This window comes from Aquimarina sp. 433 (genome assembly GCF_054054605.1).
On record NZ_JBSWZK010000007.1, the window covers coordinates 57,672 to 173,014 of the forward strand.

General features: G+C 33.1%; 89 protein-coding genes and 1 tRNA gene (2 of these 90 cut by a window edge). 44 read left to right on the forward strand and 46 right to left on the reverse strand.

Annotated elements, in window-relative coordinates:
• The 10 genes from ACWNT5_RS15025 to ACWNT5_RS15070 all read left to right on the forward strand — a co-directional run.
• Nucleotides 1–796, forward strand: partial view of an LptF/LptG family permease gene (locus tag ACWNT5_RS15025; RefSeq protein ID WP_456517802.1) — the 3' portion only. 281 nt of this gene lie to the left of the window's left edge; only the last 796 of its 1,077 coding nucleotides appear in the window; the start codon falls outside the window, past its left edge; the stop codon is at nucleotides 794–796.
• Nucleotides 783–1,697: a DMT family transporter gene (locus ACWNT5_RS15030; RefSeq protein ID WP_299606926.1), complete on the forward strand. Its 915-nt coding sequence runs from the start codon at nucleotides 783–785 to the stop codon at nucleotides 1,695–1,697. Before ACWNT5_RS15025 ends, ACWNT5_RS15030 begins: the two co-directional genes overlap by 14 nt.
• A gap of 72 nt (nucleotides 1,698–1,769) precedes the next feature.
• Nucleotides 1,770–2,723, forward strand: coding sequence for an acetyl-CoA carboxylase carboxyltransferase subunit alpha (locus ACWNT5_RS15035; RefSeq protein ID WP_299606927.1), 954 nt, complete (start codon nucleotides 1,770–1,772; stop codon nucleotides 2,721–2,723).
• A gap of 168 nt (nucleotides 2,724–2,891) precedes the next feature.
• Nucleotides 2,892–4,439 carry a replicative DNA helicase gene (dnaB, locus tag ACWNT5_RS15040; RefSeq protein WP_299606928.1) on the forward strand — a complete coding sequence of 516 codons (1,548 nt, stop codon included), beginning with the start codon at nucleotides 2,892–2,894 and terminating at the stop codon, nucleotides 4,437–4,439.
• Nucleotides 4,440–4,518: 79 nt separating this feature from the next.
• The gene (locus ACWNT5_RS15045; protein WP_366141463.1) at nucleotides 4,519–5,703 is read left to right on the forward strand and encodes an asparagine synthetase B; all 1,185 of its coding nucleotides are present in this window, start codon (nucleotides 4,519–4,521) and stop codon (nucleotides 5,701–5,703) included.
• A gap of 161 nt (nucleotides 5,704–5,864) precedes the next feature.
• Nucleotides 5,865–7,652, forward strand: a complete 1,788-nt coding sequence (locus tag ACWNT5_RS15050; protein WP_456517803.1) for a T9SS type A sorting domain-containing protein — start codon at nucleotides 5,865–5,867, stop codon at nucleotides 7,650–7,652.
• 96 nt (nucleotides 7,653–7,748) lie between these two features.
• A complete protein-coding gene (locus ACWNT5_RS15055) occupies nucleotides 7,749–8,735 on the forward strand; it encodes a DKNYY domain-containing protein (RefSeq protein ID WP_456517804.1) in 987 nt (328 codons plus the stop codon).
• A gap of 79 nt (nucleotides 8,736–8,814) precedes the next feature.
• Nucleotides 8,815–9,603 carry a DUF6503 family protein gene (locus tag ACWNT5_RS15060; RefSeq protein ID WP_456517805.1) on the forward strand — a complete coding sequence of 263 codons (789 nt, stop codon included), beginning with the start codon at nucleotides 8,815–8,817 and terminating at the stop codon, nucleotides 9,601–9,603.
• A 296-nt stretch (nucleotides 9,604–9,899) separates the two neighbouring features.
• Nucleotides 9,900–11,021, forward strand: a complete 1,122-nt coding sequence (locus ACWNT5_RS15065) for a pyridoxal-phosphate-dependent aminotransferase family protein (RefSeq protein ID WP_456517806.1) — start codon at nucleotides 9,900–9,902, stop codon at nucleotides 11,019–11,021.
• Nucleotides 11,022–11,144: 123 nt separating this feature from the next.
• Nucleotides 11,145–11,462 carry a hypothetical protein gene (locus ACWNT5_RS15070; protein WP_299606938.1) on the forward strand — a complete coding sequence of 106 codons (318 nt, stop codon included), beginning with the start codon at nucleotides 11,145–11,147 and terminating at the stop codon, nucleotides 11,460–11,462.
• Nucleotides 11,463–11,510: 48 nt separating this feature from the next.
• On the opposite strand, the gene ACWNT5_RS15075 is transcribed toward ACWNT5_RS15070, so the two are convergent.
• The 3 genes from ACWNT5_RS15075 to ACWNT5_RS15085 all read right to left on the reverse strand — a co-directional run bounded on the left by ACWNT5_RS15075 (nucleotide 11,511) and on the right by ACWNT5_RS15085 (nucleotide 16,988).
• Entirely contained in the window at nucleotides 11,511–12,803 is a 1,293-nt protein-coding gene (locus ACWNT5_RS15075; protein ID WP_456517807.1) for an amidohydrolase family protein, read from the reverse strand.
• 14 nt (nucleotides 12,804–12,817) lie between these two features.
• On the reverse strand, nucleotides 12,818–15,805 hold the full coding sequence (locus tag ACWNT5_RS15080) for an amidohydrolase family protein (RefSeq protein ID WP_456517808.1): 2,988 nt from the start codon (nucleotides 15,803–15,805) through the stop codon (nucleotides 12,818–12,820).
• Nucleotides 15,806–15,923: 118 nt separating this feature from the next.
• The gene (locus ACWNT5_RS15085; protein WP_299606944.1) at nucleotides 15,924–16,988 is read right to left on the reverse strand and encodes a DUF3810 domain-containing protein; all 1,065 of its coding nucleotides are present in this window, start codon (nucleotides 16,986–16,988) and stop codon (nucleotides 15,924–15,926) included.
• A 96-nt stretch (nucleotides 16,989–17,084) separates the two neighbouring features.
• On the opposite strand from ACWNT5_RS15085, the gene ACWNT5_RS15090 reads away from it, so the two are divergent.
• On the forward strand, nucleotides 17,085–18,545 hold the full coding sequence (locus ACWNT5_RS15090; RefSeq protein ID WP_299606946.1) for an aminoacyl-histidine dipeptidase: 1,461 nt from the start codon (nucleotides 17,085–17,087) through the stop codon (nucleotides 18,543–18,545).
• Between the two features lie 73 nt (nucleotides 18,546–18,618).
• Here ACWNT5_RS15090 and ACWNT5_RS15095 read toward each other — a convergent pair whose 3' ends face one another.
• Genes ACWNT5_RS15095 through ACWNT5_RS15105 form a run of 3 tightly spaced genes read right to left on the reverse strand, consistent with a single transcriptional unit; the run spans nucleotide 18,619 to nucleotide 21,377 of the window.
• Complete coding sequence (locus tag ACWNT5_RS15095) at nucleotides 18,619–19,797, reverse strand: peptidylprolyl isomerase (RefSeq protein ID WP_456517809.1); 1,179 nt, start codon at nucleotides 19,795–19,797, stop codon at nucleotides 18,619–18,621.
• A 15-nt stretch (nucleotides 19,798–19,812) separates the two neighbouring features.
• Entirely contained in the window at nucleotides 19,813–20,364 is a 552-nt protein-coding gene (gene gldI / locus ACWNT5_RS15100; RefSeq protein ID WP_456517810.1) for a gliding motility-associated peptidyl-prolyl isomerase GldI, read from the reverse strand.
• The gene (locus ACWNT5_RS15105; RefSeq protein WP_456517811.1) at nucleotides 20,361–21,377 is read right to left on the reverse strand and encodes a DHH family phosphoesterase; all 1,017 of its coding nucleotides are present in this window, start codon (nucleotides 21,375–21,377) and stop codon (nucleotides 20,361–20,363) included. Before ACWNT5_RS15105 ends, gldI begins: the two co-directional genes overlap by 4 nt.
• A 79-nt stretch (nucleotides 21,378–21,456) precedes the next feature.
• Between ACWNT5_RS15105 and ACWNT5_RS15110 the strand changes: the two genes are divergently transcribed.
• Together ACWNT5_RS15110 and ACWNT5_RS15115 are read left to right on the forward strand one after the other, a co-directional pair.
• The gene (locus ACWNT5_RS15110; protein ID WP_456517812.1) at nucleotides 21,457–22,488 is read left to right on the forward strand and encodes an alkaline phosphatase D family protein; all 1,032 of its coding nucleotides are present in this window, start codon (nucleotides 21,457–21,459) and stop codon (nucleotides 22,486–22,488) included.
• Between the two features lie 171 nt (nucleotides 22,489–22,659).
• Nucleotides 22,660–23,079 (forward strand): nucleoside-diphosphate kinase, encoded by a 420-nt coding sequence (locus ACWNT5_RS15115; protein ID WP_219006915.1) that lies wholly within the window; start codon nucleotides 22,660–22,662, stop codon nucleotides 23,077–23,079.
• Nucleotides 23,080–23,204: 125 nt separating this feature from the next.
• On the opposite strand, the gene ACWNT5_RS15120 is transcribed toward ACWNT5_RS15115, so the two are convergent.
• Complete coding sequence (locus ACWNT5_RS15120; protein ID WP_456517813.1) at nucleotides 23,205–25,172, reverse strand: tetratricopeptide repeat-containing sensor histidine kinase; 1,968 nt, start codon at nucleotides 25,170–25,172, stop codon at nucleotides 23,205–23,207.
• A 380-nt stretch (nucleotides 25,173–25,552) separates the two neighbouring features.
• Here ACWNT5_RS15120 and ACWNT5_RS15125 point away from each other — a divergent pair, with 380 nt between their 5' ends.
• Complete coding sequence (locus tag ACWNT5_RS15125; RefSeq protein WP_299606958.1) at nucleotides 25,553–26,392, forward strand: hypothetical protein; 840 nt, start codon at nucleotides 25,553–25,555, stop codon at nucleotides 26,390–26,392.
• Nucleotides 26,393–26,395: 3 nt separating this feature from the next.
• Here the strand turns inward: ACWNT5_RS15125 and ACWNT5_RS15130 are convergent, their stop codons facing one another.
• The 3 genes from ACWNT5_RS15130 to ACWNT5_RS15140 form a co-directional block, all read right to left on the reverse strand.
• Nucleotides 26,396–28,948: a TonB-dependent receptor gene (locus tag ACWNT5_RS15130; RefSeq protein ID WP_299606959.1), complete on the reverse strand. Its 2,553-nt coding sequence runs from the start codon at nucleotides 28,946–28,948 to the stop codon at nucleotides 26,396–26,398.
• Between the two features lie 4 nt (nucleotides 28,949–28,952).
• Entirely contained in the window at nucleotides 28,953–29,867 is a 915-nt protein-coding gene (locus ACWNT5_RS15135; RefSeq protein ID WP_299606960.1) for a FecR family protein, read from the reverse strand.
• Between the two features lie 97 nt (nucleotides 29,868–29,964).
• Complete coding sequence (locus ACWNT5_RS15140; protein WP_299606961.1) at nucleotides 29,965–30,486, reverse strand: RNA polymerase sigma factor; 522 nt, start codon at nucleotides 30,484–30,486, stop codon at nucleotides 29,965–29,967.
• 169 nt (nucleotides 30,487–30,655) lie between these two features.
• Here ACWNT5_RS15140 and ACWNT5_RS15145 point away from each other — a divergent pair, with 169 nt between their 5' ends.
• The 4 genes from ACWNT5_RS15145 to ACWNT5_RS15160 all read left to right on the forward strand — a co-directional run bounded on the left by ACWNT5_RS15145 (nucleotide 30,656) and on the right by ACWNT5_RS15160 (nucleotide 36,022).
• On the forward strand, nucleotides 30,656–32,107 hold the full coding sequence (locus ACWNT5_RS15145) for a hypothetical protein (protein WP_456517814.1): 1,452 nt from the start codon (nucleotides 30,656–30,658) through the stop codon (nucleotides 32,105–32,107).
• A 280-nt stretch (nucleotides 32,108–32,387) separates the two neighbouring features.
• On the forward strand, nucleotides 32,388–33,812 hold the full coding sequence (locus ACWNT5_RS15150) for a hypothetical protein (protein ID WP_299606964.1): 1,425 nt from the start codon (nucleotides 32,388–32,390) through the stop codon (nucleotides 33,810–33,812).
• 184 nt (nucleotides 33,813–33,996) lie between these two features.
• Nucleotides 33,997–35,460: a hypothetical protein gene (locus tag ACWNT5_RS15155; protein WP_456517815.1), complete on the forward strand. Its 1,464-nt coding sequence runs from the start codon at nucleotides 33,997–33,999 to the stop codon at nucleotides 35,458–35,460.
• 169 nt (nucleotides 35,461–35,629) lie between these two features.
• On the forward strand, nucleotides 35,630–36,022 hold the full coding sequence (locus ACWNT5_RS15160) for an acyl-CoA thioesterase (RefSeq protein WP_299606967.1): 393 nt from the start codon (nucleotides 35,630–35,632) through the stop codon (nucleotides 36,020–36,022).
• A gap of 152 nt (nucleotides 36,023–36,174) precedes the next feature.
• Here ACWNT5_RS15160 and ACWNT5_RS15165 read toward each other — a convergent pair whose 3' ends face one another.
• From ACWNT5_RS15165 to recF, 4 genes are all read right to left on the reverse strand, one after another.
• The gene (locus ACWNT5_RS15165; RefSeq protein WP_299606969.1) at nucleotides 36,175–36,333 is read right to left on the reverse strand and encodes a hypothetical protein; all 159 of its coding nucleotides are present in this window, start codon (nucleotides 36,331–36,333) and stop codon (nucleotides 36,175–36,177) included.
• Nucleotides 36,334–36,448: 115 nt separating this feature from the next.
• Nucleotides 36,449–36,745: a DUF721 domain-containing protein gene (locus ACWNT5_RS15170; RefSeq protein WP_299606970.1), complete on the reverse strand. Its 297-nt coding sequence runs from the start codon at nucleotides 36,743–36,745 to the stop codon at nucleotides 36,449–36,451.
• Nucleotides 36,745–37,158 carry a hypothetical protein gene (locus ACWNT5_RS15175; protein WP_299606972.1) on the reverse strand — a complete coding sequence of 138 codons (414 nt, stop codon included), beginning with the start codon at nucleotides 37,156–37,158 and terminating at the stop codon, nucleotides 36,745–36,747. Before ACWNT5_RS15175 ends, ACWNT5_RS15170 begins: the two co-directional genes overlap by 1 nt.
• 18 nt (nucleotides 37,159–37,176) lie before the next feature.
• Nucleotides 37,177–38,262 (reverse strand): DNA replication/repair protein RecF, encoded by a 1,086-nt coding sequence (recF, locus tag ACWNT5_RS15180; protein ID WP_456517915.1) that lies wholly within the window; start codon nucleotides 38,260–38,262, stop codon nucleotides 37,177–37,179.
• A gap of 136 nt (nucleotides 38,263–38,398) precedes the next feature.
• Here recF and ACWNT5_RS15185 point away from each other — a divergent pair, with 136 nt between their 5' ends.
• The 10 genes from ACWNT5_RS15185 to ACWNT5_RS15230 all read left to right on the forward strand — a co-directional run bounded on the left by ACWNT5_RS15185 (nucleotide 38,399) and on the right by ACWNT5_RS15230 (nucleotide 48,584).
• Nucleotides 38,399–39,172, forward strand: coding sequence for a tetratricopeptide repeat protein (locus ACWNT5_RS15185; RefSeq protein WP_299606974.1), 774 nt, complete (start codon nucleotides 38,399–38,401; stop codon nucleotides 39,170–39,172).
• A gap of 69 nt (nucleotides 39,173–39,241) precedes the next feature.
• A complete protein-coding gene (ribH, locus tag ACWNT5_RS15190) occupies nucleotides 39,242–39,739 on the forward strand; it encodes a 6,7-dimethyl-8-ribityllumazine synthase (protein WP_456517816.1) in 498 nt (165 codons plus the stop codon).
• A 159-nt stretch (nucleotides 39,740–39,898) separates the two neighbouring features.
• Nucleotides 39,899–40,192 (forward strand): hypothetical protein, encoded by a 294-nt coding sequence (locus ACWNT5_RS15195; RefSeq protein ID WP_299606976.1) that lies wholly within the window; start codon nucleotides 39,899–39,901, stop codon nucleotides 40,190–40,192.
• Complete coding sequence (mutL, locus tag ACWNT5_RS15200) at nucleotides 40,193–42,067, forward strand: DNA mismatch repair endonuclease MutL (RefSeq protein WP_456517817.1); 1,875 nt, start codon at nucleotides 40,193–40,195, stop codon at nucleotides 42,065–42,067. It abuts the gene before it with no gap.
• Between the two features lie 6 nt (nucleotides 42,068–42,073).
• On the forward strand, nucleotides 42,074–42,826 hold the full coding sequence (locus tag ACWNT5_RS15205) for a rhomboid family intramembrane serine protease (protein WP_456517818.1): 753 nt from the start codon (nucleotides 42,074–42,076) through the stop codon (nucleotides 42,824–42,826).
• Nucleotides 42,826–43,725 carry a rhomboid family intramembrane serine protease gene (locus tag ACWNT5_RS15210; RefSeq protein ID WP_299899099.1) on the forward strand — a complete coding sequence of 300 codons (900 nt, stop codon included), beginning with the start codon at nucleotides 42,826–42,828 and terminating at the stop codon, nucleotides 43,723–43,725. The genes ACWNT5_RS15205 and ACWNT5_RS15210 overlap by 1 nt, the downstream gene beginning before the upstream one ends.
• Nucleotides 43,726–43,727: 2 nt before the next feature.
• Entirely contained in the window at nucleotides 43,728–44,747 is a 1,020-nt protein-coding gene (locus ACWNT5_RS15215) for an endonuclease/exonuclease/phosphatase family protein (protein WP_299606984.1), read from the forward strand.
• 42 nt (nucleotides 44,748–44,789) lie between these two features.
• Nucleotides 44,790–46,103, forward strand: a complete 1,314-nt coding sequence (locus ACWNT5_RS15220; RefSeq protein WP_456517819.1) for an AAA family ATPase — start codon at nucleotides 44,790–44,792, stop codon at nucleotides 46,101–46,103.
• Complete coding sequence (locus tag ACWNT5_RS15225) at nucleotides 46,104–47,333, forward strand: tetratricopeptide repeat protein (protein WP_456517820.1); 1,230 nt, start codon at nucleotides 46,104–46,106, stop codon at nucleotides 47,331–47,333.
• Nucleotides 47,334–47,336: 3 nt separating this feature from the next.
• Nucleotides 47,337–48,584, forward strand: a complete 1,248-nt coding sequence (locus ACWNT5_RS15230; protein WP_456517821.1) for a tetratricopeptide repeat protein — start codon at nucleotides 47,337–47,339, stop codon at nucleotides 48,582–48,584.
• A 79-nt stretch (nucleotides 48,585–48,663) separates the two neighbouring features.
• Here ACWNT5_RS15230 and ACWNT5_RS15235 read toward each other — a convergent pair whose 3' ends face one another.
• From ACWNT5_RS15235 to ACWNT5_RS15345, 23 genes are all read right to left on the reverse strand, one after another.
• Nucleotides 48,664–49,437 carry a M949_RS01915 family surface polysaccharide biosynthesis protein gene (locus tag ACWNT5_RS15235; protein WP_456517822.1) on the reverse strand — a complete coding sequence of 258 codons (774 nt, stop codon included), beginning with the start codon at nucleotides 49,435–49,437 and terminating at the stop codon, nucleotides 48,664–48,666.
• Between the two features lie 75 nt (nucleotides 49,438–49,512).
• On the reverse strand, nucleotides 49,513–49,821 hold the full coding sequence (locus ACWNT5_RS15240; protein WP_299899106.1) for a DUF6122 family protein: 309 nt from the start codon (nucleotides 49,819–49,821) through the stop codon (nucleotides 49,513–49,515).
• Nucleotides 49,821–50,453 carry a WbqC family protein gene (locus ACWNT5_RS15245; protein WP_456517823.1) on the reverse strand — a complete coding sequence of 211 codons (633 nt, stop codon included), beginning with the start codon at nucleotides 50,451–50,453 and terminating at the stop codon, nucleotides 49,821–49,823. The genes ACWNT5_RS15240 and ACWNT5_RS15245 overlap by 1 nt, the downstream gene beginning before the upstream one ends.
• Nucleotides 50,454–50,505: 52 nt before the next feature.
• Entirely contained in the window at nucleotides 50,506–52,077 is a 1,572-nt protein-coding gene (gene lepB, locus ACWNT5_RS15250; protein WP_299899109.1) for a signal peptidase I, read from the reverse strand.
• 64 nt (nucleotides 52,078–52,141) lie between these two features.
• The gene (dapB, locus tag ACWNT5_RS15255) at nucleotides 52,142–52,840 is read right to left on the reverse strand and encodes a 4-hydroxy-tetrahydrodipicolinate reductase (protein ID WP_299606994.1); all 699 of its coding nucleotides are present in this window, start codon (nucleotides 52,838–52,840) and stop codon (nucleotides 52,142–52,144) included.
• 29 nt (nucleotides 52,841–52,869) lie between these two features.
• The gene (locus ACWNT5_RS15260) at nucleotides 52,870–53,481 is read right to left on the reverse strand and encodes a DUF5683 domain-containing protein (RefSeq protein WP_299606996.1); all 612 of its coding nucleotides are present in this window, start codon (nucleotides 53,479–53,481) and stop codon (nucleotides 52,870–52,872) included.
• On the reverse strand, nucleotides 53,471–54,376 hold the full coding sequence (locus ACWNT5_RS15265) for a ParB/RepB/Spo0J family partition protein (RefSeq protein WP_299606998.1): 906 nt from the start codon (nucleotides 54,374–54,376) through the stop codon (nucleotides 53,471–53,473). The genes ACWNT5_RS15260 and ACWNT5_RS15265 overlap by 11 nt, the downstream gene beginning before the upstream one ends.
• A gap of 6 nt (nucleotides 54,377–54,382) precedes the next feature.
• Nucleotides 54,383–55,147 (reverse strand): ParA family protein, encoded by a 765-nt coding sequence (locus ACWNT5_RS15270; protein WP_299606999.1) that lies wholly within the window; start codon nucleotides 55,145–55,147, stop codon nucleotides 54,383–54,385.
• Nucleotides 55,148–55,279: 132 nt separating this feature from the next.
• A complete protein-coding gene (locus tag ACWNT5_RS15275; protein WP_456517824.1) occupies nucleotides 55,280–56,491 on the reverse strand; it encodes a hypothetical protein in 1,212 nt (403 codons plus the stop codon).
• Between the two features lie 141 nt (nucleotides 56,492–56,632).
• Nucleotides 56,633–59,500 carry a M16 family metallopeptidase gene (locus tag ACWNT5_RS15280; RefSeq protein ID WP_299607002.1) on the reverse strand — a complete coding sequence of 956 codons (2,868 nt, stop codon included), beginning with the start codon at nucleotides 59,498–59,500 and terminating at the stop codon, nucleotides 56,633–56,635.
• Between the two features lie 284 nt (nucleotides 59,501–59,784).
• Nucleotides 59,785–60,666 (reverse strand): SDR family oxidoreductase, encoded by an 882-nt coding sequence (locus ACWNT5_RS15285; RefSeq protein ID WP_299607004.1) that lies wholly within the window; start codon nucleotides 60,664–60,666, stop codon nucleotides 59,785–59,787.
• A gap of 273 nt (nucleotides 60,667–60,939) precedes the next feature.
• Entirely contained in the window at nucleotides 60,940–62,220 is a 1,281-nt protein-coding gene (locus ACWNT5_RS15290) for a phenylacetate--CoA ligase family protein (RefSeq protein ID WP_299607005.1), read from the reverse strand.
• Between the two features lie 50 nt (nucleotides 62,221–62,270).
• Nucleotides 62,271–63,320: a sugar-transfer associated ATP-grasp domain-containing protein gene (locus ACWNT5_RS15295; RefSeq protein ID WP_299607007.1), complete on the reverse strand. Its 1,050-nt coding sequence runs from the start codon at nucleotides 63,318–63,320 to the stop codon at nucleotides 62,271–62,273.
• A 237-nt stretch (nucleotides 63,321–63,557) separates the two neighbouring features.
• On the reverse strand, nucleotides 63,558–65,693 hold the full coding sequence (gene scpA, locus ACWNT5_RS15300; RefSeq protein ID WP_299607008.1) for a methylmalonyl-CoA mutase: 2,136 nt from the start codon (nucleotides 65,691–65,693) through the stop codon (nucleotides 63,558–63,560).
• A 266-nt stretch (nucleotides 65,694–65,959) separates the two neighbouring features.
• Nucleotides 65,960–66,580, reverse strand: a complete 621-nt coding sequence (locus ACWNT5_RS15305; RefSeq protein ID WP_299607009.1) for a hypothetical protein — start codon at nucleotides 66,578–66,580, stop codon at nucleotides 65,960–65,962.
• A 93-nt stretch (nucleotides 66,581–66,673) separates the two neighbouring features.
• Nucleotides 66,674–68,041, reverse strand: a complete 1,368-nt coding sequence (locus tag ACWNT5_RS15310; protein ID WP_456517825.1) for a methylmalonyl-CoA mutase subunit beta — start codon at nucleotides 68,039–68,041, stop codon at nucleotides 66,674–66,676.
• Nucleotides 68,034–68,393 (reverse strand): FtsB family cell division protein, encoded by a 360-nt coding sequence (locus ACWNT5_RS15315; protein ID WP_425545881.1) that lies wholly within the window; start codon nucleotides 68,391–68,393, stop codon nucleotides 68,034–68,036. Before ACWNT5_RS15315 ends, ACWNT5_RS15310 begins: the two co-directional genes overlap by 8 nt.
• A 39-nt stretch (nucleotides 68,394–68,432) precedes the next feature.
• Nucleotides 68,433–69,041 carry a uridine kinase gene (gene udk / locus ACWNT5_RS15320; RefSeq protein ID WP_299607013.1) on the reverse strand — a complete coding sequence of 203 codons (609 nt, stop codon included), beginning with the start codon at nucleotides 69,039–69,041 and terminating at the stop codon, nucleotides 68,433–68,435.
• Between the two features lie 97 nt (nucleotides 69,042–69,138).
• Complete coding sequence (locus tag ACWNT5_RS15325) at nucleotides 69,139–70,224, reverse strand: anhydro-N-acetylmuramic acid kinase (RefSeq protein WP_456517826.1); 1,086 nt, start codon at nucleotides 70,222–70,224, stop codon at nucleotides 69,139–69,141.
• A 105-nt stretch (nucleotides 70,225–70,329) separates the two neighbouring features.
• Nucleotides 70,330–71,082 carry a hypothetical protein gene (locus ACWNT5_RS15330; RefSeq protein WP_456517827.1) on the reverse strand — a complete coding sequence of 251 codons (753 nt, stop codon included), beginning with the start codon at nucleotides 71,080–71,082 and terminating at the stop codon, nucleotides 70,330–70,332.
• A 140-nt stretch (nucleotides 71,083–71,222) separates the two neighbouring features.
• Nucleotides 71,223–71,681: a c-type cytochrome gene (locus ACWNT5_RS15335; RefSeq protein ID WP_456517828.1), complete on the reverse strand. Its 459-nt coding sequence runs from the start codon at nucleotides 71,679–71,681 to the stop codon at nucleotides 71,223–71,225.
• Nucleotides 71,682–71,699: 18 nt separating this feature from the next.
• Nucleotides 71,700–72,818, reverse strand: coding sequence for a PQQ-dependent sugar dehydrogenase (locus ACWNT5_RS15340; protein WP_456517829.1), 1,119 nt, complete (start codon nucleotides 72,816–72,818; stop codon nucleotides 71,700–71,702).
• Nucleotides 72,819–72,863: 45 nt separating this feature from the next.
• Nucleotides 72,864–75,143 carry a TonB-dependent receptor domain-containing protein gene (locus ACWNT5_RS15345; protein ID WP_456517830.1) on the reverse strand — a complete coding sequence of 760 codons (2,280 nt, stop codon included), beginning with the start codon at nucleotides 75,141–75,143 and terminating at the stop codon, nucleotides 72,864–72,866.
• Nucleotides 75,144–75,338: 195 nt separating this feature from the next.
• Here ACWNT5_RS15345 and ACWNT5_RS15350 point away from each other — a divergent pair, with 195 nt between their 5' ends.
• The 6 genes from ACWNT5_RS15350 (at nucleotide 75,339) to pabB (ending at nucleotide 83,680) form a co-directional block, all read left to right on the forward strand.
• Entirely contained in the window at nucleotides 75,339–75,866 is a 528-nt protein-coding gene (locus ACWNT5_RS15350) for a hypothetical protein (protein WP_456517831.1), read from the forward strand.
• A gap of 71 nt (nucleotides 75,867–75,937) precedes the next feature.
• A tRNA-Pro gene (locus ACWNT5_RS15355) sits at nucleotides 75,938–76,012 on the forward strand.
• Between the two features lie 706 nt (nucleotides 76,013–76,718).
• Complete coding sequence (locus tag ACWNT5_RS15360; RefSeq protein ID WP_456517832.1) at nucleotides 76,719–77,528, forward strand: glycosyltransferase; 810 nt, start codon at nucleotides 76,719–76,721, stop codon at nucleotides 77,526–77,528.
• A 150-nt stretch (nucleotides 77,529–77,678) separates the two neighbouring features.
• Nucleotides 77,679–81,647, forward strand: a complete 3,969-nt coding sequence (locus tag ACWNT5_RS15365) for a DUF6923 family protein (protein ID WP_456517833.1) — start codon at nucleotides 77,679–77,681, stop codon at nucleotides 81,645–81,647.
• 183 nt (nucleotides 81,648–81,830) lie between these two features.
• Nucleotides 81,831–82,373, forward strand: a complete 543-nt coding sequence (locus ACWNT5_RS15370; protein ID WP_456517834.1) for an NADPH-dependent FMN reductase — start codon at nucleotides 81,831–81,833, stop codon at nucleotides 82,371–82,373.
• On the forward strand, nucleotides 82,373–83,680 hold the full coding sequence (gene pabB, locus ACWNT5_RS15375) for an aminodeoxychorismate synthase component I (RefSeq protein ID WP_456517835.1): 1,308 nt from the start codon (nucleotides 82,373–82,375) through the stop codon (nucleotides 83,678–83,680). The genes ACWNT5_RS15370 and pabB overlap by 1 nt, the downstream gene beginning before the upstream one ends.
• 20 nt (nucleotides 83,681–83,700) lie before the next feature.
• Here the strand turns inward: pabB and ACWNT5_RS15380 are convergent, their stop codons facing one another.
• The gene (locus tag ACWNT5_RS15380; protein WP_299607030.1) at nucleotides 83,701–84,405 is read right to left on the reverse strand and encodes a hypothetical protein; all 705 of its coding nucleotides are present in this window, start codon (nucleotides 84,403–84,405) and stop codon (nucleotides 83,701–83,703) included.
• A 218-nt stretch (nucleotides 84,406–84,623) separates the two neighbouring features.
• Between ACWNT5_RS15380 and tilS the strand changes: the two genes are divergently transcribed.
• From tilS to ACWNT5_RS15420, 8 genes are all read left to right on the forward strand, one after another.
• Nucleotides 84,624–85,937, forward strand: coding sequence for a tRNA lysidine(34) synthetase TilS (gene tilS, locus ACWNT5_RS15385; RefSeq protein ID WP_299899140.1), 1,314 nt, complete (start codon nucleotides 84,624–84,626; stop codon nucleotides 85,935–85,937).
• Complete coding sequence (locus ACWNT5_RS15390) at nucleotides 85,938–87,914, forward strand: cytochrome c biogenesis protein CcdA (RefSeq protein ID WP_456517836.1); 1,977 nt, start codon at nucleotides 85,938–85,940, stop codon at nucleotides 87,912–87,914.
• A 95-nt stretch (nucleotides 87,915–88,009) separates the two neighbouring features.
• Nucleotides 88,010–88,654: a Crp/Fnr family transcriptional regulator gene (locus ACWNT5_RS15395; RefSeq protein ID WP_299607034.1), complete on the forward strand. Its 645-nt coding sequence runs from the start codon at nucleotides 88,010–88,012 to the stop codon at nucleotides 88,652–88,654.
• A 198-nt stretch (nucleotides 88,655–88,852) separates the two neighbouring features.
• Nucleotides 88,853–91,225 carry a spondin domain-containing protein gene (locus tag ACWNT5_RS15400; protein WP_456517837.1) on the forward strand — a complete coding sequence of 791 codons (2,373 nt, stop codon included), beginning with the start codon at nucleotides 88,853–88,855 and terminating at the stop codon, nucleotides 91,223–91,225.
• Between the two features lie 173 nt (nucleotides 91,226–91,398).
• The gene (locus tag ACWNT5_RS15405; protein WP_456517838.1) at nucleotides 91,399–93,297 is read left to right on the forward strand and encodes a CocE/NonD family hydrolase; all 1,899 of its coding nucleotides are present in this window, start codon (nucleotides 91,399–91,401) and stop codon (nucleotides 93,295–93,297) included.
• A gap of 31 nt (nucleotides 93,298–93,328) precedes the next feature.
• Nucleotides 93,329–95,197 (forward strand): DUF885 domain-containing protein, encoded by a 1,869-nt coding sequence (locus ACWNT5_RS15410; protein WP_456517839.1) that lies wholly within the window; start codon nucleotides 93,329–93,331, stop codon nucleotides 95,195–95,197.
• A 202-nt stretch (nucleotides 95,198–95,399) separates the two neighbouring features.
• Complete coding sequence (locus ACWNT5_RS15415) at nucleotides 95,400–97,376, forward strand: tetratricopeptide repeat-containing sensor histidine kinase (RefSeq protein ID WP_456517840.1); 1,977 nt, start codon at nucleotides 95,400–95,402, stop codon at nucleotides 97,374–97,376.
• A gap of 138 nt (nucleotides 97,377–97,514) precedes the next feature.
• On the forward strand, nucleotides 97,515–99,476 hold the full coding sequence (locus ACWNT5_RS15420; protein ID WP_456517841.1) for an ATP-binding protein: 1,962 nt from the start codon (nucleotides 97,515–97,517) through the stop codon (nucleotides 99,474–99,476).
• 2 nt (nucleotides 99,477–99,478) lie between these two features.
• On the opposite strand, the gene ACWNT5_RS15425 is transcribed toward ACWNT5_RS15420, so the two are convergent.
• From ACWNT5_RS15425 to ACWNT5_RS15460, 8 genes are all read right to left on the reverse strand, one after another.
• Nucleotides 99,479–100,777, reverse strand: coding sequence for an HlyD family secretion protein (locus ACWNT5_RS15425; protein WP_299607040.1), 1,299 nt, complete (start codon nucleotides 100,775–100,777; stop codon nucleotides 99,479–99,481).
• 28 nt (nucleotides 100,778–100,805) lie between these two features.
• Nucleotides 100,806–101,168, reverse strand: coding sequence for a four helix bundle protein (locus ACWNT5_RS15430; protein ID WP_299607041.1), 363 nt, complete (start codon nucleotides 101,166–101,168; stop codon nucleotides 100,806–100,808).
• A 32-nt stretch (nucleotides 101,169–101,200) separates the two neighbouring features.
• Nucleotides 101,201–103,405, reverse strand: a complete 2,205-nt coding sequence (locus ACWNT5_RS15435) for a peptidase domain-containing ABC transporter (protein ID WP_299607042.1) — start codon at nucleotides 103,403–103,405, stop codon at nucleotides 101,201–101,203.
• Between the two features lie 394 nt (nucleotides 103,406–103,799).
• Entirely contained in the window at nucleotides 103,800–104,153 is a 354-nt protein-coding gene (locus ACWNT5_RS15440; RefSeq protein ID WP_299607043.1) for a hypothetical protein, read from the reverse strand.
• A gap of 422 nt (nucleotides 104,154–104,575) precedes the next feature.
• Complete coding sequence (locus tag ACWNT5_RS15445; protein WP_456517842.1) at nucleotides 104,576–107,353, reverse strand: alpha-amylase family glycosyl hydrolase; 2,778 nt, start codon at nucleotides 107,351–107,353, stop codon at nucleotides 104,576–104,578.
• 69 nt (nucleotides 107,354–107,422) lie between these two features.
• Nucleotides 107,423–108,640 (reverse strand): SusF/SusE family outer membrane protein, encoded by a 1,218-nt coding sequence (locus tag ACWNT5_RS15450; protein ID WP_299607045.1) that lies wholly within the window; start codon nucleotides 108,638–108,640, stop codon nucleotides 107,423–107,425.
• Nucleotides 108,641–108,673: 33 nt separating this feature from the next.
• Complete coding sequence (locus ACWNT5_RS15455) at nucleotides 108,674–110,293, reverse strand: RagB/SusD family nutrient uptake outer membrane protein (RefSeq protein ID WP_456517843.1); 1,620 nt, start codon at nucleotides 110,291–110,293, stop codon at nucleotides 108,674–108,676.
• 9 nt (nucleotides 110,294–110,302) lie between these two features.
• On the reverse strand, nucleotides 110,303–113,257 hold the full coding sequence (locus ACWNT5_RS15460) for a SusC/RagA family TonB-linked outer membrane protein (RefSeq protein ID WP_299607047.1): 2,955 nt from the start codon (nucleotides 113,255–113,257) through the stop codon (nucleotides 110,303–110,305).
• Between the two features lie 225 nt (nucleotides 113,258–113,482).
• On the opposite strand from ACWNT5_RS15460, the gene ACWNT5_RS15465 reads away from it, so the two are divergent.
• Together ACWNT5_RS15465 and ACWNT5_RS15470 are read left to right on the forward strand one after the other, a co-directional pair.
• Nucleotides 113,483–114,505 carry a LacI family DNA-binding transcriptional regulator gene (locus ACWNT5_RS15465; protein ID WP_299607048.1) on the forward strand — a complete coding sequence of 341 codons (1,023 nt, stop codon included), beginning with the start codon at nucleotides 113,483–113,485 and terminating at the stop codon, nucleotides 114,503–114,505.
• Between the two features lie 132 nt (nucleotides 114,506–114,637).
• Nucleotides 114,638–115,343, forward strand: partial view of an MFS transporter gene (locus tag ACWNT5_RS15470; protein ID WP_299607049.1) — the 5' portion only. Its footprint extends 644 nt past the window's final position; the window shows 706 of its 1,350 coding nt (coding positions 1–706); it begins with the start codon at nucleotides 114,638–114,640; its stop codon lies off the right edge, out of view.

Sequence of the window (115,343 nt, forward strand, 5' to 3'; positions counted from 1 at the left end):
ATCATTTTGGAGATTTCTTAGACCATATATGATTGGAGCAATTCTCATTTGTTTAGGAGCATTAGCAATGGGACTTTTTTTAGCACCAAAAGCTAGTCAGGGATTTAACGAATTCAAATATTCTTATTTAAAGAAAGGTAAAAAAGTTCAGGAAACCCGAAATGTATATCGACAATTAAATGATAGTATATTTTTATATGCTAATGACTTTAAACCTCTTAAGAAAAAAGCGACCAATTTTACTTTAGAATATTTTGATGGTAATAAATTAGTCACAAAAATTTCTGCCAGAACCATTACTTACATCGAGAAAGATAGTATATATGAATTAAGGGATTTTGTGAAACGAACTATTCTTGAGAACGAAGACATTATCGAAAAGGCGAGAAAAAAAGATACTGTGTTACCTTTTAATATAGATGAGTTTACACCAGTAACTTATGTGGCAGAAACGCTTAACTATATGGAGTTAAGTAAGTTTATTGAAAAAGAGACTAAAAGAGGTTCTTCGGATATCAATAGATATAAAGTAGTGGCCTACAAAAGATGGAGTATTCCTGTTTCGGCATTTATATTAACTGTCATTGGGGTAGCAGTTTCTTCTATGAAAAGAAGAGGAGGAATGGGAATAAATCTAGCGGTAGGAATTTCATTAGCTTTTGTGTTTATCTTTTTTGATAAAGTTCTTGGAACCTTGGCAAATCAATCGGATTTTCCACCTATAGTAGCAGTGTGGTTTCCAAACGTTTCTTTCGGAATATTAGCAATCTATTTATTGTATAATGCCAAACGCTAAACTTCAAAATTATTTGCATTTTCATTTTATTGTTTTCGTCTGGGGATTTACCGCAATACTGGGCGAACTAATTACCATTGAGGCTTTACCGCTGGTTTGGTATAGAATGTTAATGGCTTCAGGTTTTATTTATCTATTTATTCTTTTCAGGAAAGTTTCACTTAAGATATCAAAAAAACTCTTTATGGTTTTAGGTATTGCAGGTGTTATTATTGCATTACATTGGATCACATTTTTTGCAGCCATAAAAGCATCTAATGTTTCCATTACATTGGCAGTATTATCTACTGGTGCCTTTTTTACTTCAATTTTAGAACCAATATTTTATAAGAGAAAGTTGATCTGGTATGAAGTGGTTTTTGGATTGATGGTGATTTGCGGATTGTACATCATATTTAATGTAGAAGGAGATTATGTCCTTGGAATTATGTATGCAATCTGTTCTGCATTCTTATCGTCAGTATTTTCATTAATTAATGGAAAAATAGCGCAGCAATATTCACCATCCATGATCTCGTTTTATGAATTGTTAAGTGGTGTTGGATTTATAACAATCTATCTTTTTGCTATTTCTTTTTTGGGAACGGAAGGAGAAGGATTTTCTAGATCATTCTTTCAACTATCTACTTCAGATTGGATATATCTTATCATATTAGCTTCTGTATGTACTGCATATGCCTTTATTGGTTCGGTGCAAGTAATGAAGTATTTAAGTCCATATACTGTTATGTTAACCATTAATTTGGAGCCTGTCTATGGTATTGTACTAGCGTATCTAATTTTTGGTGATGCAGAAAAAATGAATCCAGGATTTTACTACGGAGCACTAATAATTTTGGGGACTGTGGTGCTAAATGGAATTTTTAAGAATCTAAAAAAAATAAAAATACAAAAGTCTTAATACTAGTTTAGGAAGTATTGTTTTATATTTGTCTGCTAACCCTAGTTAAAAAAAACAAAATATATTCTTGATATGGAATATTTAGAATTTGAACTCCCCATAAAAGAACTCGAAGAACAATTTCAAAAAGCCTGCGCTATTGGAGAAGAAAGTGATGTAGATGTTACTGATACGTGCAAGCAAATTGAAAAGAAGTTAAATGAGACTAAAAAGGAAATTTACAAGAATCTTACTGCTTGGCAAAGAGTACAGTTGTCCAGACACCCTTCTAGGCCTTATACCCTAGATTATATCAATGCGATATGTGGAGATTCCTTCTTGGAACTACATGGTGATCGAACTGTAAAGGACGACAAAGCGATGATTGGTGGTTTAGGTAAAATTGGCGATCAAAGTTTTATGTTTATTGGTCAACAAAAAGGATTTAATACCAAAACGAGACAATATAGAAACTTTGGTATGGCAAATCCAGAAGGGTACAGAAAGGCTTTGCGTTTGATGAAAAGTGCAGAGAAATTTGGTATTCCTGTTGTAAGCTTCATTGATACTCCAGGTGCATATCCTGGTTTAGAAGCAGAAGAAAGAGGGCAAGGAGAAGCAATTGCAAGAAATATCTTGGAAATGACACGACTCAAAGTTCCTATTATTGTTATAATTATTGGCGAAGGTGCTAGTGGAGGAGCTTTAGGAATTGGAGTAGGAGACAAAGTATTGATGCTAGAAAATTCTTGGTATTCTGTTATTTCTCCAGAGAACTGTTCTTCTATATTGTGGAGAAGCTGGGAACAAAAAGAAATTGCAGCAGAAGCCTTAAAATTAACCGCTAAAGATAGTGTAAAACTGAAAGTGGTTGATGAAATAGTTAGAGAGCCTCTTGGAGGAGCTCATAGCAATAGAGAAGAAACTTTTAAGGCAGTACGCGATAAAATAATATCATCTTTAGAGGAGATGAAAAACTTATCACCAGAAGAATTGGTAGAAAAGCGTATGGATAAATATGCTAATATGGGAGTCTTTAAAGGCTAACCCCTATTAAATCACTTGACAAAAAAATCTGAAGTTTTTGACTTCGGATTTTTTTGTGTTTATTAACAATATAATTAAGTTATTAACAGTTCAATTGTTGATGACTGGTGGACATTCATTACCTTTGTAAAAGGTCCATCTCTTTACAATTTTTTTACATTCGTGGTTATGGAAAAAGTACAGCAAACTCAGCAATCTAATTACGGTCGGGGGAACGTTATATCGCTGGAAAAAGGAAAAATACCTCCTCAAGCAGTTGATTTAGAAGAAGTTGTGCTTGGAGCGATGATGATTGATAAGAAAGGAGTTGATGAAATTATCGATATCCTAAATCCAGAAGTATTCTATAAAGAATCGCATAAATATATTTTTGAAGCAGTCTTTAAACTATTCGAAAATTCTGAACCAATCGACTTATTAACGGTTTCGAGTCAATTAAAGAAGGATGGAAAATTAGAATTAGCAGGAGGGGAATTTTATCTTATTCAACTCACTCAAAAGGTAGCCTCTTCGGCACATATCGAGTTTCATGCTCGTATAATTTTGCAAAAATATATTCAAAGAAGTTTGATTAAAATATCAAATGAAATAATCGAAGAGTCTTATGATGAGACTACAGATGTTTTTGATCTTTTGGATATGGCAGAATCCAGATTATATGAAGTTACCCAAGGGAATATCAAAAGATCTACAGAAAGTGCTCAGAGTTTGGTAATTCAGGCTAAGAAAAAAATTCAAGAGATTTCTAATAAAGAGGGAATGAGTGGTGTTCCTTCTGGTTTCGATAAGCTAGATAAGCTTACTTCTGGATGGCAACCAAGTGATTTAATAATCGTTGCTGCACGTCCTGGTATGGGTAAAACAGCGTTAACCTTATCGATGGCACGTAATATGGCCGTTGGAGCTAATACTCCGGTAGCATTCTTTTCTTTGGAGATGTCATCTGTACAGCTTATAACACGTTTGATCTCTTCGGAAACTGGACTTTCTTCAGAAAAACTTAGAACTGGTAAGTTAGAAAAGCATGAATGGGAACAGTTAAATGTAAAAGTAAAAGACTTAGAAAAAGCACCACTTTTTATTGATGATACACCATCACTTTCGATTTTTGATTTAAGGGCAAAGGCAAGACGATTGTCTTCTCAGCATGGTATTAAAATGATCATCATCGATTACTTGCAGTTAATGACAGCTGGTGGGAGTGGAAAAAACGGTAACCGTGAACAGGAAATCTCTACCATTTCTCGAAACCTGAAAGCTTTGGCAAAAGAATTGAATATCCCTGTGATTGCACTTTCGCAGTTATCTCGTGCTGTGGAAACCCGTGGCGGTAGTAAACGACCGCTTTTAAGTGACTTGAGGGAATCTGGAGCGATTGAGCAGGATGCTGATATTGTTGCCTTTATATTTAGACCAGAATATTATAAAATCGATGAGTGGGATGATGAAGAAAGATCACCTACACAAGGACAAGGAGAGTTCATTGTAGCAAAACACCGTAATGGTGGTTTAGAAAATATTAGGTTAAAATTCATTGGTCACTTAGGTAAATTTGATAACTTAGATGATTTTAGTACTCCTTTTGAGTTCCATTCTAAAATGAATGACGGTAAAGAAGAAGATGATCCTTTTAGTACAAGTCATCTTCCAAGCGCCGACGAAGCTTTTGGGAGTAGCATAAATGACTCTAATGATGATGACGATGTACCTTTCTAAAATGAATTGTAAGCTATTAGTTTACAGTTTTTTATTCTTTTTTACTTTTCAATCATATGCTTCTTATGTATTGATTCCTATGGATGCTGAAAGTCAGCAAAACCACCTAAAGGCCTATGGTATTACTTATTGGACTCTTAGTAAAGATTTAAAAGTAAAATGGTTACTTAATTACAGAGGCGGTTCTTTTTTATTACCCGATACAGAAGATATCAAAAAAGAATGTACCATAAGAGGAGTTTCTTATGAAGTATTAAGTAATACAAAAACAGAAGAGATTTTAGAAGAAATCAGCAGCCCTTCCAAGAATATGGAAGCTGTAGTCTTAGAAAAAGCACCTAAGATTGCTGTATATTCTCCAAAAGGAAATCAACCTTGGGATGATGCGGTAACTATGGTATTGACTTTTGCTGAAATTCCTTATGAAACGGTCTATGATAAAGAAGTTTTAGAAGATAACTTGATCTTATATGATTGGTTACATTTACATCATGAAGACTTTACAGGTCAGTATGGTAAATTTTATGCTACCTATAGAGCACATCCTTGGTATATCAAAGAAAAAGCTGCTGCAGAGAAGTTAGCAGCAGATTTAGGGTATGATAAGGTTTCAGAAGAAAAGTTAGCGGTAGCATTAAAGATAAGAGATTACGTTGTTGGTGGTGGTTTTATGTTTGCAATGTGTAGTGCCACCGATAGTTTTGAAATAGCTATAGCAGCAGAAGGGGTTGATATTTGCGAACCTATGTTTGATGGAGACCCTAGCGAGCCGGGGTATCAAGCAAAAATTGACTTTTCTAAAACTTTTGCTTTTAGAGATTTTACTCTAGAAAGAAGTCCTAATGTATATGAGTTTTCCTCCATAGATATGACTAGGAAAAGACGTATTCCTAAGCGAACAGATTATTTTACATTAATGGATTTTTCAGCAAAATGGGATCCGATACCTACAATGCTTTGTCAAAATCATACAGCGCTAGTTAAAGGATTTATGGGGCAAACTACTGCCTACGATCCTACAGAAATAAAATCCAATGTACTTATTCTCGGAGAAAACAAAACGAATAATGAGGCCAGATATATCCATGGAATCAAGGGGAAAGGATTTTTTACGTTCTACGGTGGACATGATCCAGAGGATTACCAACATAGAGTGGGTGATCCGAAAACGGAATTAGAATTACATCCTAACTCTCCTGGATATCGTTTGATTCTTAATAATGTACTCTTTCCAGCAGCTAAGAAAAAGAAACAGAAAACCTGATTTTTATTTTTTCTAAACATTGTACTGATTTTTTTCGTTATTACATTTTCACTGAATACAGTGTATGACGACCTATGTAGTGTTATTAGTTTTATCCCTGTAATGTACAGTATTGTATTGTCTGTACATGTTTTTTAGAGGAGAATAAAAGAATTAACACAATGAAAAAAAGATTATTTTCAAATTATATTCTAGGAATTACATTAGTAATCAACAGTTTTATAACTCAGGTAGTAGCACAAACCCAAGTAGGGCAAGATGTGGATGGAGAAGCAGCTAGCGATACTTCTGGTAGATCAGTTTCATTGAGTTCTAATGGGAATATATTAGCGGTTGGAGCAACAGATAATGACGGTAATGGTTCTAATTCGGGTCAGGTGCGTGTTTTCGAAAATGTAAATGATGTATGGACACAAATAGGAGATGATATTGATGGAGAGGAAGCAGGTTTCAAATCAGGAAGATCCATAAGTTTAAGTGGCGATGGAACTAGAGTTGCTATTGGAGGATCAAATTCTGGTCAAGTTAGAGTATTTGAGCGAAGTAGTAATACTTGGATACAGTTAGGGCAAGATATCGATGAGGAAGCAGGTGATGAAACTATTAGAAATGTCAAGTTTAGTCAAGATGGTACCACATTGGTTGTTGGAGCATGGACAGATGTAGTAAATACAGTAAATGCAGGTAGAGCAAGAGTCTATAGATTGGATAATACCAATAATTGGGTGCAATTAGGTGCAGATATTTATGGAGAATCCGAAGGCGATGCTGCTGGTTCTATTAGTATTAATGGAGATGGAACCATCATTGCTATTGGAGCGCAAGGGAATGACGGCAATGGTAATCGTGCTGGACATGCTAGAGTGTTTCAATGGACAAACAATACTAATTGGGTACAACTTGGGCAAGATCTTGATGGAGAAGAGCCTGGAGATGCTTTTGGAAATAAACTAGCTTTGAATGCTTCAGGAACAATTATAGCTATGGGAGCCGAATTTCATGACGCGTCTGGAAATCCTGGAGATTACTACGGTCAGGTAAGAGTTTTTGAATGGGATGGAAATGGTAGTTGGGTACAGAAAGGTTCAGAAATTATAGGTGATCGATATAGCCAATCTGGACATTCTCTGACTATTAATGCCGAAGGAAATATTTTAGCTATTGGAGCACCTTCTGATAATAATGGAGCAGGCAGTGGTGCTGGATATGTAAGATTATACAAATGGGATGATGAAGATACCCAATGGAGAAGAATTGGTTCAGAAATCAGAGGTGAAAGAGCATTGGATGGAGCAGGTTCTTCAGTAGCATTAAATTCTGATGGAAGTCTTGTTGCAGTAGGAGCGACAGGGAATGACGATAATGGCAATAGATCAGGAAATACCAGGGTGTTTTCAGTGGATGTTATTTCGCCTTTAGGATATAGTGTTAGTATTGATCAGAGTTTAATTGAGCCATCAAATGAAACTAACGTAAGCTTTACTTTTATGAATGCCGAAATAGGAACTTCTTATATGTATAGTTTTAGTAGTTCAGGTGATGGAAATATTGATACTATCAATGGTTCCGGAACTATTTCTCAAAGTAATGAAACAGTTTCAGGTATTGATTTGAGCAGTTTATTGGAGGGAACTATCACTCTACGTGTACGTTTGATTGATCCTACAGGGAATCGAGGAACTTACGTTACTAGTAGGGTATTAAAGGATGATCTGCTTAGTGCCCAGGAATTTGATACATTGAGAATTGCAGTCTATCCTAATCCCACCAATGGGGAAATAGTTGTAAATACTAAAGTGAACCATATTGATGTATATAATCTTCTTGGTCAAAAAGTTTTTGAAACAGAACAGAATCGTTTTGATATTTCTTTTCTAGAATCTGGAGTATATCTTATCAAAATAGCAACAGATCTGGGAAGTCTGGAGAAAAAAATTAGTAGACGTTAGTTTTTAAGAGTAATTTATTTTAGTAATTTAATAGAAGAAAAATGAACTTAAAATAGTGCTTTTTAGAATTTTAACTTTATGGTAAAAAAAATAATCATGATAATTGCGGTTGTATTTGTTACAATAGGAGCGCTCTGTATTTATGGAGTATATCGTTTTTTTAATCCTTTTGGTAAAGAGGTAAACAAAGAATTGTCTGATTCTTATTACTACACTAGAGATAACGAAGGAATTATTTATAGCCCTATGGGTAATTGGTTCGAGCTTGGAAAAGATGAAATGCAGGTAGATATGGCTTCATTTCAAGTGCTGGGGAGAGATTATGCTAAAGATAAAAATCACGCATATTTTAAATCAAGAGCAATTAATAATGATATAGATCTTGCATCTTTTCGAGTGCAATTAGGGTATACCCCTATGGATAAAGATCATGTATATATTTTAAACGATAATTACTATCATATCGGACAAGAAGATAAAAAAGCGCTGAAGATCTTGGAAGGCGCAGATGCAAATACGTTTACTCAGATAAGTTTTGATTTTGCAAAGGATAAAAATTTTGTATATCAGAATTATATAAAAAGAGATTCTCTGGATGTTGCATCTTTTCAGGAGATCAATAGTCATTTTTGCAAAGATTATAATGGAGTGTATTATTATTCTTATGGCGATCCATTACGAAAGATTGAAGAAGCGAATATTAATGAAATCGTTTCTTTAACGAATTATTATATCCGAGATAATAGAAACGTATATTTATATGTGGGGTATAAGGATACAGGAAGGTTTGATCAAGTGGTATCAATTCCTTTTAAAGATCCCGAAAGTATTGTTTTTTTTGAAGATGTAGAACTAATTAAAATAGATACAAATGTTTACTACCGAGGAGATGTAATTGAAAATGCAGATGTAGCTACTTTCGAGGAGGTAAAGCATGGCTATACAAAAGATAAGAATTATGTTTTTTTTCTGGGAAAGATTATGGAAGGAGCCGATGCGAAAACATTTAAATATAATTCGAGAACGTATACTTTTTCTGATAAGAATCATACATATGAAATGGGTAAGATTTTAAAAAAGTAGAAATAACACGGATGATTATTGTAAGGTTGATTTTAGAAACCGACTACAACTTCTTAAATAATAACCTTACACTCAAAAAATGAAAAAAACAATAGTATTTTTACTAGCACTTGGAGTTTTATTTTCTTGTAAAGAAACTCCAAAAGAAGAAAAAGAAGTTATCGTCGAGGAGAAAGTAGAAGAGGTCGTTCCTGATCGATCTGGAGATTTTCCAAAAGATATTGCAGCAGTATTCAAAGCTCATGGGGGAATTCAAGCTTTTGATAAACAAAACACGTTAATTTTTGAACTTTCTAAGCCAGAGGGCAATGAGAAACACACTACGGATCTTAAGACCAGACACGCACGCATAGAAACAAATAAATTTGCTTTAGGTTTTGATGGAAATGAAGCTTGGATAGAACAGGACTCTACTTATTTTAAAGGAAACCCTCGATTTTATCATAATTTGATGTTTTACTTCTATGCTATGCCATTTGTATTAGGCGATGATGGTATTTCTTATGAAAAAGTAGAAGATCTCAAAGTAGAAGATAAGACATATCCAGGGTATAAGATTTCTTATGGCGATGGAGTAGGAGACTCTCCGAAGGACAATTACTTTATCTATTATGATGCAGCATCTCACCAAATGAAATATTTAGGGTACACAGTGACTTTCTTTAGTAAAGAAAGTAGTGAAAAAGTAAGTCTCATAGAATATTCGGATTGGACAGACGTTAATGGGCTATTATTACCAAAGACACTAAAATGGAGAGCTTATGATGATGGTGTAGTAGGAGATGTAAAAAGTGAAAGAGCTTTTGTAAATGCGATAGCAAGTGAAGAAAAATTAGATACTTCTCTGTTTAGTAAACCAAAAGAATAATTTCTGAGAATTTAATTCTTAAGAAACATTATAATAAACTCTGTTAGGAATATTCTGACAGAGTTTTTTTTGATAGAAAGAACTTTTTTTGATAAAAATGAAAAGGAGATTTTTATAATTTGATAATTTTTGGAATTAATTACTACTGTTAATTATAAAATACACAATAATTGAAAGATTTTTAACAAGATGTCTACATGTAGGTTTTAATACAATTATTAGAATTAACTAATTTTATATCCTTTATCTATTTTGATTTACGAAAACGATATAGTAACACACGCAAAACTAATTTTATGTATAAAGAACTTACCACAAGTAATAGGATTTTGATGGGGCCTGGACCTTCAGACGCACATCCAAGAGTACTTAAAGCGATGTCAACACCGCTAATTGGTCATTTGGATCCTGAGTTTGTGACAATCATGGATGAAGTCAAAACGATGGTACAAGATACTTTTATGACTAAAAACCATATGACATTTGTAGTATCTGCTCCGGGAAGTGCGGGTATGGAAACGTGTTTGGTAAATTTATTAGAACCAGGAGATGAAGCTATTATCTGTATCAATGGAGTTTTTGGAGGAAGAATGGCAGACATTGCTGAAAGGTGTGGAGCTACGGTACATAAAGTAGAAGTTCCATGGGGAACGGCAGTTTCACCTGAAGATATTAAAAAAGCCTTGGATATATGTAAGCAACCAAAACTAGTAGCGCTAGTACATGCCGAGACTTCTACTGGAGTGTTACAGCCTTTGAAAGAAATTAGTGACTTGGTTCATAATGCAGGTGGATTATTGATGGTGGATGCCGTAACTTCATACTGTGGTATGGAATTGAAAGTAGATGATTGGAATATTGATGCAATTTATACCGGGACACAGAAAAATTTGAGTGCGCCTCCAGGATTATCTCCTGTTAGTTTTTCGGATAAAGCTGTCAAAGCTTTAGAAAATCGAAAAACCAAAGTACAAAGTTGGTTTTTAGATTTAAGTATGGTTAAAAATTATTGGGGTGGTGCCAAAAGAGCCTATCATCATACAGCTCCTGTTTCTTCTGTATATGCATTAAGAGAAGCACTTAGGATTGTTTTAGAAGAAGGTTTGGAGAATCGATGGAAAAGACATCAAGAAGTACATCAAGTGTTGAAAACAAAATTGGAAAACTTAGGGTTTAACTATTTGGTCGAAGAATCTTACAGACTTCCGAATCTAAATGCAGTTTATCTACCCGAAGGTAATGATGAAGCAATGATTCGTAGGAAACTATTAGATGATTATAATATCGAAGTTGGAGGAGGATTAGGAGCTTTTGCGGGTAAAATATGGAGAATAGGGATTATGGGAGAAAGTTGTACACTTAATCACGTAAACATGCTTATCAGTGCTTTAGAAGATATGAAAGAGTTTAGCTCTTAATTTACATACATTCAGGGAGTTGGTTTTCACTGAATACTGGGTATGATTTAGGGTAGAGATTTGCAAAATTTGTAGTAATAATATAATAAACAAATTATTTTAATCTCTTAATACCTTAATTATATGAGTTCTATAAGCGATGACCAAATGGTCATGGAAATCTTAAACTTTTTTTATCCTAGAAATACGATTTCAGAGTATGATGTAACCGATAGTTTGGGGGATTTGGCAGCAGAAATGTATGCAGAAGCTTTAGAAGCATCAGCCGCAATGCATTTAGTTCCGAGACCAACCTATACACCATCGCTATCTTGGTTAGTTAAAGAAGGAGTAAAAACATTTTGGAGATCCAGAGGAGAAGATGAAATTTATGAATCCGTAAGAGTCACTGTCGCACTCAAATATAAGAGTGAATTCAGCATGACGAAGATGGGGATTTAAAAAAAGAGGCACAATTAAGTGCCTCTTTTTTAATGTACTATTGCATATTTATCTGCTATACTTACCACTATAGCGTTTCCATAGTTTGGTTTGGTGGCTTTCTAAGCTGATATCCCTTCCTTGGATAAAAGCTTTTTCTAATTGGTTGGTACGCATATCCAAAGCATCACCAATGCTGATAAATAAGGTAGCATCTTTACCTACTTCTAGCGTTCCTACCATATCATCAATTCCTAAAATTTTGGCACTATTACCCGTAATTAACTGCACAGCTTTTTCTTTTTCTAATCCATGAGCAACAACAGTTCCAGCCTGGAAAGGAAGGTTACGTGCATTGGCACGTTCCATCTGACCACTATTCTGCAATGCTACTAATACACCTGCATCAACTAATAGCTTAGCATTTTTATACGGTAAATCATAGTCATCATCTTCATAATTAGGTGTAGAATGCGTTCTGGTCAATAGTACAGGAATGTTTTGTTGTTTTAGTTGGCTAGCTACTTTGTAGGCTTCATCTCCGCCAACAATTACTACTTTTTGCAGTTGCTGTTCTTTTGCAAAACGTAGTACATCTAAAATAGCTTTTTCGGTACCAACGTGTACAAATAAGGTTTGTGTTCCTTCAAATATTCTTTGCATTGCCAGATGAGGTAAGTTTTCGTTTCCTACCTTGGATTTTATAGTTGCTTTTGCCTGAGTAACAAAATCGGTAAGTGTAGTTACTTGCTCCTGGTATTTTTTATTGGGTTTAAAACCGGGATCTTCTCCTAGCCACCATCTACCTCTGGTAAAAGGATTTGGCCAATTCATATGGATCCCATCATCTGTTTTAATAGCGGCATCTTCCCAGTTCCAGGCATCTAATTGTACAATAGAAGAAGTACCAGAAATCCATCCACCACGTGGTGTTGTTTGCGCAATCAATACACCATTAGGACGCATACTTTCTACAATCTTACTTTCTGCATTATAGGCAATAATACTTCTGATATGAGGATTAAAACCTCCAATCTCGCTATCATCATCGGTAGCACGCACGGCTCCAATTTCTACCAATCCTAGAGTAGAATTTGGTGCTATAAATCCTGGATATACATGCTTACCAGTAGCATCAATTACTTTTCCTTTGGTAGCAATACTCCCATTGGTACCAACATTTGTAATTTTACCATTTTCGAAAATAATAATACTATTGGCAATCACTTCTCCATTACCAATATGAGCGGTAGCTCCAGTAATCGTAATTGCTTCGGTTTGACTTTTTGCCGGAGTTTGTTGTGCAGTTACATTTCCAAATGCAACGATTAACAACAAGAATATATATGATAAGTTTTTCATTTTGTAATCGGTGTTTAGTGAATGTGTTCTACAGTATCGCAGTGAAAATGTTGTTTTTCCTTTTTCTTAGGCGGTTGTGTCTTTAATCCACTATTTTTTGCTTGCAATAACATGGTAGATAACTCATTTCTTTCATTAGCAATAGATCTGCGCATGGATTTATCTTTTTCCAAATCGAAATAAGTAGCTCCTTCGATCAATGTTTTTTCAGCCTTGGCATAGATAGAAAGTGGGTGATCGGTCCATAAAACCACATCAGCATCTTTTCCTACTTTAATACTTCCTACTCTATCATCTATATGTAACATCTTCGCTGGATTTAATGTTACAAACTTCCAAGCTTCTTCTTCGCTAACACCTCCGTATTTTACGGATTTAGCAGCTTCTTGGTTTAAACGTCTCGACATTTCGCCATCATCACTATTAATGGCTACCAGAACTCCTTGATTATGCATAATCGTAGCATTGTACGGAATTGCGTCATTTACTTCATACTTATACGCCCACCAATCAGAGAAAGTAGATCCTGCAACACCATGTGTCGCCATCTTATCTGCCACTTTATAGCCTTCGAGAATGTGGGTAAAGGTGTTGATTCTGAAATTGAATTTTTCAGCTACTTTCATCAACATATTGATTTCACTTTGTACATAGGAGTGGCAACTGATAAAACGTTTTCCATTAAGAATCTCTAATAGGGTTTCCATTTCGATATCCTTACGATATGGTTTTCCGCTATTTTTTTGTTGCTCATATCGTTTAGCACGAGTAAAATAATCGATGTATAATTGCTCTACACCCATACGTGTTTGAGGGAAACGAACTCGTTCTGCATCTCCCCAGTTACTTTGTTTTACATTTTCACCAAGTGCAAACTTTATAAATTTAGGAGTGTTATTATAAATCAGGTTTTCTGCACTTTCTCCCCATTTTAGTTTAATGATAGCGGATCTACCACCAATTGGGTTTGCGGATCCGTGTAATATTTGTATAGAGGTTACCCCACCAGCAAGGTTTCTGTAGATATTGATATCATCTGGTGATACCACATCTTCTATGGTTACTTCTGCCGTAGAGTTATGTCCAGCTTCGTTAATAGCTGCTGCAGCAATGTGAGAATGCTCATCTACAATACCACTGGTAAGATGCTTTCCTGTAGCATCGATAACTTTAGCATTTCCTGCACTTAGGTTTTTACCAATGGCAGCAATCTTTCCATTTTTAATGAGAACATCTGTTTCTTTTAGAATCCCTTCGCTTTCATTGGTCCAAACAGTAGCGTTTTTGAAAAGTATATTTTCAGACTTTGGCAATGCTGCATTACCGTATGCAATGTTAGGATAGGTAACAGATACTACTTTTGGAGCTTCTTTAGTAGCTTCAGGTTTCTTTTTAGAAGCTTCTTTAGCTTCTTCTGGTTTTTGCTTTGCAGTAAAAGATGTTTCGCTACCATTAGGAAGTACTGCTTTTCCAGTCCAAAATTTTGGATTCTTATTAATAGCTCCTACAATACGGGTATATTGGGTTTTACTAGTGTCAGCATCTGTAAAAGTCAGCGTTACCCAATCATTGGTATAGGTAATTTTACTTCCCAGTTTTGTTTCTCCGAGTTTAACTTCTGCCTTTGGTTTTGTAGGTTTTCCAGTTATGGAAACATCATAAGTCTTTCCAGCTACCGATAATTCATATGAACCTGTAATATCTGTAGTATTCATATCATTCACAATATTTTTATGACCTTGTACCCAGTTTTCATAAATAATATTGTCCTTAGAAAATAGTTCCTTACTAGTAATTAAAAAATTGGCATGAGCTCCTTTTTTAAGCATTCCTAGTACATTTTCTTTTCCTAAAATTTGAGCAGGGATTGTAGTTAAAGCTGCTAACGCGGTTTTTTTATCTAATCCATGTTTTAGTGCTTTTTCTAATCTTGTAGAGAGATCACCGATCTTTTTTAGTTTATGGGTAGTTAACGAAAACTGAACTCCATTTTTTTGCAGAACAGATGGATTGGAAGGCGCTTGGTTCCAATGACGCATATCGCCCAGACTTACTAGATTTGCCATATACGGATCCGATACATCATAGGCATCCGGAAAATCAAGAGGAATAATATATTTGGCATTCGTAGCTTTTACTTTGTCTATTCGAGCATATTCATCACCACCACCAACAATTATATATTGTATGTTAAATTCATCTCCGATTTTATCTGCTCTAAAACCATTGATTCTACTACCAGCTTCAAAAATCTGTGGGAGGCTTTTATTGTTATTTAATGCCTCTATGGATAAATCTTTATAGTCAACATTATTATTAGCATACCATTTTGCATCTAAATATACTTGTCTAAGCAAAGCCATAGATCCCATTAACGAGGTAGGGTATATCTGTTTACTTTTATTACTTTTTGAAAAAGAAAGTAATTGAGAAGAAGCATCACTTAACAATCGATCTCCTTCAGTTCCTTCATTATTAAGAGCTACTAATAATCCAGTTCCTCGGATAATTCCATCAGGCATATGAGTATTTACAGTTCCAAAACCTGCTTTTATAAACTCATCAGCTTTCTTTTTATCATATTTAAATTCGTGCAACGGATTTGTCTCAGGGCGGATATGATCATTCCAATAATATCCCTCTCTAGTAGCATCGTATTGAGGACTACCGCCAAAAGGATTCCCTTGTCTTTTTGGTTTTTGGATTCCAAAGTTGGTAAAAGGATCAATAAAAGACGCATAGATATGCTTTCCTTTTAGATCGATCACAATACTATTTTTCGGAATAGATAATCCTGAACCTACTTGAGCAATCTTTCCTTTCTGGATGATAAGCATACCATTTTGTATCTCGGATTCTGGAGAAGTGTGAATAGTCGCATTAGTAAACACCGTATAATTAGAATTAGATGTTTTTACACCGTCATTTTTTGGGAAGTATTCTTGAGCATGAAGAATCGACCCCATCAATATCACCAAGAGTGATAAAAATAGTTGTTTCATAGAGTTTGCGTAATAATGAATTGGTCTAAAAGTAACCGTTACTGCGGAAAGACCTTACTAATTAGTATTATTTTAACAGTTAAAGGATATATGTAATCTCATTAAGTAATATTGAAAACTATAATTTGTCCTTGTAATAGTTTACTAACAAGGCAACTACATAGCTATAGGTGTCAATCCCTTTAGGTTGATTGTTTGCCTTTAGATAGCTGTCATAAGTACTTTTAAAAATAGGTTCTAGAGGGTTTTGGTATTGCAGCCAAAATTCATTCACCTCTTGATAATTTTTTCGGATTCCAGGTCTTAATTTTTCGATAAGACAAAATGCTTTCTGTTCGTCTCGTAAGTACAGATCATTCAGACAAAATTTTAAAGCAAAAGTAGTTCCACTATAGTTAAAATAAGGATCATCATAGTTCATAGTAGTTAAAGCCGCAAGAAAATTTGCTTCATTTTCTTTAGCAAACCCCAGTTGGTGAGCTTCTTCATGACAGCTAGTAGTTGGAGATTTATAATCTAGGATCAAACCATTCACTTGTGCTTCATTGGTTATTGGATTAAGGTAACCGCTAAATCCCATATATGTTAGGGGAACACTTAGTAATGATTTTTTAATACTCTTTGGCGAATATTTCAAGTTTGGAACAACTTCGTTGATTTGCTCATATGCTGGAATGGTTTTTTCAAATATTTCAGCTTTGCTGTATGGCATTACAATGGATAATGAATCATTAGGCTCTAAGCGTTTATGAATAGTATTGGCTCGTTTAATTAGTTTTTCTGATACAGATAAAAGTTCAGCTTCCGTATATTGATCTTCGATGCCTAAAATCGCATGCATGGGTAATCTGTAATAGTTGATTCCCCATAATAAGTGAAAAGCAGCGTATACTACGGATAGGGTAGCACCCACATCTAAAAGAACAGTTTTCCATTGTACTTTTTTTCTAAAAACTCTTTTAAACAAAAAGCGGATTAGGAGTATAATCAAAATGCTATATCCGATGTCTCCAAAAGAAAAGGGAATCCAACCAAAGGTAAATCGTAAAGCCTTTGATATATAAACATACAATCCATTGCTGTAAAATCGATCAATAAACTCAGGAAAAAAGGAAAGGATTTTAAGAAGGATAAACTGTACGGGTAACAGTAGAGTAAGATATAATTTTGTTTTTGATTGCATGAATTATAAATATCAGGTTGTAAATCTACAACATTTCATAAAGCATTTGAATTAAGATTATCATAATGTACATTTGTCAAAAAACACAGAATACACATGAATTTAGAAATAAGAAACCTGGAGCCAAAAGAGCTTTGGAATAAATTTGCGGATCTAAATGCCGTTCCAAGACCTTCTAAAAAAGAAGAACGCGTGATCGAGTTTATGAAAACGTTCGGAGAGTCTCTAGGGCTTGTTGTAGAAATAGATAAGGTTGGGAATGTTTTGATAAAAAAACCTGCTACACCAGGAATGGAGAATCGGAAAACTGTGGTGATGCAATCACACCTAGATATGGTACACCAAAAAAATGCTGATACTGTTTTTGATTTTGATACACAAGGAATCGAAATGTATGTAGATGGCGATTGGGTGCGTGCAAAAGGAACAACCTTAGGAGCAGATAATGGATTAGGTGTAGCTACTATTATGGCTATTTTAGAATCAAAGAATATTGTACATCCACCTATAGAAGCATTATTTACCATCGATGAAGAAACTGGAATGACGGGTGCCATGGGATTACAGCCGAATTGGTTACAAGGTGATATTCTTTTAAACCTAGATACAGAAGAAGATGATGAAATAGGAGTAGGTTGCGCAGGTGGAATTGATGTTACTGCAGAAAGAACATACAAGGAAGAGGTTACGCCAGATGGAACTACCGCTTTTAGAATTTCGGTTACCGGTTTAAATGGAGGACACTCAGGAATGGATATTCATAAAGGCTTAGGAAATGCCAATAAAATTATGAATAGATTACTATTTGATGGTTTTGAAAATTTTGGACTCAGAATTCATGAAATAAAAGGAGGAAGTCTTCGTAATGCAATTCCTAGAGAAAGTTTTGCTACTGTGGTTGTAGATACGATACATTCGGAAGCTTTTCAATTTGAAACATCTGCTTTAATTGCTACGATACAAAAGGAACTATCATTAGTGGATCCCAATTTATCTATAGAATTAGAACAAGTAGAGGCTCCAAATAGCGTAATGGAATTAGGTGTTCAGGAAGGTGTTTTAAAATCTTTATATGCTGCACATAATGGAGTGTATGCGATGAGTTTATCAATACCAGATTTGGTAGAAACATCCAATAATATTGCAAAAGTAACTATTGGTAGTGAGGCTATTAAAATCGAATGTTTAACCAGAAGTAGTGTAGAGTCTTCGAAATTAGATATGGTTAATAAACTAAGAGCTACTTTTGAATTGATAGGGTGTGAAGTAACTACCGATGGAGATTATCCAGGATGGGCACCAAATATGGATTCTGCCATTTTAAAGGTTATGGATGAACTGTATCAAAAAATAAATGGAGAAAAAGCACATATTGCAGCTTGTCATGCCGGTTTGGAATGTGGTATTCTGGGACAAAATTATCCAGATATGGATATGATTTCTTTTGGGCCTACTATTTTAGGAGCGCATTCTCCAGATGAAAGAGCGAGTATTTCTTCTGCACAGAAATATTGGAATTTTGTAAAGCAGATTTTAGAAAGTATTCCTGAAAAATAATAGCATGTCTACTATTAAAATTAAAAAATCCCATATCATTTGATATGGGATTTTTTTTACATTTTATTAAATTCTAGTGACCGTGACCGTCATCTTTAGAATGAGCTTGAGGAGCTTCAGTTTTATCTACAATGCTTTCTATTTCAAGTTCAAAAATTAAATCTGTATTAGGAGGGATTGGAGCTCTTCCTCTTTCTCCGTATCCTAAATGAGAAGGAATAAATATTACTGCTCTATCTCCAACTTTCATTTGTTGAACACCTTCTTTGAAACCGGCGATCATTTGAGCTTCTGGAGAATAAGGCATTTCTATAGGAGCATATCCCATAGGATGTTGTGCTCTACGACTCTTTGGGTCGTATGTTCCCATTTCTTTGTCTATATCAATCATATTAGTATCAAATACCCTTCCGTCTGTAAAGAAACCAGCGTAATATAATTTTACAACGTCTGTTGGTTTTGGTTGAGCACCATCACCTTCTTTTAAAAACAATATTTCTAAACCACTTTCTAATTTAGTTGCTTTCTCCTTTAATCCCTTGTATTTAGCAGCAGCTTTTTTACTATTTTCTTTGATCAAACGTTCTTTTGCTAATTTTTCTTCTTCTAGCACTTTCAGTTTGTCTTCGAGTTCTGCCTTTGTATCAAATGCTTTTGCATCTTTACCTTTTCTGATGATATTAACTTGTTCCATTCTTACTTCAGAAACAGGTTTGTCTCCAGGTCTTTTTGTTTCTACAACCCCAATGCTATCTACGATATCTTGTCCTGAAACGATTTCTCCAAAAACAGTGTGTTTTCCATTTAACCAAGGAGTTTCTTTTAATGTAATAAAAAATTGACTTCCGTTAGTAGCAGGGCCAGAGTTGGCCATCGATAAGATTCCTTTAGACTTATGTGTTAAAGAATCTACAATCTCATCTGGGAACTTATATCCTGGATCACCAGTACCTGTTCCTAGTGGATCTCCTGTTTGGATCATGAAATCTTTAATCACTCTGTGGAAAATGATTCCGTTATAATATTTTTTTCCTTTATAAAGGCTATCTACCATAGTATTGGTTCCTTCTGCAAGGGATACAAAATTAGCTACTGTCATTGGCGTGGCATCGTAGTATAATTTTGCAACGGCTGTACCTTTATTTGTTATGATTTCTGCATAGATACCATCCCCAAGTTCTGGATATTTTTCTTTGCAACTAGTTAGAGTTAAAGCGACAATCGCTAAAAATAAAAGACTTAATTTTTTCATTTTTTTAGTTAAGGTTTAATTTTCTTTTGTTGACTGTTTTGTGATTTTGTTGAGAGTTACTCTGGATACTAACGGAATATTTGTTCCAATCTTATGATCATCCCCATAATATCCATATGCTTGATAAGAAGGAAACAAGAAAACAACAGTTTCTCCTTCTTTCATGAGTTTTAATCCTTCTCTTAATCCAAAAAAAAGATCTTCTTGATCGATAGCATAATTTACAGTATCCAACTCTTTTTGACTATAAATAATTTCTCCATCCAAATCTTTTATGTCGTAGGTGAAGTTTACAATATCACCAAATTTAGCAGTAAGTGATGATATGGTATCCTTTTTCTCATAGTAATACCAAAAACCACCATCTGATGTGATATAATTACGAGAAGTATCTTGTTGGATTATTTTTTGAATTTTTGCTTCTTCTCCTGCTATAAGTTCCTTGTTCCTGTTAATCGATTCATTGATAAAAGATCCTGAAGAAACACTAATAGGCTTTCTGGCTTCTGGAGCTTTACAAGAGAAAAATAAGGCGAATAAGCTTACTAAAAGAAAAAAATGTCTCATGAATTTAGGGCATTTTTATAAGACGGTAAGATACTAATAAATTTCTCAACCGTGTCTTGAAGTGAGAGATTACTTTTTCCACCAGCAGCATTATGATGACCACCACCTTCAAAGTGATTTCTTGAAAATTCATTGACAGAAAAATCACCTTTAGAACGAAGAGAGATCTTTATGATGTTTTCACCTTTATTTTCTATAAAAATTAAAGCAAGTTTGATGCCTTCTATGGATAGTCCCATGTTTACAAATCCTTCCGTATCTCCTTTTTTGAAATTGTGATCATCTAATTCCTTTTGAGATAATGTAATATAGGCCGCTTTATATTCTGGTAACACTTTTAAATTTTTTAAAGCTACCCCTCTTAATTGTAATCTAGAATAGGTGTTACTATCATAAATTAGTTCATGGATTTCAGTATTGTTAGCTCCACGATCTATTAAATCAGCAATTATTTTATGAGTTGTACTGGTAGTTGATCGAAAACGAAAAGAACCTGTATCAGTCATGATACCGATGTAAATACAAGTCGCAATGTCGGCAGTAATTTTGTTTACATCTCCTAAATTATCGATAAAGTGATAGATCATTTGACAAGTAGAACTCATCATAACATCACTGTAGGTATAGACGGCATAATCATCTGGTTGCTGGTGATGATCTATCATGATATATGTAGTGTCGGTTGTTTTTAGCAAGCTTTCCATATTACCAGTTCTGGAAAAATGGTTAAAATCTAAAGTGAAAATGATATCAGCTTCTTTTATCTTTTCGGTTGCGACTTCGGTATCACTATCGTATTTAATAATGGTAGACTCACCTGGAATCCATTTTAGAAAATTTGGATAATCATTAGGTGTAATTACAGTAGCATTATGTCCCAAACCAGATAAATAGTGGTAGAGAGCTAGTGTTGATCCAATAGCGTCTCCATCTGGGTTTTTATGCGGAATGATTACGATGTTTTTGGAAGTACTTAAAAGTATTTTTACTTCCTTAAATTCACTTGTGTTCATAGGTCTGCGAAGATACTATTTATTAATAATATGGTAATAATGGAATACTTACTTTTACCATACGTTAACTCTTTACACAATGAAATACTTACTATATTCTATCTTTTTTTCTCTGTATACCATAAGTAGTGGTTATAGCCAAATTAATGAAGAAAAAACAAAAGAAGATTTTGTGATTGCTTTTGGTAGTTGTAATAAACAAAGTTTACCACAACCTTTTTGGAGTGAAATTTTAAAGAATAAACCAGATTTGTTTATTTGGGGTGGAGATAATATCTATGGAGATTCTGAAGATATGTCTAAAATTAAAAATGATTACAGACTTCAAAACAGTAATCTTGATTATCAACTATTAAAAAATAATGTACCTATCATGGCTACTTGGGATGATCATGATTATGGGAAAAATGATGTAGGAGCAGAGTGGAAAATGAAACGCGAAAGTCAACAGTTGTTTTTAGATTTTTTAGAAGTTGAAAAAGAAGATGAGAGGAGAAATCAAGAGGGAATATATACTTCCAAAACTTTTAAAACGTCTCATGGGAGTGTGAAGGTTATTGTTTTGGATACGAGATATTTCCGATCTCCGCTATTAAAAGACCCAACAGGTAAAAAACGTTATATCCCGCATGATGGCAATAAAGGAACAGTATTAGGAGAAAAGCAATGGAAGTGGTTAGAAGAAGAATTGAAGACTACAAAAGTTGATTTCCATGTCATTGTAAGTAGTATCCAGTTTTTGTCTGGTGAACACGGTTGGGAGTGTTGGGCTAATTTTCCAAATGAAGTAACTAGGTTAGAACAATTAATAGTAGCGCTAAAAGTTAAAAATTGTGTACTGTTATCTGGTGATCGTCACATATCAGAATTTTCTAAAAAGGAATTATCAGATTTAGGATATCCTATTGTCGATTTTACATCTAGTGGACTCACCCATTCATATTTGGGTTTTAATGGAGAACCTAATCAATTTAGAGTAGGAGATGTTATTCATACACCTAGTTTTGGTATCTTAAAATTTAATTTCGAAACAAAGGTAATTACCATGCAGATGAGAGGAAAGAATAATAAAGTGCTACAAGAAATACAACAACAGTACCTATTGGATTAATTGTTTTTATGATGGAGTAGGATAAAGTTCTTACTTTCTGAGAATATTTCTTGTTTTTGAAGGTATTATATATACTTTTGCACAAAATTTTATAATTGGCTATATAGCCGAAATTTAAAAAAGCAACATTTTCTTTTTTTTTGAAAATGATATAAAAACAAAATTTTAAAAATGGCAACAAATAGAACTTTTACAATGCTTAAACCGGATGCGGTAAGAAAAGGATACATCGGTGCGATCCTTGAACAAATAACTGCTTCTGGCTTCAGAATTGTAGCAATGAAATTAACGCAATTAACTACTGACGATGCAAAAGCTTTTTATGCTGTGCATAGTGAGCGTCCTTTTTATGGAGAGTTAGTGGAGTATATGACAAGCGGTCCAATTGTAGCAGCAATTCTTGAAAAAGAAAACGCAGTAGAAGATTTTAGAACCTTAATCGGAGCTACAAATCCAGAAGAAGCTGCAGAGGGTACTATTCGTAAAAAATATGCTACTTCTATCAGTGAAAATGCTGTACATGGTAGTGATAGTGATGAGAATGCTGCTATCGAAGGAGCTTTTCATTTCTCAGGAAGAGAGCAGTTCTAAGAAGCATAGAATTAATCGATATACTAGAAACCATTCTGATACTTTCAGGATGGTTTTTTTATACATCAACTTATGAAGTTAAAGTAGTAGAATTCTACAGATTTAGACATCATGTTAGAACTATACTATAGGTGGTTTTGGTTCATTATTTTTTGTTGATTCATAAAAGGAATTTCAATAGTAACAATAGTTCCTCTTTTTATCAAAGAATCGATATGTAAAGTGCCTGATAGTTCTTGTATGCGACTTTTGATATTTGTTAAGCCTATTCCAAATGGTTTTTTAGAAAGATCAAATCCTTTGCCATTATCCTCAAAAATAATACTTACCTGATCACCAATAGGATTAATTTGAATTCCAATCTTATCAGCATTAGCATGTTTAAGAGTATTGGTGATGAGTTCCTGAAAAATGGAGAATAATTCATTATGAAATCTCACATCCATTTGATTAATATAATCTTCTTTATACGTAGAAATATCTATGATTAAATTACTGGATGTGCTAATTTTATCTGTGTATTCGCCTAATAGTTCTGTGAAATTACTATCTGCAATTTTTTTTGGAATAAGATCATGCGAAAGCACTCTAACTTCTTGATATGTGTCCTCAATTTGTTTATATACTTGCTTCAGACCAGAAGAATTATTTTTAATTGAGCTAACCTGTAGTTTGATAGCAGCCAAATTTCCTCCTATTCTGTCATGAAGTGTCTGTGCAATTCTCTTTCTTTCTTTGAACTGAACATTGATAGAATTTTGAATAAGTCTTAACCCATGGTTTTTAATCAAAGCTTCTACCTTTTGTTCTGCCAATTCTTTTTGGTTTTTATTCAATAAGTTTTGACTTTTCAGTTTTTGATAGTAAAGCACAAATAATCCTATTAAGAGAATTACGACGATTACAAATGCAATGAGTATGGTGTGTTTTTGTGATTGTTGTCTATTTATTTCTAATTCTCTTAGCTCTTTGTCTTTTTTTAAGATAGATATTTCGTTCTCTTTCTTAAGAGTTTCGTATTGCACTTCTAGTCTAGAAAGTTCTTCATCTTTTTGTAGCTGATTTACCGAGTCATTAAGTCTGTATTCCTTTTCTGTATATTCCAAGGCACGTTCATAGTTCTTCTGGAGTGTGGCAATCTCTTTCAGCTTTTGATATGCTAATATCTGTTGTTGGAAATATTCTCTGTCCTCAGCCAGTTCCAGCACATCTTGGTAATTTTTTGATGCCTTATTATATTGCTTTTTCGCTATAAAAATTTCTCCAATGTTGATCTTATTATTGAGCATTATCAAAGGATACGTATATTCTTCTGCTATTTTAAGGGATTTTTCGAAATAACTTAATGCTGTTTGATCCTTATACATATCTAGATAGATACTTCCGATATTAAGTAAGGTTATAGCAATACTTCTGTGGTGAGTTTCTTCGCTATAAATATGTAAGGCTTTATTTTGATATAAAAGTGCTTTTTCAAAATTACCCATATCCAAATGACAAATGGCTATAGAAACATATAAGTCGGGATTTGGGTTTTCATTATCAAGGATCATAGCATTATAAATTTCTAAAGCCTTATCAAAATCACCTTTCATTCTGTAGGTAATTCCTAGATTTAGAAGCAGTTTTTGTTCAATTTCTGGATCATCAATCAACTTTACAGTTTCTAAACCTTTTAGGGCCCATTTTTTACTATCATCAAGTAAACCTTTATCTCTGGAAGCATTAGAAAGAATTAAGTGAAACCAGTTAGTTAATGATACTCCAATAGAGTCTTGTCTTTTCTCAGTTAGTGCAACTCCTTTTTTTGCGTAAAATATGGCAGAGTCAGAGGTGTAAGAGTAATAATGATAATGACTTAAATTTTTATAAGCTAAAACCTTATGATATTCATTTTGCGTTCTTGTTAAAACTTCATGGCTAATTAGAAAAGCTTTTCTTTTGTCTTCTCCTTCTGTATTGGAATAATCTCTAGCTTTTTCTAATAGTTGATAATCATAATCTATGTCTTTAGATTTTTTATTTGTTTCAATCTGAGCATGAGTTACGAAACAGATACTACATAAAATTAGTAGAAAACTAAACTTAGACAACGGGAACATTTAAAAAAATTAACTAAAAAAAATAATAGGGTTTTCTCATTCCGGGATGAAGCTATGAAACACTTGTGTAAAGCGATTATTCTTTATTTCTTCCCCAAAACGAACTCTAAAAATAGCGTATTTATTGTTCTAATAAATATCTTTCCTACTAAAATAACTTAAAAGTGATTAATGTTATTTATTGAAAATCTCCAAGCTATGAAGCTTTAAAAGATATTTTTGGTGTCTATCGAATCAAAATATGTAAAGGTCATTCATTCTTTTGATAATTATATAAGACAACTCTGGGGATTCTATTTTCACTGAATCCCGTGATTTCTAAATCTTATATATTATTTACTATTGAAGTCTAATTATAAAATCTCTTTTGAATGAGTATTATTTCTAAAATTGTATTAAATGTTCGTGCAAGTAATACGAATACAGAATCATTGGAATTAAGTAAAATAATTGATTCCTCAGAAATTCCAACGGATAACCTATCGGAAAATGATGTGGAACAAATTTTAGATCTAGTTTTATCTCTACTAGAAGAATCTAGAAATAAAATTTTGGAAGAATATACCTATGTATATGAGTTTGAATATCAATTTTATGACGAAAAAGATGAATTGATTCTTGCCAAAAGTGCTTATTCCTATTTTGATGAACTGATAGAAAAGGCAGTCTCATTTGAAGCTCTCCACAATAAATTATGGCAGTTTATAGATAGATCCTACTATAAAGAAAATGATGCACGATTCTGGAGAGATAGTGAAACTCCTGTGGGTAGTACAGCAGCCTCTTTATTGGCTTTATATGATAAAAAATATATCGAAAATTATATAAATTTTCTTCGTACGAATGATATGGATCATGAAGTAGATCAATATGGAGATATTAATACTATTATCGAAAAATATGGAGTTTGCGAAGAAACCCTATCATTAGCAATAGCTAGAGCTTGTAGTGTTTGTGGTCAACATGGATCTGAACAATTTGAAGAGTTCTTAGAAGAAAACTTTTTAGAGTATATAAAATCAAACTTTGATCTGTTTCTACAAAAATTAGAAGAAGAATATCAGTTTAAAGAGATTTGGTTTATGGATCTAGATTATGATGAGTTTTGGAATCCAGGAAATATGGAAACTGATTGGATAGATATGATTTTAAAGATTCTTAATGAAGACCAAACGGAAAAACTTAGATTGTTTTTTAAGGAGCACTTATAAATACTACCAAAGAATTCTAAAACTTAGGTTAGGTGTGATTCCTAAAGAGGTAATGTCATCATTAATAAAACGGTTGTCAAGAGAATTAGTGGTTCTAAACTCTCTGTTTAACAGGTTTTCTCTATCATAAAGGTTTAAGATAGAAAGTCCAAGTCTGTAATTGATGGGTGAAGTTGATTTTAGTTTGAAATCGTAGATCGCGGAAAAATCAAGTCGATGATAGATCGGTAAATTATTTCCATTGATTTCTCCGAAATCTAATACTACGAGCTCTCCGCTTTCGTCAACTCCGTCTACATTGGTGAAAGCCTTTCCAGTATGCCATAACCAGCCTAACGAAAACTGAAAGTTATTGATTTTATAAAAGTGAGACCATTTTATAGTATGCTCGATATTCCAATTGCCAGGAAAAGACTCATTATTATTGATATCATCAAACTTATTTGTAGTATTTATATAGGAATAACTTACCCAGGTTTTGTAATTATTAAAATGCTTCTTTAAGAACACATCGATTCCATAAACGGTACTTTCACCATTATGATAGGTATTATCAATAGGGTTTATAAAACCAGCGGTTAGAGAAGTTATATCATCAATTTGTTTATAATATCCATCAACATCAAAATACCATTTATTCTTTTTAAAACTGCTTCCTAAGGTAAATTGATAACTGGTAATAATAGGAAACTGTTCTTTATTGGCTAAAGTCCACACCTGATTTTCTAAGGACAAATCACTAACAACAGACTCTCTGATTTGACTTGCCGCTTGACTTCTATATTCGGCAGTTGCATTTATTTCCCAGAATTTTGAGAGATTTTTTTGCAAGAAAATTCTGGGTTCCACAAAGGATTTTTCTAATTCCGAGTAATTGTTGAATCGAAGACCAGCAGAAAGATAAAAGCTATTTGGAATCTCGTATTTGTACTCGCCATAAATACTGTGTGTATTTAGTGAACGATTATCCTGATCTAAAATTAACTCATAAGTGGGCGTAGTAGTAACAAAAGCATACCTAATTTTATTATTAGCATACTGATAACCTCCTAAAAGTTTTTGATAATCCGATATGTTATATGAAAAGTCAAGTGCTGCGCCCAAATCTTTAACACTATTCTTTTTACTTTCAGTTTCTGTTATGCTTCCAGAATCTCTAGTTATGAATTCATAATTCAGCAAGTAACTGGTAAAATAACTACTTGCTTTCATACCTAAATTAGGGCTCCATTGGTGTTTCCAACTAATATTGTATCCCTCGTTTTCGGTGACTAAATTATCATTAAACGACATCGAAGTATCACTCCTCTTAAAATCCAGATCATTTTTACTATAAATAGCGTTTGCCTCAATTTTATCAACCTCAGAAAGCTTCGCGATCAGATTTGCATTGTAATCCGCATAGAAAAAATCATTTTTAGCATCGTTTAGCTCTACAGTCTCAGCAATTGTGGTATTCTGAAAGACTCTGTCTGCAAACTGTTTATACGTAAATGTTTCGAAAACATCTGTGTAAGACCTTCTTCCAGATACTTGTAACGAAACTTTATCTTTTATAATAGGAGTATGAATGACGGCATCAGCATTAATCATATTAAAACCTGCACCACCCGAAAAGCGTTCAGCTACCTTATCCTCAGTTTTAATATCTATAATCCCAGAAATTCTATCTCCATATTTTGCACTAACTCCACTTTTAGAAAAATCAACCTCTTTTACTACATATGGATTGAATGCGGATAACATCCCGAAAAAATGTCCCTGATGATAGGTTTTTATACCGTTCCAAAGTACTAAATTTTGATTAGGAGCGCTTCCACGAACATATATTCCAGAAGCTGTTTCAAAAGGGCTATTAACACCTGGCGTTTGTTGGATGCTCTGTAAAATATCGGGTTCTGTTAAACCAGGTAAAATCTCAATATCTTTAAGATCTATATTAATTACTCTTTTATCCTGGGTAATTCCCTTAGTAAGATATTCCTGAATAATAACTTCATCCAATGTTTCAATGGCATGGATCAGATAAATGGTATTACAATCTTGGCGAATAAACTCTGATGAATTAATTACTTTTTGCCGAAATCCTGGAGCACTTATAAGTACTGGTGTATTAAAAGGGACTTCAGTACTTTCGAAGTACCCTTTTTCATCGGTAGTAATATTTGTTCTGGAGGCCTTTACAAATACCCGTATCTTTTCTAAAGGTTCGTTGTTTTCATCAAATATATATCCGCATATAGAGTGTGCGTCTTTTTTGGAATAAGTCCGCACAGTGATAAAATTATTCCCTGTAATTTCAAACTTTAATTGCGTTTGCTTTTCTAATCGACCGATCACTTCTTCTATAGTAGTGTCTTTTGTAGTTCTAAAGGAGACTTTCTTTTGTGTTAGAATAGCATCTAAGTAAGAGAATTTTACTTGATATTGTTCTTCTAATAAAAGTAGTGCAGCCGAAAGGTCTACGTTATCCGCATCAATAATGTAAGAAGCTTTTTCTTGCGAAAAAGCTGATATACCTAATAAAAGTATGTAAACATAAAAAAGTCTGGTCATGCTCTTAATTGTCTAATACCACGGTTTTATTGTCTTGCAATAGTTGGTATTGCAAACCTAAGGTACTAAAAACCGTTTTAAGAGCAACATCGATATCATTGTTAGGAAAAGTTCCTGTGTAAATGATAGATGTATCTAACTGTTTTGTTTCGATGTTGATATTATATTGTTCTTCTAATTCTTTAAAAACATATTTTACCGGTACGCTTCTAAATGAACTAATATTGTTAATCCAAGAAGGTTCTAATGCTTCAAAAACCCAATTTTCGGATGCAGATTTCGCAATTTTTCTGTATCCTTTTCCTGCTGTAAGAATTATTTGTTCTTCACCACTTTGGACGCGCACTTTTCCTTCAAAACATACAGCTTTAAAAAGGGAGGCTTGTGAATCTACACTAAACTCGGTTCCCAAAACTGTTACGTTGCCGTTTTCTGTATTTACTGTAAAAGTGCTTCCTTTTTTAACTTTAAAATAGGCTTCACCGTCTAAAGAAACAGTCCTATTGTTTTCCCAGTCATTTTTATCAAAACTAACTTCTGATTTTGCGTTTAAAATTATTTCAGAACCATCTGGTAAGGTTACTGCTAACTGTTCTCCATAGGAACTACTTATAGAATCATTGGTATTGAAAAAGAAAAGACCAAAAATAATTGCAATTGATGCTGCAACAGCGGCATAAGGCCAAAATTTGATAACAGGCTTTTGATTACTTTCAATAGAAGTTTGTTTTCCAGATTTGATAGTATTCAGTGCTGTATCGATATCATATTCAGATAAATCTAAGGCGTCAGCACCCGCTTTTATCTTTGCGTAGTGCTTATATTCTGGATGGGATTGGAACTCACGAAGTTCCTCTGGAGAAAGCTCTCCGTTAATCCATCTGGATAAGAATATATCATCATTTTTATTATCTAACATAATCTGCCTTTATATATAAAAAACGTTCTATTTATTAATTACCCTACCCCTTGCTATTAATTTTTTTTAATTTTTAACAATTTACCTCATTTATAATTTAGATGTCACCAATCTTTTTTCTTAAACTTAATAAAGCTTTGTGCATTAATTTTTCAATAGCCTTAACGGAAACATTAGATAACTCAGCAATTTCTCTATAAGTTTTTTTATCAATTCTACTTAAAAGGAAAACTTCTCTTTGTCTTTCTGGTAAATCAGCGATAGCATTCTTCAGTTTCTCCATATATTCCTTTTCTAACATCACAAATTCCGGAGACTCATTAGTAACATCAGTTTTACGCTGAGTTATATAATTCTGATGTTTAAACTTTACTTGTTGATGCCTAGCAATACTAATTCCTAGGTTGGTGGCTACAGTATAAACATAACTTTTTGCTTTGTCTAAAGGTACTTTAGCACAATTGTTCCATAATTTAATAAAAGCATCTTGAACAATATCTTCTGCCTGATCTAAATCACCAAACTTATAATACAGATAACTTCTCAAAAGTTTTGCGTGACTTTTGAAAAAATGATCAAAGGCTTGTTCGTCACAAGTAGAGTTTTTACTATCAGACATTTGGGGATTCATTTGTTGTCAAAACTAGATTTTTTTCTGGTATCAAAAAAAAGAAATTTTAAAAAAAACAAAAAAAGAGGGGTGGGGTAGTTTTGGTATTGGGCGTTTTACTAGTGTTATAACAAACATCTCAATTGAGCATAACTTATTATTTACTTAAAAAATTAACATGAAAAATCTTAGAATTTTTAGCTTACTTATGTTTGGGCTTATGATTGCATTTTCTTCTTGTGAACAAGAAGATGATAATCAAAACACTGAATGTCCTCAGTTATCTTTTGGACAGGATGGGAAAAAACTAGTTGCTGATTTTGAAGGAATTGAAGATCTTGATACATACGAATGGTTTGTTGATGGAGAATTGGTAGAGACCGAAAGTCAGCAAAATGAAAGAGATAATACTTTAGACCTCTCTTCTTATAATCCAGGTACCTATAATGTTTGTATTAAAGCGGAAACACCAGATTGTCCTGAAGGAACGGAATTTTGTAGAGAAATTACCATTGAAGAAGAGATGGATGGATGTCCAGATCTAAAATTTACTAGAGATGGAGAGTATTTATTTGCAGATTTTGAAGGAATAGACACTTTAGAGTTTTATGCATGGAAGGTGACAGGTGAAAATCTAGAAAACGGTGAGATCATCGAAAACGAAGGAACAAGTAATCAAGGAGATAATAAGTTCTCTTTAGAAAATTTAGAAGAAGGAACTTATACTGTATGTTTAATTTCTGAAAGCCCTACTTGTACAAGCACAGAATATTGTGAGGAGATCACAATAGAAGGTGATGGAGATGGACAAGGATCATGCCCTGATCTAACTTTAAGCTCAGAAGGAAGTATCGTAGTTGCTTCTATCTCAGGAACAGATGATATCGAATCATTTAATTGGTTTGTTAATAATGAGCCTTTAGCAGCAGAAGATCTTCAAATCCAAGGAACTACAATTACTTTAGATCTTAGTGATTACAATCCAGGTTCTTATGAAGTATGTGTAAAGTTTGAATCTAATGATTGTGCTCAAGGAATCGAAGCATGCGTGTCAGCTCAAGTAACAGATGATAATAATGGCGGTGGAGATGATGGCTGTCCTGACCTTTCTTTTATAGAAGAAGGACCATTTATGTTTGCAAGCTTTGCAGGAATAGATCAATTAGCGGTATATGAATGGTTTGTAGATGGAGTATTGGTAGAAACAGAGGATCTACAAAGTCAAGATAGAGATGATAAACTTGATTTGTCTTCATACAATCCAGGTACTTACAGAGTTTGTATCAAAGCAGAAACAAATGACTGTCCTAACGGAACAGAGTTCTGTAGAGATGTTGTAATTCCAGAGCCTCAGCCTGTAGATTGTACTATTTTTAAATTAGAATATGTGACTACAAATTCTGCAGAATTTGTGAATGCAAAAGGAGTAATTTTATTTGGTTTAGATGATAACTCTGTAGTTTGGGAGATTGATGGTAATCAAGTTACACCAACTACTGCCACAGGACATTTCTTAATACTTCAAGATCACCTTCAGCAGCCAGGAAGATATGAGATTTGTTATAAAGCAGAATCTTCTGAATGTGGAAGCTTACAAGAATGTGTTGAGATTGATTTTCAGGGGCTTTAATTCATATGCGAAGTGATGGTTTATTAAGTTCAGTCAGTTGAATAAATAATCACTTATTTGTAGGAAGAGACCGTTTTTACGGTCTCTTTTTTTTTATTCGTAGATACTTTAATATCCAATATTAATAGGGCTTTAGGGTGGTTTTTAAGATTTTTATGACAAATTTTTAACTTTTTTTAAAGTAAGGGGTAGGGTATTGGTTTTGTGCTGCGTTTCATTATTGTAAAGCAAGTAAAAGCTTCTAAATAATTAATATAAAATAACCCCTAAAATTACAACAATGAAAAAACTTAGTATTTGGTGTGTAATGATTTTTACACTACTTGTGGGATTTACCTCTTGTGAAGAAATTGAAGAACTAGAAAATTGTCCAGATGTAACAATTAATGTAGATAATGTTGCTGGCAGTGCTGTTTATCGTTTTGCCGCACAATTAGATGGCATCCAGGATGTAGAGCTTACTTGGTCTATCGATGGAGAAGATGTAGCAAGTGGAAACTTAGATGATATAGCAAGTCAGATTTTTGAATATCAGTTTGAAGAAGGAACATATACTGTTTGTGTAAGAGTAGCTAGTGATGCTTGTCCTATCGAGGTTTGTAAAGAGATTGAGGTAGACATCGATGAAACAAACCCTTGTCCGGATTTATTCTTCGAAACAAGACAATTGGATAGACCTAATAGCTATAAGTTTATTGCAGATTTCCCTGGTATTGAAGAAACTCGTTTCGAATGGTTTATCAATGGAGAAGTAGTAGTAACAGATGGTCAAAATGCAGATAACTATCTATTCTGGGATTTTGAGGAAGTTGGAACTTATGAAGTATGTATCAAAACAGAAACGCCAGATTGTCCAGAAGGAACTTCTTATTGTAAAGTAATTGAGGTTCAGGAAGTAGACGAAAGATGTCCAGAACTATTCTTCATTGCAGAGCAAGATGGAGATAATCCAGCATATTATTTTCAGGTAGAGTTTGAAGGAGCTGATCAGATTGAATGGTTAGGTTGGTATATCAATGGAGAATTTGTAGAAGATTCTAATAATGGAGATAATAATAGATTCTATTACCAATTTGCACCAGGAAGATATGAAGTATGTTTAAAAACAGAAACTCCAGAATGTCCACAAGGAACATCATATTGTAAAGTTATTGAAATTGAAGGTGATGCTGTTTGTCCAGAGTTGTTTTTCGAAGCCGAACAAGATGGAGATAATCCTGCATACTATTTCTATCCAGGAGCATTTGACGGAATAGAAGAGTATCCAATGAGTTGGTCGGTTAATAATGAGTTTGTTGGTACAACTCAGAGTCATGATGAACCATTTTACTATCAATTTGCTCCAGGAAGTTATGAGGTTTGTGCGGCAGTAGAAACGCCAAATTGTCCACAAGGAGTAACCTTCTGTAAAGTAATCGAAATAGAAGAAACTGGAACCAGCTGCCCAAATTTATTTTTCACAGTAGATCAAGAAGGAGATACACCTGGATATAATTTTAGAGCAGAGTTCGAAGGAATGAGTGATATTTCATACGAATGGACTATCAACGGAGATGTTGTAGATAGAGAGATTGTAGATAGTAATGAAAGAGATAATTATTTATACTACCAATTTGGATCAGGAACATACGAGATATGTATTATAGCAGAAACTCCAGATTGTCCAAACGGAACTATATTTTGTAAAACAATCGTCATAGAATAGTTAAGTCAGTTAGGTTGGATTAATTAGGTTGATTCCCTGGAAGTAAGATCATTCTTCCAGGGAATTTTGTATATACCAACCAGATGTGTTAGATTGTGAATCCAATGAACTAAATAATTTTTATTTAAATTGAGGTAGGGTATACTGATTTTCAGGCGTTTTACTTTATATAAAGAGAAATATTTTGAGAAAAATTCATACATATAGTTTAAGGTTATTGCTAATAAGCTTCGCTGTATTGTTATCAGGATGTGTAAATGATGATTCTTTTTTTCCTGAAGAAAACAATAATAACGTAGTATCCAGTACTTCCTTGGTTACGGTGCTTACTAATTTTGGTTCCGACAATTCGTTTCTATCAGAAAATGAACAGTGTTTCCGATTTGTCTATCCTATTACGCTGGGTTATAATACGGATTCAACTATCACCATAGATAGCTATGACGGATTAGTGGATGTAATTGCTAGCCAAGGACCAAATTTTAATATAACTGGTTTACAATTTCCTGTTTCTATTGTGTTCAAAAATACAGATGTAACCGTTAGTTTAAGTAATGAAGCTTCACTGTTTAATGTTTTGTCAGAATGTGAGTTTGATACTGTAAGAGATGATTTTGACCAGTTTTTTAATAGTTGTTTCAAGTTTGATTATCCAATCACAATGTTTGATAACGGAGGTGTTGAAATAGAAATATCGTCTGATGAAGCATTTCAAGCTTTTTATCAAAGTCAAGGAGCTCTATATCAACCTAATTTCAAATTTCCTATTACTCTTTTAGTAGGAGCTAATTTAGAAAGTACCACTATTGATACGTATTTTGGCTATTATAGAATTATTAGCACTTGTGAAACTCGTTGTCCTCAATTAGATTTCACATTCGAACTTACAGATACATTTAATCTAGGCTATAGATTTGAAGCAAGTTTTCCTGATATAGAAACGATAGGTACCTATGAATGGTTTATAGATGGACAATTTATAGAGATAGATGGGCCAAATGTGCAGGGCGATAATCTCTTATTACGAGATTTTGATGGTCCAGGTACTTATGTCGTTTGTATTAAAGCAGAAACACCAGAATGTCCAGAAGGAATTGAGATTTGTAAAAATATAGAAGTCGCTGAGTTTTGCCCGGATTTAAATTTTAGTTTTGAACAAGAGCAAGGTACATTACAGTATAATTTCACCGCTAGTTTTACAGGTATCGAAGAGTTAACTTACGAATGGTTTGTAGACAATGAAGTAGCGGAACAAGATGGCGGTGGTAATGGAGATAATGTTTTTGTTACAGAATTAACTCCTGGAGTACATCAGGTATGTATAAAAACCACTACACCATCATGCCCAAATGGCGCTGAGGAATGTAGGGAAATTCTTGTGGATCCAATTTGTCCTAATTTATTTTTTAGTTTCGAACAAGAAGGGAATACCACTGGTTATAATTTTACTGCGGATTTTCAGGATATTGGGACCGTTAATTATCAATGGGAAATCGATGGTGAAATAATAGAACAAGACGGTGGTCCAACAGGTGACAATATATTCTTCTTTCAATTTGATCCTGGAACATATGTCGTATGTATTAGAGCTGAAACGGAAACTTGCCCTCAAGGAACACAATTCTGTGAAGAAATAGTAGTTCAGTAAAGATTTTTTTGCAAAAAGGGATATCAAAATAGCAAAAATATAAGACCAAAATTTAAGATGTTGTAAGAATTACATTCGCAAATTCTTAAATAGATAATTCTTTGTGGATAAGGGGTTTATGAGCATTTATTGGAAGCGCTTTCCGTAACTTTGTCCAAAAGTAAAGGAAATGAGATATCATACAAGAAAGATCGTAAAACCGGGCGATCTAAATCCAAATAACACTCTATTTGGAGGAAGATTATTAGAGTGGATCGATGAGGAAGCTGCTTTATATGCAGTGATTCAATTAGAAAGTAATCGAGTAGTTACCAAGTACATGTCGGAAATTAATTTTGTGAGTTCTGCTTTGCAAGGAGATATTGTAGAAATAGGAATGGATGTTGTAAAATTTGGAAGATCTTCATTAGTGCTAAAATGTGAGGTACGTAATAAATTGACTCGCAAAACAATTATTCAAGTGGATAATATCACTATGGTATATCTAGATGAAAACGGAAAACCTGCACCACACGGAAAGACGAAAATAGAATACGTCAGAGATAGATTAGCATTAAATTAGTATTACTTTGTTAAATTCTGTAAAAATAGTGTTAGCAAGAATAGAGATGAATAATCTTAGTATTCGAAAGAATGGAATTATGATCTAAAGCGTAAACAGAAGTAACTCGAAAAGAGAACCTCTGTTTACCTGTTAGTTATTGAATTGACCAGTTATCCGCCATAATATGCTTCACATTCAGCAGACATGTCATAGAACCATGTTTCTGGTTTATCACAATTTTCATAATTAATACCTCCGCTAATTACCTTTTTGTGCTCCTTTTTAAGTACAGTGATTCCTTTTAAATTCAAAATGCTTTGTAACATCATAAAATGATTTATTTAATTAATACTAAATATTAATGCAATAAATGGGGAATTTGTTTCTTGTCTAAAAGGTAAAAAATGATAGTTTAACAATACTTTATGCTAAACGTAGTTTTAGTTATCTGAGAACTAGTTTTTTAATTAATGAACGTCCCAAAGCTTCATTAAGGTTGGTAATGATCTTTTCTTTTCCATAGCTTAATTCTTCTCTAAGAACGGAAGAAGTAAGTTCAACATATAGGGTTTCTCGATCTAGCCTAATTTCGAGTGTATATTTTGTAATAGCAGGTCCCATAATTTGCTCCCAAACATCTTTTACTTCTACCTTATCTAATCCTTTCTGAAGTCTATTTTCACTAACAAACTCCTTAAGTACATCACTAATCCTAAGATGGTCATTCTGTCTTCTGCTCATTACAATTCAATCTTTGTATAGGGTTTGTAAAAATAACGATTTCCGGCTTCATTCTGGATAATCATTTGATCGTTTTTTGCTGAAAGCAAGGCTTCTTTCCACTCAGATAATGGAGTTTTGTAATGCATCCAAATACTATCGTTTTCTACAGTTATAATAAAGGACTCGCTATCTTTTGTGGTAATAAAATTACCATTTAATTGCGGTTGCACTTTTTTTCTTATGCCCTTTTTATCTTTTACTTCAAAAAAGTCAACCATCTGACTAAAATTGTATTGTTTTTCTATACCTTCTGCAGTAATGACCTTTTCAATTTCCCAATACCCAGAAATGTTGGATATTGTTTCTTCTGGATCCTGTTTTGCACAGGAAACAAATATTAGGATTAATAGGTATATGCTGTTCTTCGTCATTGATTCTGTTAGTTTAAATTAAGATTCTAACTTTATTATTTTATAAGATTGCGATATTTTTTTTACCACATTTTCGGTACGATCCGCATGCGTATCGCTGATAAATAGTTGTCCGAAATTTTGGTCATCTACTAATTGAATGATATGTTCAACTCTTTTTTCGTCTAGTTTATCAAAAATATCATCCAATAGGAGTAGAGGGTTTACTTTGCTTTGCTTTTTAATGAAATCAAATTGGGCTAATTTAAGAGCGATCAAAAATGATTTCTGTTGTCCTTGACTACCAAATTTCTTAATAGGATGTCCCTCTATCTCAAAAATCAAATCATCCTTATGAACTCCTACACTTGTGTATTGTAACATTCTATCTTTAGAAAGATGTTGTTCTAAGAGAGTAAGTAAATTGTTTTCTGCTAATTTACTTTGATATCTTAAAGATACAGCTTCTTTTCCCGAGCTAATAGCTTCATATCTGTTGATAAAAATGGGGATGAACGTTTCCAAAAACTCAGTCCGTTTGTTGTAAATCACACTTCCTAATTCATCGAGTTGCTGATTATAAATTTCTAGTGTAGTAGGATCAAAGGTATTGTTAGCGGCGAAATATTTTAACAGAGAGTTTCGTTGAGAAACCACCTTAGAGTATTTAAGTAATACTGATAAATATGTGGTGTCACTTTGTGATATAACACCATCGATAAATTTACGACGCGTATCGCTACCTTCGGTAATAAGATCTCGATCTGCAGGAGAGATAATTACTAATGGTAAGAAACCGATGTGCTCGCTAAATGTATCATAAGCCTTTCCATTTCTCTTGATTACTTTTTTTTGACCTTTTTTTGCACTAACGATTACTTTTTCTTCCCGATCCAATTTTTCATATAAACCTTCGACCACAAAAAAATCCGTTCCATGTTTAATGTTTTGACTCGTTATTGGATTAAAATAGCTTTTACCAAACGATAAATGATAGATGGCATCTAAGATATTCGTTTTTCCAACTCCATTATGTCCAACTAAGCAATTAATCTTAGTGTCAAAATCGAAATTAACGGATTCAAAATTTTTATAATTGATTAAAGAAAGGGATTTTAGAATCATAAACCACTGATCGTCAGCAAGTAGTGACTTTTTTGAAATTCTCAAATAAGAAGTGCAAAATATTAAAAAATAACAAATATTTTCGCTTTTAATTATGAATAAAAATTTTATTTTTGCCCTTCATTAAATAATATTTATGGCAACTTATAAGAAACGAGGATACAAACCAAAAAATAAAGCAGAAGAAGTAGAGCAAATAGAAGATCACTCTACAACTGCTGAGGTATTCAATACGCTTGATGAAGGTGCTTCCCGAACTGAAGAATGGGTTGCTGCCAATCAAAAATATATATTTATCATTGTTGGGGCTATCGCTGTTGTCGTATTAGGATATTTAGGATATCAAAAGTACGTACAAGAACCAAAAGAATTAGAAGCATCTAACGAGATGTTTAAAGCACAACAGTATTTTGATGACGCCGTAAACGGTAACACTACTGTAAGTGACTCTTTATATACATTAGCCTTAAACGGAGGAGAAGGTAAATATGGATTTTTAGAAATCATTGAAAATTATGGTGGTACTAAAGCCGCTAATTTAGCGAATTACTACGCTGGATTTTCATACCTTAATATGAATAAGTATCAAGAAGCAATTGATCATTTAGATAAGTTTAAGAGTGATGATGAAATGCTAGGACCTCTTGCTTTAGGAGGAATTGGTGATGCTTTTGCTCAATTAGATCAAATGGGTGAAGCTTTATCTTATTACGAAAAAGCTGCGAATGCTAAAACAAATGACTTTACAACTCCAAAGTTTTTATTGAAATCAGCGGTTACCGCTATTTCTTTAGGAAAGCCTGATGTGGCAATTACTTATTTAGAAAGAATCAAAGAAGAATTTTCTAAGAGTGTAGAAGCGAATCAAGCTGATGTTCATTTAGGAAGAGCTCAAGGAATGCTTAAGTAGTTTGTAATTGACGGTTTTTAGTTCTAGGATTAAATTTTAAAACTATCAACTGATAACAATAAACTTAATATGGCTACAGAAAATAAAAATTTATCGCAATACGATAAAGCTACAATCCCAAACGCGAAAAATTTTCGGTTTGGGATTGTTGTTTCAGAATGGAATGAAACAATTACAGAAGGTCTTTTCCAAGGAGCTTTTGATGCACTAATTGATTGTGGTGCCATCAAAGAAAATATTGTTCGATGGAATGTGCCTGGTAGTTTTGAACTGATTTACGGCTGTAAAAAAATGCAGCAATCCTATGATATGTTGGATGCTGTGATTGCGATCGGAAGCGTTATCCAAGGAGAAACAAAACATTTTGATTTTGTATGTGATGGCGTTACCCAAGGAATCAAAGACCTAAATATACAGAGTGATATTCCAGTTATCTTTTGTGTTTTAACCGATAATACGATGCAGCAGTCCATAGATAGATCTGGAGGCAGGCACGGTAATAAAGGAACCGAAGCTGCTATTGCTGCTATAAAAATGGCTCAATTGCGTAAAGACGCAAAATTCTAACACATCATTTTATAGCTGATTTTTAATATTCTTATCAAAATTTTAAAAGCGGCACTATAGTTGCTATTTGATATATTCGATGTTATTGTAATGCTAAAAGCTTTAGATTGCTATGCATTTTAAGTATATTTGGATAATATAAAAAGAAAGGAGCAACACGTGAAATTAAGTATCCCTAAAAGAAAAACAAATCGAAGATATAACTATACTCCTAGATATTATAAGGGTAAGAGTGAAGGAAATATCTATGATTTCGAAAATAGAATTACTAAATATCGCGATACACGAAATGCTATTGATTTTGGTTCTCAATGGAGCGAAGATAGAAAAGCAAGTCGTAATAGAGGAAATAGAGAATTTAATAAACGAGTAATTCTTATTGCCTTAGTGTTGACTTTTATTTTTTTATATATAATTGATTTTGATTTATCCATATTTACTGCCGGACAATAAATGTCAGATATTATCCAACTATTACCGGATCACGTAGCAAACCAAATAGCTGCGGGAGAAGTAGTGCAACGACCAGCCTCTGTAGTCAAAGAATTATTAGAAAATGCTATTGATGCAAAGGCTTCACATATCAAACTAATTATTAAAGAAGCTGGTAAAACGCTCATTCAAGTGATTGATGATGGTATGGGAATGAGTGTAACCGATGCCAGATTAAGTTTTGAGCGTCATGCTACTTCCAAAATAAAAAATGCTGAAGATCTTTTTCAGTTAAATACCAAAGGGTTTAGAGGAGAAGCATTAGCTTCTATAGCGGCTATCGCCCATGTGGAGTTAAAAACCAAGCAAGAAAAAGATGAGGTAGGAACGGAAATAAAAATAGAAGGAAGCGAAGTAGTGTCACAAGAAGTTTGTGTAACTCCGAAAGGAACTTCTATAAGTGTTAAGAATCTGTTCTACAATATTCCAGCAAGACGTAATTTTCTAAAGTCAAATGCTGTAGAGTTACGTCATATTATCGATGAATTTCACAGGGTATCTATGGTGCATGCAGATATTAAGTTTGATATGTACCACAATGGTAGTGAGGTTTTTAGTCTACCTGTCACAAATTATCGACAGCGAATTGTACATATTTTTGGAGCGAAAACGAATGAAAAATTAGTTCCTGTCGAAGAAGAAACGGATTTGGTGAAAATTACTGGTTTTGTTTGTAAACCTGAATTTGCTAAGCGTACAAGAGGAGAACAGTTTTTCTTTGTAAATAATCGTTTTATTAAAAGCGCTTACCTTAACCATGGTGTGAATTCCGCATTCGAAGGTTTGCTAAAAGAAAAAACACACCCAAGTTATTTTATATATCTTACTGTAGATCCTAAATCTATAGATATTAATATTCATCCTACAAAGACGGAAATTAAGTTCGATGATGAGCATGCATTGTATGCTATGTTACGTTCTACGATAAAACATAGTTTGGGACAATTTAATGTGGCACCAATATTAGATTTTAATAGAGATGCTTCTATGGACACTCCGTATGAGTATAAAAGTAAGATGATAAAGACACCAACTATAGAGGTTGATAGAAGTTTTAATCCGTTTAAGGATGATCCTAAAGAAAGTACTTCATCTTCTTCTAAAAGTTATACAAGTTTTAAGAAAGAACCTGCTGGAAGTTGGGAAAATTTATATGCTGGTTTAGAAACTCCAGAGACTTCTTCGAAACCTTTAGAGAATGATTTCACCTCTATAGAATTTGAAAGTTCTGAAGTCACAGGCTCTTTATTTAATGCAGATCAGGAGGCAGAGTTAGAGCATCATATTACCTATCAGCTTAGAAGAAAGTATATTGTTACGACCATCAAAAGTGGTATGGTCATCATACATCAGAATCGAGCACATTATAGAGTGCTGTATGAAGAGGTGTTGCGAAACATCACCATGGCAAGTGCAGTTAGTCAACAATTACTATTTCCTTTAAAATTGTCTTTTTCTAAGCAAGAGATGCAAATTTTAAAAGAAGTACAAGAACATTTAGAAAATACAGGTTTTGTATTTGGCGAAATTACAGATACGGATGTGTCTATTTCTGGTATACCTACTGCAACCACTGAGAGTGAAGTTTCGGTATTATTAGAAAAGCTAATTAATGATATAGAACAGGAAGTACCAGATAGTGGTTTTTCATTAACCGATCTTTTGGTTAGATCAATTTCTGGAAGTATTGCTGTTAAAACAGGAATAGAGCTTCCTAAAGAACAGCAGCAATATATTGTAAATAGCCTTTTTGCTTGTACAGAACCAACAATTACACCTGATAACAAGCCAACTTTCATCACGTTAACAGTAGATGATATAGATAAAAAATTTTAAGAGTAGATGGGAAGAATTACAGATACAGTTAAAGCCTTATTGATTATTAATGTGATCTTTTTTATAGGATCTCTTACATTAGGTGATGCTGCATACAAACTATTCGCCTTATGGTTTCCAAAAAACGGCAATTTTCAGATATGGCAGATTGCTACTCATATGTTTATGCACAGTCAAGAAACATTTGCGCATATTCTTTTTAATATGTTTATGTTATACATGTTTGGAAGTCATATGGAGAATGCAATTGGGCAAAGAAAGTTCTTATTTCTGTACTTTTCTGCGGGATTAGGAGCGATGTTACTTCAGTTGGCATTTTATTACTTTAATTTTCAGCCAGCATATCAAAGTTTTATAGAAGCTGGTTTTTCAAATGAAGAAATTATTGGTTTCTTGGATTCTGGAAGATATAATACTGCGGTGTTAAAATATACAACAGAAGAAAGTGTTTCAGATATGTTTGGAGCGTATCATAGTTTAATGGTGGGAGCTTCCGGAGCTATCGCTGGAGTCATTGCTGCATTTGCAGTTTTGTTTCCAAACTTACCACTGTATCTAATGTTTATTCCGGTTCCGATAAAGGCAAAGTACTTGGTTGCAGGGTATTTTGTTTTGGATCTTTTCGGAGGAATTACTGGTCAAAGTGTATATGGTGCAACAAACATTGCACATTGGGCTCACATTGGAGGAGCAGTAATTGGATTCATCACAATGTGGTATTGGAAAAAGAATTCGTTTAATCAAAATCGTTGGAATTAATGTCACAGATAGACGATTTAAAATTGAAATTTAGGAACTTTTCAATAGTTGAAAAGTTGATAGTTATTAATGTAATCGTATTTGTTGGTTTTTACCTTATTAATACATTTGCGTATCTCTTTGAAGCGTCCAGTGGTTTTCTAATGGACTGGTTTGTTTTTCCTAAAGAATTAGGAGAGTTTGTGCTAAAACCTTGGTCTATTGTTACCTACGCTTTCCTGCATAGTGGATTTTGGCACCTAGCATCTAATATGATTATTTTATATTTTTCTGGAAGATATTTTGTCTCGTACCTTACAGAAAAGAGGGTTTTAACTGTCTATTTTCTTGGAGCAATTTTCGGAGCATTACTATATATGTTATCTTATAATGTATTTCCTGTATTCTCCGAAGTCGGTAGTTCTGTGTTATTAGGAGCATCTGCCTCGGTAATGGCAATATTAATAGCTGTAGCGAGTTATATACCTCATATGTCCGTTCGTTTAATGTTTATTGGTAGTGTGAAATTTTGGTGGATTGCAGCATTTTTTGTGGTTCTAGATATTATTCAAATACCAGCTGGTAATGCAGGAGGACATATAGCACATCTTGGAGGAGCTTTATTTGGATATCTATATGCTATTCAGCTAAAAAAAGGAAATGATATTGGTAGTGGTTTTGAAAAATTTATGGATGCTGTAGTTTCCATGTTTAAACCTAAAAAGAAAAGTCCCTTAAAGACAGTACATAAAGCTAAAAAGCCAAAAAAATCTAAAACACAGGTAACAAATTCATCATCAAAAAATAAAAACCCTAATCAGGCAGAAATCGATGCTATACTAGATAAAATAAGCAAAAGCGGTTATGATAGCCTTACTAAACAAGAAAAAGATTTCTTGTTTAAAGCAGGGAAAGATTAATTATGAGAAAGGTAGTTAATAAGATTATATTCTTTATTAATTCTTTGGTGGCTTTCGCTCTGCTAATGTCTTATTTACTTCCTTATGTATCCCCACAGACCTTTCCCTTATTATCTGTTCTAAGCTTAGCAGTACCTATTTTAATAGTGGTTAACGTATTGTTCTTTTTATATTGGGCAATATTGTTTAAACGTAAGATGTTGTTATCATTAATAGTTTTATTGTTAGGGATTTCGCATGTTACTTCCTTATATAGATTAAGAGGTAAAAGCTTAGCCGAAGATACCAAGGATACACTTTCGTTATTAACCTTTAATGTTCATGTGTTTAATAGATTTAAATGGATAGATTCTGAAGAGATTCCTAAAGATATTTCCGAGTTTATTAAAAAAGAGAATCCAGATATTTTTTGTGTACAAGAGTTTTATAACAATCCCAACATAGATTTTAAGCAATATCCTTATAAATACGATTACTTTCATCATCGAAGTCAGGAATTAGCATTGGTTATATTTTCTAAATATCCTTTCGCAAAAAAAGGATCTTTAAATTTCGAGAATACTGCTAATAATGTAATTTTTGCGGATGTAATCACTCCAACGGATACGGTAAGAGTTTACAATGTTCATTTGCAATCTCATGGTATTAGTTCTAAGACCGATGATCTTACAAAAGCAGACTCTCAAAAATTATTAAAACGAATTCAAACGTCCTTTAAAAAGCAGCAAAGTCAAACAGAGCAGTTAATTGCACATTTAAAATCATCTCCTTACAGAAATATTGTGATGGGTGATTTTAATAATACTGCTTATTCCTATATTTATGACAAGATCAAATCCGAAGATTTACAAGATACTTTTAAGGAAGCTGGTCGAGGGTTTGGAAAAACATTTAACTTCGAGTTATTTCCTGCTAGAATTGATTTTATTCTAGTGCCAGATGACGCAGAAGTGATCAGTTTTAAAAGTTATGATGTAGAACTTTCAGACCATTATCCAATCTATTCAAAGATTAAACTTTAATTTTGATATTAAAACAAAAAAATAGGAGAAATAATACGTACTATGAGTAATGATTTTATAGATGATCTTTTGGAAGCACTTTCTTTTTCCCCAGATAATATTCCTCTTAGGTTAAGAATAGCAAAATCCTATTTCGATAGAAGTGAATACCAAAAATCCGAAGAACAGTACTTGGAGGTTCTTAAATTGGACGGAAATTCTATCGATGCAAAATTTGGGCTATCCAAATGTTATTTTAGGCTTAAAAAAACAGCTCCTGCAGAGATTATTTTGGAGGAACTTATTGAGTTAAATTCTTCAAATATAGAATATTTAGAGTTGTTGTGTTACTGCCAGTTGGAAGATGGTAATATTAACGAAGCCAAAGAGACCTATCAGCAGATTCTTATTTTTGACACATCATATAAAAATGCGGACTTTGATGGCGTATTAAGAATGCAAACTGTAAATGATAAGGAAGATACATTGGTAGATGAAGACGCAATCAAGTTTTTAAAAAAGCCAACAGTCAATTTTTTGGATGTTGGAGGTATGAATGATGTTAAAGAACAGATTTCTCTGAAAATAATTAAACCTTTAGAACATAAAGAATTATACAAAGCCTATGGAAAAAAGATAGGAGGAGGTATTCTTCTGTATGGTCCTCCAGGTTGTGGTAAAACACATCTAGCCCGAGCCACTGCTGGCGAGATAAATGCTAATTTTATCAGTATAGGGATAAATGATATTTTGGATATGTGGGTGGGTAGCAGTGAACAAAACCTTCATGAAATATTTGAAACTGCAAGAAGTAATAAACCTTGTGTGATTTTTATTGATGAAATAGATGCTCTTGGTGCCAACAGGAGTGATATGAATAAATCTGCGGGTAGAAATGTAATCAATCAATTTTTGGCAGAACTAGATGGTATTGATAGTGATAATGACGGAATTTTGGTATTAGGAGCTACCAATACTCCATGGCATTTAGATCCAGCATTCAGACGTCCAGGAAGATTTGATCGAATAATCTTTGTAGCTCCACCTGATCATGCTGCAAAAATTGCAATTTATGAGATCATGCTTAAGGATAAGCCTGTAGAAAGTATCGATTATAAAGCTTTGGCCAAAGCAGCTAAGGATTTTTCAGGAGCCGATATCCAAGCTTCTATAGATGTGGCGATAGAAGAAAAATTGATGCAATCCTTTAGTGATGGTATTCCTAAACCAATTAGTACGAAGGATTTGTTAAAAGCAATAAAAAGCGTAAAGCCTAGTACCAAAGAATGGTTTACTACCTCTAAGAATTATGCGCTATACGCGAACGATTCTGGCTTGTATGACGAAATATTATCGTACCTAAAAATAAGAAAGTAAATGGAGAATGTTTTTTTTGAAAGAGGTTCTCAACTTTTTCAAATAGGGAAGTTCGATAAAGCATTACAATCATTACAAGAAGGCTTGCAATCGGATCCGGATAATTATTGGGCGAAAAGTTTACTCGTAAGATGCTATTTAGAATTAGATGATTTTGATAAAGGGGAGAAGTTAAATGAGCTTTTAATATCACAGTATCCAAATGAGGATGAATTGTTTTATAATAAAGCTGTTATAAAATGGCATCAGGAAAACAAAGAACAGGCGTTACAAGCAATTAACGAAGCTATCTCCTTGGATCCTTATAATCCCGATTATTTTGGCTATAAAGGACTAATGCTTTTGGAATCAAAAGACTATTCAAAAAGTCTAGATTGTGCAAACGAAGGTTTAGCTTTACATCCTAATAATGTTTTGTGTCTTAATGTTAGAGCGCAGACTTTAGTGAAACTAAATAGAAAAGAAGAGGCTCAGGAAACAGTAGAGAATACGTTACATCAGGATCCAGAAGGAAGTTTTTCTCATGCAAGTGTTGGTTGGGTACACTTAGAGCAAGGTGATCATAAAAAAGCGATGCATCATTTTAAAGAATCACTAAAGAATGATCCTAACTCCAGATATGCAAAAGATGGTATGTTAGAATCTATAAAAGCTAAAAACTTTGTGTATAGGCTTTTTCTGAAGTATGCTTTCTGGGTGTCGAACATGAAAGAAGGCAATCAATGGGCTTTTATTATCGGGCTTTATATTGCGTATCGGGTAGTTGTATTTTTATTAAGTAAAACGGAATATCCGTATGTAGCATATTTTGTTATTGTGCCTTATTTGTTATTTGCACTTGGTGGATGGATCATAGGCCCCTTATCAAATGCAATATTACTGTTGAATCCTAACGGCAAATATTTGTTAGAAACTAAAGATAGAGTATCAGGAATACTGTTTGCAATCTTATCCGGTTTGAGTGTTATTAGTTTTTTGATATTCTTTATATCCAAGGATGAATATTGGTTTTTATTTGGTATTTCATCGGTTTGCTCGGTAATTCCGATATCTATGTCGGCTTTGATCGAGAAAAAATCTTCTAGATATATTAGTTATTTAATAGGATTTGCTATTTTATTTTCTGGTACAGTGGGCTCTCTTTTTACAGACTCTATTACAGTTCCAATGATGATTTCTATTTTTGGTTTGGTAGGCTATAGTTGGATAGGAAATTTTCTTAAGAAATAACTTTTGAATCCATTAAAGAAAGGAAAAATATTATTTGATTTAGGTAGATATGAGGAAGCTATAGATTTTTTTAAAGCTACCCTTCAGATATTGCCTGATGCTTATATTGCTAAGTACCTCATAGGACTTTCTTATTATAATCTCGAAAAAAATGAACAGGCATATTCTATAGCAGAAGAACTAATAAGTAGTGAACCTGATCAATATTATGGATATTATCTAAAATCAAGTATTTTAATACGAAAAAAAAATTATACTCTAGCGCTTCATTTCATAGATGAAGGTTTAAGATTAACTCCTACTGAAGTATTACTGCTTAATGAAAAGGCATATATTTTAATGAGACTTAATAGACTGGACGCATCTTTTGAAGTAGTGAAGCAATCACTTAAAATAGAGCCAAGAAATTCAGATACACTTAATTTAAAAGCAAAACTTTTATCTAGAAAAAAATACAAAAGAGGTGAAACCATAAGAGCTATAAGAAGTTCACTGGAGATTTCTCCTGATGATGAAGGTACTCATCGAGCGGCCGCAGTTGTAAACTTAAGACTTGGTAATCTCAAGGCCTCCAAAGAGCACATCATAGAAGCGCTTAGAAAGGATCCTGCGGATAGAGATGTTTTGAAGTTTTTATTTCATATTGAAGTTCTTGAGCATAGATTTTATAATTTTTTTCAGAAAATAGATGATTATTGTAAAGGTCCTAATAAGTGGTCAATAGCATCATTATTTCTTCTTTTTTTAGGTGGTATTACTCTGTTTTTATTAATAAATAACGATTATAGTATTTTACATTTTGCACCAGCTTTGTCTATACTAATTGTTGGGAGCATTTATGGGTATTTTTTAGACCCTATACACGGGTTATTATTTTATCTTAAAAAAGATAGAAGAAGGTTTCTTAGTCTTTCAGAAAAAATGAATGCAGTTACCTTTTTACTTTTATCATTTTTGTTATTTGTGTTTCCAATGATTCATAGTTTTTACCCAAAATATGACTGGTCTTTTAGTTGGGCGGTTATAATTGCAGTGCTATTTAATATCTTATCAAGATTTTTTTTAGACTTGGATTATGTTGCTAGAACATTATTTAAGTCAGTAGCATTAATAACGGTTATTACAGTTTTTTTAACTCACAATATGTTAGAGGATGATCTTAAGTTTGGTATCTTCTTTGTTATTTGTGGTATTTATTATCCACTATATTTTTTTATTATGGCCTGGCAAGGATATCTTACGGACGCATAAATAGTATAGCATTGTAAAGTCAATTAAAAATCAGCATAATATTTTAATACAGGAATAACAACATTGCCAAATTTAAGTGCTAGTTTCCTAATCGGACAGCCTGATTCTCCATACTTTTCTCCCAGCCATCTGCAAATACAGCATGGCCGTTTTTAACCATATTTCTCATAGTTTCTTTTACAGCTTCTTGTATAGGGGCTGGAAATGTATAAAGTTTCTTATTAATCTTTGTAATTCGACCATCCGCAATTTCACTATTTTGATGTTTGATCGTTATTCTACTTTTGTTGTGATATGCTAAAATTCGTACTCTACCATCCACATAGTTGTTATCAGTTGTCGTACCGTACACAATGATTGGGTCCACTGATCCGTCTCCATCATAATCAAACAATTGCGAGTATTGATTCCAGAAACCGATAGAAGTTTCCCATTGATCATCAATTTCTCCTTTTATTGTAGATCTCTTTTTAAATTTGTTATTATCCACTCGAACGCTCATAGCGTAAATATTATCATACAGAGTATCGTTTTTCTCATTTACATTTTTAACATGATCGGTTAGAAGAAAATAGTATACTCCAGATTTATCATTATAAGAATATGCTTGATATAGTTCATTAGAAATACCTAATTGAATTTGTCTGTTTGTATTAAACTTAGCATTCATCTCTTTCTTAGGTAATTTTCTTACTAAAAAAGTATCAATGGCTATCGAACCATATTTTTCAATAGGAAGTGCATTTGTTGCTGCTGTAGCATCAGATTTTGAAGAGTTTTCATCAGCTTCTTTTTTTTTGTTTCCACAAGAAATAAAAAATAAGATGGTAACAACGAGTAAAAATTTATTCATAGATATAAGGGGGATTATAAAATTGGTTACAATGTATTCTGTATTAAAATTAAAAAATATTTTCTAATTATAACTTTATATCATCTGGCAATCAACGAAATCTGTAATAATATGCCATAATAAAGCAATACCAAAGATTCTAGTTCTCTTGAAAAATAGTAAAATACCGTAGAAAATTATAGCGTATATATTATGCAAAAAATGAAAACCAACACTACATCGATTAGGATCAAAAATGGGATTTGCTGCTAAATGATCAAGGTCTATGAGCATTGCAGAAAGAAAAATAAGATACACTGACTTCCATTTTTGAGGATAAAAAACAAAAGCAATCCCAAAAGGGATGATGAAATGAAAACCATAATGTATCATAAAACGATACATCAATAAATCATTTGATTTTCTAAATATGTAATAGCATTGGTACCTTCATTGAATAATAAATCCAAAATAGAAAGATTAGAGATAAATCCATGTTTTTCTGAAAATACCTGGATATATGATGATAATGCATGGTGCTTGTCTTTTTTGGCATTGACAAGAGTCCTCTGGTCGTTTAAGTCGTCACCATATTCTTTTAGAAAAGCTGTGGTTTTAGAATAGTCTGCTTTTAATTGTAAACAATCGTTAACTGCTTCCATGCACTCATAATTGAAATCTAAAAGGTAATCTTTCTTTTTTTCAAAAAGAGGGACCAGTTCATCTTCATAATACTCAAAAAAAGGAGAGGTTCTATATGCTGTTTGTATAGATTTCCAATGCAGTGACTGCCATTGAAATTCATTTTCTATTCTTACATCTCTATACAATTGTTTACCATTACTGTGTTTGCCAGTGTGTTTGATCGGTATGGTTAATAGTAGTTTACCATTTGCTCCATAAATATACGTTCTATTGCGATACGTTTGTTTTTGGTAGTTATCATAGTCTTCAAAAATAACAGTATCATTTTGAGCCATGGCAGCATACTGTGCAATAGATCCAAAATACATGGGATGTAGTAGAACAGTTTTCAAGATTGTGAACTTAAGTTTTTTAATAAATTGTCAGTAGTTTTAGAAATAGCAATTACGATGCTTTTTTTCTTTTTCTATACTGACTAAATCCAATCCAACCCACTAATGCAATTAAGAAATAATAGAAATAAGATACTGGTTCGCCATTACCACCTACAGTAGTAAATAAGCGTTTCCATCTTATTTTATTTAAAAATCCTTTCGCATTACTATCCCAGCTCATCCATACGAATACTGGTTTCCCTACCACATGATTTGCTGGGACATATCCCCAAACTCTACTATCTTCACTATTATGACGATTATCTCCCATCATCCAATAGTAATCTTGTTTAAAGGTGTAACTATCAATAGGATTTCCGTTAAGTAGTATTTGAGATCCTTTTACGGTTAGTTTGTTCTCAATTCCCATTTCAGAACCTTCATAAACTTCTATAATTCTTCGATATAATGAAAAACTCTTTAGGTCTATCTTTACCGTTTTCCCCTCTTCAGGAATATAAATAGGACCGAAGTTATCGTTATTCCAGTTTACTTTTCCATTATTAGGGAAGATACCAGGATCTTTTTCTCCTTTAGGTTGTATTCTTCTTTTTAATTCAGAAACTCCTGGCTTATTTTTGAACTTTTCAGCATTTTCCTCTGTCAAGAATACAAAAGGGCGCTGCAAATCTCCGTCAAAACCAATTTCACCAGGTTTTATTTTATAACGATCATATAACACATCTTGGGTAAAATCACCTCCTTTTTTCTTAAAAGAATATGTAAACTGAATATCCGCTCGATCAGGTAATTCGGTTTGTTCTCCATTTATATGCACATATCCATCTACTACAGATAACGAATCACCAGGCACGCCTACACACCGTTTTACATAATTAGACTTTTTGTCTATAGGTTTATAAACATGAATTCCAGAAGGGTCTCTAAAGAATCGCACTGTGTCTACTGGCCAGCTGAATACTACAATATCATTACGTTTAATTTTCTGAAAACCTGGTAGTCTAAAATATGGATATTGAATATCACTATTGTAGGATTTAGTTTTGACTAAGGGTATCGTATCATGCACCATAGGAAATGAAACCGATGTCATAGGTGTTCTGGCACCGTAATGAAATTTACTTACGAATAAGAAGTCTCCTACTAATAAAGTTCTTTCTAAAGAGCCAGTTGGTATGGTATAGGGTTGCATGAAATAGGTGTGTACTAGTGTTGCTGCTACAACCGCAAAAAGAATAGAGCTAATCCATTCTCCCGTTCCTGTTTTGGGTTTCAAGTCTCTATCTGGAATGTGAGTTACATCGAGCATATAATTCACATAATAGATGTAGAATCCTAAAGTAACTATTACCAATATCGTATCTGCGGTAGTATTTTTTCCAAAACTCCTAATAGTTTCTACCCAGATAACAGGTAGCATAATTACATTAATTACAGGAATAAACAATAAAATTACCCACCACCAAGGACGATTAATTATTTTCATTAGTACCACAGCGTTGTAAACAGGTACACCTGCTTCCCAAGCTTTCCTTCCTGCTTTAACATATAATTTCCAAGTTCCCAAGAAGTGTATTACTTGGATAGCAAGGAAAAAAATAAACCATTCCGATAGTGTCATTCTATGTGTTTTTTTAGTATAAGTATAAGTAACACAAAAAGTGTTACACTTTTTGTTAGTTTAGTTATATTCCTAAAACGTCTTTCATTCCATAAACGCCCATTTTACCGACAAGCCATTCTGCTGCAATTACAGCACCTAAAGCAAATCCCTGACGATTATGAGCGGTGTGTTTAATTTCAATATCATCAACGGCTGATGTGTAGGTTACAGTATGAGTTCCTGGAACATTTTCTATTCTTTTTGCAACGATAGGAATCGTTTGGTCATCACCTTGGTCTAATTGCCAATTAGTTTTAGCACTATTTTCTATGATTCCTTCTGCTAATGTTATTGCAGTACCACTTGGTGCATCAAGCTTTTGGGTATGATGAATTTCTTCCATATGAATATTGTATCCTTCTATAGGATGCATCATCTTGGCAAGTTTTTTATTCAATTCAAAAAATAGATTTACTCCAAGACTATAATTAGAGGCGTAAATAAAGCCTCCATTTTTTTCTTTACATAAGCTGATAATTTCATCATAATGATCTAACCATCCGGTAGTTCCAGAAACGATCGGAACACCAGCTGTGAAACATTTGGTGATATTATCAACAGCAGCTGAAGGTATGCTAAAATCAATAGCGATATCAGCAACAGATATATCATACTCGGTATCATCTTTGTCTACGGTAAGTACAATGTTATGACCTCTTTCGGTCGCAATTTTTTCAATGGTTTTCCCCATCTTACCATATCCTAAAAGAGCAATATTCATATTTTTGGTGGTTGTATTCTAATTAAAATCTAAAAACTATAATTTAATGACATTCCGTAACTAGGTGTGTAATCAAATTCGTTAATATTTATTTTGGGTTGAAAAGTTAGGTCTTTTGAAACATTGAATTGTTGCAAATGCGCAGTTACATTAGCATCTATAATGTTTAATACATACAGACCTGCGGTAATTAATATTGATAATTCTTGATCCCTTCTAAACCTACGTTGTCGATCAATTAACTGCTCATCGGTTAGGACACTTAATCTATTGTTTGGATCGTCAGGGATTCCTGCTAGCCTTCCTTTATAAAAATCTCGGGCTTCTAGATACTGTTCATTATTAAAGGTGTAAAAGTAGATGCCAGCTCCTAAGGCTCCATAAACAATAGGAATTTTCCAATACTTTCCTGTATATGCTTGACCTAGCCCTGGTAATACAGCAGAATAAAAAGCAGCTCTTGCTGGAGCAAGAGGTTCATAAGGTTTGATTTTTTTATTTCGCTTTCTCTTTTTTTTAACGGCAACTTCTTCAGTAACGACTTTCAACTCTTCATTTTCATTTTCATCTTTCTCTTGAGCGAAAACGCTATGAATACAAAAGCATAGGAATAAAACGATATAAATGGATTTAATTTTCACTATCAATAAGTTTCTTTAGGCGTTTAAAATCTTCTTCAGAAGAAAACGGGATGATTAATTTCCCTCGTCCGTTACTGGAAACTTTAACATCTATTTTAGCTCCAAAATATTCGGAAAAATCTTTAATTCCTTTTAGGATATATTGAGGCGCCTTTTGTTCAGTTTTTTCAGTAGCAGGTTTTTCTTCCTTGTTGTTTAAAGACCTAACTAATTTTTCAGTGTTACGGACTGATAAAGAATCTCCAATAATTTTTTCGTAGATATCTAATTGTTGTTGTTTGCTTTCTACATTTATTAAAGCCCTTCCGTGACCCATTGAGATAAACCCATCTCTAATTCCTGTTTGTACAATAGGATCTAATTTTAATAGTCTTAGGTAATTAGCAATAGTTGATCTCTTTTTACCTACACGATCACTTAATTGTTCTTGAGTTAGCTTAATTTCATCTATTAATCTTTGATATGATAATGCAATCTCTATGGGATCTAAATCCTGACGCTGAATGTTTTCAACCAGTGCCATGGTAAGAGATTCCTGATCGTCGGCAATACGAATGTAAGCTGGTATTGTTTTTAATCCTACTAATTTAGAAGCACGAAAACGTCTTTCACCACTGACTAATTGGTATTTGTCGAAATCTAACTTACGAACTGTTATTGGTTGAATTACACCAATTTCTTTAATAGAGGTAGCTAGCTCCTGAAGTGTTTCGTCATTAAAACTTGTACGTGGTTGGAAAGGATTTACATCAATACTTCCCAAATCTAATTCTATAATATTTCCAACAACTTTATCAGCATTTTTATCATCTGCTGATTTTATATCATTTTCAGGATCTTTCAATAAAGCTGATAATCCTCTTCCTAAAGCCTGTTTTTTCGTTGCCTTCGCCATAAATCCTTAACTATTTTTCTTTATAATCTCGTGCGCCAAACTTAAATAATTACTAGCTCCTTTACTAGCAGCATCATAATTAATTATACTCTCACCATAACTAGGGGCTTCACTTAAACGTATATTTCTCTGAATGATTGTTTTAAACACCATTTCATTGAAATGCTTCTGTACTTCTTCAACTACTTGATTAGATAAACGTAATCTAGAATCATACATGGTTAATAACAATCCTTCGATATCAAGTTGTTCATTATGAATTTTTTGAACACTTTTAATCGTGTTTAATAATTTACCTAATCCCTCAAGCGCAAAATATTCACATTGGATAGGAATAATTACCGAATCTGAAGCTGTAAGTGCATTTAGCGTTAAAAGACCTAATGAAGGAGCGCAATCAATTAAAATATAATCATATTCCGACTTTAAGTCATTTACAGCTTTTTTAAGCATATATTCTCTTTCATCCTTATCCACCAATTCAATTTCAATAGCAACCAGATCGATATGAGCTGGTATAATATCTACATTTGGAGAAGTGGTTTCTAATACAGCTTCAGAAGGATTGATAGTATGTTCGAGGATTTGATAGGTTCCTTTTTCGATACTTTCAACATCTAACCCTAATCCAGATGTAGCATTCGCTTGTGGATCGGCGTCTATTAGTAACACTTTTTTCTCTAGTACTCCTAGAGAAGCTGCTAAATTTACAGAGGTGGTTGTTTTACCAACACCACCCTTTTGATTGGCAATCGCTATTATTTTACCCATAGGGGGAGATTTGGATTTTAAGCGATAAAAATACAATTAATTATACATTATAAAAATGAAAAATGTTAACAGTGTTTAATAAAAAAAGACCGTCTTTTGGAACGGCCTTCTATATAAGCGATTAATCAAAGTTTATAGATCGAAACTATATCCAGTTTTTACATAAAAAGTATTAGTAGCATATGACGCTCCAAAATAGTCTAAGAAATCTCCAATTCTTTCATAACCTAACTTGATAAGGATATTATTTTTTGATGTTAGAGCATATGAAGTACTAAATTCTATTGCAAATCCTGAGGAAGCACTAGAAATAGGTATTTCGAAATCTTTATATAAATATTCTTCAACACCTTCATTATCAATTCTTAGATAAGCACTGTCTTTATTTAGTAATCTACTATTTATATAGAATATCCCCAGACTAGGATTTAATTTTCTCTTGGACTTGTTTAGATTGTAGTGTATTCCAAGCTTAATATTTATTGTTTTAGGATTTATTTTTGTAGTTCTGTAATTACCAATAAGAACGTCATTATTTCTGAAATAAGCAGTTTCGGAATTTACAGAATTGTATGAAATTCCAGCGGATAAGGATGTTCTAGAATTAAATATAGTGGGAGTATAGACATAGGTAAGACCAATAGTAGGGGAAAAAGAGTTTTCGAAGTCTTTTCCGCGGACACGATCTCCTTTTTCTCTAATCGATGTGAAATTTATCCCTGCTTCAATAAAAATGGTGTGATAGTCAGTTCTGTTTAGTCTTTCAGATATGAAAGACACTTCACTTACACAGTTATTGTATGTTGTAAATGCTTTGGATAAACTACTTAATGTTAATCTTATTTGATTTGTTTTACCATTCATTTCTGTGCAATGATTAAACTCAAAGTTTAATATTCCTACGTATCGTTTGAGTTGGAACTGTCCTTTTTGTAGATCTCCTTCATTTCTGGTTATGATATCTAATTCCTTTAAACCAGACTTTTCAGATTTTAGAAAATACCTATTATCTCTATTTTCGTCTTTATAAAGCAAAAGGTTTGCTTTTCCTTCGATTATTACCTCCATAAAGATTGCTTTTAAACCTAGCTTTTCGGAGATTACTTTTTTATTTACATTATCAAGTTTGTAAGAATTAATTTGGTTAGGTGTGAATTGTGTTAGCTCACTATCTACTGATTCTTTATAAAAAACTTTATTTGTATTGGTTTCATTTAGAAATTGAATTAATCCTTTTTTTTCTTGACCATTTTTAAGTTGGATTATTCCTGGTTCAAACTCATTTTGACCAAAAATCATTGAACTCATTAAGAGAATAGTTACTATTACAATAGTATTTTTCATGTTGTTTTGTTTATCATTTCCTTTTAGTGTCACTATTGTTGATTTTGTTACTTCAAAAATTGATGTTTTTATAAAGAAATAGAAAAAGAAAAAGGCCATCAGTTTTGTCTGATGACCTTTAATATATGCTGTATTAGGTATTTACTTCTTTTCGGGCATCAATACTCCCAAGATATATCCAGCATCTACATATTTTTTAGCAACATCCTGAATATCTTTTACTGTTAATTTCTCAACGGCCTCTGTATAACTTTCTTTACTTTCAAATGGGATTTTATTGTAATCCGCATTTTGTAAGTTAGACAGCCAAAAAGAATTTTGTTTGCTACTTTCTTTATAATCCAATAATCTAGATTCTTTGATTTTCGCTAGGTCCTTTTCAGTTGGTCCATCATTAATGATCTTTTTAACTTCTGCTATGGCAGCATCTGTAAGTTTTTTTACGTTTTCAGGCCCACAAGGGAAAGATATAGAAAAACGATATCCACTATATCCACCAGAAGGTCCTATTTTGTACATATTACCTCTGGCACCAACACCATAAACTCCACCTTCTTCTTCACGAAGTTTTTCAATTAATTTTATGCTAAGAATTTCTCCTAAGGCAGCAATAGAAAGACTTTCCGATTTGTTATAAGGTGTTTCTCCTCTCCAAATAATGTTTACCATACTTTTCGGATCAGTTCCTTTATAGATTGTTTTTTCGTGTGCACCAGAAAGAGGTCTAAAATCACTTGTTTTATAGGTTTCTTCTTTTCCAGTGTCTGGTAAACTTCCTATGTATTTCTCTGCATATGACTTTAACTTTTCTTCATCAATGTTTCCGACGAAATAGAAATTGAAACCTCCAGCTCCAGCAAATCGTTCTTTATATTTTTGATAGGCTAAATCGTAATTTGTAGCATCTAGTTTTTCTGCAGTTGGAAATCCTATATACCTTGGATTTTTTCCAAATTGGAACTTTCCAAATTCTTCTCTGAAATAGTTTTGAGGATTAGACAAGTAATTTGCTAAGAAACCTTTTGTTTTTGCTTGATCCGATCTAAAAGCTTTTTCATCTTTATTTACATCCGTAAAGTATAAATGTACTTGTTGGAATAAGGTTTCTAAATCTTTTGGTGTTGTTGATCCGTTAAAACCTTCGGATAATGAGCTAATATAAGGGCGTACTCTCGCTATTTTACCAGCCATCACCTTATTCATATCATTTAGGGATAACCCTCCTAATCCTGTTTGAGCAATACTTCCTAATCCATGAGCGATTTGAAGATAATCTTCTGTAGAGAATAAAGAGCTTCCTCCGTAACTAAATGCAGAAAACAGAATTTCATCATTTTTAAAATCTGTTTTTTTATAGATGATTTTAGCACCATTATTTAGCGTTAATGTAGTCACATCTAATTCCTTATTGTAATCTGAAGAGACTACTTTGCCTGGTGCAGGTATTTTTTCTAATAAATTTTCTCTAACCTTTTTGTCTTTATAATCTTCTATAGGAGTATTTTTCACCTCTTCAAGAAGGCTTAATATTTCTTCCTTAGTAACTTTCTTTAGTCCTTCTTTTTCAGGACCTGTCATGACAACAGCACGATTGTCATCATGTATGAAATTTTTAATAAGACTATTTGCCTCCTTTAATGTAATTGTAGGTAGCTGCTCCATCGTATACTTATATTCCCATTCGATTCCAGGAATAGGTTCCTGTACCAAAAAGTTGTTTATATACTCTCCCACAATTCTGCCTGATTCTCTTTTATCTCTGTCTTTAAACTGTTTTTCCCAACGAGCAACGATATCTTTTTTAGCACGTTCTAACTCTCCTTGCTTAAATCCATATTCTTGAACGCGTTTATTTTCCTGCAAAATAACCTTTAGCGCATTTAATTGTCCCGTTTCTGGAGTCATGGCGAAGGATTGGTAGGCTTTGCGGTTACGAGCAAAAGTTCCACTATGACTACTAAAAGCAAATACAAAAGGGGGATTAGGAGTGTTACGTAATTCATCTAAACGATTATTCATCATTTGACTAAAGATGGATTTAATCAATTGATTTCTATAATCAATTTCACTAGACATTGGAGTGCTTAACTCCTTATCTTTATACATGATTCTAACAATAGAATTAGAGGCTTCTTTGTCAGAAGCAACAGCTATTAGCGTTTCTTCGTGGTTAGGAGTATCAAATACTTCTCTTTTTGGAGGATTTTCAGGCATTTTAATTCCACCAAAATGATCTTTAATTTTTTTCTCTAATGTCGCAACATCTAGATCTCCTACAGCAACAACTGCCATTAAATCTGGCCTATACCAATCTCTATAAAAACTTCTTACATCTTCATATTTAAAATTTTCTAGCACCTTTTTAGTACCGATTGGTAAACGTTCGGAATATTTAGAATTATAAGCGATAATTGGCAAGTATTGCTGAAGCATACGTTCTTCCGCTCCTTTTCCTAATCGATATTCTTCTAAAACTACACCTCTTTCTCCATCGATGCCTTCTTCTGTAAGCTCAGCATTGTGAGCCCAATCCTCGATAATTTGAAATCCTTTTTCTAGTTTTTCTGGATCATCACTTGGAATTGGCAAGATATAAACTGTTTGATCAAAACTGGTATATGCATTTAGGTCTGCGCCAAATTTCACTCCAATGGTTTGTAGATAATCTACTAGATCATTTTTTTTGAAGTTTTTAGTGCCGTTAAAATTCATGTGCTCCATAAAATGGGCCAATCCTAACTGCTTTTCATTTTCTAAAATGGAACCTGCATTTACAACAAGTCTCAATTCTACTTTATCTTCTGGTTTTCCGTTGTTTCGTATATAGTAGGTTAGACCATTTTCTAATTTCCCAACTTTCACATCAGGATCAACTGGAATTTTGGCGTTGTTCTTAAGTTGAGCAGAGGTTTTTAATTCTTTATCTGCCGTTGTTTGAGCTATTCCTAAGAGCGGTAAACACCATAGAAAGACTCCTAAGAATACATTAAAGATTTTTTTTCTAGTCATAGATGATTTGTAAAATATGAATTAATTAGTTTTAGTAACCGCCTAAAAATAGGAAAACTTTTACAATTCAACTATTTTTTTAGTTGAATGTTTTAGCGATACCTATTTCCAGTTAGAGTGGATGAATTATATTTTTCTCCGATTTAAAGCAGGATGAAAGTTATATAATTCCATAAGTAAGTGTCATTACAAGTCCATTTGTTACCCTCTTTTGTAAATAAAAAAACTGGATATCATTTTCATGGTATCCAGTTTATATCAGATTTTAAAATCGTTGCTGCAGTTTATTTGTTCTTTTTAGCACGAATTGCTGCTTCTAGCATATCCCACATTTGTTCAGGAACTTGATCTAATAAGTTAAATTGACCCGCACCTTTCAACCATTCACCACCATCTAACGTGATTACTTCACCATTTACATAAGCCGAGAAATCAGAAACTAAATAGGCAGCTAAGTTTGCTAATTCTTGATGTTCTCCTAGACGCTGTAAAGGTACCTTTTTTGATAAATCAAATTTATCTTTCATGTCACCTGGTAATAATCGGTCCCAAGCACCTTTGGTTGGGAAGGGGCCTGGTGCAATAGCATTAAATCTCATTCCGTATTTTGCCCATTCTACTGCCAGAGATCTTGTCATAGCAAGAACTCCAGCTTTGGCGGTTGCACTTGGTACAACATATGCAGATCCTGTCCAAGCATACGTAGTAACAATGTTCAGTACATTAGTATTCTCATATTTTGTGTCAATCCAGTGTTTACCAAAGGCAAGCGTACAGTTTTTAGTTCCTTTTAAAACAATATCTATGATAGTGTCAAAAGCATTAGCTGAAAGACGCTCTGTAGGAGAGATGAAGTTTCCGGCAGCATTGTTTAAAAGAATGTCTACGGTTCCAAAAGCTTCAATAACCTGATTTTTCATGTTTTCTACTTGATCATAATGTCTTACATCACATTGTAGTGGTAGACAAGTTCCACCCGTCTCTGCTTCGAGCTCTTTTGCTGTTCCTTGTAATTTTTCTAAATTACGTGATGTGATAGCAACTTTAGCTCCTAGTTCCATAAAATATTTGGTCATAGATTTTCCAAGTCCACTACCACCACCGGTAACAACAATATTTTTTCCTTCTAGCGCTCCATCTCGAAGCATTTTATCAGTATAGCTCATATATCTTTGAATTATTATATCAGAATTTTGCTGAAAGTTACAATTTATATTTAAAGTATTATGCACGCATAATACTTTAAATATACAAACATCCTAATTTAAATACAGTTTAAACAAATATATCATAAATAAAGGAGCAAACCTTTGATAGATCTTAAATACTTTTATTGTAAAATTTGGTTGCTATCATTGAAGCTGTACTATTTAAAAATAGGGGAGTATTTATATCAAAATACTAACTACTCTTTTTTTTACACTTTGGTATTAGTGTTATTACATCATTTGGTTTACCATTACTCTTCTTTTTCCAGAGGCTAGCAGAGGAATCTCAGAGACATATTCCACTTTTATAACAGCATCGTTACCTAAATAGTTTTTGAAATCAGCTATAAGTTCATTTTCTCTTTCAAAGTTTTGTAGTGCATTTAGCTTTAGTATATAATGTTTTTGGTTTGTTTGAATTAATTGGCATTGAGCTAGCTGTAAATATTTGTTTACGATGAGCACGATATTAAATGTGATGATTTCACCATTTGTATTGGTAATTGCGTCAATTTTTCTTCCAGTTATTTGAGTAAGCACTTTTTTGTTATCAATCTCTTCTATCATTCCTAAGTCTCCAGTGTCATAACGAATCATTGGATTGTATTTATTAAAAAGATCTGTAATTACAATTCTTCCAAGTGCTCCATTTTGTTGTTGTTCGTCATTTTCTAGGTTTAGTATTTCTATGTAATAACTAGCTTCGTTAATAACAAAATAATCTTTATCCTTCGGCTGTTGTGCAATAATGCCGTTTTCTATATTAGAATATCTGGAAATAGGAGTTATACCGAAATATTTGCGTGTAGATTCCTTTGTGTATTCGTTAAGTTTTTCTGATATAGCAATAATAGATTTTACAGCATTAGAACGAAAGTTTGGATTTGTGCTATCCAAATGTTTGCATATTTTTTCAAAAGCAGATACATATCCCAACAAGCATATATTACCTTTTCCTTTTTGTATATTTTTTAAAAGATTTTCTATAAAAGGAGGTGTAAGATCAAAAACATCTATAGGTACAACGTTTTGAGCAAAGTTGATAAAGGATTTTTTCTTTTCGAAAGCATTCCATAATCTAAAAAAGAATAATTTGTCTCCAATATTATATCCAGCTTTCTCCCAAAAGTATAGATTATCAGAAGTGTTACGGATGATTTTTGATATGTCCTGGTGAACAGTAAATGGAGTTCCGGTAGAACCACTTGTAGAAACAGTTCTCTTTTTCTCATTTTGAAAAGATTCGGATTGGAATGCTTTGAAATTCTCTCTAAAGATATTTTTGTTTATTACAGGAAATGCAGTGATCAGTGGTTTTGTGTTTTTGTAATAGGGTACAGTACCGATAGCATGTTGCAGAATAGCGTCTAAATATTCTTTTTTTCTTTTAGTGGATGTTGTAGAATTAACGTTTTCTAGTAAAGATTGTATATCCTGAAAATTTGACTTTTTTTTACTTCCAGTTAGTGTGTCAATGGTCCAGAATAAAATGTTACGTAGGTTGTTTAACATAATAATATTGGCAGTTAGAATGGGGTAGGAGATTTTTTAAGAAAATAATATTAAGCTTCTTCTAAAATTTCTTTAAATATTGGATTTTTTAGATATCCTCCATAGATAATGTCTGGTGTAATCAAAGAATTATTGTCATTTCCTTCTACTAATATTGGTCCTTTTTTTCCTATGGCAATATCCCAACCAATGATACGATCAGGGATGAGTGTAATTGCTGTTAATACTAACTCCTTCGATTCTTCAAAATAGGGGATTTGAAAATCATTAAATATGATATTGGAGTCAGGATGTTTTATTAACTGCTTTCCTCCATGTTTCATCAGTTGATGGCTTTTTCCTTTTAGTTTACCTTCTTTTAGATCTACCGAAACACATATTCCGCCTGCACTGCTGTTATCTATGAAACTACCTCCGCTTCCAAATCTCATAAAAGCAGATAGGATGTGCTTTTCTCCATTTTTGTCAATATAAGTTGTGAAACGAATAGTATTTATACTATGCTGATATATCATATTGATTTTTGGATGTTGTACGATTATTTTTTGGTGAACGAAATCATCATTAACTATTTCCTTATAGTATTTTGTTACCTGATTGTGGAGGTTGTTTCTATTTATAAGAAAGCATCCTTTTCCTCCCATTCCTGTGGTAGATTTAAGAAATAATCCGTTGATTTCATTTAGGTTGAATTGAGACTCGAAAAATTGAAGTAGTTTTTCTTCAGAATCAATTTTAGTTGGTTTTGAATTAAGGTAAAATTGATTCTTATGATTATAGCTCACTAACTGAGGAACAGGGAAATTGTTCTCTTCCATAAATAGGGCAAATGAAAGCTTGTTTCTTAAGAGTTTAGAAAATTGAATCCGATGAAGCTTTTTGGATAATGTTATTTTATCAACTTCCTTGCTACTTAAATAGTCTTTATAGTTTGAAACATCTTTTCGATATAAGAATTTTCCAAAATAGAAATAAGGTATTTCTTTCTTAACAATCCAGAAATGTAGTGACTCTTTTAGGATGCGGGAAATACTTTTCCTGTTTTCGTCATTAATAATAACAGATACTCTTCTTATGAAAAGGTTAAGTTTCTTTTTCATCTTATCAATAAAATGGGGAATAATTCGATAAACTTTGTTTATAGAACGAACTTTGAACTATTTTATTTAATAAATAAATAATTATTTTTAAAATAGTTTTTAACCCTATTTTACTTCGTAAAACTTCATATTAATATGGCATAGTATACCATATTTTTAATTTTCAAAACCACATCGTGGTTCTTTTAAAATTAAGTTATTAATTGTAGTAGTTTGTATTTGATTTTTCAAATAAAATTACTCGAAAGTAGAAATTAGTATATCGAGAATGGTAATTGCTGCATCACTAATTTTGGTTCCTGGTCCAAAGATAGCAACAGCTCCTTCTTGAAATAAGAAATCATAGTCATCTGGCGGAATTACTCCTCCAACTATTACCATTATATCTTCTCGTCCATGGTTTTTCAATTCATCAATAATTTGTGGAACTAATGTTTTATGTCCACCTGCTAAAGAAGAAACCCCAACAATATGCACATCATTTTCCACAGCTTGTTTAGCAGCTTCAGCTGGAGTTTGGAATAAGGGTCCTATGTCTACATCAAAACCAACATCTGCATAACTGGTTGCTACCACTTTAGCACCACGATCATGGCCATCTTGCCCCATTTTTGCAATCATAATTCTGGGTCTTCTTCCTTCTAATTCAGAGAATTGATTAGCAAGTTGTCTTGCTTTATTAAAAGACTCATCATTTTTTATTTCCTTAGCATACACTCCTGTAAACGATTTTATTTCGGCTTTATATCTTCCAAATTTTTTTTCTAATGCGTCACTAATTTCTCCCAAAGTGGCTCTCAGTCTAGCTGCATTTACAGCTAAAGCTAATAAATTTTCGTTGTCATCTTTGGCAGCAAGCGCTAGTTGATGTAGTGCTTCTTGTACAGCGTTTTCGTTTCTTGATTCTTTTACCTTGTTTAGACCTTCTATTTGCTGGTTTCTTACAGCATTATTGTCAACTTTCAGTGTAGCAATATGTTCTTCTTCTTCCAGTTGGTATTTGTTTACTCCAACAATTACATCTTGCTGACTATCTATTTTAGCTTGTTTGCGCGCCGCAGCTTCTTCGATACGCATTTTAGGAATTCCTGCTTCTATGGCTTTAGTCATTCCTCCAAGTTCTTCTACTTCTTCAATAAGTTTCCAAGCTTTTTCTGCAATCTCATTGGTCAAAGATTCTACGTAATAACTTCCCGCCCATGGATCTACAGTTCTGTTTATTTGCGTTTCTTTTTGTAGATATATTTGTGTATTTCTTGCAATTCTAGCCGAGAAATCTGTAGGTAATGCTATAGCTTCATCTAATGCATTTGTATGAAGGCTTTGTGTTCCACCAAAAGCAGCGGCACTAGCTTCTATACAGGTTCTGGCAACGTTATTAAAAGGATCTTGTGCTGTAAGGCTCCAACCACTTGTTTGACAGTGAGTTCTTAACATTAAAGATTTTGGATTTTGTGGGTTAAATTGTTTAATTAACTTAGCCCAAAGCATGCGAGCTGCACGCATTTTTGCAATTTCCATGAAATGGTTCATTCCGATTGCCCAAAAGAAGGACAGTCTAGGAGCAAAAGAGTCTACATCTAATCCAGCTTCAATTCCTTTCCGAACGTATTCCAATCCATCTGCTAGGGTATAGGCAAGTTCAATATCACATGTAGCTCCTGCTTCTTGCATATGGTAACCAGAAATACTTATTGGATTAAATTTAGGCATGTTTTTAGAGCAATATTTAAAAATATCACTTATGATTCTCATCGATGGTGTAGGTGGATATATATAGGTGTTTCGAACCATAAACTCCTTCAAAATATCATTTTGAATAGTTCCTGATAATAACTTTTGATCGACCCCTTGTTCTTCTGCGGCAACAATATAGAAAGCCATAATAGGAAGTACGGCACCATTCATAGTCATGGACACAGACATTTTATCCAATGGGATTTGATCAAAAAGCACTTTCATGTCTTCTACTGTATCAATGGCTACTCCTGCCATTCCAACATCACCAAACACTCTTTCATGATCACTGTCATAACCACGATGTGTAGCTAAATCAAAAGCAACAGATAATCCTTTTTGTCCTGCTGCTAGGTTTCTTCTATAAAACGCATTACTTTCTTCAGCGGTAGAAAATCCAGCATACTGGCGTATCGTCCATGGTCTTCTAACATACATAGTAGAATATGGACCGCGTAAATATGGAGGAATTCCTGCTGCAAAGTCGAGATGGGATAGTTCTTCAATATCTTCTTTGTGATACGTAGGTTTTATTGAAATCCCCTCGGCAGTAGTGAAAGAGGGATTGCTAATATGAGAATTCTGTTGAGAAGGTTCTTTATTTATAGTAATGTTTTGAATATTCTTCCTTGCCATTTTAAAATTTCATTTTTTCAACATATTCATCAAAATGTATTTCCAAAAGAGTGATTGATTTAACCATTCGTATGGCTCGCCAGTAAAGTAACACATCCAATTGTATTACATAAAATAGAAATTGACAAAATACATTTGAGAAAATATACTTTTCTATTTATTAAAGAATAACCATTAATAAAAATGTAAAATTACGGTTTTATTAATGATCTATTTTGAAAAATGCGAAATTAATTGATGGTTTATAAAGAAATTTATCAAAAAAATTAACCGAATGCTTTTTCTATTACCATGAGTATGGAATAGTAAATATCAAAAGCAATGAATTTCTTTATTTCATCGGCTTTGAACCGGTCATCTGGGATATAATAAATTCGTTGTGCAATAAGTGAAGTACTTACATTTCCATCTTGCTCTAGGGTGCTTATGATGTTTTGAAAGTCATCGCTATTACTATTATTTTTTAGACATTGGATCAATCCTCCTCTATAATTAAAGATTAAAATTTCTTCTTCTCCTTGATTTGTAGTTGTGCTTGGAGATGTTTTTTTTGTAGCTTCCTGATTTTCGTATTCGCTTAGTTTTACCCAGATAGAATTAGGGTCACTCGATTTCTTTTTAAATGTACGCGCTAATTGTATTGAGTTGTTAGACGGTAGTTTTCTAAGATCTAATGAAAGACTAGCTACTTCTGCTAAAAATGTTCGATACGTTTTGATGGAATCATTACCGAAGTTGTAATGTTCGAACAAATCCTTTTCAAAAGAATTAAAGGCTTTGCTGTACAAACCACTGGAATCAACAGTTAAACAATTGATACTGCTTTGAGCGTGACTTATAACCGTAAAAAATAAAAATGCTATTATAGCGATTCTAGATCTAATCATTTGGGGCATCGATTAAGATTTAGTTTTGTTAATTGTTTACTGCTTAACTGTTAATATACACGAAAGTTAACAATAAATTCTCAATTATTAGCGTTATATTAGGTTTTTCTCAATTTTTTCACACAATCTCCTGCTAATAATGGGGTTTATTAATGTTTTTCTTACGTTTTTTTCTTTAAACACTTCTTTTTGTAAAGGGGGCATGATTTCATCTGGATTTTTAAATGTATTTGCTCCAGTCAAAACAATTTCCTCTTTATCAAAAAGCTCCTGTTCTTTATCTGCACTTTCTTTTATTTTCTTCTGAATAGTTCCAGCTTTTAATTGAATCAAATAGCCTCCGCCTTCTTCGATATTCTTAAACAAAGCAAGTGCTTTTTCGGCTAATTGATTTGTTAAACTTTCGATATAATAAGAACCTGATGAAGGATTATTTACAATATCAAAATAACTTTCGCTTTTCAAAATCAATAATTGATTTAGTGCAATTCTTGTACCAAAATCATTTTCTAAATTATAGATTTCATCATATCTTACATTGTGTATAACATCCGCTCCACCTAAAACAGCGCTCATGCATTCTGTTGTAGTACGAAGCATATTAACATTATAATCTAAAATCGTTTTATTTCTGTGTGAAGGATGTGCGAATATATAACATTTTTTTAACATATTATATTCTCCTGCTAAAGAATCCCATAAAACTCGTAATGCCCGTATTTTCGCTATTTCGAAAAAGTAATTTCCACCTACAGCTACTTTAAAAATAACAGGTGTATTGTTAAAAGGGTTAAGGCTTTTATCTTGAAAATAATTTAAGTACTCATTTACATGTGCTAATCCATAAGCTAACTGTTGAATCATTGTAGCTCCAGCATTTTGAAAAGTACTTAAATCAACGCTGATACAACTTTTTAATGAAGCTCCTTTTTCTAAAACCTTTTCTAATACATCATGATCTTCTTTTAGGTTTGTATACCAGTTCCCCGTTTTACTTAGGTTTCCAATAATATCCGTAAGAACAAAAATATCAAGTGCCGATTCGCTGACAATTGCATTTAACCTTTCAATATATGTGCTGGATAAAAAGGCAGTTTCAATATAAATCCCTATATCAGATTTAATATTGGCTAATAATATATTAGGATCTATTTTTTCTGAAAGAATAACAAAATAGATTGTTTCCGCACCTTTCTTTATAGCTTCAAGAGCACTGGTATTTCCATCGGTAGCATCTTGAACCTCAATTTTTAGAGAATTTTTCCAAGTGGATGGATTTAAATTATCGATTGAAATGTGACTGATATCTTCTTCATTGTAGAAAGGTTTAACATCAATTCCTTCATATGATTTATAAATCAGTGCCTCATTATAGTCTGCTCCTTTAAGATCGAACTGAATTTTCTGTTTCCATTCTTTTGCAGAAACTTGATCAAATTGTTCAAACAAAGTTTTAGTCATCTTTCTTTTTTTTAGGGATACTGTCTTCATATTCAATAATATAAATTTCTTCATTGTCTTTCTTCATGAAGTACTCTTCTCTTGCGAATTTTTCAAGTTCGGTACTATCTTTCAGAATTTTTATATCCTTTTGATCTTTGACAATTTCCTTTTTGTAATATTCTTTATTTTCTTTTAATTCTTTGATTTCTTGGTCTAATTCGCGATGGATTAACCATGAATTGGTATCCAAAAACAATATCCAAATCACAAATACCAAAACAATCAACACATATTTATTAAAAAATATGGCAAATACAGGTATTAATGCAGGAGTGTTCCTAAGCTTTTCGAAATATTGCTTTAGCTTCAATTTGGATTAAATCATTAATTGGTTATAAAGGTACAAAAGTTAATTCAAGCGTTCTTTTACTATTGTTCTCACAATATCTATAGCAACGTTGTTGTAATTATTATTTGGGATAATTAGATCCGCAAATTCTTTAGTTGGGTCAATAAACTGTTGATGCATAGGTTTTAAGGTGTTTTGATATCTGTCTAGAACTTCTTCCATATCACGACCTCTTTCTGCAATATCTCTTTTTAAACGTCTTATCAATCGTTCATCACTATCAGTTTGAACATATATTTTGATATCGAACATCTCGCGAATTTTAGGATTGGTAAGAATTAAAATCCCTTCTACGATGATTACTTTGCTTGGTTTTGTAAGAACCGTGTCTTTAGTTCTATTATGTTCTACAAAGGAATATACGGGTTGTTCTATCGTTTCTCCTTTTCTTAAAGCTGTAAGATGTTCTCCTAATAAATCGAAGTCTATAGATTGCGGATGATCAAAGTTTATTTTAGTTCTTTCTTCGTATCTAAGGTGACTAGTATCCTTATAATAAGAATCTTGAGAGATTACACAAACTTCATTTTCAGGTAGTTCGTTGACAATTTGTTTTACCACGGTTGTTTTTCCACAACCAGTTCCTCCTGCAATACCAATAATTAACATTCCCAATATTTTTTTGCAAATTTAGAAATAGTTATTGAGTTATTATACGTTTAACTTGTAGAGTTTTTTTGGATTTATCCGAAACCTGAATTTCGTTTTATGACGGATTGTAAATTACTCCAGAAGATGAATTTGTTTTTGCGCCTGTTACCGAACTTAAGCAATTCGCCTCATTTCGTTCTCGTAATACTCCCATAAATGCAAAAATTAAGGCTTCTTTAAAATCAATAATAGCTTCGGTAGGAGTAATTACTTTACAAAAGCTATGAGTTTTGTTTTCTAAAGTTTCTATTAAAAAATCATTTTTAGCACCTCCACCCGTGATCAGAAGTGTTGAACCTTGTTTATTGGTTTGTTTGACAGCATTGGCAATTTGTTCGGCTATATGGTGTATCGATGTATGTAGTAAATTTTCGGTGGTGTCCTGAGTGTTTTTAATAATGGGAAGCATTTTTTCTTGAAACCATTCAAAACCAAGGGATTTAGGATACGACTTTTTGTAATAATCTAATTCGTTTAGTGATTTTAGTAATTCTTCGTTTAAAGATCCGTTTCTGGATAGATTTCCTTTATCATCATAATCCAGCTGAATGGTTCCGCAAATATGATTTAATAACATATTCGCTGGAGAAATATCATATGCGATTCTTTTCTGGTGTAATTCAAAAGAAATATTGGCAATTCCTCCAAGATTTAAACAGAAATCATATTCATGAAATAATAATAAATCTCCGATTGGTACTAAAGGAGCTCCTTGGCCACCGAGTGCTACGTCATTTGTCCTGAAATCACAAATTACTTTTTGCTCACTAGCATTGGCAATATGTTGCCCAGAACCAATTTGATAAGTAATACCAATTTCTGGCTGATGAAAAACCGTGTGTCCATGACTAGCAATAAAATCTGGATCTAGGTTATAACGCTCTGTAAATGTCTTTACCTGTTTACCTAACCATGCACCGTATTCATTATGAAAAGCCAAAAGTTCAACAGGATTTAAGTAGATAGAATTCTTGAGTTTTTGTTTGAGTTCCGGAGAATAGGAAACATCAGATGTTTTTTCTATAGAAAAAGACCATCCTTTTGTGTTTTTTGTAAAGTGACAATAAGCAATATCTAATCCATCTAAGGATGTGCCAGACATGAGTCCAATTACTTTATATGTAAGAAAATTTGTAGACATTTGCGACTGCAAAATAGAACATTTTGATTAATATTTTAACCGATATATGGGATTTACATAAGCCAAAATTTCCGAAAGTGTTTAATTTGTTTATGATGGACTCTTTTAGTTGTATTTGTTGATATATTGAAGATCCAATTTTTCTGGATTGATTTCTACGATAGCTTTTTTGTAATAGAAATCGATAATTTCATTTTCCAGATATCGTTTAATTTGATCTACAGTCTTCTTTTTGTAAACAGAGAATACATATCCGGCTTGCGCTTTTTTAAACTCGGTAATTAATTCATCTGGATTTTCAACAACATTAATTCCTTTATAAGTATCGAACTTTTTTTTCATCCATCTATGACTCGCTAATCTAATCAAACTTTTCTGTCGTTCACTGCTTAAAAATTCTATTTCTTTTATATTGGTGGAGTCTGTTTTTTTTATGCGATCTACTGCGGTTTTTGCTTTTATGAATTGTCTTTCGAGTTTGAAATCAATTTTTTTCATATCTCTTTTTAGTTTCTCCACTACATCATAAAGTGCCCCGTTATACATAATAACAAACGCTTCATAATCGTACAGGGCATCTAGAAATACAATCGCCTTTCTTTTATAAACTCTAGGAAAAGCCTGGCTTTTAGCGTCCTTAAAAAGCTTGTTAATTCCAGTTTGTATTTCTTCGGGTATGCCAGAAAACTTAGGTCCGTTTTTAATAGTTCGAAGTTGTTCGGTTATCTGTAGCCGTGTTCCCTTAAAAACTTGAGACTTGTACTTAAATCTATATCGATTAGGAGAAAGATCTTCTATATCTTGATTGTAAGCACTAATGCTTATAAAAAGTAGTACAAAAAATAAAGAAGATTTCATCTATTCGTATTTTATCATTCTTTACCCATAAAAACTTAGAAGTAAGTTTTTATAATATACAAAGATAGTAACGTAAACTTTAGGAGTATTGTTATCCTTGGTTTTTGAAAAATGGAAATTCAGAAATAAACAGTGTTCATTTATCGTTTAACAGATTTTACTTCTTCTACAGTAACCATTTTGCTTTGTTTGTTTCCCCAGCTATTCATAATATAGTTCATAACATCCGCAATTTCTTCATCTTCCAAACCTAATGAAGTCATAGCGCTATTGTATGTTTCCCCATTCACAGTTATAGGCCCGTTTAGACCATATTTTATAGAATGAATACTTTGTTCTCTTTTGTTTGTTAACCAATCCGAACCAGCTAATGGTGGAAAAACTTTTGGAGTACCTTTTCCATCTGGTAAGTGACATTGCATACAAAAATCAGTATATATTTCTTCTCCTCGTTCGATACTCTTCGAAAGATCCGTTTCCTGAGTATCCGGAATTACAGTATATTTTACAGTATTATTATGCTGTTTTGCTAGTAACGAAATACAACAAATGAGCGAAACTATTTCTAAAATTATGATTTGTTTGATTCGTTTTTTCATGTAAAAAAATATAAGATATTACTTAGGAACTATTTTTATAATTCCTTTATTCTCAACTGCTACATAAATGTATCCGTCGGGACCTTGACGTACATTACGAACACGACCTATACCATCAAGTAATTTTTTTCTGCCAATTACTTTGTTTTTGTCTAGCTCTACCAGTTCTAAATATTGAAATTTAAGAGATCCTACTAATAGATCATTTTTCCAATCGGGATATATGTCACTAGTTACAAAGTCCATTCCACTTGGTGCGATAGAAGGAACCCAATAGTATACAGGTTGTTCCATACCTTCTTTACTCGTAATATCTGTTATAGAAGTTCCGCTATAATTAATTCCATAGGTAATTACTGGCCATCCATAATTTAAACCTTTTTCTATGATGTTAATTTCATCACCTCCTCTTGGGCCATGTTCATGAACCCAAATTTTTCCAGTAGTAGGATGAATTGCCATTCCTTGTGGATTTCTGTGTCCAAAGGAAAATATAGCCTTTTTTGATGTTTGGTCGTTTACAAAAGGGTTATCATTTGGGATGCCTCCATTATCTTGTAATCGATATATTTTTCCACCATCTCTAGTAATATCTTGGGGATTCTCGTCTCTATTACCACGATCTCCAATACTAAAATATACATATCCATCATCGTCAAATTCTATTCTGGATCCAAAATGGTGACCACGAGTGGTATTAGGAGCACCTTTATATAAAGTTTCTATAGACGTTAGTTGATCATTTTGCAGTTTTGCTCTTATTAACGCTGTGTTTCCACCTTTTTCAGAACCTTCTTTAGAAGAATATGTAATATATAACCAACCATTTTTGCTATACTGTGGGTGGGTTTCTATGTCTAATAATCCACCTTGATTTCTATTATATACTTCGGGAACATTGCCAATAGTTTTTTTAATGCCTTCTTTATAATGAATCAGTTCTCCTTTTTTTTCGGTTATAAGCATACTATTATCAGGAAGCCAGACCATGCCCCAAGGAATTTCTAAATCAGGAACTATAATCTCAGTCGCATAATTATTGGGGTCAGGATCAATTGTAATATCATTTTTCTTTTCTTGAGCACAAGAGAGAAGAGTGGATAGAATAACGGTTTTAAGTATTAAAAAGTTTCTCATTATAATGTCTTGTGTTTTCGATAGAAAAGTACAAATATTTTTTATTTATAATCTATATTTTATGTTAATGCCACCATACATATTAAAAGGTAAACCCGGATAAAAATATCTAGGAGCATTACCACCAAATCCGCGGGCATTAACTTGTAATTGTGCTGTGTAAATATTATCCAAGATATTATTAGCTCCTAAAAAAATATCATAAAAAATGTGTGATCCAATCTGATTTTTATATCCTATTTTACCATTAAGTAATTCATAGCTATCACTATAAACGGTATTAGCATCATTAGCAGGTATCTGTCCAACTTGTTGGAAATTAAGATTACCATAGATGCCTTTTTTTGTGATATAATCTAATCCAATATTCAATATATGCGAAGGTACTCCTGTTAGATCATTCCCAGAGAAATCATTATCAAGATCTATGAATTCATCAAACTGGAAATCATTGATAGTACCATTAAAGTAAAGAAGCAACTGCTTTTGTTTGGTTTGGTATAGTTGATAATTTATTGATCCTTCTATACCATTATGCGTTGTTTTACCTGCATTAATAGCAAAGAAATTATCTTCTTCTGTTCTGCGAGAAACTAATAAGTCTCTTACTCGTAATGAATAGATTGAAAAAGTACCATATAATTTATTGTCAAATAATTGGTATCGAGTTCCTATTTCATAATTCCAGCCTATCTCAGGTTTTACATTTGAATTAAATTCTCCATCGGGCAGTAAGGTTTCTGCGCTTGTAGGTGTAGAAAAACCGTGTGCAATATTACCAAAAATGATAACGCTATTATTTAGCTCATAATTAGCACCTATTTTCGGAGATAAAATAGGATCGAAATCAAAATCTCCAGAGCTATCCTCATTGTTTGTAAACAAGTCTTCAACTTCAAAAAACGTTTGATTCAAATGAACCCCTAAATTAAAGGTCAGTTTGGGAGTGAACTCCAAATTAGATTCTAGGAAAAGATTATAATAATTTCTTTTTTCATCTAGATCAGAGAGTTGCTCGCCTAATACACTTCCGGTTCCAATCGGGAAGTCTTCAAATAGGTTTTCAAAGGTTTTACTATTGTAATTGTCAAAGAATAGTTCACCTCCAATAGTCCAGTTCAAATTTTTCCTAATGATTTTTGAATCACCAACAATACGAGTTCGTATCCCAAATGTATTCGATTTTTCTTTTAAAATATTAAAAGGTCTTGGTTCGAAATTATTTCTAAAAGAAGAAAATACACTGGTATGATGTGAAAGAGAAGTATGATAGTCATGCGTCCAGTTAATACCTAAGATTCCATAAGCAACATCTTCGAAAGCCTGCGATCTTCCCCAAGTAAAAGCTGCTTGTCTAGGATTAGTTCGGAATGTTTCCTCATCTAAAGAACTTGGAATTCCAGCTTTTAAATCTATATAACTTGCAATGAGAGAAAGATGATTCTTTTTTCCAGCTTCTAATGAAGAGGTAACAGTAAGTGTATTTCTATGATACGTATTGTTTTCACGATAACCATCGGATCTATTGTTGCTATAAATAACATTCAAGTTGGATACCTTTCCACCAACTTTTACAGTGGCAACGTTTCTTTGTAAACCATAACTGCCAATAGTACTAGAAATGGAGGATTCTAGTAGAGTACTTAATGAAAAATCTGGATGCAGTAAGATGGTACCTCCTAAGCCAACACCATAACTACTGGATGAAGGACCTTTACGTATATCAATTCTTGAAATTGCTCCCAATTCCAAATCTTCAATTGCTGATTCTCCATTACCATCCGTTAATGGGATGTCGCCAAAATACGTTCTAATATTAGCAGTACCGAAAAGATTTCTAGCGCCAATACCTCTTATTGTTATTCTATTAGTATTTAACGTTCCGTATTGCATAAATACACCAGGAACTTTATTAAGAATAGGATGTAGTTCAAGATTATTACCTCTATTAATTTGTTGTTGATTTATTATACTAATGGCTTCTGTTGCATTTTTTTGTTGTAATGGAATTGATAAACTATTTATAAATACCTCCTGTAATTTGTTGACTTTTGGAGATAAGGAAATAACAATAGTCCCATTTTCAGAAAGAGTTACCTGTTTGGAGTCATATCCAGGATGAGAAAATTCTAAGGTTCCATTACTAAGTATATCAAATTTTCCTTTTTCATTAGAAAAGTGTTGTTTTCCAGTTTTAAGATCTAGTATCGTTACATTATTAATAGGTGTCAACGATGTTTCATCTCTAATGATACCAGAGATATTAAATTGAGAATGTAAAAAGTTAATGCAGCAAAAGAAGAGAAGAACAAGTGTTTTTTTCAAAGGATCAATTTTTGATCAAATATCGGAAACAAATTATGGAGGAGTTCTTAAAAATAACTTATAATTGTAGCGGGATGAAAAATGGAAAAATTATTAAAATATTTATTGGATGCTTAAAAAAACAATTTTCCTGTTACTAATAGGTATGAGCAGTCTTTCGTTTCTCAACGAATTAAGATTGATAAAAAGAAGTTAGTGTTTCTAAAAAATGAAACTAAGGTAGCGGTAAAACTTACGTTTCCGGAGGATCTTATTATTTATAGTCGTCATCCTGAGAAGGAATTCATAGAAAACATGAAGAAAAAGTATGGAAAAAAAGATCCTACTAACGGTGAGAAATGGTTTCAAACATATCAAACGGCCAAAAAAGAAACTTGGAGAGATGCTTTTATAGTAGGATTGAATGAGAGATTAAAAACCTATAGTGATTTGGAATTTGTAACGACTGATCAAGAAACGAATTATACGTTGATCATAGAAGCGGATTGGATATATACGGGTTATGGAGGATCTGCTAGTGTGGGAAGAGAAGAAGGTAAATTAGAAACTACATTAAGGTTTGTGAAGACTTCAGAATCGGATTCTGAAGTGTATGCTACTCAGGCGCCAAAGGTTATAGGTAATTATGCTTATGGAGAATTTGGTGATATAGAAAGAATAAGAGAGTGTTATAATAAACTAGGATATCTTTTATCTTTGCAATTAAAAAGAATTCTGAAATAAAATCTCAAAAAATAGTAGGTTTTAATAAAAGAGTTTATTTATATTTGCACCCGCAAAAAGGATAACCTTATCGGGGTGTAGCGTAGCCCGGTTATCGCGCCGCGTTTGGGACGCGGAGGTCGCAGGTTCGAATCCTGCCACCCCGACAAAATCCAATCACTAGTACAGTGATTGGATTTTTTTATGCTACCGTATAATATAATTATTTCTAATTCAAAATTAAGAAGCTAATTAGCTTGAAAACTTTCTATTTTACTTCTAATAAATAAGTTAGCTGTTTTTTGTTACTATAATGCGTTTTCAAATGCGAATGTGTTAAAGGACATCTTTTATAAAATTTAAAGTTTTTCGAATAATATAAATGATCATTTTTGGAATATTTAATTCCATGAAAAACGCTTTTTTGGGTTAAAATGACCAAAAAGTGGATTTTTCCCTCAATTGTTCGATAATAAAAAAGGGTTTTTTCCCCTAAATTTTGTTAAAACAGTAAAATTATTACTAGTAAATTTCATTTAACTTGTAGTATAATACTTCTTTTTTTGTGTTAAAGAGAGTTAAAAAATGTATTAAAAGCATAAAAACCGGATAAAATGCACATTTTTTTAACAGAACGTAATTTAATTGCGGTTTTTCCGTATTCAACTAATTCGTGTTTGAAGTACTTTTACAATGTGCTGGTAATCAGATATCAATACTGGCAGAAAAGTAATTTAATCTTCAGGAAGCCCCAGAAGAAAGTATGAACTAAATAGAGAACATTTATATCAATTTTAAACAACAACGGTTCTCTTTTACTTTATAAGTTTTTATTAGTAAAATCACTTATGGAGTTTTAAAATCTAAAATACGATGATTAAAACTGGAATTATTATCCCTGCTTATAATGAGTATTATAGGCTAGAAAAAGAGAAATTTTGCAACTTTTTAAAAAACAATGAAAATTATTACTTATGTTTTGTAAATGATGGAAGCACCGACAACACTTCATATATGCTTCATCAACTTAAAGAAACGAACAAAGAGAAAATCTATGTAATTGATTTAGAACAAAATCAAGGAAAAGCTACCGCAGTACAAACAGGAGCTAATTTTCTTAATTCTCTTCCTTTCATTGATAATATAGCATTCTTAGATGCTGATTTATCTACTTCTCTGGAAGAACTCGATAATCTAACGAAAAAACTAAACAGTCAACAAAACTTAACCATGGTTTTTGGATCCAGAAAAGGAGGTGATTCTGATGGAATTAAAAGAAGTATGGTTAGAAGTTTATTATCTACTTTCGTGGGTTTTTTCATACAGTTTATTCTGCAATTACCTATTAAAGATACGCAGTGTGGTGCCAAAGTTTTCAAGAAAGAGATTATAGGAAATATCTACAACAAGAAATTTATTAGTAAGTGGTTGTTTGATATAGAAATCTTTTTAAGATTAAAGAAACAAGTTGGTGTAAAAGATTTGATGAACACTATTAGTGAGGAACCGCTAGATAATTGGGTAGAAGTTGAAGGATCCAAAATAACTTTTAGAGATTCGATCCTTATCCCGCTTAATTTATTATTTATATGGGCTAATTACTTCAGCTTCAAGAAAAGAAAGAAAACTACTATTGCAGAATCAGTATATATAACACAAAATCAGATGTCTATGGCTAAATAACTACTTTATTTCCTTATAAAATATAGGGTTCGTTTATAGCCCTTATAGAAACTACTTAAAACAAAATAACCAAACAAATTCAAGCATCTACACTCCTTATCTTATGATTAATAAGCATGAGGAGTTTAGAGCATATCAATCCCCGATTCGATGAAAAAAATAGTACTATTCATACTCTCATGTGTTTTGATGAATTTTGCCTATGGTCAACAACCTTTTGATTGTAATGAGGCGAAATTTTATCAAGTAATTTCAGGATCTCTTAGATCCTATGATCCAGTAACAGGAACCTATTCTGATCCTTTACATACTACACCCAGTTATAATGCTGGAGGATATAATGTTGTAGATGATTTTTTATATGCCATACGAAGTAGCGACCGACATTTATTAAGAATTGGAATGGATCAGGTTGTAGATCTAGGTGCAGTAGCTCCTAATGGAGGAGTAGAATTTGGTGGAGGCTACGCGGCAGATGTGGATGATCAAGGTAATCTTTGGGTATTTCAGAATAATCTGGGTCGACAGAGTTTCCATAAAATTATTAATCTTCACACCTATGACGGTTCTAGCGCACCTACTTTTGAGATCGTAGTAGCTAATCAAGCATCTCCTAATACATGTGCAGATATTGTATTCATTAATGGGAATCTATATGGTGGAAGTAAAGGAGATGTCTATAAATGGGATTTATCTTCTTCGACTCCAGTATTTAGTTCTAAAGATGTTACTGATTTACCAAATGATACATTTGGAGCTTGCTATACGGATACAAGCAACAGACTATATGTGTCTAGTAATAAAGGTGGGTTACATTTAGTAAATGATTACGAAGGAGCTTCTCCATATGCAACATTGCTTAATAATACAGAAGTAACCAATCAAAATGATGGATTTAAATGTGCAGCTGGTGTTTCTCCGATCGATGCCGATGGAGATGAGGTATTGGATCCTTTTGACAAAGATACTGACGGAGACGGTATTCCTGATGTAGTAGAAGGAGGAGGAATTGATCCTTACGGAGATGACGATGGAGATAATATTTTTAATTATTTGGATTCAGACTTCGGAAACACTTGTAATGGAGGTGTTTCGGTAGCATTTGATATTGATAGGGATGGGATCCCAAATGTATTGGATTTGGATAGTGATAACGACGGTATTTTTGATATCGTAGAAGCTGGTTTGGGAAGTTATGATACCAATGGTGATGGTTTGTTTAATAATCAAGATGCAGGATTTCAAGACTCTGATTTGGACGGGATTGCAGATATCGTAGATGTAGATCAAACAGGTGTAGTTTTTTATCCAGATGATGCTGATGGAGATCTAATCTATGATCCATACGATATTGATTCTGATCAAGATGGAATTATTGATCTTGTTGAAGGTCAGAACAGTCAAAACTTTATAGGTTTATCAGGATTAGATCAGGATAGAGATGGAATGGATGATGCTTTTGATCCTGATCAAGGAGGTACTCCACAAGGGTATCAAAATACGGATAATACCGATACACCAGACTTTTTAGATACTGATTCTAATAATGACGGGATTTCAGATACTGTAGATGCCTATGATACTAATAGTGATGGTATCGCAGATACAGTTTTAGCTAATAATGATACTGATCAAGATGGATTAGATGATAATTTTGATATCACCGATACTGTTTTTGATTCTTCTAATGGATCACAAAACCCAACGAGCTATCCTATTGCAAGCATCGGAGAAAGATATCAATATAAGGGCACATATGATGTATTTGGAGTGCCAGATTATTTAGTAGCTGATATCAATGTTGATGCAGATATTTTGACCAAAATTGATAATGCATTACCAGAGGCAAATTCAGTTCCTAGTAGAAATCCAAATTATATCTATGGAGGATATGATACAGATATTATTGTACAACAATCAACCAATGTAGCAATAACCTTTATAAGTGAAAATACTGATAATACCAATGTTTTAGGTTATTATACATATGATATTAATGCTCCATTGACCAAAGCACCTTCTCCAGAAGATATTACGGTGATCATTCCTAATGCATCAGCTTCTGGAAGTGGTGGTGGATTAGAGATGGGAAATACTGTTGATTTAGGAACTTTCTCCGCCAATACAGGTATTGGATGGGTGTTGTTAACAGATGCATGGAATACCAATGCGCTAAATGAAGGATTATGGCAATTGTATTCTCAATCAGAATTTAATCCAGAGTGTGATGAATCATTACAACCACATAATGTACTACTAAAAGATACATCTAAAGAAGTAATTATTTTAGGTTTTGAAGATATAAGAAGAGATTATTCTGAAACAGATAATGATTTTAACGACTTACTGTTTTGTATTACAACGGGTCAATATTCATCTATTAAAACGAATAACATTCCAGAGTTAGAAGAAGAAGGAGAAGTGTCTTCTGGTAATGATGGTGGTCTGGAAAGTAATGGAGATTTAGCTAGTTTAATAGCTAAAAGAAACTTTACCAGATCAAAAACAAATGAAGTTTACAATAAAAAGGAATTACAGAAAAAATTTAAGAAAGGACGTTCTTATAAAACAGCTAAAAATGGTACGGATTTAAGTAAATATTTCCCAGAAACAGGAGTAACTGGAGTGGAAAGTTCTTATGTATCTACACCAGATGATTTAATAGGAATTACAAATGCTTCTTCTGTCTTTTCTATCGATTATTATTTAGAAGATAGCAGAGTAGGTGTAGGATTAGCAACATCTACAGAAGGATCTGTATATGATCACTCTAAAACTATTTGTGATCGATTAAATGGTTCTACTTTAGAAGATATTAGAACAATCAATGTTCGAAATTTCGAATTGGTAAATACTAAAATACGTAGAGCTTCTGGAGAATTAGAACAGGCACTACATTTTTCAGTTCGCTTGGATGAATATCAGAATGAGCTTTATAGTCTATGGAATATTGATCAATATCCAGAAGGAGACTTTTTAAATTTCCAGATTTGGGGAGGCTCAATTCCTCAGGTTGTTAATATTGCTAATTCTATACTGGATAAACTTCAAGTAGAAAAAGGACTGGGAAAAACCTTTATCCCAGCTAGTATTCCTGAAGTATTTGTTCAAAAAGGATTTTATAAAGATGGAAAATTAGTATTGGATATCATCAATAAGAATCAGGCATCTACATTCGATTTAAGAGGAAATAAAAGAGTAACAGAATTATCGAATGAGGAGTTAATGACAACTTCTGTTTCCTTGTCAGGAGCATATGAGGAGCGTATTACTATCGAAACGGGACATTTGTTTGATATAGGATTCTCAATAATGGTTAATGACAAAACAGATGCTCTGTATCTTGCTGATGGTCCATGGGGATTAGATTATAATATCGATGGTGCTAACATCAATGAATTTAATATTAAAACAGCTAACAATAATTCAGACAATACTGAAGATTATAATGTAGAAAGAGCTATATCCGTTAGTGGAGAGGTAAAAGAGACCATGAATATTTTTAGAAATATTTTGGGTGGAGACCGTACACTAGATGTTACATCGTATGATGCATTGCAATTCGATATGAGTACTAACAATGATATTGAATTAGTTTTAGTAACCAAAGACCTTGTTGATTGGAATGATAGGATGCGATATACAATTAAGTCTGATTCTGGAAGCGGAGTGCAAACGATTACTTTCTCTCAGTTTGTAAATGGCCAAGGTGTTGGTGCTGAGATAACAGATGTAAGAAGCATTGTGTTTTCTGTACAGGGAAATTATAAGGATTTCGAATCATTTAATATCAATATTAGTGATGTAGTATTTACCAATGCAGAAGTACTGGGTGTAGAAGATCATGAGATAGAAGAAGAAGTAGCAAATGGTGTTATGAACTACCCGAATCCATTCCGTATTTCGACATCGATTAGAGTACCTGAAACCTTAACAGGTAATGTTAAAATATCCGTGATAGATGTATTGGGGAAGATAGTGCAAGAAGAACGGGAAATTCCGGTGAACGCAGCCAAAACAATCACCTTTAGACCTAAAAATTTAAGTCCTGGAGTATATAGATATATTATTCTAGGAGACCAATCAACCAGATATGTTGGTAGTTTTATAATATACTGATAAAATAAGCATCGTGTTTTTATTCACAAGATTACCTGTTCTAAGAATTGATAAGCTTAGGATAGGTAATCTTTTTTTTATTAAGTTTTATCGGTTATTATTTTTGTATTGGTTTGTTTTAAGGGTTTTGTAAGGCTATTGATTTTGGTTATTTTTGAATCCAAACATAATACAAATCAATAGATGAAAAATATTCTTGCTTTTGCTGGTTCCAACAGCAGTACCTCAATTAATCAACAACTTATCGAATATGTTTCTTCTGAAATTATCGAGCATAAAATCAAAATAATGAAATTGGTTAACTATCCAATACCAATGTATAGTGAAGACGAGGAAAGAGAAAATGGTTTTCCAGGAATGGCTCTAGGGATAAAGCAGGAGATCTCAGAAGCAGACGCACTTATTATTTCTATAAATGAACACAATGGTAGCTTAAGTGCATTTTTTAAGAATATTATCGATTGGTTATCTAGAATAGATCGTAATTTTTTAGCAGGTAAAAAAATATTGCTTATGAGCACTTCTCCCGGACAACGAGGTGGTTTAACAGCATTAGAATATGCAAAGAATGTATTTCCTAGGTTTGGAGGAGAGATTATAGAAAGTTTTAGTTTTCCTTCTTTTCACGCTAATTTTTCTACAGAAGAAAAGACAATTAAGGATGAAACACTTTTGTTGGGATTAAAAGAAGTTCTAAGTACTTTTGCGCATCAGATAAATAATTAGTGCGAACTACCAAGACATATACTTTAGATAATCCATCACAGTTTAAGAATAAACTATTACAATGGGCACAACAATTTGATGAAATTATATGGTTAGATTCTAATAACTATATCCAACAGTATTCTAGTTATGATGCAATACTAGCGATAGATGCTTTTACCTCTATTAAAACAGACTATTATTCCTGCTTCGATACGTTAAAAGAATATCAGGAGCAAACAGCAGATTGGATTTTTGGTTATTTATCCTATGACTTAAAAAATGATACAGAGAATTTAGTCTCAAAGAATCCTGATAACTTAGAATTTCCTGATTTATATTTTTTTCAACCTAAAAAGATATTCTTACTAAAAGGAAATGAATTAGAAGTTCAGTATCTAAGAATGGTAGATGATGAAATAGAAGAGGATAGAAAACTAATCGATACATTTCCAACTACCATTAAAGTATCTGTTGAGGATAACCCTTGTGGGAAGATTAAAATTAGTTTAAGAATCACTAAAGATGTATACCGACAAAAAATCGAACAAATGCTTCAGCATATTCATCGTGGAGATATCTATGAAGCAAATTTTTGTCAGGAGTTTTTTGCCGAAAATAGTTGTATTGCTCCATTAGAGACATATTATCATCTCAATCAAATTTCTAAACCACCATTTGCTACTTTTTTTAAGAGAAATCATCAATACTTACTTTCGGCTTCTCCCGAGCGTTATTTAAGAAAAAGTGGCAATAAAATTATATCACAACCCATTAAAGGTACTGCAAAACGTTCACAAGATAAGGAACAGGATCAAGAATTCATACAAATGCTTCAGAATGATCCCAAAGAACGTTCTGAGAATGTAATGATTGTAGATTTGGTAAGAAATGATCTATCCAGAACTGCTGTTAAAGGTTCGGTAAAAGTAGAAGAACTCTGCAAAATCTATACTTTCCCGCAGGTACACCAAATGATTTCTACTGTAGTTTCAGAAATTGATAATACCACTTCTGCCGTTGATGTGATAAGAACCACTTTTCCCATGGGAAGTATGACAGGTGCTCCAAAAATATCAGCAATGAAAATTATCGAGGCATTAGAAGAGTCTAAAAGAGGTTTGTATAGTGGTGCAGTTGGTTATTTTACACCAGATAACGATTTTGATTTTAATGTGGTAATAAGGAGCATCCTGTATAATGAAGAAAATCAATATATTTCCTATACTGTTGGTGGTGCTATTACTGCAAAATCAGATCCTGATAAAGAATATGAAGAGTGCTTGGTAAAAGCAAAAGCAATGCGAGAAGTGCTAGAAGGTATATAACGAGTTGGTAAAACAGCTATCTAAATAAGGTTTTTTCTAAAACTTTTCCTTACATCAATAATGACTTCTTTAACCTCATTGGCAGTCATATCTTTTATTCTTGCAATTTCCTCGAAATTGAGTTTTCCAAAAACGAATAGGTCAATAATTTTGGAGGTTTCTAGAGGTAACCAGCTATAGAATTTACCGAGTAATTTTTGTTTCTTATTCTCCGAAGAATCTTCTGATGCAATTAGCTTTAAAATTGCAGAATCTGTATCATCGTAAATGAATAGCTGCTTGTTTTCCTGGTTTTGATGATACGAAATGTCATTAAGCTCATCAGTCATTATTAATTCATTATCACCTGCGGAGGTATAGTATTCCTCTAACTTATTCAATTCCTCTTTTAAAAAGTAATTAGTACTAATAGACCTTTGATGCCAGCCTTCTTTCTGATATAACTCATCTATGAGATGATCTGCAATCCTAAACAACTGCAACTCCAGAGATAGTTTGTCCATTGCAATATCTAAATGATCATCATGATATAGTTTTACAATAGCATCGTCTATAAGACCACTAGAGCAGTACATGTTTCTTGGTAAAATTCCAGTGCTTTCCGCAATATATATGCGATGTTTAACGTATGGATGAAGATGAGGTACTACAGCTAATAATTTTTTACCGAACTCTTCCGTACGAGTATCTTCATAATATTTGGGCATTTCGTCAATTCTATTCATGATTTGTGTATTTAAGAGTTCCTTAAAAATAATAAAAAGCTACGTCAAAATGTGTTAAAACTCTGAATTTCAGTAGTTAAAGAAGTGTTTAATAAGAGTTGTTGAACCTTTTCAAAATCGTATATTTGATATTAATATGCAGGTTGTTATTTTAAAATATGTAAAACGCTCATCTCGAAAGTATTCGGTCTAAAAATCAAAAACAACTATATAAATACTTGAAACAAAAATTCAAAGATCATATCAAAAATCGATTACCTTTTCTACAAAAAAGTAAGTTACTTATTGCCTGTAGTGGAGGATTAGATAGTATAGTATTAGCTTATCTATGTCATGTAAATAATTTTGAAATTGGAATTGCTCACTGCAATTTTGGTTTAAGAGGAGTAGAGAGTGACGGAGATGAAAGTTTTGTATCTACGATAGCTGAGAAATTCGAGGTACCTTTTTTTGTAACCAATTTTGAAACAGAAAAATATGCACAAGACCATAAGTTATCTATACAAATGGCTGCCAGAGAGCTAAGATATCAGTGGTTTGAAACCTTGTTGAGCTCGCATAAATATGATTATGTACTAACTGCACATCATAAAGATGATAATCTAGAGACTTTTTTAATAAACCTATCTCGAGGTACTGGAATCGATGGACTTACGGGTATTCCCGAAATTAATAGAAATTACGTAAGACCACTTTTACCATTTTCTAGAAATCAAATCATGGAATTTGCTACCAAAAATGAAATAGAATGGAGAGAAGACAGTAGTAATAGTGATACCAAATATCTGAGGAATAAATTAAGACATAATGTAATCCCAGAACTTATTTCTATTAATCCAAGTTTTTTAAACAATTTTGAAAACACATTAGATTATCTAAAGCATGCGCAGGATTTTATAAGGAGTCAAATGTATCGTATTCGAAAAGAAGTTTTTGAATATGGAGAATTGGATACAATTAAGATTGCCATACATAAACTTCAGAAATATGATAACCCTAAAAAGTACTTGTACTTTTTGTTAAAGGAATATGGTTTTACTGCTTGGGATGATATAATCCGAATGTTAAATGCGCAATCGGGGAAACAAATTTTTTCTTCAACCCATCGTTTGGTGAAAAATAGAGAATATTTGTTGCTTTGTCCAATTATTGAAGATGTTCCGGATCGAGTATATCATATTCCTGAAGAAGAAAATAGGATTATGATTCCATCTGGAATGATTCATTTAAAAGAAGTTTCAGAGCTTTGCGATACGGATTTGAAGACTATTTTTGTAGATAAAGAAAAGTTAAAGTATCCCTTAATTGTAAGAAAATGGAAAGAAGGCGACTATTTTTACCCTTTAGGCATGAAAGGTAAAAAGAAGTTGAGTAAGTATTTTAAGGATGAAAAATTATCTTTACTAGCCAAAGAAAGAGTCTGGTTATTATGTTCTGGAGAAGAAATTGTATGGGTGATTAATTATAGAGCGGATAACAGATTTAAAATAAACCCCGAAACGAAACAATTACTAAAAGTAACAATTACCTAAATGAGGAATATTTTACTACTATTTACAGCATTATTATTTTCAACAACTTTATTTTCCCAAATATTTGAACCTATAAAATGGAATAGTAATGTTATTAAAGAATCCGAGGATATTTATGTATTACAGTTCGAAGCCAAACTAGATAAAGGTTGGCATATATATTCGCAGAAGGAAGTAGAAACGGATGATATCGCTCCAACGGCTACAGAGTTTACCTTTTATAATGAAGACAAAAAGTATGAACTAATAGGAGAAACTACTGAGCCAGAAGGTATTCAGAAATATGATAAGGTATTTGAAATGGATATCAAATACTTTGAAGATAAGGTGTTGTTTACGCAAAAAATAAAACGCTTAGACCCTTCTCTAGAATCAGTAAAAGCTGAGGTGTTCTTTGGGATTTGTGATGACGAAAGATGTTTGGCACCGGACGTAGTGGAGTTTGATTTAAATATCTCGGGAAAAATTTCAGGTGCGAAAACAGCATTTGGAGGTGATACTAAATCAATTGATAAAAATGAAAATGATAAACCTATTGAAGAGGAAAAGGAACAAAAAGGATTGTGGGCAACTTTTATTTTAGCTTTTTTATCAGGTTTTGCAGCACTTCTTACTCCTTGTGTATTTCCAATGATTCCCATGACTGTAAGCTTTTTTACCAAACAAAGTAAAACCAGAGCTTCAGGAATTAGAAACGCTATTTTCTATGGAGTATTTATAATCGTAATATATGTTGGATTAGGATCTGTAGTAACTGCAATTTTTGGAGCAGATGCTTTAAATGCGTTATCTACCAATATTTGGTTTAATCTAATTTTCTTTGTGTTATTGATTGTTTTTGGTTTATCATTTTTGGGAGCTTTCGAAATCATGTTACCAAATTCATGGGCAAATAAAGTTGATAGGCAAGCCGATAAAGGAGGTTTTTTAGGTATATTTTTTATGGCCTTAGCCTTAGCAATAGTCTCATTTAGCTGTACAGGTCCAATTGTTGGAACTTTATTAGTACAAGCAGCTTCACAAGGAGGAATGGCTCCTGTAATCGGAATGCTAGGATTCTCTTTAGCAATTGCATTGCCTTTTGCACTTTTTGCACTGTTTCCAGGTTGGTTAAATTCACTTCCTAAGAGTGGAGGTTGGTTAAATACAGTAAAAGTTTTTCTCGGGTTCTTGGAAATAGCATTTGCTTTCAAATTTTTATCCAATGCGGATTTGGTGCTACAATTAGGATGGTTACAAAGAGAGGTGTTCTTAGCAATTTGGATCGCAGTTTTTGGAGCCTTGTCATTATATCTTTTGGGTAAAATTAAACTTCCTCATGATTCTCCATCAGAACATATATCAGTAGGTCGATTATCAATTGCGCTTTTAACCTTAGCATTTACCATTTATTTAATTCCAGGGCTATGGGGAGCACCATTAAAAATTGTAAGTGGTTTTCCACCACCCCAGACTTATAGTGAATCACCAAGAGGTTTTGGAGGTACTTCTAGTGCAGGCGCTTCAACTTCCGAATTACCTGAAGGAGCAAAATATGGAGAACACGATATTATTTCATTTACGGATTATGAAACGGGCTTAGCATATGCTAAGAAAGTGAATAAACCTGTATTAATTGATTTCACAGGATATGCTTGTGTGAATTGTAGGAAAATGGAAGAATACGTTTGGTCCGAACCATCTGTTTTGAAAACCCTAAAAAATGATATTGTACTGATTTCTTTGTACGTAGATTATAAGAAAGAACTTCCAAAATCAGAACAGTATGTTTCTGAAACTACTGGCAAAAAAATCAAAACTATTGGTAATAAATGGAGCGACTTTCAGATTACAAAGTATAAAGCAAATGCACAGCCTTATTATATTTTGATTGATCATAAAGAAGCTAATCTTAATAAGCCTGTTGGCTACACCCCAGATGAAAATGAATACCTAAAATGGTTACAGGAGGGAATTGCAAATTTTTCAAAAAAATAGATTCCTTATAGTATTATAAGTAATTATTATAAGAATATTGTAAGGATACTGTTAGTTATCGACTTTATTGTAAAACAAAGAGTAACTAACAGTCTATGGAAAATATTAACTTATCTCAGTGTTTCCCTTTTATAGAAAAAGAGCTCGAAGAGCAAATAATGTCTTTTGGACATTTTAAAAGTATTCCAAAAGGAGAGTATGTCGTGAGACAAGGAAGTTATCTCAATTTTTTACCGATTATTTTAGATGGTTTGATAAAGATGTATGCAGAAGAAGATGAAGTGGAATTTCTGTTGTACTACATACATCCTAATCACTGTTGTATCTTAAGTTTTAATCACTTGTTTAGTCAGGAGGCGGTTCGTTTTTCTGCTAAAACAGAAGAAGATACTACGGTTCTTTGTATTCCAATAAATAAGGTGAAAGAATGGTTTGTGCAATACCCATCTTTTACACAAATTATTTTAAAGGATTTCCAGCGTAATTATGAGGATTTGCTGCATACCACAAAACAAGTTGTATGTTATAAAATCGAAGAACGTTTGATAAACTATTTAAACGAAAAGGCAAAGTTTCAGAATTGCAATATGATCCTAATGTCTCATAAAGAAATTGCTGCCGATTTAGGAACATCAAGAGAAGTGGTTTCTAGAATAACTAAGAAACTACAAGCTCAAAATATATTGGTACAACATAAACGACATATAGAATTGACAAAAGGTATTTATTGTCAAAACTAAAAATCGTTCTTTAAAACACCAACACCAGAACATCGCAAATAGCGATGTTTTGGTGTTGGTGTTTTTTCTTTTTAAATATTTGATTTACAGATAATTAAATAACATTTATTTAACGTTTAATAGTGACTTTTATCACCGTTATCCACTTTGATGTGATTATATATTTGCTTCAGATTGATGAACAAAAAAATATATATCATGAAAAGAAATTTTATCTATTTAATTATTGGATTATTTACTTTCATCTCTTGTAGTGAAGATGATGATATTGTAATTCCACCAGACGGAGAAACTGATGACGAGAACATTCAGGTTGTTTTTAATGAGATTCGTTATCAAGGAACAGACTTGATAGAAATCTTTAATCAAGGAAATCAAGAAGCGGATTTAAGTGACTATTGGTTATGTCTTGGTCCTGGAACCTATGAACAAATTGGTGCTCTTACACCAGAAAGTGGTACCATAAATATTCCTGCAGGAGGGTATTTAGTATTATCTTACGAGCTTCCAGATAATTCAGGTGGTTTAGGATTATACTCGTCTAATGCGTTTACAGATGCTGATGCACTAATAGATTTTGTGCAGTATGGAGCTGGTGGAACGGCTAGAGAAAATGTTGCTGTTGCTGCTGGTATTTGGACAGCGGGTGATTTTATACCCACTGTTTCCAATCCAGATAACAGTATTGTATTTGATGGAGAAGGAAACGGATCTTCTAACTGGGCAGAAACATCTACAATAACCTTTGGCGCAGAAAATATCCTTACAATTCCTGATAATAGTGTACGTTCTATAGTAATAAATGAAGTAAATTATGCAGAAGATAAATTGATTGAATTATGGAATAATGGAACCGTCGCTGTTGATATTTCTTCCTACTGGTTATGTCTTGGACCTGGACAGTATCTTCAAATGCAAAATGCCTCCATTACTAGTGGAGATACAAATTTAGATCCAGGAGAATTCGTGGTGGTAAATTGGGATGAGTTAACCAATAGCGAAGGATTAGGTTTATATGCTAATAGTTCTTTTACCAGTGCAGATGCTATTATGGATTTCGTTCAATGGGGAGCTGCGGGAAGTGCTAGAGAAAATGTAGCCGTTTCTGCAGGTATTTGGACCGCAGGAGATTTTGTACCAGAAGTACGATTACCAAGTTATAGTATTGCATATGATGGAGAAGGAGATGCTGCAAGTGACTGGGAAGAAAGAGTAAATCCAACATTTGGATTAGGAAATGCAACTGTGATTGAAACAACAACATTTTCTGTAACCATTACAAATACTATTAATTATTTGAATGTACATACATTTACAACTCCAGTAGGAGCATCCACTCCAGGACCTCTAACCACTAATGGAGCACAATATCAAGTTTCATTCCAAGCAGTTTCAGGAACTAAGTTTACACCAGTGACTATGATGGGTAATAGTAATGATTGGTTTTTAGCACCAACAGATCTTAATGGGATAGACTTGTTTCCTAATGGTCAGGCATTAAATGGTGTAGATATAGCAAGTCAACTATCATTATATGATTTAGGTACTGAAGCAGATAATGATCCAGCCACTTTTCCTCCAGCGGGAGCTAATGTAGGGCCAGCGGATGCAAATCCTCTAGTTAGATTAGTTGATGGTAGAGATACAGGAGATATTTATATGACTGCTATTTTGGATTATACCAATGGAGATGGTAATTCTGCAGGTACATTTACATTAACGATTACAGCTATCAATACTCCCAATTCTTCTATTGATCCAAGTTCGGATAATGGTTTTGTAATCACACCAGGAATAGTAGTATTACATGCACAACCAGAACCGTTATTTACAATTGGTGAAGAAGATAGAGGTGTTGGACTGGAAGGTATTGCAGAAGATGGTATGCCAGGTGTGTTATATAATTGGTTTACAGAAACTGGATCTCAAGGGACACCTTTACGACTTTCCTCATCATTAACTCCTTTCTCTCCAGCTTTCATCTATGCATTTAATACAAATAGAGATCCCTGGTTTGTCCAAGGAGAAGCTACAAGTGTAGATAATGGTTTAGAAGAAATAGCTGAAGATGGAGATAGATCAATAGCATACAATTATATGAAGGACTTTGGAATTCCAGTAGCATTAAGTAATGAATCTGGACCGATCATGCCTGGAGGATCTCAAACTTTTACAATAGAAGTACCAAGAGGTCAGGATTATAAATTCGGTTTTGGGACCATGTTTGTAAAATCAAACGATTGGGTAGTAAGTTATAACAATGCTGGTTTACCTTTATTCTTAGAAGATGGCGTAACACCATATTCTGGAACAGATTTAAGTACCAAAACGTATCTATACGATGCTGGAACAGAAGTAGATCAACCAGTAGGTTTTGGAATGGATCAAGTAATGAATCAATCAGGACCTAATACAGGAAACGATGATGCTAATAATATTGTAAGAAGAGTATCAGATTTAGAAGATGTACAATTCGGAAAAGGAGTTATTAGTAGTCCACCAGGAGTAACTTGGACAGGTGATCCAAGAGGAGGATATAATATCATAGAGATTAATATCCAACCACAGTAGAATAACTAAGAACACTGTATTTGGGGATAAAGTAAGTTCTTAGTAGATGAGCCTTCAGTAATAACTGGAGGCTCATTAGTTTATATATTAACATTGATTGTTAAAATCTCCTTAAATAGAGGTTTGTCAGCATTCCAATTTTTTATCTTCCAGCTTCAACTAAACTCAAGCATATGCGATCAACTAGAATACCATTATTATTTATTTTAAGTTTTTTATTTTTTATTACTTCTTGTACCGAACAAAATGATTCTAAGAAGGCTGAAAAAACCACGGAACAGACCGTAACTAACGAAGAAGAGGAATATCAGGTTAAAGATCATTATACCAAGAAGGAAGTAGATATCGTAGCGAGAGATGGGACTAAACTTCATACGACTATTTATTCTCCTAAGGATACTAGTAAGAAGTATCCAATTCTTATGCAAAGAACTCCTTATAGCTCTAGACCTTATGGAGAAAATGAATTTAGATCTAAGATTGGTCCTAATGAGTTTTTGATGAAAGAGGGCAATATTATCGTTTATCAAGATGTAAGAGGTAGATGGATGAGTGAAGGTGTTTATGATAACATGAGAGCTTATATTCCAAATAAGAAGGATAAGGAATTTGATGAAGCTAGTGATACCTATGATACTATTGATTGGCTAGTGAAAAATGTTGAAAATAATAATGGAAAAGTAGGTGTATGGGGAATTTCATATCCTGGTTTTTATGCAACATATTCATTATTAGATTCGCATCCAGCTCTAAAAGCAGTATCTCCACAAGCTTGTATAGGAGATTTCTTCTTTGATGATTTTCATCATAACGGTGCTTATTTGTTAAGTTATTGGAGAGCAACTGCAGTGTTTGGTTACGAAAAAACAGAGCCAGTAAAAGAAAGTTGGTATACATTCCCAGAACTGAATACCAAAGATCAATATCAGTTCTTCTTAGATGCAGGACCACTAAGTACATTAGATCAATACTATAAGGAAGATAATGTTTTTTGGACGCAATTAAAAGAACATCCAAATTACGATGAGTTTTGGCAAAAAAGAGGCATTATTCAACATCTTAAGGATATAAAACCGGCAGTTATGGTAGTAGGTGGATTATTTGATGCAGAAGACTTATACGGTCCGTTTGAAACGTATGAGAAAATCGAGAAAAATAGTAGCAATTATAACATTATGGTTTTTGGTCCGTGGAGTCATGGAGATTGGGCGCGAAATAAAAAGAGACAAGCAATAGGAAATGTATATTTCGGCGATGATATATCGTTAAACTTTCAACAAAATATAGAGACAAAATTCTTTAATCATTTTCTTAAAGGAGCTGGTGATGAAAATAGTGGTTTAACTGAGATTCAGATTTTTGATACCGGTAAAAAAGAATGGAATACCTATGATAGTTGGCCACCAAAAAATATAGAAAAGAAAGTTTTATATCTAAATAATAATGGATTAACCGAAAATAAAGGTAATGGAGCACAAGAATTTATCAGTGATCCTAAAAAGCCTGTACCGTATACAGAAGATATCAAAATGGTTTTTACACCTAGAAAATATATGACAGATGATCAGAGATTTGCGGCAAGAAGACCTGATGTATTGGTTTATGAAACACCAGTACTTACCGAAGATATGACGTTGTCAGGAGAGATTTTAGCCAAATTAAAAGTAGCAACTACAGGAACTGCCGCGGATTGGGTAGTGAAAATTATAGATGTATATCCTCCAGATGCAGAAGACACAGAAGAGACTCAAAAGTATCTTAAAATGTCTAATTATCATATGATGGTAAGAAGTGAAGTGCTAAGAGGAAGATTTAGAAATAGCTTTAGTAAACCAGAAGCTTTTACTCCTAACAAAAAAACAGATGTTTCTATAAAACTTCAGGATATACATCACACGTTTTTGAAAGGTCATAAAATTCAGATTCAGGTACAGAGTACTTGGTTTCCGTTCATTGACTTAAATCCTCAAACGTATGTTCCTAATATATTTAAAGCGAAATCATCAGATTTTAAAAAACAAACTCATACTGTATATGATGATTCTTCCATAGAATTTTCTATTTTGAAGTAAATTAGTAACCATCCAAATATCCCCCAGGAAAATGAACAGAACAAAATTCACTTTGTTATCTTGTTCCTTCTTATTAATAACTTTTAGTTGTAAAGACGAAGGTAATAAGGTTGTATCCGAAATCTCTAATGAGCAAAAGATAGAAATACATTCTCAAAAACTAAATGATTGGTTTGAGGCCCAATTTCAGGAAGAAGTAGCAGAATCTCCAATGATGCAAACGTATTTAGGATTGAAAACGGACGATTATGGAAAGTGGGATGATGTTTCTTCTAAGAAATTGGTACACGATCTTGAAAAAGCAAAAAGAAGACTTAGATACCTTAATGATTCGGTAGATGTTAAAGCTCTAAATAAATCTACGAGTTTGAGTTATCGTTTGATGAAACAAGATCTAAAAAATTCTATAGATGATTTTCAATATAGGTTTTATGATTATCCAGTGAATCAAATGCATGGCATGCAGGCAGAAATTCCTGCATTTCTGATCAATATGCATCAAATAGAGAGTAAGAGTGATGCAGAAGCTTATATTTCCCGACTTAAGGGAATGGATGAGTTATTTGCACAACAAATAGAGAATATCAAGATCAGAGAGAAGAATGGTATTGTTCCACCAAAGTTTGTTTTTGCAAAAGTGTTAAACGATTGTCGTAATTTAATTACCGGAATGCCTTTCGATGAATCTAATAAAGAGAGCACCTTACTCTCAGATTTTAAAGGTAAAGTAGGTAAAATAGAAATAGCAGAAGAAGATAAGACGGTTTTAATAGCTGAAGCAGAAAAAGCATTAAAAGAAGATGTAAAATCTGCTTATGATAAATTAATTGCGCTTTTAGAAGATCAACAGCAAAGGGCTACGGTAGATGATGGAGCTTGGAAATTTCCAAAGGGGAATGCGTTTTACAATAATGCATTAAGGCGAACTACCACTACTACTATGACTGCCGATGAAATTCATCAATTAGGATTAGATGAGGTTGCTAGAATACATAAGGAAATGAAGGATATCATGACGCAGGTTAAGTATGAAGGTTCCTTACAAGATTTTTTTAAGTATATGAAGGAAGATGAGAAATTCTACTATCCTAACGATAAAGAAGGTAAGGCTAAATACTTGGAAAGAGCAGTTGGATTAATCGATAATATGAAATCTAGATTAGATGAACTCTTTATCACAAAACCTAAAGCTGATATCGTTGTAAAAGCTGTGGAACCTTTTAGAGAAAAAAGTGCCGGAAAAGCCTTTTATCAGAGAGGTACTCCAGATGGTTCTAGACCTGGAACATATTATGCAAATCTTTATGATATGGAAGCTATGCCGATATATCAAATGGAAGCACTAGCATATCACGAAGGTATTCCAGGACATCATATGCAAATTTCAATAGCTCAGGAGTTACAGGATATTCCGAAGTTTAGAAAATTTGGAGGATATACTGCTTACATAGAAGGTTGGGGACTTTATAATGAGTTCTTACCAAAAGAGATAGGACTGTATAATGATCCATATTCAGATTTCGGTAGATTAGCTATGGAACTGTGGAGAGCTTGTAGATTAGTTGTAGATACAGGAATACATGCTAAGAAATGGACAAGAGAAGAAGGTATAAAATATTATACCGATAATACTCCCAATGCAGAGAGTGACGCCGTTAAAATGGTAGAACGACATATTGTAATGCCTGGTCAGGCTACAGCATACAAGATAGGAATGAATAAGATTCTGGAATTAAGAGAGAATGCAAGAACAGCATTAGGGAATGATAATTTCGATATTAGAGAGTTTCATGATGTCTTACTCACAAATGGTGCTGTACCACTTACCATTTTGGAAGAGCTGGTTAATGAGTGGATAACCTCTAAAAAGAATATGAATACACTTCAAGAAAACTCGTAATAAATCTAAAATAGCATAGATTTTTGAAAACAGCCTTTCTGATCAAGAAAGGCTGTTTTTTTATATAATCGTTTCCTTTTTACGGTAAAACTATAAAAAAATGTAAGAATAAGACTACATTCTTTTGTTGTTTGACTTTTTTTTGTGTATTTTGTTGAAAATAAGTAGCATTTCATCTGATTTAAGCCCCAAAGTAAATAGTATGAATAAAGCAACCTTTACCGTATTAGTTTTCTGTTTCACAAGTTTTTTTTGCTTTTCGCAAGAAGAACTTACTGGAATTGATCTTTCCGAAATTAAGACATTAAAAGATTCTTTGTCTTTCAATGATAAAGTAAATAAGCTTCAGCAATTTGTTAATGAAGATCGTCTTGATTTAGCAGAACCTTTAGCCAATCAATTGATTGATATTGCAAATGATATCGAATATACCAGAGGATTAGGTTTAGTATATAGATTAAAAGGAGTACTAAATAATGAATTAAATAGATATCTGGAATCTAATGAAAGCTTTGAAAAAGCAACATTCAATTTTCAAAAAATTGAAGATAAGAATGGGTTAGCCATGGTAAGTAATGATAGGTATATCATAGAACGTAATAAAGGTAATATTGAAGAGGCTGCTAATCATCTGTTAGATGCTAAATTACAGAGAGAACAACTAAAGGATAGTATTGGACTTACTGCAGTATATAATAACCTAGCAATTATTTATAAAGAGTTAAATGATATCCCGAATGCTGAGAAGTTTTATCTTAAATCCATGAAGATGGCTAGAAGACTTAAACTTAAAGGTGTTGGTTTAACGATTAATAACTTAGCTCTACTTCATACCGAAGGCGGGAAATTAGAAGAAGCTAAGGTACTATTAAAAGAGGCACTACAGATTAATAAAGCAGAAAATGATCTAAGACATACTGCACAGTCTTATAGTATTATGGCAAAGGTAGCCATGTATGGTGAAGAATATGAAAAAGCCAAAAAATTCTATGATACGACGCAATGCGTTGGAACACAAGCTAATTTTAAGCTTATTGTTCATAATGCAAAACAACAGTTAGGAATCATAGCTTTAGAACAAAACGAGTTCAAAAAAGCGGAAGAATATTTAAAAGTAGCAAGAGAAGACCTTATAAAATCTAATGTTACTTCTCTAATTCTTAAGAATTACAAATATTCTTTTAAACTAGATTCTACAAGAGGAAATCTGCTAGGAGCCATTGCTTGGCAAAAGAAATATCAGGAACTTTCTGATAAGCGTATGAATGATCTAACGACCAAAAAAGTAGAGAATACAAAGTCTAGATATGAAGCGCAGTTAGAACAGCTTAGATTACAGGACGAAAAGGAAAAAAGAGAGCAACAAACCAAAGAACAATTATTCAAGTATAGATTAATGACATTTATTAGTCTAGCGGTGATAGCAGTAATTCTAGTGTTTATGATCTTGATAATTAAAACCAGAAAAGAAAGGAAAAGGTATATCAAAGAACTTAATGAGTCTAATCAGGTTAAAAACAAACTGTTTTCGATTATATCACACGATTTGAAAAATGAAATACACGGCTTGGAAAGTAGTTTAAATTTAATGAAGGAAGATGTAATTTCTACGGAAGAATTTAAAGAAATTGTACCATTATTAGCTAATAGAACACACCAAACATCTATTTTGTTGAATAATCTGTTGAATTGGTCGAAATCGCAAATGAAAGAACTGAATCCTAAACCAACAACTTTTGATATTACAGAAGTTATCAGTAATAAGTTTACGTTTTTTAGACCTAAAGCAGAGAAAAAAGATATTCAGTTGATTAATCAGTTGGGATCAGCCAAAATTTTTGCGGATAAAGACATGTTTGGTATTGTAGCGCAAAACTTAATTGCTAATGCCATTAAATTTTGTAATTCTGGAGATTCTATTGCATTGACAGCGAGAGAAAAAGAGGACTTTTATGAGATTTGTTTTGAAGATACGGGAGTAGGTATTGATCCAGAAAATTTAAATAAGCTATTTGCAGAAGATACTTTTACAACTAACGGAACGGAGAATGAAACAGGAACTGGTCTTGGGCTCCGAATCTGTAAAGAACTAATAGAGCTTAATAGAGGCAGGATAGAGGTAGAAAGTATACCGGGAAAAGGAAGTACTTTTTGTGTGCAATTACCTAAAGCTGCCTAATACTTATATTCTTGATATAAGGTAAAGATCTATCTTGTTATCTCAATTACCAAAGGGGCTAATATCTGTCTGTTTTAGACATATACAAATAGTGTATTGAATATCTATTATAAACATATTACCCATTTAATAGCTTTTTTGAGCTTTGTATTTGTGCTTCGTGGACAAGATGATATCAATAATCATTTGTGGTATCAAGGTCATATCGAGGGAACAGAAGAACTTCATAAAGCTCAACAATTTCTTGATCATTTAGTAGCTGTTAAGCAAATAGATAGTGCACTTTTTCTTTCAAAACAAGTTATATCTGCAGCACATAAGTACAAAGATTCAGTGGTTTTAAGTGATGCTTTTATCGATCAAGGAGAAGCATATAGCCAACAAAATGAATATTATTATGCGGGACAAAGTTATAAAGAGGCGATAAAAATTCTAAAGAAATTAAAAGATAAAGGACGTTTAGCGAAAGCCTATAAAAATCTTTATTTTTTAGAGTATTATAGTGATAATTTAACTGTTGCAGCGGAACACTTACTAGAATCTCAGACATATTACACAGAAGTAAACGATAAGAATGGTATCGCTACCGTGAATAATTATTTAGGCGATTTATATGCCAAACTAGAAGACTTTGAATTGGCAGAGCAATATTACAATAAGGCTATTGCTCAAATGGAAAAGATAAAAGATAAAAAGGGAATTGGTCTCTTTATGAATAATTTATCGTTTCTATATATCAATAATAAAATGCCAGAAAAGGCAAAAAATATAGTCGATGTAGCCTTAGATATTAACAAGAATGATAGTTTACCAGTGTACACAATCTATTCCTACTATATTCTTGCGAAAATAGCACTTCATGAAAAAGAATATACTACTTCAGAGAAGTACTACGATACCGTTTTAAGCATAGGCTCTAGAACTAAGCATTTCGCATTAACGATACCTTTAATAATTTCGAAACAACAAATGGCAAAAATAGCGCTAGAAACAAAACGTTATCAAGAAGCAGAAGTGCTATTAAATAATGCCAGAGAAGAGTTTTTGTCCATAAAAGATATAGATCCAACGGAGCATTTATTGGCCAATTATAAAATAGCTGCCAAATTAGACTCCGTTCAAGGTAATATCTATAAAGTCCTTGCTTGGCAAAAAAAGTCTCAAGAACTTTCTGAAAAAAAGAGAATTAAAATTTCTGCAGAGAAAATACAAAGAGCAGAGAAAAGGCATAAAGCAGAAATCGAACATTTAAAAATGATCGATGAAAATGAAAGAAAAGAAAGAGATAATGAAGCAAAGTTATTTAAGTACAAGACGTTTGCATTAGGATTGATTTCAGTTTTAATTGCTGTTTTGGCTTTCCTGATAATAATTTTTAAAACAAGAAGAGATCGTAAGAAATTAATCTCTCAATTAAACCATTCTAACGAAACAAAAAATAAGTTGTTTTCTATCATCTCTCATGATTTAAAAAATGAAATTCTAGGTTTAGATGGAAGTCTAAATCTTTTAAAAGATAATGCGATTTCCAACCAGGAGTTTAACGAGATCATTCCAATTTTGGCTAATAGAACGCATCAAACGTCTATTCTTTTAAATAATCTTTTGAATTGGTCGAAATCGCAAATGAAAGAACTTAATGCAAAACCAGTTAGTTTTGATATTAATGAGGTGATAGAAGATAAGTTTACTTTTTTTACTCCCAAAGCAGAGAAAAAGGATATCAAATTGATCAATAAATTAAATCCTACAAGAATTTATGCAGATAAAGATATGTTTGGTATTGTTGCGCAGAATTTGATTGCAAATGCTATTAAGTTCTGTAACCCTGGTGATTCAATAGCATTAGTTTCTATAGAGAAAGAGGATCATTACGAGATTTGTTTCGAAGACACTGGTGTAGGTATTGACCCATCTAATCTTCATAAATTATTTGCCGAAGATACATTTACTACCAAAGGAACTGGTAATGAAAGTGGAACAGGCCTAGGACTCAGAATCTGTAAAGAGCTTATAGAACTTAATAGAGGTAAGATACAAGTGGAAAGTGTTTTAGGAAAGGGAAGTGTTTTTTGTATCACACTACCCAAAGCGGCCTAATCTTATTTATCCATTAAACTTCTAAACTGATAAAAGAAACGTTCTATTAGCCGTAGATCTTCTGTTATTATTTCTACAGAACCACGCATTTCCTGTTGGAAAGGAATTTTTTTATTATAAGTGGTAACTAACTCTTTAGGCAGTTTTACATCGATAAGATATAATCCATCTTTATCTGGTAACATGGATATATAATCTACTTTACCTTGTAGCATACCAAATTCATCATCCGGAAAATTTTCTAGTTTAATATTGGCTTTTTGGCCAATTTTAATTTTACCAGAATTTTGAGTAGGGGCTTTTATTTTAGCAACATAAGATAATGAGTCCTGAATTGGGATTACTATAAATACAATATCTCCTGCAGTTACATTTTCATTTTCAAATCGATAATTGGAAAAAGAAACTCTACCTTCTATATCTGATTGCAATAAATAGCGAAGTTCCCAATCTTTAATGCTCCTCTTTAACTGGTCAAAAGACTGTATTACTTTATTTCGTAGATTGATTTCTTCTCGTTGTTGATTAAATTCTGTTCCTTTCGAGTTTTTTTGTACTGTACTGATTTGCTCTTTTATTTGGGAAAGTTGATTGGTATAGTTTTTATAATTATTCTCAAATTGTGAGTATTCAATCTTTGATTGTTCATATTCTTGGAGAGATATACTTCCTTTATCAAACAACTCTTGTTGCCTATCAAAAGTCTTTTTTCTTAAACTTAAAGTTCTTTGCTCAACTCTTTTTTGATTTAAAATGCTTTCTTGCCTTCGGTAAAGTTCGGACAGAGATATCTGATTTGCTAAGTTTTCACCAGAAAACGGTTTTAGTTCCTTGTTTAGAGTGTATTCGATATAGTTGTTTTCGAAAGTAGCATAACTAGTCTGAATGTCACCGAGTTCTAATAATGGTGGCATTTTTTCAAAAGGAAATTTAATTTGTTGATTATTGATTTTGATCGTATCAACAACTCTTTTAAGACTAAAAACGTCAAGATAGTTTGCTGTATTTCTTAAAATAGCCAAAGGAGTTTTTTCTGGAACGGTATCACCTTCTTTAACGAATATCGCCTCTATTTTCTCACTTACATTTGCCTGCTCTTTTTGCAAAGGAACATCGGTTGTAATAACTGCTTGTGCAGGAATGGTATCAGGATATTTTAGCATCCAAGAAAGAAAAAGTAAAAGTAATATTAGTGTTAGAATCAGAAGGTTTCCCCATCGAATCATCCAATGCGGAACACGTGTTAGAATTTCCTGAACTTCTTCACTCCTTAATTGTATGTCATCTAAATTATCTGGCATGCTGTTATAATTTCAAAATTATAAATTATTAATTACGAATTTTGAGTTTGGTAGTTTTTTGTATTGAACCAATAATTCTAAGTAATTCTTCACATTTATCTATTAAATTTTTACTTTCTTCCACATTGACATAATTACTATCTCTTAATAATCTTAACCAGTAATGAGTTTCTCGAGCTTCTTTATAAGAGATGGATAATTTGGATAAAAAATCTTTAGTACTTCGCCCACCTATCGCTTCTTCTACATTAGCTCCTATCGATGTACCACTCCTTAGAAACTGTTTAGACAAAATATATTCATGTCGCTCTTTTGTTAACTTCCTAAATAAGTCAATACATAATAGGGCGAATTCGTAACTTTTTTGTTGAATAATATTTTCTTTTTTCATTAAGTTTTTAATTCGTAATTCTTAATTAGAAATTATTTTCCTAATTCTAATTGATTCTTAACTAAATTATAATAGCTTCCTTTTTCTTTAATTAAAGACTCATGATTTCCTACTTCAATAATTTCTCCTTTGTCTAATACTACGATTTGATCTGCATTTTTAACGGTACTTAATCTATGCGCTATCACCATCACCGTTTTATTCTTAAAAAACGTATCTAGTTTTTCCATGATCACCTTTTCATTATTGGCATCTAATGCGGATGTAGCTTCATCAAAGAATAAGAATTTTGGGTTTTTATACACAGCCCTTGCTATAAATAAACGCTGTTTTTGTCCAGTGCTGAGACCAACACCTTCCATGCCAATTTTAGTATTGTATGATAGTGGCAACGACTCTACAAACTCTTTGATATTTGCCACATCTACTGCGTGTGCTAATTTTTTCTTATCTACATAATCTTCGCCAACGGCAATATTGTTGGCAATAGTATCATTAAAAATATATCCTTCTTGCATCACAACACCAAATTGATCTCTCCAGGCTTTTTGTGATACGTTATTTAAATCATGAGTACCTATAAAGATTTGACCTTCATCTGGTTCATAAAATTTTAGAAGAAGTTTCATTAGCGTAGTTTTACCACTACCACTAACACCTACAACTGCAGTAATTTTATTGGCAGGAATTGATAAATCCAAATTTTGTAGCACAGGCTTATCGGAACCAACATATCTAAAACTTAATTTTTTGATTTCAAAACCAGAATTTTCAGGTACTTCTCTTATCTTTTCATCACCAGATTTTTCTTCATCTTCTTTATTATGAATTTCACCCAAACGCTCTAAAGAAATTTGTGCGTCTTGTAATTCTCTTAAGAAATTGATCAATTGGGTAATAGGAGCGTTTAATTGTCCTACAATAGAAGTAATGGCTAGCATCATACCTAATGTAATATCCCCATCAATAACAAGAACAGCAGAAAGAATTGTAATTAGTATATTTTTTAGCTCATTAATAAATGCTGAACCAACACTTTGGTATTGCTCTAAAGCTAGGTTTTCAATAGATATTTTAAATAATTTAGCTTGTACAAATTCCCAATTCCATCGTTTTCTTTTTTCGGCATTATGCAATTTTATTTCTTGCATACCATTCACCAATTCGATCACCTTACTTTGTTCTTCACTAATCTGAGAGAAACGTTTATAGTCTAATTTTTTACGTTTTTTGAAGAAAATAAGTATCCAAGCAAAATAGATAGCACTACCCACAGCAAAAACAGCGAATATAGAAAAGCTATAATAGATAAGAACAATACTAAATACAATTAGGTTTACCATAGAAAACAACACATTCAGCGAAGACATGGTAAGTATTTGTTCTATCCTTTTATGATCGTTAATTCTTTGTAATAAATCTCCTGTCATTTTTACATCAAAGTAGGAGATAGGTAGATTCATTAATTTTATGAAGAAATCAGAAATTAACGAGATATTAATTCTCGTACTTAGATGCAGCAAGATCCAACTTCTCAGAACATCAATCAATGTACGACCAATAAATAAGGATAATTGTGCAATTAATACCAGGTATACAAAATTAATATCTTCGTTTTTGATACCGACATCAACGATACTTTGTGTAAGAAATGGAGTTATTAATTGAAGCAAACTCCCAGCTGTTAATCCAAGTATTAGTTGGAAGATGAATTTTTTATACTTAAAAACGTATTTTGAAATGAATTTGAATCCGAATTCTTCGTCTTCCTCATCGATGTTATCACTGTAAAATTTTGGTGTAGGTTCTACCAATAATGCAACACCTTCTTCTGTAGTTTGATCAGCATTATTACCAATCCATGCTTTGATAAACTCTTCTTGCGTATAGGTAATCAGTCCATGTGCGGGATCTGACACATAAATTTTCATCCCATTTTTTTTGGTAGATTTCACTTTGTAAACCACCACGTAATGAACCTTATTCCAATGTACTATGCATGGTAAAGGAACCTCCAACAATTGATTTAAAGATAGCTTTACACCCAAGGATCTAAATCCAATACTCTCTACCGCTTCACTTAGTCCAAGTAATGAACTCCCTTCTCTAGTGGTTTCACTAAGAGATCTAAGCTTCTGAGTATTCAATACTTTTCCGTAATGTTTAGCTATAATTTTTATACAAGTAGGTCCACAATCTTTTGATTCGGCTTGTTTGTAAAAGGGAAATTTTGGCATTAAACGTTTTAATTATGAGTGATGAGTTGCGCTACAAAGAAAAGTAAATCTTTTCGATTTTGCTATCAAACTCATCTTAGTTCCTAAATTGCGTCTATATATTAGTTTATTTAACCTAGGATTTGTTACCCACCTAAAATGATTTTTTAATATTGTACGAGTGTAATTGTAGGTTTTCGTTATAGTTGAGACACTTTAATGTGTTCGGATTCAGGTGTTTTAAGTATGAATGTTTTTTCAAGATCATAGAGAGTATTTTTATGTTGAAATTTGTAATTCTATGGCTTATAATTGTTTTGTAGGGTTTTAGAGCGATATAGTTTTAAGATTGATCTCTTAATGAAACATTATCAAAAGCTATTAGTTGATCGTTAAACTCTTCATTTTAAAGTTTTTATTTTTGGTCTTCGTAAAACGTTAGAATCTCATTATACATGCAACGATCCATAACCATGGAATATAGTTTTTCTTCTAATTGTTCTTTAGTCATTTGAGAGGATATACCTTCATCCAAAAATGCTTCTGATGCAACTTCTTTAATTGTAGTAGGTTCTTCAAAATAAAAAATAAAAAAGTCCCAATCTTCTATTGTGATCGTAGTGATTTTTTGATCTTGTGGAGATTTGTAATATAGTATAATATCATCATTTTCATCTTCATGATAGGTTACTGTTTTATTTAAAATGAATTTAGTTTTAGTTTTTTCATTCCAAGAGGTTTTATTTAACAAATCATAGTGTTTTCTCAAATAGAGAAAACGTTTTTCACTAATACCTTTAAAATTAGGGTCGTATAGTTTAAGCTTTCAAAAGATTAAAAATTAATAATTATTGATAGTATACTATTATTATCTAGTGCATAAAAGGAAGAGAATGTTACTAGAAGAAAATCTACTTAAACGTTGTAGCGTTAATAAGTTGTGGTTTTTATCAATTTTTAACACGATTTTGAAGAGAATCACATTTATTGTGGTGGTGTTTTGTTATATTTTAATTTCGCAATGTTTGCTGATTCGAATATCAATCATAAGCTATATATGATTGATATAAAGACATTAGCTGATAAAATTAATTTAGTGAAGAAATTTTTGGTTTTGGATGGTTAGAATCAAATAAAAAAAGGAGTGCTTATGTGACACTCCTTTTTAAAAATACATGCGCGTTATACGTCTTAGCGCAAACTCAACTTGGTGGTGGCTATTCCTTTTTCATTCTGGATTTGTACTAGATAGAGTCCTCTAGCCAGATCTCCTATTTCAAAACTACTTCCAGCTTCAAAATTACCTTCAAACTTTTTAGCAAGTGCTCCTGTGATATTATACACAAATACCTTTTGCACGGATTCATTAATACTAAAGGCCGTTTTTGCAGGGTTAGGATAAGCATTGAAACTGGTAATATTATCAATATCAGGAGTACTTAAGCTTCTTTGTTCGTTAGCATATACTTTAAATTCTCCTGGCTCCAAGCTAATCGTAGCATTTACGTCGGTTACTTCAATACTTGCACCTGTATCATCTAATAAATCATACCAAGTACCAGTTTCCTGAAAGGTTGGATTGATAGAAAGTGTATTTACTCCGAAATTACCAATAATCGTTACATATTTAATCTCATCTCCAGTGGCAGAATTATTAGTTAGTTGAATTTTCTTGGATGTTGGAGAAGCTACAGATAAAGTGAAGTCATCTGTTTTAAAAATATCTTCATTTAACTTTAACTGAATAAGTTTGGTATACAAATCATATACGTCTTTTCTATCTGCAACGTCAAAGTAATCCCAACGAATTGGTTTTGGATCAGTTCTACAATTATCACTATTACTTCCATCCTGACAGCGGTTGATACTAAATTCATATCCTAATTCCCCGAATTGCCAAATCATTTTCGGTCCTGGTATTGTAAAATAGAATGCACCTGCTAACTCTACGCGATCTAATGCGGTAGATAATTCTGTTACATCATAGGTTGGAGCATTTGTAGCATTACCAAACTGAATGTTTTTGTACATTAAACGCTCTTCGTCATGACTTTCCATATAACTTATATTAGACGGTGTCGTCCAACCACGAGATAAATAGGAAACTGATTGAAAATTAGAATCTCCATATCCCATTGTTGCTTGGTTGTAGTTGAAATTATGATTCCCCCATACTAACATTCCTTCGTTAATAAGTATAGTTTCTTCTGTATTAGGTGCAAAATGCTCAAGAATAACATAAGCATTTGGATCTACTGATTGAATGGCAGTATTCATTCTTGTTAGGATATTTATACGACTTTGATCGAATGAACCTCCATCTCCAATGGTATTTGTAAATCCTTTTGTAAAGTCGAATCTAAATCCATCTACATTATACTCGGTTAACCAAAATTCATTTAATCGATCTATGTATTCCTCTGTGGCAGAAGATTCATGATCAATATCATTAAAGAAAGAAAATGTAGGGTTGGAATCTGTTTGTCTAAATATTGGATTTTCTGCCGTAGCTTGACCATTGTAACAACCATTACAATCATTCCACATTCTATAATACGGGTTTTGACCAGTAGCATGATTATACACTACATCCAGAATTACAGCAATTCCTCTAGCATGGCATTCATCTACAAATTGTTTAAAGGAAGTTGGTGTACCATAATATTTATCTAAAGCCATATGGAAAGAAGGGTTGTATCCCCAACTTATGTTTCCATCAAATTCTGAAACAGGCATTAATTCTATGGCATTAATTCCTAAGTCTTGTAAATAGTCTAGTCTATTTTTTACGGCGTCGAAAGTATGTAAATTGTCGAAATCACGAATTAACAATTCATAAATAACTAAATCCGTTACTTCTGGTCTCTGAAAGTCCGTAGTTTGCCATACATATTCGGTTTCACCAGTTTTAAACCATGAAACCGCATCATTTGTTTTCCCCGTAGGATAGCTTGGTAAATCAGGGAAAGTAGCATTGTCAATAAAAACATCATTAAATTCAGATAGAATCAAAGTAGAGTAGGGGTCAGCAACCGAAATTGATGCATCTACAACATACTGATAAAGTATATCTGAGCTATTCGGCATATCTATAGTAATCCAGAATCTATCTTGTGCACTATCTTTATTTAATAAATAGGTGTTGTCTAAACTCCAGTCATTACCATTAAAATTACCTTTAATATGTACATAATCTTTTCCTGGTGCAAAAAGAACGAATGTTGCAGAGGTGCCATTCAAGTTTAATCCATCTTCCATTCCAGTTGGAACTGGAGATTCTGTGACTACAGGCGTTGTAATTGCAGAGAATGTTTCGGTTAGGGAATTAGACGTTCCAGTTTCTGTAGCTATAAGTTCAAAATCAACACCTTCTGTGATTGTATAGTTGTTGGTGTAGTTTGTAATCCCAGTTTGTGTATCTACCGACATTCCGTTAGCAAATAGTTCAAAATCAGCATTAATTGTAGTGGTAGCAGAAATTGCTAAATCACTACCGTTATCAATAATACTTACAGCATCAGTTGGTGTATTTAAAGTAAGTTGAAAAATTCCTACTTCTACAAGATTATCCTGAGTTTTATTGTCGCCGGTTCCATCTTGAGCCTTAGCTAACATTCCAATTCTTCCTATTCCTGTAGCGCCGTAAAAAGTAGTAGGAGTTAAGGTAATAGAATAGGTTCCGTCTCCGTTGGCTGTAAATACTTGCGGAGTTGTAGCATTTGAAGAGTCGGTCCAATCTCCATTATTCGGAGCATTACCTGCAAAATCATCATTAAGATCAAAATACCAAGCCCATAAATAGAGATCACCATTTCCCCAAAGGCTAAGATCGATTCCTGAAACTGTAATGGTAATCTCATCATCTTCATTAAAAGCAGCCGGGTCAATTGTAAAGGTAGCATTTTGTTGTTGCGCATGAGCTAAGGTCAATCCTAGAAAGAATAGGAATAATAAAGTAAATTTTTTCATGACTATATATTTTTATTTAGAATACAAAAAGGCTGTTATTAAACAGCCTTTTTGATAACTAAGGATATATTATTCTACTATTGGAATAAGTACATAACTTCCGTTAAGATCGTTAAACCAAATATCGTATACACCTTCTCTAGATACCGGAATGTTTGGTCCACCCATGGTACCAAAACCTGTAAGTTCGGTATTGTTACCCCAATTTACAGCCCAATCATCATCTGCTCTAAATTTGATCTCTCCAACTTCTAGAGTTATCCCGTTAACATACCAAATATGCGGATCAAAACTTGACTGAGTTAAGTCCATATCACTTTGCCATCCATCAGGAGTTCCGTCACCATCATCGTCAGCGCTGTTAGTGGCATTACCAATAACACCAATTGTAGCATATGTTGGAGAAGTACTTGCATCAAAAGGATCAAATGTATGAGATAAATTATCTGGGTCTACAGAAACAGTTAATGTGTAATATCCAGTTGCAGGAACTACAAAAGATCCTGGATCTCCACCAAGAATATCACTACTTGTAAAAGATCCACCATCTAATCCCCATTGTGGTTGCCATTGCCCTTTAGTCTCAAGCAATTTAAACTCGTTAGCTACAAAATATCCAGTAAAGCTATAAGAATTTTCATTTCCTGGATCTCTAGTTAATGGAGTGTTATTATTGTTATTATTCCAGTCTGCTGCGGTTGCGTTTCCAACTAAAAATAATTCTCTTAACAAAACAACTGGTTCTTCACCAGTAGGCTCAGGCAAGAATACAGCTAAGGGTAATACATCAGAAATCGTAGAAGGACCATCTGTTGTCGTACCTACTGATGCTACTAATCTAAAGAATAGTTCACCTGCATTGTTTGGTAATGGGTTCCCATCACCATCAAGAACTGGGTTTCCGTCTCCGTCGACTTGAGTTGTTTCTGGATCATTATCTATTCCCGCGATTGCAGCAAGATCAAATAACTGCTTTACTGTTATTGCAATATCATTCGCAGACGTAGTTCCAAGGGATTCAAAAGTATCAAATGAAGACATCGCTGATCCTTGAAGTTCATAACTGATAGCGGTCTCAACTCCAAAATCAGGAGATTGCCATACAAATCTTTCTGCTGTGTTGTCAAAAGTTTCAGCTGTTAAAACATATTCTGATGAAAAAGAATTTACAAAAGTTATAGCTTCAACAGGGTCTTGTGCTGTAAATACAAGCGCGTCATCGTCGGTACATGCATTGAAGGTAATAACACCAACAAATGCTAGAATTAATATTAGTACTTTTTTCATTTTGCTTTTATTTTTAAGAATTGAGTTTAATAATTAATAACCAGGATTCTGGCCTAAATTTTGGTTGGCAGCTCTTGCCGCATCTGGAATAGGGAATAGGTCTCTGAATGCAGGAATTGAGATTCCATTCTGAGAATTTCCTTTAAGAGCCCAGTTATAGCTTCCTCCGGAGAAAAGTCCAAAACGTATCAGGTCTTGTCTTCTATGTCCTTCCCAATATAATTCTCTTGCTCTTTCATCGATGATAAAATCAAGATCAACATCAGCTAAAGAAACAGTAGCTGAATTACTTCTATTTCTAAGATCATTGATATAACCTAAAGCAATGTTTTCATCGCCTCCTCCTCCACGAAGATTGGCTTCTGCATATATTAGATAAAAATCAGCTAATCTAAAAAGAGGAAAATCAACATCTGAGAATGTATTATTAGCATCTGTTCCGGTGTCACCTCCAGTCGTTACGTTCGTATATTTTTCTAAAACGAAACCTGTACTAGGATCTGTAATATTGGTAATTTCTGCTGTTCTGTCTTCTTTTAAGATGGTATTTCGTTCGTCGCTTGTAAAAGCAGCATCATCAAATTTCTCAGCAAATTGAGGTGATATTCTAATAGCGCCACCCCAACCTCCGGCGGATACACCAAGGTTTTCTCCATTTTGCTCAATACTTCCTACAGCACCATTTGTCATTACCGTTGTAGGACCAAAATTTTGTACAAATTGACCATCGGCAATTAAAGGAAAAATAATCTCGTTAGCTGCCTGATTTGTATCATTATCACCTCTAAAAAGATCTTTATACGTATTCGCTAAAGTGTACCCTCCGTTTATAATTCTTTCACAATAAGTGATACAATCACTATATCTATTGCTTCCAATATAAACTTCTGCGTTCAAATAAATTTTGGCAAGTATTGCCCAAGCTACTCCTTTATCAGCTCTTCCATATTGATTTTGTCTAGGGTCCGCAAGCTCAGGTTCTATAGCTAGTAATTCAGTTTCTATAAGGTCAAACAATTCCTGACGATTCATTTCAGGTCCTTGAGTATTTCCCACTGCATCGTTTTCAGTGTATAGCGGAGCTCTTCCGTAAGAATCCATTAGATGATAATAAGCCAATGCTCTTATTAGTCGCGCTTCTGCTCTGTAAGCAGCTATTTCTGTTCTTAATTCACCATTAACTCCTCTCGAATTTAACTTATCATCAGTAGTTTGGCGTAAGAACTCATTGGATAATGCAACTGAATACATCGCTCTACTAAAGAATCCACGAAGAATAGTATTCGCTCCTGTCCAAGTAGAAGTTTGTAAATCATCTATAAATCCACTTTCATCGTTAATATAGGTCCATACAATTTCATCTGTACTAAATATTTGCATGTTCATAATACCACGACCATATTGACTCGTACCCGCATCCAGTCCTCCAATGTTAGAAGAAGTAGGGCCTGTTAATCCTGTAAGAGAGAAGTTTCCATATACTCCTGCGATAGCTTGCTCATAAGCTCCAGGTTCAGAATAGAATTCTTCATCAATAAAAACTCTGTCATCTCTTGGATCTTGATCTAAATCACTTGTACAAGAATTTAAGATTATGACTCCCATCACCATCATTAAATACTTGAAATAATTAGTTTTTATATTCGTTTTCATAACAATAAATTAAAATTTTACATTAGCTCCCATTAAGAAGGTTCTTGCGCGAGGGAAGATAGTTTGATCGATCCCGGAAAAGATTTCAGGATCTAATCCCGAATATTCAGTCAATATAAATACGTTTTGAATACCACCCCATAATCGTATTGAAGACGTATCTCCAAAGAACTTATTAAAGGTATATCCTAAAGTGATATTATCCATTTTTAAAAAGGAAGCATTTTCCACATAAATGTCTGATTGGAATGTGTCTCCGAAAACATTAAAATTAGTGTCTAATACCGACGTGTTTATATTAGCTAGTGTTCCATTGTTATTTATAGCATTGTATGTTGCCAAGTTTTCTACTGCGTTAAATACATAATTACCAAGGCTCGCTCTAAGATTAAATGAAAAATCAAATCCCTTGTAAGTCATATTGGATTGGAATCCCATTGTTACATCAGCATCACGATTTCGATAAATATATCTATCATCACTGTTGATAATGTTATCACCATTTAAATCAGCATATGCACCTTCTATAGGAGCACCATTTTCGTCATATAATTGTTTGAATACCAAAAATGAAAAAGGAGCGAAACCTTCTCTGTGTAGTTGAACATTACCACCTGTACCTCCAACAGAAGCACCAACTAGTTGATCTTCGCCACCCACAAGCTTTTGAACTTCTTGGTCAATCATCGCAGCGTTATAATTGATATTCCATGAAAAGTTTTCATTCCTTACAATATCTGCATTAAGATTTAGTTCTATACCTTCCGTTAATAATTCTCCAAGATTCTGCTGCCCAATATTTCCAAAGTTAGCACCATCTGGTAAACTACCACTAATAAATAGATCTTCCGTTTCTCTACGGTAAACATCTACAGATCCGTTGATTCTATCATTGAATAATCCAAAGTCTAAACCAATGTTGTATTGAGTAGCAACTTCCCATTTTAATTCTTCATTTCTTAGAGATGGATTAGCAACAGTTATAGAAGCATCTCCAAATATATACTGAGAAGTGTTTTGACTTAATTGATATTGTGCTATATATGGTAATTTGTTAAATTGTCCTGCTCCGATATTCTCCTGACCAGTAACACCATATCCTAAACGCAGTTTTAAATTGCTCAATGTTTGGGAATCCGCTAAGAAGTTTTCGTCGGAAATATTCCATGCAAATGCAGCTGATGGAAAATTACCCCATCTGTTATCTTCACTAAATCTTGATGTTCCATCTCTTCTGTATGATAGTGTTAATAAATACTTGTCATTTACAGAAAGATTTGCTCTACCGAAAAAAGCTACTAACACTAGATCTGGATCAAATGCTCTAATGGCTTGATTAGACTCGTTATCACCTCTTAGTTCACCAGTATTAGAATCTTCAACTCTAAAGTTTTGATAAGAGTATCCTCCAGTTAGGTCTAAATTGAAACCTCCAAAATCTTTCTTATAATTTAAGTAAGAATCAAATAACGTATTTCTTCTATAACTTTCAAATTCAGTTCTAGAACCATCTAAAGTACCATCAGAAGATAGTTGTCCGCTGCTATTCTGTCTTGATAGTTCATTGAAACCATCACCATTCTGCTCATCAAAACCTACATTTACTGTAGCTGTTAGTTCTGGTAAAAACCAAAAAGAATAATCTACTTTGAAATTTCCAAAGTAACGGTCTACTTGACTACGGTTATTTCTTTGCAATAGCGAAGCTACTGGGTTAGAAACAGCAAGAACGTCATTGAATGAACCATCTGGATTTATGCTATCATATTCAAAAAAACCACCAAAGGGAGAGTTGGGATCTATCACAGGTTGTGTTGGATCAAAAGCAAGAGCTGCTCCTTCAACACCATTAGCAAATCTTCTTTTTTCAAAAGTAGCATTTGCATTTAAGTTGAACTTTAGGTTTCCATTTAAAAAAGTGGGATTAAGTACTAAAGCTGCGGTACTTCTTTCAAATTCACTAGTTAATCGTAGTCCTCCTTGATCAAGATGTCCTAATGATAATCTAACAGGCAAAACATCAAACAAAGAACCTCTTATAGAAATGTTGTTATCCGTCGATACTGCATTTCTATATATTTCTTTTTGCCAGTCAGTATTTGCATTTCCTAATAAAGTAGGATCGATATTATTATTCACTAAAGCTTGTTCTCTGACAACATCGCGAAATTCATTAGCTGAAAAAACATCTATTGTATTAGGAATTGTGTAAATACCTGATTGAAAATTATAATCTACCTGAAACCCCTTACTTCCTTTTATAGTTTCGATGATGATAACTCCCGCAGATGCTCTATTACCATAAATAGCAGCTGCAGATGCATCTTTTAGTACGGTGAAAGATTTAATGTTGTTAGGGTTTATCGAAGAAAGGATTGATTGCGAACCTCCAACTACATTGTTATTAACAGGTAACCCGTCAATTACAATCAATGGATCATTGGAAGCAGCAAGAGAACCACCTCCACGAATTCTGATAGCTGCACCAGATCCAGGAGCACCACCTGCATTAATATTAACACCAGCAACACGACCATTTAATAAATTTTCTGGAGATACAATGTTCCCTTTATTAAAGTCATCGGCAGTTACAGTACTTACGGAACCGGTTAAATCTTTTTTTCTAGCAGCACCATAACCAATAACTACTACTTGTTCTAGTTCAGCAGCGTCTTCTTGTAAAACAACATCAATTCTATTGTTTCCAGAATATGTAAATTCTTGTGCAATAAAACCAACGTAAGAGAATTCAATAATATCTCCATTGTTTACACCTTTAAGGGAATAGTTACCATCAAAATCGGATGATGTCCCATTTGTTGTCCCCTTAATTATGATATTCACACCGGGAATCGGTTGACCATTTCCAGCATCAGTTACAGTACCGGTGACCGTCGACTGTGCAAAAAAGCTCATTGGTATCAACCACAATAAAAACAATGCGCTTTTAGTAAATGTTTTCATATAATATTAAATTAGTTTTTAATTGTTTTTAGCCTTATATTTTCACTTTCTGAGAACCAATGTATGTAAAATCTGTGTTAAATTTCAGGTACGGTGTAGCCGTAACCTTACGAAAACGTTTGCGTGTGGATAACTTTTAAAATTCTGTTAAAATTTTAAGGGTAATTGTGATCATATCGCATATTTTCGCATTAAAATTTAGCTTTTAATAAAAATTCAAGGGAAATGAAGCAAAAAGTTACGTTAAAACAAATAGCAAAAGAGCTCGATGTATCCATCTCTACAGTGTCAAAAGCATTAAAAGATAGTGTAGAAATTAGCCTAGATACTAGACAAAAGGTAAAAGCTTTCGCTAAGTTGTATAATTACAAACCTAACAACATTGCACTGAGTCTTAAAAACCGAAAAACCAAGACTATAGGGGTGATTATTCCAGAGATTGTTCACCATTTTTTTACCACTGTTATTGGAGGAGTAGAAAAGGTTGCAAATGAAAAAGGATATAATGTAATCATTTGTTCGTCTAATAATTCCTTTGACAAAGAGGTGATCAATTTAGAAATGCTAGCCAGTGGTAGTGCAGATGGATTTATCTTATCTGTGGCGAAAGAAACACAACAAAAGAAGGACTATCATCATATCGAAGAGACGATGAGTCAAGGAATGCCAGTAGTGCTTTTTGATAGAATTATAGATGAACTCGTTTGTGATAAGGTGATTATAGATGATGGTAAGGGAGCACAAACGGCTACGAATCATCTACTTTCTTTGGGATGTAAAAAAATTGCAATTATTACAACGGTGGATTATATCAGTGTTGGTAAACTTAGAACTAACGGATATTTAAGAGCGCTTCGAGCATACGATATTACTGCTAGAGAAGATTATATCTTAAAGATAGAAGATATAGATAACTGCGAATCTGAAATATCTAGCTTTTTGAAAGATAAAGAGGTAGATGCTATTTTTGCTGTGAATGAATTATTTGCGGTTACAGCTGCAAGAGTTTTACACGAACAAGGTAAAAAAGTCCCGGATGACGTTTCTATAGTTGGATTCACCGATGGCATTTTATCTAAACATTTTATTCCAAGTTTAACGACTATCAGTCAGCATGGAGAAGAGATGGGGATTAGAGCTGCGAAGTTGCTTATTGATAAGCTAGAAGGAGAAGAAGACGTTCCTGAAGAATATAAAACCGTTATTATAGATACTAGCTTAATCCAAAGACAATCAACAAAAAAATAACACACTAAAATTATTTTATTTAAAATAATATAATATATTTGACCTCTATCAGAACTTATATTTTCACTTTCTACTAACATAAGTTTTGATAAGTGTACGCGCTTATCATAGTAATTATTAAAGATTTACTTAATGAACAAGCGTAAGCTAAGTTTCTGGGAAATATGGAACATGAGTTTCGGTTTCTTAGGAATACAAATGGGTTTTGCTTTACAAAATGCAAATGCCAGTAGGATACTTCAGATTTTCGGTGCTGATGTTCATGAATTATCATGGTTTTGGGTTGTAGCACCTTTAACAGGGTTGATCGTGCAACCTATCATCGGATATTACAGTGATAAAACATGGACACGTTTAGGTCGAAGAAGGCCTTTTTTCCTTACAGGAGCAATTCTTGCGTCTATAGGGTTGCTGCTAATGCCTAATGCAGATATGTTCACCGCGTTCTTACCTTCATTATGGGTTGGTGCCGGGATGTTAATGATCATGGATGCTTCTTTTAATGTTGCTATGGAGCCTTTCCGGGCTCTTGTTGCCGATAATCTTCCATCCGATCAGCGAACTCTTGGTTTTAGTGTTCAAACTATTTTAATTGGTATTGGCGCAGTTATAGGATCTTGGTTACCATATGTAATGGCAAACTGGTTAGGTATTTCCAATGAAGCACAAATCGGAGAAGTTCCTTTTCATCTACTTTTATCTTTTATTATCGGGGCAGCAGTATTAATAGGAAGTATACTATTAACTGTTTTTACTACAAAAGAATATTCTCCAGAAGAATTAGCAGCATTTGAAAATGATGAAGAAGGTTTAGAGGAAGAACAATCTTCCTTAATGA

Excerpts from the sequence above, each read along its gene's own strand:
- ACWNT5_RS15425 (WP_299607040.1), bottom strand. The coding sequence starts at position 100,777 with ATGCCAGATAATTTAGATGACATACAATTAAGGAGTGAAGAAGTTCAG.
- ACWNT5_RS15030 (WP_299606926.1), top strand. The coding sequence starts at position 783 with ATGCCAAACGCTAAACTTCAAAATTATTTGCATTTTCATTTTATTGTT.
- ACWNT5_RS15280 (WP_299607002.1), bottom strand. The coding sequence starts at position 59,500 with ATGACTAGAAAAAAAATCTTTAATGTATTCTTAGGAGTCTTTCTATGG.
- dapB (WP_299606994.1), bottom strand. The coding sequence starts at position 52,840 with ATGAATATTGCTCTTTTAGGATATGGTAAGATGGGGAAAACCATTGAA.
- ACWNT5_RS15165 (WP_299606969.1), bottom strand. The coding sequence starts at position 36,333 with ATGATGTTACAAAGCATTTTGAATTTAAAAGGAATCACTGTACTTAAA.
- ACWNT5_RS15075 (WP_456517807.1), bottom strand. The coding sequence starts at position 12,803 with ATGAAAAACTTATCATATATATTCTTGTTGTTAATCGTTGCATTTGGA.
- dnaB (WP_299606928.1), top strand. The coding sequence starts at position 2,892 with ATGGAAAAAGTACAGCAAACTCAGCAATCTAATTACGGTCGGGGGAAC.
- ACWNT5_RS15310 (WP_456517825.1), bottom strand. The coding sequence starts at position 68,041 with ATGACTAAAACTTTGTTTGAACAATTTGATCAAGTTTCTGCAAAAGAA.
- ACWNT5_RS15285 (WP_299607004.1), bottom strand. The coding sequence starts at position 60,666 with ATGAGCTATACTGATAAAATGCTTCGAGATGGAGCGCTAGAAGGAAAA.
- scpA (WP_299607008.1), bottom strand. The coding sequence starts at position 65,693 with ATGGCAAGGAAGAATATTCAAAACATTACTATAAATAAAGAACCTTCT.
- ACWNT5_RS15265 (WP_299606998.1), bottom strand. The coding sequence starts at position 54,376 with ATGGCGAAGGCAACGAAAAAACAGGCTTTAGGAAGAGGATTATCAGCT.
- ACWNT5_RS15050 (WP_456517803.1), top strand. The coding sequence starts at position 5,865 with ATGAAAAAAAGATTATTTTCAAATTATATTCTAGGAATTACATTAGTA.
- ACWNT5_RS15390 (WP_456517836.1), top strand. The coding sequence starts at position 85,938 with ATGAGGAATATTTTACTACTATTTACAGCATTATTATTTTCAACAACT.
- ACWNT5_RS15330 (WP_456517827.1), bottom strand. The coding sequence starts at position 71,082 with ATGAAATCTTCTTTATTTTTTGTACTACTTTTTATAAGCATTAGTGCT.
- ACWNT5_RS15235 (WP_456517822.1), bottom strand. The coding sequence starts at position 49,437 with ATGAATAAATTTTTACTCGTTGTTACCATCTTATTTTTTATTTCTTGT.
- udk (WP_299607013.1), bottom strand. The coding sequence starts at position 69,041 with ATGTTAATTATTGGTATTGCAGGAGGAACTGGTTGTGGAAAAACAACC.
- ACWNT5_RS15395 (WP_299607034.1), top strand. The coding sequence starts at position 88,010 with ATGGAAAATATTAACTTATCTCAGTGTTTCCCTTTTATAGAAAAAGAG.
- ACWNT5_RS15070 (WP_299606938.1), top strand. The coding sequence starts at position 11,145 with ATGAGTTCTATAAGCGATGACCAAATGGTCATGGAAATCTTAAACTTT.
- ACWNT5_RS15360 (WP_456517832.1), top strand. The coding sequence starts at position 76,719 with ATGATTAAAACTGGAATTATTATCCCTGCTTATAATGAGTATTATAGG.
- ACWNT5_RS15135 (WP_299606960.1), bottom strand. The coding sequence starts at position 29,867 with ATGTTAGATAATAAAAATGATGATATATTCTTATCCAGATGGATTAAC.
- ACWNT5_RS15240 (WP_299899106.1), bottom strand. The coding sequence starts at position 49,821 with ATGTATCGTTTTATGATACATTATGGTTTTCATTTCATCATCCCTTTT.
- lepB (WP_299899109.1), bottom strand. The coding sequence starts at position 52,077 with ATGACACTATCGGAATGGTTTATTTTTTTCCTTGCTATCCAAGTAATA.
- ACWNT5_RS15110 (WP_456517812.1), top strand. The coding sequence starts at position 21,457 with ATGAAATACTTACTATATTCTATCTTTTTTTCTCTGTATACCATAAGT.
- ACWNT5_RS15270 (WP_299606999.1), bottom strand. The coding sequence starts at position 55,147 with ATGGGTAAAATAATAGCGATTGCCAATCAAAAGGGTGGTGTTGGTAAA.
- ACWNT5_RS15210 (WP_299899099.1), top strand. The coding sequence starts at position 42,826 with ATGTCACAGATAGACGATTTAAAATTGAAATTTAGGAACTTTTCAATA.
- gldI (WP_456517810.1), bottom strand. The coding sequence starts at position 20,364 with ATGAGACATTTTTTTCTTTTAGTAAGCTTATTCGCCTTATTTTTCTCT.
- ACWNT5_RS15450 (WP_299607045.1), bottom strand. The coding sequence starts at position 108,640 with ATGAAAAAAGTACTAATATTAATTCTAGCATTTGTTGGTGTTATTACC.
- ACWNT5_RS15465 (WP_299607048.1), top strand. The coding sequence starts at position 113,483 with ATGAAGCAAAAAGTTACGTTAAAACAAATAGCAAAAGAGCTCGATGTA.
- ribH (WP_456517816.1), top strand. The coding sequence starts at position 39,242 with ATGGCTACAGAAAATAAAAATTTATCGCAATACGATAAAGCTACAATC.
- ACWNT5_RS15455 (WP_456517843.1), bottom strand. The coding sequence starts at position 110,293 with ATGAAAACGAATATAAAAACTAATTATTTCAAGTATTTAATGATGGTG.
- ACWNT5_RS15410 (WP_456517839.1), top strand. The coding sequence starts at position 93,329 with ATGAACAGAACAAAATTCACTTTGTTATCTTGTTCCTTCTTATTAATA.
- ACWNT5_RS15035 (WP_299606927.1), top strand. The coding sequence starts at position 1,770 with ATGGAATATTTAGAATTTGAACTCCCCATAAAAGAACTCGAAGAACAA.
- ACWNT5_RS15400 (WP_456517837.1), top strand. The coding sequence starts at position 88,853 with ATGAAAAGAAATTTTATCTATTTAATTATTGGATTATTTACTTTCATC.
- ACWNT5_RS15130 (WP_299606959.1), bottom strand. The coding sequence starts at position 28,948 with ATGACCAGACTTTTTTATGTTTACATACTTTTATTAGGTATATCAGCT.
- ACWNT5_RS15170 (WP_299606970.1), bottom strand. The coding sequence starts at position 36,745 with ATGAGCAGAAGACAGAATGACCATCTTAGGATTAGTGATGTACTTAAG.
- ACWNT5_RS15445 (WP_456517842.1), bottom strand. The coding sequence starts at position 107,353 with ATGAAAAAATTTACTTTATTATTCCTATTCTTTCTAGGATTGACCTTA.
- ACWNT5_RS15380 (WP_299607030.1), bottom strand. The coding sequence starts at position 84,405 with ATGAATAGAATTGACGAAATGCCCAAATATTATGAAGATACTCGTACG.
- ACWNT5_RS15055 (WP_456517804.1), top strand. The coding sequence starts at position 7,749 with ATGATAATTGCGGTTGTATTTGTTACAATAGGAGCGCTCTGTATTTAT.
- ACWNT5_RS15205 (WP_456517818.1), top strand. The coding sequence starts at position 42,074 with ATGGGAAGAATTACAGATACAGTTAAAGCCTTATTGATTATTAATGTG.
- ACWNT5_RS15415 (WP_456517840.1), top strand. The coding sequence starts at position 95,400 with ATGAATAAAGCAACCTTTACCGTATTAGTTTTCTGTTTCACAAGTTTT.
- ACWNT5_RS15085 (WP_299606944.1), bottom strand. The coding sequence starts at position 16,988 with ATGCAATCAAAAACAAAATTATATCTTACTCTACTGTTACCCGTACAG.
- ACWNT5_RS15140 (WP_299606961.1), bottom strand. The coding sequence starts at position 30,486 with ATGTCTGATAGTAAAAACTCTACTTGTGACGAACAAGCCTTTGATCAT.
- ACWNT5_RS15365 (WP_456517833.1), top strand. The coding sequence starts at position 77,679 with ATGAAAAAAATAGTACTATTCATACTCTCATGTGTTTTGATGAATTTT.
- ACWNT5_RS15435 (WP_299607042.1), bottom strand. The coding sequence starts at position 103,405 with ATGCCAAAATTTCCCTTTTACAAACAAGCCGAATCAAAAGATTGTGGA.
- mutL (WP_456517817.1), top strand. The coding sequence starts at position 40,193 with ATGTCAGATATTATCCAACTATTACCGGATCACGTAGCAAACCAAATA.
- ACWNT5_RS15145 (WP_456517814.1), top strand. The coding sequence starts at position 30,656 with ATGAAAAATCTTAGAATTTTTAGCTTACTTATGTTTGGGCTTATGATT.
- ACWNT5_RS15430 (WP_299607041.1), bottom strand. The coding sequence starts at position 101,168 with ATGAAAAAAGAAAATATTATTCAACAAAAAAGTTACGAATTCGCCCTA.
- ACWNT5_RS15150 (WP_299606964.1), top strand. The coding sequence starts at position 32,388 with ATGAAAAAACTTAGTATTTGGTGTGTAATGATTTTTACACTACTTGTG.
- ACWNT5_RS15045 (WP_366141463.1), top strand. The coding sequence starts at position 4,519 with ATGGATGCTGAAAGTCAGCAAAACCACCTAAAGGCCTATGGTATTACT.
- ACWNT5_RS15105 (WP_456517811.1), bottom strand. The coding sequence starts at position 21,377 with ATGAACACAAGTGAATTTAAGGAAGTAAAAATACTTTTAAGTACTTCC.
- ACWNT5_RS15220 (WP_456517819.1), top strand. The coding sequence starts at position 44,790 with ATGAGTAATGATTTTATAGATGATCTTTTGGAAGCACTTTCTTTTTCC.
- ACWNT5_RS15090 (WP_299606946.1), top strand. The coding sequence starts at position 17,085 with ATGAATTTAGAAATAAGAAACCTGGAGCCAAAAGAGCTTTGGAATAAA.
- recF (WP_456517915.1), bottom strand. The coding sequence starts at position 38,262 with ATGATTCTAAAATCCCTTTCTTTAATCAATTATAAAAATTTTGAATCC.
- ACWNT5_RS15065 (WP_456517806.1), top strand. The coding sequence starts at position 9,900 with ATGTATAAAGAACTTACCACAAGTAATAGGATTTTGATGGGGCCTGGA.
- ACWNT5_RS15185 (WP_299606974.1), top strand. The coding sequence starts at position 38,399 with ATGGCAACTTATAAGAAACGAGGATACAAACCAAAAAATAAAGCAGAA.
- ACWNT5_RS15225 (WP_456517820.1), top strand. The coding sequence starts at position 46,104 with ATGGAGAATGTTTTTTTTGAAAGAGGTTCTCAACTTTTTCAAATAGGG.
- ACWNT5_RS15275 (WP_456517824.1), bottom strand. The coding sequence starts at position 56,491 with ATGAAAAATACTATTGTAATAGTAACTATTCTCTTAATGAGTTCAATG.
- ACWNT5_RS15115 (WP_219006915.1), top strand. The coding sequence starts at position 22,660 with ATGGCAACAAATAGAACTTTTACAATGCTTAAACCGGATGCGGTAAGA.
- ACWNT5_RS15295 (WP_299607007.1), bottom strand. The coding sequence starts at position 63,320 with ATGAAAAAGAAACTTAACCTTTTCATAAGAAGAGTATCTGTTATTATT.
- ACWNT5_RS15340 (WP_456517829.1), bottom strand. The coding sequence starts at position 72,818 with ATGAGAAACTTTTTAATACTTAAAACCGTTATTCTATCCACTCTTCTC.
- ACWNT5_RS15175 (WP_299606972.1), bottom strand. The coding sequence starts at position 37,158 with ATGACGAAGAACAGCATATACCTATTAATCCTAATATTTGTTTCCTGT.
- ACWNT5_RS15405 (WP_456517838.1), top strand. The coding sequence starts at position 91,399 with ATGCGATCAACTAGAATACCATTATTATTTATTTTAAGTTTTTTATTT.
- ACWNT5_RS15125 (WP_299606958.1), top strand. The coding sequence starts at position 25,553 with ATGAGTATTATTTCTAAAATTGTATTAAATGTTCGTGCAAGTAATACG.
- ACWNT5_RS15215 (WP_299606984.1), top strand. The coding sequence starts at position 43,728 with ATGAGAAAGGTAGTTAATAAGATTATATTCTTTATTAATTCTTTGGTG.
- ACWNT5_RS15080 (WP_456517808.1), bottom strand. The coding sequence starts at position 15,805 with ATGAAACAACTATTTTTATCACTCTTGGTGATATTGATGGGGTCGATT.
- ACWNT5_RS15460 (WP_299607047.1), bottom strand. The coding sequence starts at position 113,257 with ATGAAAACATTTACTAAAAGCGCATTGTTTTTATTGTGGTTGATACCA.
- ACWNT5_RS15305 (WP_299607009.1), bottom strand. The coding sequence starts at position 66,580 with ATGATTAGATCTAGAATCGCTATAATAGCATTTTTATTTTTTACGGTT.
- ACWNT5_RS15160 (WP_299606967.1), top strand. The coding sequence starts at position 35,630 with ATGAGATATCATACAAGAAAGATCGTAAAACCGGGCGATCTAAATCCA.
- ACWNT5_RS15095 (WP_456517809.1), bottom strand. The coding sequence starts at position 19,797 with ATGAAAAAATTAAGTCTTTTATTTTTAGCGATTGTCGCTTTAACTCTA.
- ACWNT5_RS15060 (WP_456517805.1), top strand. The coding sequence starts at position 8,815 with ATGAAAAAAACAATAGTATTTTTACTAGCACTTGGAGTTTTATTTTCT.
- ACWNT5_RS15290 (WP_299607005.1), bottom strand. The coding sequence starts at position 62,220 with ATGTTAAACAACCTACGTAACATTTTATTCTGGACCATTGACACACTA.
- ACWNT5_RS15325 (WP_456517826.1), bottom strand. The coding sequence starts at position 70,224 with ATGTCTACAAATTTTCTTACATATAAAGTAATTGGACTCATGTCTGGC.
- ACWNT5_RS15370 (WP_456517834.1), top strand. The coding sequence starts at position 81,831 with ATGAAAAATATTCTTGCTTTTGCTGGTTCCAACAGCAGTACCTCAATT.
- ACWNT5_RS15335 (WP_456517828.1), bottom strand. The coding sequence starts at position 71,681 with ATGAAAAAACGAATCAAACAAATCATAATTTTAGAAATAGTTTCGCTC.